Genomic DNA, 112,486 nt, shown 5'->3' with positions numbered 1-112,486 from the left:
CGCAGCTCGGCGTATTTCGGTAGCGGCACCTGCCAGCGGAGGATGTCGGCAGGGCGGAACTTCGGCGTGACGAAGTCGAAGCCCAGCATGCGGCCGTAGGTGCGCGAGAACTTCGGGTCGCCCAGCATGATCTGTGGGCTGACCGTCGCGTGGATCCAGGCACCGAGTCCCATGGCGTCCGCGACCAGCATCATGTTCTGGAGCAGCAGGTCGGCTTCGACCTGGGTACGCATCGGCCCCAGAGAACCGAGCGGCATCTTGATCGCGGGGTTGAGGAAGCCGCTGCGCACCCACTTGCGTACCCCGGCCGGGCGGTAGAAGTTGCGGTCGTCGACGGGCGTGGGCCGAGCTCCCTCGGGCTGGGTGAGCAGGTACATCAGCGCGTTGATGTACTGATGGGAGAGATCGACCACCGGCAGGAAGAGCGTGGTGCCCGGGCGATTGGACAGGAACCGGTTGGAGTCGAGGTACGCCGGGAAGTCGCGCATCCCCTCGGCGACGTCCAGGCGGCGGTCCAGTACCCGGACCTTCGACTGGCGTGCGCGTTCGATCAGCGTGTCGGGATCGAAGGCATGGTCCGGGGAGGGAGGCAGCTTCCTCAGGTAGTACGTGCCACTGTCGTTGATCATGAAGAAGTGGGTGGCCTGCGCGTTGTCGGGGCTGCCCGCGGTCCGCCCCGTCATGTTCAGGTTCGGCTTGGCCATGATGGGTTTGTGATCGCGCGGGTCCTCGAAGGGGCGGTCGGGCATGGTGAGTCCCGAGGAGCCGGTGAGGGCGATGAGCACCGCTTCCTCAAGCTCGCCCAGCGGCTCCGGCCGGTGCTCGGATCGATAGCTCATCGACCCGGCCGGCACGGACGCGCCCCTGCTGACGCGGTGGGTGCGCCGTTTGAAGACCGTCTCCCAGAGCGGACGGGAAAGAAGGTCTTCCAGGCCGGGGTGGCCTGCGTGGTGGCCTGCATGGTCGGGTGCGGACATGGCCATCTCCTGCTCAGCCGCGGCCGCGGCCGCTGTCGTTGCGTACGGGCTGGACCGGGCGCCAGGGCGCGAACGCGCTGGCCGCGCGCGGCAGGGTGCCCGCCAGCTCGGGGCAGTGCCGCAGGATGACGCTCGTCATGCCGTTGCGATCGATCCAGTCCATGCCGAGAGGCGTGTAGACCTCTGGCCGGAAGTCGACGGTGAGGAAACGGTCGCTCTGCAACCGTCTGCTGGCCATCAGGATGAAGACGCGGAAGGCGGTGTCGCTGAAGCCGAAGCCCGCGGGCGGATTCTCGGCGAAGAGCCCCACCATGGTGTCGATGTCGTCCACCGAGCGGTACACGTCCCGAAGCCGTGCGACCGTATCCGGATCGGCGGAGAGGTCCTCGAACCGCCGGATCCGCGGCTTGTGCAGGCCGGCGCGGAAGTCGTTGTAGCGCGCGACGCCGCGGCGCCGGGTGCGCACCAGGTCGACCACGGAGAGGTCGATCACCTCCCCGTCCCGCTTGAACGCCTGCAGGGCGCGCGGAAAGTTGTGCAAAGTGATCGCCCCCGGGTGGGCGATGCCCAGCGAGTACAGGGTGTTCACCAGACCGGTCTTGCGCATCAGCGGCTCCGCGGCGGCGCCCTGGACCTCGGTGAAGCCCAGGGTGTCGAGCCGATGGCCGAACCGGTGGTCGATGAGCTCGTAGTCGTCGGGGATCAGGGGGTGCATCCGGTAGACGGTGACGAACTCCTCCGTGAGGGAGTACGGGGCACCGTGGTGGTCGGGCAGGGTCTTGGGGATGCCCTTCTGCCCGTTCGCCTCCAGCAGCCAGACGCCCAGCTGGTCGAGCCAGTTCTTCGGGGGCCCCTGCCAGTTGGTCTTCATACCGATGTCGAGCGTCTTGGTGGCGAGGATCGCGGGAGTCCATTCGACCGTGTGGATCTTCGCGATCAGGGCGGAGACGATCAGCCGCGCCGTGTGGTACACCCGGTCTTCGCTCATGCGCGGATATTCGTGCCGCAGGGCTTCGCACACCGCGTTGTGCTCACGGGCGAACAGGGTGTGCATGGCGCTGAGGCCGAGCCACCAGTTGTCCGTGAATCCGGTGCGCGGGACGCCGTTCGAACCGCTGGGCAGGTGCCCCTCCTCCAGCCGGAGCCCGGCGCCGCCATCGGGCTCGCGAAGCGACTTCGCGACGGACAGGTCGCTGCCGTAGAGCTCCGAACCGTCCCACCAGTGCGAGACGTCGCCGGCGAACACGATCGGCGGCCGCCCGCTGCCGGGTGGATCCACCGCCTCGTCCGCGCCGAAGCGCATCACCTTCTCCCGCGGTCCGCCCGGGGTGTTCTGCCAGGTCTCGCCGGGCGGCAGCGGCACCTCGATGCTCTTGGCGGCGACGGGAAGCCTCTTGTGCTTGACCCAGTCGTGCACTTGGAACTGGATCCACGCGGCGGCGATGATGTTCAGCGACGTCGCGGGGATGAACACGTCACGCTGGAGCAGTTGCCTGCTGACGGCGACCGGATTGGGCGTGTCGAACTGGTCCGGGCGGTAGACGGGGGGCACGGTGCGGCCGAAGGTCGCGCCGACGGCGCCCATCCGCGGCGCCGACAGATCGTTGTAGGTGCCATCGTAACTGCGCCTGACCAGCAGCTCTTCGTCGAGCGGGGCCTCGACCGGCCCGGCCTGGGGCGGAGCCTCGTGGACTTCGGTGTCGATGAGGTTGTGCCGGCGCAATGTCTGCCGAAAGGCCATGAGGTTGAGCAGGCCGAGGGGGGTGGGCAGCCGGTGCCACGGGACGAAGCGGTCCACGGTACGGAAGGCGGCCCGGAGCGGCGCCCCGAGCAGGGCGTTGCGCCGTGGCTCGACGGTCAGGAAGCGGTGGCCCAGGCGGTGGGCGCTGCTCGCCTCGTACGCGAGCTTGCGGGCACGGTTGAGGTTGCCCAGGGGGCGGAAGTCCTCCGTGGTGTGCCAGGGGTTGAACGCCAGCAGGTCGACCTGCGACGCGGAGGTGCGCGCTTCGGCGGTGTGGATGTCCTGGAGCGGGATGGTCAGCGTGGCCACGGGCAGGACGGGCGCGTCCTCCTCCCTCCACTCGGCCGCGCCGTCCTCGACGGAGGTGCGCCGGGCGTCCACGTAGCGCTGCACGCAGAACTCGAAGACGACATCCGTCCGACTCAGCCGCTGTGAAAGCTCACGCCGCAGGTGATCGGGATCGGGATCGGGGCCGGGGTCGGGATCGGTGCGCGGCGTTGCCGGGGCGGCGGCCGGTGAGGCGTCGGCCGCAGGCCGCAGCTGATAGCGCACCGGTCCGCAGTCGCCCCACAGGATCGCCCCACGGCTCCAGTACGTCTCCAGCGCCAGGCTGGACACCGTGCGGCTGGTTCCCGCGACGACGTTGCGCCGCATGCGGGCGGCCGTGGACCAGCCGACCGCCAGGGGCAGCTTGACGAACAGGGCGTACCCTTTGCCGAGCCGCGAGTCGGCGCCCGCCATGGCCTTCGCGAAGGCGACGAACTCCATCGCGTCGCGGGCGTGGGAGACCGGGAAGCTCGTCATCAGCAGATCGTGGGTCTCGTCGGGGCCCACCTCGACCCGCAGCGCCGCCCCGCGCAGATCGGGCGCGAAGTCGGGCTGACGGACGCCGCTCGCGTTGGAAAGCCGGACCGTGACCCGGTACTCGGCTCCGGGCCTGGCGAAACCCGTGCGCAGGGCCCCGGGGAGGTCGTCGTGGAACCTCAGACGGGCGTTCTCCACGCCGAGGACCGCCTTGGCGTGGAAGGTCCGTTCGAGAGCGGGGGAGCGGCTGCGTTTCTTCGCCTTGAGCTGTACCCGAACGAGGTCACCCGCGAGTCGCTCGAAGACCAGCCGTTCGGCCTCAGGACTGCCGCCGACGTAGCGCTCGTACCGCTCGACCTCGTCCATGCGCGCCTCTTCGCGAAGGGGGTGTCTGTGCACTCCGCACGACGTTGCCCTACCGCTGGGACGGTGTCGTGTGGAGCGGGGCAGATGGGCGAAGGACCTCACCCAGCCTGCCTCCCCGGCACCGGAGGTTTCCAGGACTAGCCTCCACATCATGCTGCGTATCGCCGACACCCGCACCGGACGCTTCGTGGACGTTCCCTCAGCCCACCGCCACCTGCTGCGCATTTGCGTCCACCTGCCGGTCATCGGCACCGGAGACGGCGCGGTGCACCTGAGGGTGCCTCTGGTCGGTGACGTACTGGCCCGCACCGCGGAGCTGCACGGCCTGGAGGCCCTCACCGTCCTCATCACGCCGGACCTGCCTCCTGAGCAAGCCCGAGCGCTGGATCGCGCCATGTCCGCTCTCGGCATCCACCCGCCTGCCGGCGTCGGGGTTCACGGGCTGACCGAGACGCTCTGCTCCGCTGCCGATGTGCACCTCGCCGAGTACGGCACCCCCGGACACGACGCCGTCGGCGGGGTCTGGATCGACGTGGGCCAGGTCAGCCCGGCACTCCCCGACGAGGGCGCCCCCGACCGTGGTCATCTCCTCGCCCCGGAGGGGACCGATCCGCTGGCTGTGAGGATGTTGTTGGTCCGCCACGCCTACCGCACACCGGTCACCGTCACCGGCGCCGCGCTCGCCGAGGCCCGACGGACACTGGGGCAGTGGCGGCAGCAGGTGGCCGCATGGGCGCAGGAGCCGTCCAGGCCGATCCCCGCCGATGTGCTTCGGCAGGCTCATGCCGCGCTGGCCGATGATCTCGGAGTCCCCGCCGTCCTGGACATGCTGGCACAGGTGGCGATTCGCCCGGACGTTCCGGCCGGCGCCAAGTTCGAGACGTTCGCCTTTCTCGACCGAGTCCTCGGTCTCGACCTCGCGCGTGAGGTCGGCCACCGACACCCGGTGACGCCATGACGGCGCCCAACGCCCGGCGCCCGGCGCCTGGTCGTCCTGCGGCACGCCAAGTCCGCCTGGCCGCAGGTCCCCGTGCCGCAGCCCACCGACATCGCCGAGATGCTCGCCGAGCGGATGACGACGGCGGTGGAGCGCCGCATGGCCCTGTACGGCACGACGTCCACGGACATCGACCGCTTCCGGGACGGACGGCGGTCGCCAGCGGTTCGCCGTATCGGGGCGTTCGCCCGCGCACGGCACCGCTCCGTTCTCTCCGTCGTCGCGCAGGCAGCCCGTACGAAGCGCACGAACTGCCCGCAGGCCCTGACCCGGCCGGCCGAACAACTGGAGCGCCCCTCCGCTCTGGCGCAGGCCGGGCTGATCGACCCGCTCCGAGTCGTCGCCGCTCTGAAGGCGGCCGTGCGTGCGGAGCCCGCCCCGCCGGCCGGACTGCACAGCCTCATCACCGTCGAGCGGTGGCGGGCCTCCCTCCCCATCCGGCGCGAACTGTTCCGGGAGCAGGCCCCGGCCGCGAAGGAGGCAGCATGAAGCGCACCGGTGGCGTCTACGCCGCACGGACGAGCGCAGGACTGCCCTGATGGACACCCGCCGCGGTTGGCCGGAGCGGGCGCGGCCGGCAGCTTCTCGACCGTGCCCGTCTCCCGTAGGCCCTTGAGGAAGAGGTCGCTGGAGAGGTTCGTCGCGGCCGAGGAGAGCGAGAGGTCGGGTGCCGCGTCGGGGCCCAGCCGGCGAGAGCGCTCCGGCCTGCGGTATCGCGGCCGTAGCGGCGAGGAACGTGGCACCGGTGACGGCCAACCGGCGCAGGAGCGGTCCGGTGCGGCGGAGGGGACGCTCGGTCGAGCGCAACACGCCGCCCAAGTGGCCCGCGCACTGGGCGGGGTTGCCCGTGGGACGGGTGGTGTGTGCGTGCCCCCACGCTCATGCAGTCGGTCCGATGCCCCGTCAACATCCCGTTCGGCACGCCCGGTTGGCGCGCCGATCTTGACCCGGGCGTGCCGCGGGGCGAGGATCGCGCCATGACGGCAGTGCGGGACAACACGGTCGACGGACTCGTACGGGACAGCGCGCGGCGGGTCCCCGGCCGGGTGGCGGTCCGCTACCGCGACCGTGCCTGGACCTACCGGGAACTCGACGCGGCCGTCTCCACCGGCGCCGCCGTCCTGCGCGGGCGCTACGGGCTGGCCGCGGGCGACCGGGTCGCGACCTTCGCCCACAACAGCGACGCCTACCTCATCGCCTTCCTCGCCTGCGCCCGCGCCGGCCTCACCCACGTTCCGGTCAACCAGAACCTCACCGGCGAGGACCTCGCGCACATCCTCGGCGACTGCGGCAGCGCCCTGGTCCTGGCCGACCCGGACCTGGCGGAGCGGGTGCCCGCCGCACACGCCGTCCGCCCGCTGCGCGACGCCCCCGGCTCCTTCCTGGCCGAGCTCGCCGAACCGCTCCCGTACGACGGGGGGCCCGGGGATCCGTCGGCGGTGGTGCAGCTGCTCTACACCTCCGGGACCACCGCCCTGCCCAAGGGCGCGATGATGACCCACCGGGCCCTGGCGCACGAGTACGAGAGCGCGATCGACGCCCTGGACCTCCGGGAGGCGGACCGCCCCGTCCACGCCCTGCCGCTGTACCACTCGGCCCAGATGCACGTGTTCCTGCTGCCCTACCTGGCGGTCGGCGCGCGCAACACCGTCCTCGACGCACCGGCCCCCGACGCGCTCCTCGACCTGGTGGAGGCGGGCGGCGCCGACAGCCTGTTCGCACCGCCGACGGTGTGGATCGCCCTCGCCGGCCACCCGAGGTTCGCGGCCGCGGAGCTGGGCGCACTGCGCAAGGCCTACTACGGCGCCTCGGTCATGCCGGTGCCCGTCCTGGAACGGCTGCGGGGGCGGCTGCCCGGGCTCGGGTTCTACAACTGTTTCGGGCAGAGCGAGATCGGCCCGCTGGCCACCGTGCTGGGGCCGGACGAACACGAGGGCCGGATGGACTCCTGCGGCCGGCCGGTGCGCCACGTGGAGGCGAAGGTCGTCGACGAGGACGGCGCCCCGGTGCCGGACGGCACGGCGGGGGAGGTGGTGTACCGCTCGCCACAGCTGTGCCTGGGCTACTGGAACGACGCGCGGGCCACGGAGAAGGCCTTCCGGGACGGGTGGTTCCGCTCGGGTGACCTCGCGGTGCGCGACGCGGAGGGTTATTTCACCGTCGTCGACCGGGTGAAGGACGTCATCAACTCGGGCGGGGTGCTCGTCGCCTCCCGGCAGGTCGAGGACGTGCTGTACACCCACCCGGGGGTGGCGGAGGCGGCCGTGGTCGGACTGCCGGACCAGCGGTGGATCGAGGCGGTCACGGCGGTCGTGGTCCCGAGCGGGGAGGTCACGGAGGCGGAGCTGGTGGCGTACGCCCGTGAGCGGCTGGCGCACTTCAAGGCCCCGAAGCGGGTGGTCTTCGTGGACGCCCTGCCGCGCAACGCCAGCGGGAAGATCCTCAAGCGGGAACTCCGCGACCGCTTCGCTGAGCACTGAGCACTGAGCGCTCCGCGCTGACCCGTCTTCGTCTCCGGCGGACGACGGGCGGGCCGAGACCTGCCGGGCCGTGTGGGAGCCGCTGTCCGGGCTGTGGGTTCCGGCTCTCGTTCCCCCGACGCGGACGAGGTCGTGCCGCCGGTCCGCGGCGGCGTCCGCCCCTGGAAGGGGCCCCGGGACGTCGCCGCGACCGGGCCGGCACCACCCCGAGTCCCCGTATCCGCCAACTGGGGGCTGAAGATAGGCTCATGGTGCTCCGTCAGCCGACCGCGGCGCTCGACGGCGGCCCGGAATGGCCGGGATCCCGCTCATGACCCGAAATGAGGAGCCATAAGCTCGGCCGGGGGGCCGCGAGCGTACGGACAAGGGGCGCATGCATGGAGTTCCGCGTGCTCGGAACGGTGGCCGTGGTGACGGAAGGCGGCCTTCCGCTCCCGCTCGGCCCCGCCAAACGCCGGAGCCTGCTCGCCGCACTGCTCCTGCGCCCCAACGCCCCCGTCGGCGTGGAGCGGCTGACCGAGGCCCTGTGGGACGAGGACCCGCCCCGGCACGCCCGCACCGTGCTCCAGGGCCACGTGTCCCGGTTGCGCGCGCTGCTCGCCGCGTACGGAGCACCCGCGCACGGGGTGGAACTCCTCACGCAGGGGCAGGCGTACGCCCTCCGCCTTCCCGCGCCACTGCTGGACGCCCACCGCTTCGAGGAGCTGCTCGCCCGTGCCCGGACCCGCGCGGAGCGGGAACCGGCCGAGGCCGCCGCGCTGCTGCGGGAGGCACTCGCTCTCTGGCAGGGGCCCGCCCTCGGGGGGACCGTACGCGGACCCGTGCTGGAGACGGCCGCGCACGGGTTGGAGGAGCTGCGGCTGACCGCCGTCGAGGAACTGGCCGCCCTGCACGTGCGGCTGGGCGAACACGCCGCTTCGGCCGCCCTGCTGCACGCCGAGGCCGTCGGCCGGCCGCTGCGGGAACCGCTGGTGGCGGCGTTGATGCTGGCCCTGGCCGGAGCGGGCCGGCAGGCGGAGGCGCTGGACTGGTTCCACCGCACGCGCCGGCTCCTGGCCGATGAACTCGGCGTGGGCCCCGGGGCGGTGCTCGCCGACGCCTACGCGGCCCTGCTGGAGGCCGACACCCGCATGCCGTCAACGGCCCGGCGGCCTCAGGCGGTCACCCCGCGGGCCACCGACGCCGACGCCGCGGCCCCCGGGGCACACGGGACGCGGCCGCCCCAGGCGGGGGCAGCCGTCGCGCGGGCCGGCTCAGGAACCGGGTCGGGGCCAGACACCCGGGCAGGGGCAGGGGCAGGGCCGTCGGCCGGGCCAGGGTCAGGAGCCGGGTCAGGAGCCGAGCCGTCGGCCGACCCGTCGGCCGGGTCAGGGGTCGGGTCAGGGGCCGGGTCGGCCTCCGGGGGCACCGCGCTGCCCGTCGACGCGGCCGGGCCGCAGCTCCTGCCGCGCCGTCCCCGGGGCTTCACCGGCCGCGAGGGCGAACTCGCCGCGCTGGACCGGGCCGCCGCAGCGGCCCCCGACCCGATCGTCATGCTGACCGGCGGCGCCGGCGTCGGGAAGACCGCCCTGGCCGTGCACTGGGCCCACCGGAACGGCACCCGCTTCCCCGACGGCCGGCTCTTCGCCGACCTGCACGGCTACAGCCCCCTCCCGGCCCGCGACACCACCGCGGTCCTGCGGGAGTTCCTGCTCGCCCTCGGCGAACCGGCCGAGCGGATGCCCGGATCGCCCGAGGCCCTCGGAGCCCGCTACCGCGAGCTGACCTCCGGACGCCGGATGCTGGTCCTGCTGGACAACGCCCACGACGCCGAACAGGTGCGACCCCTCCTGCCCGGCGGCGCCGACTGCCTCACCGTCGTCACCAGCCGCAGCCGCCTCGCCGCACTCGTCGCCTCCGACGCCGCCCGTCCCGTACCGGTCGCCCCGCTGCCCACCGAGCAGTCCACCGCACTGCTGGCCGCCGTCCTCGGCGCCGACCTGGTCGCCGCCGAACCCGGTGCCGCCGCCCGGCTCGCAGGCCTGTGCGACGGCCTGCCCCTGGCCCTGAGGCTCGCCGCCGCCCGGCTCGCCACCCGCCCGCACCGGGGTCTCGCCGCGTTCGCCGGTGAACTGGCCGACGAACACACCCGGCTGGACCTGCTGGACGTCGGCGACACCGGTGTCGCCGCGGCCCTCGCCCTCACCGTCCAGCACCTGCCCGAACCGGCCCGGCGGATGTTCCACCGGCTCGGACCGCACACCGGCGCCACCCTCGACACCTGCACCGCGGCCGCCCTCGCCGGCTGCCCGCCCGGCCGGGCCGCCACGGCCCTGGACCAGCTGGCCGCCGCCCAGCTGATCGTGGAGGCCGGGCCCCGGTCGTACGTGCTCCACGACCTCGTACGCCTCTACGCCCGCAGCCTCTCGCCGGGCCACGACCCCGAGGGCCTGCTGCGGCTGCTGGACCACTGGCTGCACACGCTCCTGGCGGCCTGTGCCGCCGCCGAGCCCGGCAGCGAGCCCTGCTGCGCCCCGCCCCCGGAGGCCGGGCCGGCGGGCGAGATCAGGCGCTTCCCCGACCGCACGGGCGCACTGGCCTGGTTCTCCGCCGAACGGGACGCGCTGCGCGGTGCCGTGGAGGCGGCCGCCTCCGCGGGAGCGCACGACCGGGCCTGGCGGCTGGTCCTGCTGCAGTGGCCCCTGGTCCTGTGGCAGGTCCGCGACGGCTGGGTGCCGTTGCTCGAACAGGGGCTGGCCTCCGCCGAACTCGACGGGGACACCGGAGCCCAGTCCCGGGTCCGGGCCCTGCTGGGCTGGGTGCTGGCCGAGGAAGGCCGGTCCGAGGAGGCCCTCCGACAGCTGGAGCGGGCCCCCGCGCTCGCCGCCCTCGCCGGGGACGCCTCCGGGGAGGCGACCGCCCGGATCAACCTCGCCGTCGCCCTGATGCGCCGCGGCGAACGCAGCCGCCCCGGGGAGCTGCTGGTCCGCGCCCTCGACCTGGCCGAACGGGACGGGCTCACCGGCACCGTCACCCTCGCCCACCAGCACCTGGCGCACCACCTCCTGTCGGTCGGCGCCGCGGAGGAGGCCGTCGAGCACGCCGCCCGGGGCCTGGCCCTCGCCACCCCGCCGCTGGCCGCCCCGCGGCGCGTGGTGCTGCGCACCCTGTACGGCGAGGCCCTCGCCGCCACGGGCCGCACCGGTGAGGCCGTGCGCCAGCTCGACGCCGCCATCCGCGAGGCCCGCGCCCACACCTACGAGGAGGGCGAGGCCGCGGCCCGCGCCGCCCTGGCGGCCCTGGCCTAGGCGGTCGACTCCACCCTCGTCCGTGCCCACCGGCACGCTGCCGGGCCCCTCAAAGGAGCCCCGGCCGGCGGGCCGCACGAGCACGTCCTCGGACGGTTCCGCGGCATCCGTCCACGCGGCCGACCGCCACCGCCTCGATTCGCGCATGAAGCCGGCTCCCCTCCGCAGGCACCGTGGAATCGATTGCCTGGGCTGGCGCGGTGACTGATGAGCAGGAGCGGGTGCGGCCGTCGGGAGTGTGGGCCACTGCGTTGGGGGTGGCCAGGGTGCGGGCGCTGGAGACCGAGCGGGAGAACGCGCTGTTCCGCGACCCACTGGCACAGGCCTTCGCAGGTCGTGCTGCTCGGCGCCGGCATGGACAGCAGGGCCTTCCGGATGGACCGGCCCGAAGGCACCCGGCTGTTCGAGGTCGACACCGCAGCGCCACTGGACTTCAAGGCTTCGGTGCTGCGCCAGGAGAGGGCCGTCGCACGCTGCGAGCGGATCACCGTCGCGGTGGATCTGCGTGAGGACCGGCCACGCGCGCTGGCCGCCGCAGGGCACGACCCGGCCGTGCCGACCGCGTGGATCGCCGAGGGACTACTGATCTATCTGCCCGACGACCCGGTGGGCTGGCTGGCCGGGCACGGCTGGGCGGCCGACAGCCACACCCTGCGCGAGCGCGCCGCCGCCTACGGCCGCCCGATCAGTACCCCGCCGCAGCCCGAGGAGCGGCCCGGCGGACTGATCTCGGCGGTCCGCCGGTAGAGCGCCTCCCGGTTCCCTGGACGATCGATTCCAAGGGGGCCTGAAGAGTGGAGCCGGCTCGCGCGCGGCCGGCCGGTCATGCACGCACTGACTGCCCACGACCATCACCTCTTCGTCTGTGAGCGAGATCCTGCGCCAACGACTCCTGTTGGCGCAACCGAGAGTCACGCGACCGCACGAAGTGGACCCGAGCCCGAGAACGGGCTCCGGCCCACGTCGTGTGATCCATGACGGACCGTCACGGTGTTCGGCGGGCGCACGGCGTTGGGCGAACGAGGTCGTGACGGGGAAGGCGAACGGAGCCCGCCGGAGCGGGGCAGGTCTTCCAACGTGGCAACCTGCCGTGGGCAATGCGAAAATGGCGGTATCCCGTCGGCGCGGAAGCCCCGCCCACGGGGACGAAGACGGGTGGGCGCCGGCCGCCGGCAGGCGTCCCACCGGCGGATCACCAACGCGGAACCCTGGTCCCGCGAGCAGGTGAGGTGCCCCATGTTCCACTTGTGGGTGCGCGCCGGCAAGGCGCGGAAACGGATACGTGGGCGCGCCGCACGCCGCACCCCGGTCGAGGCGGGTGTGGTCGCGGCGGCCGTCCTGGCAGGTTCGGTGATCGCGGGCGGGACCGCCGCCGCCGCCGAGGTGCCGGCCAAGGTGCCGCAGGGCGCCAACCAATGCCGCGAGGGGTACGCGTGGCGCAAGACCACTTCCTGGGACCTCGTCTGTGTCCCACTCGCGGAGAGATATCTCGTCTACATCGACGCCATAAACGCTGGAGGACGCACGAATCACAACACGGGTGCGTGCCTGAGCGGATTCGTTCGCCGCGACGCCGTTCCCGGCGATGATGTATGCGTTGCGCCGGAGTCACGGCGCCGCGCGCGGGAGCAGAACAAGCTCGTGGCCTACGGGTGGGCGGGAACTGCCAGCCGGAACCCCGACAACCGCATCGTCCTCCACCCCTTCAACCTGAGCGGCGACGTGTACACGATCACCAGCGGATACACGGACCCCAGGCATCCGCTCGTGGTGGACGTGTATGCGGCGAGCACCGCCGACGAGATAAAGCTGGGCGTGTGGGGAAAACACCTCGGAAACAACCAGAAGTTCTGGTTCAGGGCGGCTCGCACCAGCGATGACAGCGTCTTTCAGAACAGCTTCGAGATAGTCGCGAAACACAGCGGGAAATGCCTGGACGTAACCTGGGCCAAGACGGAGAACGGCACGAGGGTCCAGCAATTCCGGTGCACCGGCAACATCAACCAGAAATGGTACCTCTGGCGCCGCGGCGACAACCAATGGGAGATCCGCTCCCTCCAGAGCAACAAGTGCCTCGACGTCCACAGCCCGTCCCTCGGCGCACCACAGCTGGGTGCTTGGCTGCAGGTGTGGTCCTGCCACGGCTTCGCCAACCAGGCCTGGATCCTGCGGTCCGCCGGATACTAGTGCCGCATCAGCCGACGTCTGCCCTGCCTCTGCGGTCGGGGCATGGACGCCGGCCGCCGGCCCGCTCTTCATGAGATCGAAGACCGCTTCGCCGCCATGGTCGAAGGTCGGTCGGCCGGGGACGAGGCCGACCGCTGGGCCGGCTCGCCCGGTCAGACGGCGTCGTCGTGGGCGAGCGCCAGGAGGCGGTCCAGGACGCGGGGACCGCCTGCCCGGACGCCGTCGTGTTCGAATTCGTCGGTGACCCACGTGCGCAGGCCGCGCACGGTCCGGGCGGTCTCCAACGAGTGGGCCGTGTCGACGTACATGTCGTCGTGGTAGACCGCGGCGGCGACCGGCACCTCGTTGGCGGCCAGCCGGGCCGGGTCGTAGAGCGGGGTCCAGCCGGTGCGCGCGGCGAGCAGTTCGGCGGTCTCGCGGAGCGGTTCGAGTGCCGGGTCGGTGGTGAAGTGCCAGGGGTGGATGCTCTCGCCGGTGAAGAACAGGGGCCCGTTCCCGGCGAGCGCCCCGGCGGCGTCGAAGCGGGGGTGTGCGGCGCGGACCCGTTCGGCGGCCCAGCCGGTGGGGGCGGCCGGGTCCTGGGCGTAGATGGCCTCGTGGAGCAGGGCGTAGAGCGGATGCCCGGCGAAGGAGAGCCGTTCGCGGACGGCCTCCAGGAAGGAGTCGGAGAGCTCGTGGCCGGCCGGGGTGCGGACGAACGCGTCCTCCAGCAGGTAGTGCAACTGGTGGCTGCCGTCCCCGGTGCCGAGGAGGATGCCGAGGGACTGGAACGCCTCGGGTGTCAGGCGGTGCCCGCCGGGCAGGGTGGTGCGGTGCTCGGCGAGGTGGGCGGCGACGCGGCGGGCGCGTTCCACGTCCATCGGGTAGCGGGCGTAGTGGGCGAGGTTCTTGCGTTCGACGCGGGGGAGGGCGGCGGCGTACACCTCGTCGGCGGTGGCGGTGAGGGACGGCAGGCCGCCGGTGATCAGGGCGGTCCGCAGACCCCCGGGCGCGGTGGTGAGGTAGTGGGTGGTGCAGAAACCGCCGAAGCTCTGACCGAGCACCGTCCAGGGGGCGCCGCCGGTGAGGGCCGGCCGGATGGCCTCGCAGTCGCGGACGATGGAGTCGGCGCGGAAGTGCGAGAGGTACTCGGCCTGCCGGCCGGGTGTACCGCGCAGCGGCAGGGTCTGCCGGTTCGCGGGGGTGGAACGGCCGGTGCCGCGCTGGTCCAGGAGGAGCACGCGGTGGTCGCGCAGGGCCCGCTCCAGCCATGCCTGACGGCCGGTGAACCGGCGGGCGCCGAAGCCGGGGCCGCCCTCCAGGTAGAGCAGCCAGGGCAGGCCCTCGGGGTCCTTCCCGGTGGCGACGGCCTCGCGGGCGTAGAGCCCGATCCGCTCGCCGCCGGGGTCGTCGTGGTCCAGGGGGACCGTGAAGTGGTGGTCGGTGAGGACGACGCCGGGCTGGCGGTAGCTGGTGGTCATACGGCTTCCCTGGGTCTGCGGCGGTGCGGCCGGCCGAGGGGTGCGCGGCGCCCTCGCGGCCGGGCCGAGTCTAGGCGGTCGCTCCGGGACCCGGCAGGGCTCACCCGTGGTGGGACACGCCCCTCCGTCGGCCTCGGCGCCGGGCCGGCCGGTCGGCCCCACGCTCCCCAGCGCCCCGTGGCGCGGGAGGTGCCGGGCGGGCGCCCGTCAGGCCGTCAGGCCGTGAGGCCCGTGAGGCCCGTGAGGCCCGTCAGGCCCGTGAGGCCCGTCAGGCCGGTCCCGGGCCGGCGGGCGGAGGCGGGGGCGGCTCGGTGGGGAGGGTGCCGTCCGCGCGGAGGCGGCGCAAGGTGAGGTGCTCGTGCACCAGACGGCCCACCAGGGCCCCGCCGTACACCACGAACCCCACACCGACCAGCCAGGACTGGACCACCAGCAGGGTGCCGAAGGGGCCGTAGGTGACGGCGTTCGAGGCGATCAGGGGGGAGAAGACCAGCTGGGAGAAGACCCTGAGGCCGAGCAGCCCGAGACTGGTGGCCACGGCCCCCGGGAGCAGCGCGCGCCAGCGGACCCGGCCGCCCAGCAGGAGCCGCCCCGAGGTCCAGAAGAACAGGCAGGTGCCGGTCATGTCGGCGACGGTGCCCAGGGCCGTGCCCAGCCAGTTGTGGGAGGGGGTCGGGATCCCGACGAGCAGCCCGAGGTAACAGACCAGCAGGGCGAGCCAGATCACGTGCCGCCACATGGTGTGCCAGCGGGCGGTCGGCAGGTCCCACACCTTCTCGTAACCGGTCTGCACGGCGGAGCCGAAGGTCAGGCCGAACACCGCGAGTGCCGCGAGGCCGAAGGCGGTGGTCCGTTCCAGCGCCAGGTCCGCCGCCCCGAACAGCAGCTCCACCCGGGCCCGCGAGGGCGCCGTCACCCCCAGGGCCTGGCCCAGCCAGCGGCCGAAGCCCGAGCCGCTGCCCGGCGCGGCCGCCGCGACGACGACCAGCAGCGGCACGAGCGTGAGGAACCCGAGGGCGGCGAACCCCATCGCCCGGTGCATCAGCTCGATCTCCCGGCCACGGCTCCAGGCCAGCCCCGCGGGCGAGCTCTGGAGACGGTCGTGGAGCTGCCGGAGGAACGAGGTCACGCCCCATCCCCTACCCGTACGGGCCCGCCGATTCCCGGAAGCGGCGCCGAAGTGGGCCCGAACGGGGTCGTTTCGGCCGCCCGGCGGCCGGACTCAGCCCGCCCGGCCGTCGCGGAGGTCCTTCACCCGCTTGATCTTGCCGACCGACCGCTCCAGACTCTCCGGCTCCACCACCTCGACGCCGACCGACACCCCGACGGACTCCTTGACGGCCCGCACCAGCTCCGCCGCCGCGTCCCGCCTGCGCCCGGCACCGGTTTCCCGCCGGGCCTCCACCCGCACGGTCAGGGTGTCCATCCGCCCCTCCCGGGTCAGCCTCAACTGGAAGTGCGGGGCGAGCCCGGGGATGCGCAGGAGTATCTCCTCGATCTGGGTGGGGTAGAGGTTCACCCCGCGCAGGATGATCATGTCGTCGCTGCGGCCCGTCACCTTCTCCATCCGGCGGAAGGCGGGCCGCGCCGTCCCCGGCAGCAGCCGGGTCAGATCCCGGGTGCGGTAGCGCACGACCGGCATGGCCTCCTTGGTGAGGGAGGTGAACACCAGCTCCCCGAGCTCCCCGTCCGGCAGCACCGCCCCGGTCAGCGGATCGACCACCTCCGGGTAGAAGTGGTCCTCCCAGATGTGCAGGCCGTCCTTGTGCGAGGCGAACTCCTGCGCCACCCCCGGCCCCATCACCTCGGACAGCCCGTATATGTCCACGGCGTCCATGCCGAGCCGCTCCTCGATCTCGCGGCGCATCTCCTCGGTCCACGGCTCCGCGCCGAACACCCCGGTGCGCAGGGAGGTCGAGCGGGGGTCCAGGCCCTGGCGTTCCATCTCGTCCAGCAGCGTGAGCATGTAGGACGGGGTCACCATGATCACCTCCGGCCGGAAGTCCTGGATCAGGCGGACCTGCCGGTCGGTCATGCCCCCGGAGGCGGGCACGACCGTACAGCCCAGCCGCTCCGCGCCGTAGTGGGCGCCCAGGCCCCCGGTGAACAGCCCGTACCCGTACGCCACGTGCACGATCTGGCCCGGCCGCGCGCCCGCCGCGCGCAGCGACCGGGCGACGACGTCGGCCCAGGTGGACAGGTCCCCCTCGGTGTACCCGACCACCGTGGGCCGGCCGGTGGTGCCGCTGGAGGCGTGGATGCGGCGCACCTCGGGGCGGGGCACGGCGAACATCCCGAAGGGGTACTGCTCGCGCAGGTCGCTCTTGGTGGTGAAGGGGAAGAGGGAGAGGTCGGCCAGCGAGCGGCAGTCGTCGGGATGCACCCCCGCCTTGTCGAAGGCCTGCCGGTGGAAGGGCACGCGGTCGTACACGCGGTGCAGGGTGGCCCGCAGCCGCTTGAGCTGGAGCGCCGACAGTTCGTCGGGGGTCAGCCGCTCGCCATCGTCGTGGAGATCCGCGTGCGCCGTCATCGTCGTCACCTCATCCAGGGCCAACCGAACGTTCATTCGGTAGACTGCCGGACGCCGTCCCGTAAATCAATGACTCGAACGAGTGATCGTCCGCCCGCCCCGACAGGCCGCGCCGGATCGTGCTGGTCACGCCCACGTCGTGGGCGGTGGACCTCCCCGTCACCGACGGGCAGCGGATGGCGGCGGCCCGCTCCGGGCGGCCGACGCCGCCCTGCGGCAGGTCGCGGGCGAGGTCCTCGTGCTCGCCGGCGGCCTGGACGGCGACCCGGCCCCGGCCCTGGCGGCCCGGCTCGCCGAGCTGTTCCCGCACGGTGCCGTCGACGTCCAGCCGGGCGCCGGCCGCTTCCCGTGGCTGGACGACCCGGCCCGGTTCACGGGGCGCGTCGAGCGCTTCCTCGCCACCGGCGGCTGAGCGGCGGCCGCCCCGCCGGAGGCGTACGGTCGAAGGAGGCGCCCCCGGCCGAGGAGCGCGAAGGGAGGCGGCGGCGATGTCCGTCATCGACCCGGCGGTATCGGTACGACTGAGCGCGTCGGACGCCCGACGCCTGTCAGCGCTGCTGGCCGAGGCGGCCCACCTGCTGGAGGACCCCGGCCCGCAGCGCATGACCGACGCGCAGGCCGACGCCCTCGGCGGGAGCGCGAGCCGCACCGAACTGGCCGGCTGGGCCCGCACCCTCGCGGCGGAACTGAGGGCCCAGCGCTGAGGCGTGCCCGGGAAGCCGCCGTCCGATCCGGCGCCCCCGCCGCCCGCGACGCGCCCCTTCGGCCGGTGTACCGCCACGCGCCGGAACCGCGGTGTCGGGTCCCCCGCCCGGGGTGCTCAGCGTGCCGAGTCCGCCTCCGTGGCCACCGTCTTCGCCCAGCGGTAGTCCGCCTTCCCGCTCGGGGAGCGCTGGATGGCGTCCGTGAGCACCAGCTGGCGGGGGATCTTGTACCCCGCCAGCCGGGTGCGGCAGTGCCGCTGGATCTCCTCCAGCGTCGGCTCCGGCGCACCCTCGCGCACCTGCACCACCGCCGCCACGTGGCTGCCCCACGTCGGGTCCGCGACGCCCGCCACCAGGGCGTCGTACACGTCCGGATGCGACTTCAGCGCCTGCTCGACCTCCTCCGGGTAGACCTTCTCGCCGCCCGTGTTGATGCACTGCGAACCGCGCCCCAGCACGGTGACGATGCCCTGCTCGTCCACGGTCGCCATGTCGCCGAGCAGTACCCAGCGCTCCGCGCCCTTCCGGAAGAAGGTCTCCGCGGTCTTCGCCGGGTCGTTGTAGTACCCGAGCGGTACGTGCCCGCGCTGGGCGAGCCGGCCGGGCACGCCGACCCCCACCGGCTCGTGCGTCACCGGGTCCACCACCTGGGTGCGGTCGTTGACCTGGAGGCGGAAGCCCTTCTCCGGACCGGAGTCGTCCGTGGCCCGGCCGTTGGAACCGGACTCGGAGGAACCGAAGTTGTTCAGGAGCACCACGTTCGGCACGAGCCGCCGGAACTCCGCGCTCACCGTCTCCGACATGATCGCCCCGGACGAGGAGACGCTGAACAGCGAGGACAGGTCGGTCCCCGCGAGCGGGCCGTTCAGGGCGTCGATCAGTGGCCGCAGCATCGCGTCGCCCACCAGCGAGACGCTCGACACCTTCTCCTTCTCGATCGTGCGCAACACCTCCTCCGGCACGTACTTGCGGTGGATGACCACCCGCTGGCCGTAGTTGAAGGCGATGAACGAGGTCAGGGTCGAGGTGCCGTGCATCAGCGGGGGAGCCGGGAAGAAGGTCAGGCCCGCCCCCCGCGCCGCGACCCGCTCGGCCAGTTCCTCGGGCCGCTTCACCGGCTCGCCCGAGGGCTCGCCGCCGAACAGGCCGGCGAAGAACAGGTCCTCGGCCCGCCACATGACGCCCTTGGGCATGCCGGTCGTGCCGCCCGTGTAGATGATGAACAGGTCGTCGGGGCTGCGCTCGGGGAAGCCGCGCTCCGCGGAGCCCGCGGCCTCGGCAGCCTCGTACGCCACCGGCGCGAGCGCCGGCTCCGGGGCGCCCTCGGGCGCCGGCCCGACCCGGATCAGGTGGCGCAGCCGCGGCGTCTGCGGCAGCGCGGCGGCCACCCGCTCCGTGAACTCGCCCTCGAAGACGAGGGCCGCGAGATCGGCGTCGTTGTAGAGGTAGACCAGCTCCTCCTCCACGTAGCGATAGTTGACGTTCACCGGAACGAGGCGGGCCTTCAGGCAGGCCAGGACGGTCTGGAGGTATTCGACGCCGTTGTAGAGGTGCAGTCCCAGGTGGTCGCCGGGCCCCAGTCCGCTGTCGAGCAGGTGGTGGGCGAGGCGGTTGGCCGCCGCGTCCAGTTCCGCGTACGTCAGGCGGCGTTCGGCGCCGGTTCCGGGGTGGTCCACGTACACCAGGGCCTCGCGGTCCGGGACCACGTCCACGACCGACTCGAACAGGTCGGCAAGGTTGTACTCCACCGTTCCTCCTGACCCGAAAGATCCCATGGCTGGGCTGCTCGGCGGTCATTAGAGCCGCGCCCGGCCCAACTGGGAAGGGTGCCGGCCAAAGAATCTGACTGAGTGTCAGAAAACTATTGAACTGCACCCTCCCCTCCTGCAACCTGTTCTAGGTCTTGAGACGGGAGGACGGCAATGGGTGGGACGGAACACCTGACCGTGGACCGCCACGGCGCCACGCTGGTGCTCACCATGAACAGGCCGGAGGCGAAGAACGCGCTCTCGCTTCCGCTGCTCGTGGGGCTCTACGACGGCTGGCTGGAGGCCGACGAGGACGACACGGTCCGGTCGGTGGTCCTGACGGGCGCGGGCGGGGACTTCTGCGCCGGGATGGACCTCAAGGCGCTGGCCGGGAAGGGCATGGAGGGCGAGCGGTACCGCGACCGGCTCAAGGCCGACCCCGACCTCCACTGGAAGGCGATGCTCCGTCACCACCGCCCGCGCAAACCGGTGATCGCGGCGGTGGAGGGGTACTGCGTGGCGGGCGGTACCGAGATCCTCCAGGGCACCGACATCCGGATCGCGGGGGAGGGGGCCACCTTCGGGCTGTTCGAGGTCAGGAGGGGGCTGTTCCCCATCGGGGGCTCCACGGTGCGGCTGCCGCGCCAGATCCCGCGCACGCACGCGCTGGAGATGCTGCTGACGGGACGGCCGTACGCGGCCGAGGAAGCGGCGCGGATCGGGCTGGTCGGCCGGGTCGTACCCGACGGTACGGCCCTCGACGCCGCGCTGGAGACCGCGGAGCGGATCAACGCGTGCGGACCGCTGGCCGTCGAGGCGGTGAAGGCGTCCGTCTACGAGACCGCCGGGCTGACGGAGACGGAGGGGCTCGCCGCGGAACTGGCGCGAGGATGGCCGGTCTTCGACACCGCCGACGCGAAGGAGGGGGCACGGGCGTTCGCGGAGAAGCGGACGCCGGTGTACCGGCGGGCCTGAGCGGGCCGCGCGCAGCCGGGGAGGCGGCCCCGCGGGGCGGTCCCCCGCCCGCCCTTCCCCCTTCCCCGGAACCGGAACCGGAACCGGAACCGGCCCCGGACCCCCGGACCCCGTTGCGCGACGCCCGCCCGTACTTCCCCCGGCCGGCCACCCGGTCGGCGGAGCCGTTCCTCGCGAGAATCGGAGATCCACCATGACCGCCGCGTCCCCACCACAGGTGCTCCGCGCGCCCCTCGTCGTCGAGTTCCCCTTCACCCGTTCCCTCGGCCCCGTGCAGAGCGCCTTCCTCACCGGCCTGCGCGAGCGCGTCGTGCTCGGTGTCCGGACCGGCGACGGGCGGGTGATGGTGCCGCCCGTCGAGTACGACCCCGTCACCGCCGAGGAGATCCGCGAGCTCGTCGAGGTCGCCCCCGCCGGCACCGTCACCACCTGGGCCTGGAACGGCGACCCCCGCCCCCAGCAGCCCCTCGCGACCCCCTTCGCCTGGGTGCTGGTCCGGCTCGACGGCGCCGACACCGCGATCCTGCACGCCCTCGACGCCCCCGGCCCCGACGCCGTCCGCACCGGCATGCGGGTACGGATCCGCTGGGCCGCCGACCGCACCGGCGCCATCACCGACATCGCCTGCTTCGAGCCGGAGGCACGGGGAGCGCGGGAGCCGGACGCCCGCCCGGCCGCCCCCCACGACGGGGCCTTCGCCGACCCGGTCACCGGCATCGTCGCCGAGGCCCGCCTGGACTACACCTACAGCCCCGGCCGCGCCCAGAGCGCCTACATCAACGCCCTCGCCGAGCGGCGGACCGTCGGCGAGCGCTGCCCGTCCTGCCACAAGGTGTACGTCCCCCCGCGCGGCGCCTGCCCCACCTGCGGGGTCGCCACCACGGACCGGGTCGAGGTCGGCCCCGCCGGCACCGTCACCACGTACTGCGTCGTCAACATCAAGGCCCGGAACGCCATGAGCGACGGCATCGAAGTCCCCTACGTCTACGCCCACATCGCCCTCGACGGCGCCGACCTCGCCCTGCACGGCCGGATCGGCGGCATCCCGTACGACCAGGTCCGCATGGGCCTGCGCGTCGAACCCGTGTGGACCGACGGCGGACGCTACCCCGACCACTACCGGCCCACCGGCGAGCCGGACGCGGACTACGACGCGTACAAGGAGCTCATCTGATGCCCAGGACGAGCAGGTACGCGCGCGACGTGGCCGTCGTCGCCTTCGCGCAGAGCGACCACCTGCGCCGCACCGACGAACTCAGCGAAGTCGAGATGGTCATGCCGGTCCTGCACGAGGTGCTGGCCGCCACCGGGCTGAAGGCCGGGGAGATCGGCTTCACCTGCTCCGGCTCCAGCGACTACCTCGCCGGCCGCGCCTTCTCCTTCACCATGACCCTCGACGGGGTCGGCGCCTGGCCGCCGATCTCCGAGTCGCACGTCGAGATGGACGGCGCCTGGGCGCTGTACGAGGCCTGGGTCAAGATCCAGACCGGCGAGGCCGACACCGCGCTCGTCTACTCCTACGGGAAGTCCTCCCCGGGATCGGTCCGCGACGTCCTCACCCGGCAGCTCGACCCGTACTACCTCGCTCCCCTCTGGCCCGACTCGGTGGCCCTCGCCGCCCTCCAGGCCCGGGCGCTGATCGACGCGGGCGAGACCGACGAGGCCGCGCTCGCCGGCGTGGCCGCCCGCAGCAGGGCCGCGGCCGAGGGCAACCCCCACGCCCAGCTGCGCGGGGCCGTCCCGCAGGGCGAGTACCAGGTGGCACCGCTGCGCACCGGGGACTGTCCGCCGATCGGTGACGGCGCGGCCGCGGTCGTCCTCGCGGCCGGGGACACGGCCCGCCGGCTGTGCGAACGGCCCGCCTGGATCACCGGCATCGACCACCGCATCGAAGCCCACGGCCTGGGGCTGCGGGACCTGACCGACTCCCCGTCCACCCGGCTCGCCGCCGAGCGCGCCGGGCTCTTCGAGGCGCCCGTGGACACGGCGGAACTGCACGCGCCGTTCTCCTCCCAGGAGGTCGTGCTCCGCAAGGCGCTCGGCCTCGGGCCCGGCGACGGCGACGGGGTGGCCGTCAACCCCTCCGGCGGGGCCCTCGCGGCCAATCCCGTCATGGCGGCGGGCCTGATCCGCATCGGCGAGGCCGCCGCCCGCATCCACCGCGGCGCGTCCGACCGGGCCGTCGCCCACGCCACCTCAGGCCCCTGCCTCCAGCAGAACCTGGTCGCCGTCCTGGAAGGGGATCGGGCATGAGCACGTCCGGCAAGGAGCCCGTGGCCGTCGTCGGGGTCGGCCAGACCAAGCACGTCGCCGCCCGGCACGACGTCTCCCTCGCCGGCCTCGTCCGCGAGGCCGCCGCCCGCGCCCTCGCCGACGCCGAGCTGACCTGGGCGGACGTCGACGCCGTCGTCATCGGCAAGGCCCCCGACTTCTTCGAGGGCGTGATGATGCCGGAGCTGTACCTGGCGGACGCCCTCGGCGCGGTCGGCAAGCCGATGCTCCGCGTCCACACGGCGGGATCCGTCGGCGGGTCCACCGCACTGGTCGCGGCCAACCTCGTCGCGGCCCGCGTCCACCGGACCGTACTGACCCTCGCCTTCGAGAAGCAGTCGGAGTCCAACGCCATGTGGGGGCTCTCCCTGCCCATCCCCTTCCAGCAGCCGCTGCTCGCCGGAGCGGGAGGCTTCTTCGCACCGCACGTGCGCGCGTACATGCGGCGCACCGGCGCCCCCGACGCGGTGGGCTCGATGGTGGCGTACAAGGACCGGCGCAACGCCCTGAAGAACCCGTACGCGCACCTGCACGAGCACGACATCACCCTGGAGAAGGTCCAGGCGTCCCCGATGCTGTGGGACCCGATCCGCTACTCCGAGACCTGCCCCTCCTCGGACGGGGCCTGCGCGATGGTCCTCACCGACCGGGCCGGAGCGGCCCGCTCGCCCAAGCCGCCCGCCTGGGTGCACGGCGGGGCGATGCGCAGCGAGCCGACCCTGTTCGCGGGCAAGGACTTCGTCTCCCCGCAGGCCGGCAAGGACTGCGCCGCCGACGTCTACCGGCAGGCCGGGATCACCGACCCGCGCCGGGAGATCGACGCGGTCGAGATGTACGTCCCCTTCTCCTGGTACGAGCCCATGTGGCTGGAGAACCTGGGCTTCGCGCAGGAGGGCGAGGGCTGGAAGATGACGGAGGCCGGCGTCACCGAACTCGACGGGGACCTCCCCGTGAACCCCTCCGGCGGAGTGCTGTCCACCAACCCGATCGGCGCCTCCGGCATGATCCGCTTCGCGGAGGCCGCCCTCCAGGTACGGGGGCTCGCCGGGGAGCACCAGGTCCCCGGAGCCCGCCGGGCCCTCGGGCACGCCTACGGCGGCGGCGCGCAGTTCTTCGCGATGTGGCTGGTCGGGGCCGAACTCCCGGCGTCCTGAGGGTTGCCGAGGGGAGGGCGGCCGCGCCGGGCCGGTCGCCATCGGGGCCCGGCGGGGCCTGTGCGGGGGCCGCCGCGATGGCTACCCTGGGCCCCCGGACGACGTACCGGGAGGAGCACGCGCGTGGCGAACGGCAACACGGTGTGGGGAAAGCCCGAGCTCGATCTCAGCGGGGCGGACTGGCGGTCGGGCAGCCGGGGGGTGGGCGACGTCCAGATCGCCTTCGTGGAGGGGTTCATCGCGATGCGCAGCGGCGAGCGCCCCGACGGCCCCTCCCTGGTCTTCGCGCCGGACGGATGGCGCAAGTTCGTCCTGGGCGCACGGGGCGGGAAGTTCGGCCTGACCTGACGGGACGCTCCGCCCGGCGCGCGGCCGGCGTACCGCGCGCCGGGCGGAGTCGTCGGACCGCTCCCGTCGCACCGGCCGGGCGCGGACTCAGCTGCGACGTGATCGCCGGACACCACCACGAGCACCTGTTCGTGGCCGCCGGCCGGGCCGCCGGAGCCGTCTCCGTACCGGAGGAACCGGCCGCACGTTCGACGGAATAGGCAAATCGGTAAAACAAATCGATCTTTCCCGGCCGTAGGACCTCCGCCGCGCGCGTGCGGGCGTACGCTGAGGCCCCGAACCGGCCAGGGGGGTTCCAGCCATGACGGACCGTCACGCCCGCACGCGGCACACGCTCTTCGAACGCGAAACGGAACTCGTCGCCCTCGACGCGGCCCTCGACCGGCTCACCGGATCGGGACCCGACGCAGGCGGCGGACTGCTCGCCCTCTCCGGCCCCGCCGGACTCGGCAAGACCACCCTCCTCGCCGAAGTGCGCCGCAGCGCACTCGCCCGCTCCTGCACCCTCCTCGCCGCCCGCGGCGGCGAACAGGAACAGAGCCAGCCCTTCCACGTCGCCCGCCAGCTCATCCAGCCCCGGCTGGCCGGCCGCTCCGAAGCCTCCCTGCGCGCCGCCCTCGGCGGCTGGTACCCGATCGTCGGCCCCGCCCTCGGCCTCTGTGCCCCCGGGCAGGGGGCCCCGCCCGACCCCCAGGGCCTGCGCGACGGGCTCGACTGGGTGCTCACCCAGCTCACCGTCCAGCGCGCCCCCGTCGTACTCGTCCTCGACGACGCCCACTGGGGCGACCCCGAGTCCCTCGGCTGGCTCGCCGCCTTCGCCCCGCGCGCCGAACACCTCGCGCTGCTCCTCGTCGTCGCCTACCGCCCCGACGAACTGCCCGCCCACGCCGAGGCCTTCCGCGGCCTGCCCGGCCGGGCGGGCCGCCGCCCGCTGAGCCTCGCCCCGCTCAGCGCGGCCGCCGTCTCCACGCTGGTCCGCGAAACGGTCGGGGAACACGCCGAGGAGGTTTTCTGCCGCGAGGCCTGGGCCGTCACCACCGGAAACCCCTTCGAGGCCGTGGAACTCACCGCCCGGGTCCGGGCCAAGGGCCTCGAACCCACCTCGGCCAGCGCCCCCCTGCTGCGCGACCTCGCCGCCGCCCAGCGCGGCAGCGGGCTCATCGCCCGCCTGCACGGCCTCGGGCCCTCCACCGTCCGCTTCGCCTGGGCCTGCGCCGTCCTCGGCACCGCCATCCCGCAGCGGATCGCCGCACGCGTCGCCGGCCTCGGAGCCGAGGAGGCCGCCGACGCCACCACCCGGCTGCGCGACGCCCGCATCCTGTCCGCGCCCGCCGAGGACGGCGACCCCGAGGGCTGCCCCCCGCTGGAGTTCGTCCACCCGCTGCTCGCCACCGGCATCTACCGGGGCATCCCCGACGCCCTGCGCGTCGCCCTCCACGGAAAGGCCGCGGCCGCCGTCGTCGACGCCGGACTCGGCCCCTCCGCCGCCGCCCGCCACCTCCTGGAGACCCAGCCCGAGAACGACCCCTGGGTCGTGCGCACCCTGCGCGAGGCCGCCGCCGAGAACCTGCGCGCCGGCGCCCCCGAAGCCGCCCGCCGCCAGCTCGACCGCGCCCTCCAGGAACCCCCGGACTTCGACGAACGCGCGGCCGTGCTCTACGAACTCGGCTGCGCCTCCCTCCTCACCGAACCCGCCAACACCGTCAACCACCTGCGGGCCGCCCTCGCCGAACCCTTCGACGACCCGGCCCTGCGCCAGGGCATCGTGATCCGGCTCGCCCAGGTCCTCGCCCACAGCGACCACCTCTCCGAGGCCTCCGACCTCCTCGCCCGCGAGATCCCCCACACCACGGACGCCCGCGCCCGGCTGCGCCTGCAGTCCGAGCAGTTCATGTGGGACGCCTTCGACGCCGCCGAAGCCGACTCCCCGGCCCGCTCGCGCCGGCTCGCCAAACTGGCCGACCGCCTCGGCGGCCGCGACCTCACCGAGCGGTACGTCATCGGACTGCGCGCCTGGGACGCCTGCCTGCGCGGCGAGAGCGTCGAGACGGTCCTGCACCACGCGCGCCGGGTCCTCGGGGAACCCTTCAGCTGGGCCTACGCCGACCGCGGCTTCGAGGTCCCGGTACTGACCGCGATGGTCCACATGTACGCCGACCGGCCGGGCCGCGCCGAGCAGCTCTTCGCCGCCGGCACCGCCGAGTTCGAACGGCAGGGCTGGCGCGGGGCCCACCTCTCCTTCGCCCACGGGCTGCGCGCCTACATCCGCTACCGGCGCGGACAGCTCGCCGCGGCCGAGGAACTGGCCCGCGCCGGCCTGCGCCTCGCCGAACGCGTGGGCCGCCGTACACCGGTGCACTGGTACGCCATCGCCATCCTCCTGACCACCCTGGTGGCACGGGGCCGGGTGGACGAGGCCTGGGAACTGGCGCGCGAGCACGGGTACGGCGAGCCCTTCCCCGCCGCCGTCGTCTTCCCCGACTCGCAGACCGTCCACGCCGAACTGCTGCTGGCCCGGGGCGAGACGAAGGCGGCGGTCGCCGCACTCGAAGAGGTCGGCCGCCGGCTGACCCCGCGCGGCATCCAGAACCCGGCCTGGTGCCCCTGGCAGCTCCACCTGGCCCGCGCGGTGGCCCCCGAGGACCCCGCCGCGGCCCGCGCCCTCGCCGCCGAGGCCCTCGGCCGTGCCCGTGCCTTCGGCGCCCCCTCCGCCATCGGCCAGGCCCTGCGCGTCCGCGCGGAGGTGGCGGACGCCCCGGGGGAGCGGGCGGCCCTCCTGGAGGAGGCGGTCGCCCTGCTGTCGCGCTCGCCCGCCGGATACGAACTCGCCCGCGCCCTGGCGGCCCTGGGCACCGAGCGCGGGGACCGGGAACTGCTCACCCGGGCGCTGATCACCAGTCGCGAGTGCGGCGCCGACGCCCTCGCGGCGAGCACCGCCGAACGGCTGGTCGCCCTCGGCGGCGCCCTGCCCTGCGGTTCCTCCTGGGAGGACGAGCCGACCCCGGAGGAACTGCGCGCAGCCGAGGACGCCGTCCGGGGCGCGCCGACGCCGGGCCCCGAACTGTCCGCCGTCTGCCGCAAGCTCGGCACCGACCTGAACGGCCTGCCCGACGCACTCGCGGCGTTCGCCCGCGGCGGACACTGAGCCCGTGGCGTTCACCCGTGGCGCAAGCCGGGGCCGCGGGACCCGCCGCCGGGCACAGTGGCCCGTATGGATCACTCCACCCGAATCGGGATCTTCCTGACCGAAGCGGCCGCCTTCGACCGGGCGTTGCGGCGCGCGGCCGGCCCGGGCGGCCGGCCGCCCCTGGTGCCCGCCTGCCCCGGCTGGTCGGTCGCCGACCTCGCCGGACACCTCGGCAGCGTCCAGCGGTTCCTCACCCACATCCTGCGCGAGCGGCTCACCACCGCGTCCGATCCCACCGACCCGTCCCTCTACGGGCTCCCCGCCGACCCGGCGGTCCGCGCCGCCTGGCCGCTGCCCGACCGGACCCCGACCCTGGGCCCGGTGCCCGGGGAACTGTTCGACTGGTCGGCGGAGGCCGCCCGCGGCCTGGCGGAGGTACTGGGCGGGCTCGGCCCCGACGTCCCGGTATGGAGCTGGTCGGCGGAGCGGACCAGCGGCTTCTGGCTGCGGATGCAGACCATCGAACAGGCCGTCCACCGCTGGGACGCCGAGGACGTCACCGGGGAACCCGCCCCCTTCGACCCCGACCTGGCGGCCGACGCCGTGAGCCAGACCTTCGAGGTGATGGCCCCCGCCCGGCGCGGCTGGAAGCCGGCCCCCGCCGGGGACGGGGAGCGCTACCGCTTCCGCCGCACCGACGGCCCCGAGACCTGGACGGTGGAGTTCCGGGGCGACGAGGTCCGCCTGGAGCCCGGCGACGACGGCCCCGCGCACGTCGAGCTCGCCGCCACCGCCTCCGACCTGCTGCTCCACCTCTGGCAGCGCAGGCCCGCCCGGGAACCGCGCGTCACCGGGGATCCCGCCCTGCTCCCGCACTGGTTCACGCTCGTCCCGCCGGTCTGACGCGAACGCGCCTCACCCGCGCGGACGCGGCCCACCCGCGCGAACGCGCCTCACCCGCGGGGGACGCGCCCCCGCGGCACCGTTCACCCGCGCAGTGCCGCGACCGCCGCAAGCTCGGCCTCCGCCAGCGGCGGCCCGGTCAGCTGCGCCCGGCGCGGGCCCAGCGCGGCGGCCAGCAGCACCGGCGGGGTGAACAGCCGGGCCGCGGGCCGCTCCAGGGTCATCACGTCGGTGACGGCGCGCGCCACCCGCCCGTTGCCGGTACTCGTGTGCAGCAGCCGCCGCACGTAGGCGGCGGCCACCTTCTCAGCCCGCGTCGGACCCCCCTCGATGGCACCCGGGTAGAAGACGTCGTTGCCGGTGGACAGCGCCCACGCGGCGCTCACCGGCCCGGCGACGGCCTTCTGCACGCGGGCGCCGAGCCCGTCGGCGGACCAGCCGTGCCGGGCGATCACGGCCCGCAGGGCGAGGGCGCTCTGCGCGGCCACCGACATGCCGTGCCCGTACACCGGGTTGTAGGCGGCGACGGCGTCCCCGATGACGGCGAACCCCTCCGGCAGCGCGGACTTCTCGTAGTGGTGCCTGCGGTTGACGGTCGTCCGCGTGACGACCACGTCGGTCAGCGGCTCCGTCCCGCCGATCAGCTCGCCGACGACCGGGTGGCGCAGCTCCCGCGCGAAGTCCTCGAACGCCTCCGGATCCGCGGTGGGTTCGCCGCCCCGCGTCCCCGACAGGGTGACGAGCCAGCGGTCCCCCTCGATCGGCACCAGGGTCGCCGAGCGGCCCGGACCGGGCTCGCGCGGATCGGCCTGCACGTTCACGATGACCGGGAAGGCGTTCGCGAGGTCCTCGGGGGCACGGAAGATCCGGCTGGCGTAGACGAGACCGGGGTCGACCGTCCGCACCGCGGGCTCCGCCATGCCGAACCCGGTCAGCCAGGCGGGGGCGCGCGAGGACCGGCCGGAGGCGTCGACCACCAGGTCCGCCGCGACGACCCGCTCCGCGCCGCTCCGTTCGCGCACCCGGACCCCCGTGACCCGGCGGGCGTCACCCTCCAGGCCCAGCACCTCCGTACGGTCGACGACCCTGACCCGTGCCAGGGCCCCCACGGCCCGGCGGACGTGCCAGTCCAGGAGGTCGCGGCTGGCCACGACCACGTAGTGGGAGGCCTCGGCCCAGCGGCGGAACCAGCCGGCCGGGGAGAGGCCCACCATGTTGGTCGGCAGCGCTATCCGGTGGGCGCCGTCGTCCATGAGCCGGCCGATGGTGCCCGGCAGCAGGCTGTCGATCGCCGCCGCCCCGCCGGACCACAGCAGGTGGGCGTGATGGGCCTGCGGCAGCGCCCGGCGCGGCAGGGGACCATCGGGCAGCGCGTCCCGTTCCACGACGACCACGTCGGCGGACTCCGCGAGCGCGGCGGCCGTCAGCATCCCGGCGAGGCTGCCGCCGATGACCACAGCGGTGCGCGGACCCGCTGACGACGGTGCGGTGCTGCTCATGAACCCACGCTCTCTGGATGGTCTGCCGGCCCGGACCGGGCGCGGAAGGAGGTGACGGCCGGGGACCGGCGCAGGGCCTTGGACACCGCGACCAGGTCCGGGGCCTGGGCCTGGCCCGCCGCGGCCGCCTCCTCGGCTTCGGCACCGCCGCTCATGCGGCGCAGCGCCGCGACCACGGCGACCGCGTCGGCGGTGGCCGCGGCCTGGGCCGGGGCCTCCCTGCGGGCCAGTGCCTCGGCGAGGGCCCGCTCCCGGACCTCGGGTTCCATGTACGGCTGGAGGCGCAGCAGTCCGTCGCTGATCTGGGTCCTGCGCTGGACGAGGCGCCGGCTGATGGGGGAGCGCCGGGGCAGCCTCAGCGAACCGGTGTCGAGCGGCTCCAGTTCCTTCACGAACGGCACCAGGCAGCGGAAGTGGTAGTAGTCGGTCCCTATCCGCTGCAGGGCCTCGCCCGCGTGGGGCAGGATGAAGCCCACCGCGATGAACAGCGCGCACACGGCGGCGATGGGCGGGGCGACGTAGGTGCTGAGCCAGTCCAGGTCGTTGCCGCTCCAGCGGGCGAACACCGCGATCAGCTTCACCGTGTCGTAGCAGAGGTTCAGGATGAAGCCGATGACGAGGAGCACCAGGCCCGCGCGCAGCCAGCCCGAGACCTGGCGCAGCCAGGACCAGGTGACCACCGAGGTGATCGCGCAGGCGATGGTGTGGGCGCCCAGGTAGAGCAGGATGTGCTCGCGCATCCAGGGGGTGTTGGCGTAGTACGTGTCCAGATCGCGCAGACGCTCCACCGGTACGTCGGCGAACGCGAAGGTGATCCACAGACCGGCGACGACGGCCGAGTAGACGATGCCGATCGTCCAGCTGGTGCGCCGCACGCGCCGCGGATCGCCGCCCCGCCAGTGGATGATCATCACCAGGCAGGAGGCGCAGAACAGCGTGAGCAGCGTGTACAGGATGGGCGCCGCGATGTTCGGGACGCCCGTCCCGCGGTTCATCGCCCCCAGCGTCTTGGGACGGCCGCAGTAGAAGACGGCGGAGGCCAGCAGCAGCAGGCCGCCCACGGAACGCACGTTGGGATCGATGCGCCAGAACCTCATCATCACGGGCAGCCGGATCGCGAACGCCAGGGTGAGGATCGCGGCCGGGATGAGGTAGGGGATGTAGTACTTGTCGGAGTTCACCGTCAACCGATCGGTCCGCGGTAGCCGAGCGCGTTGCCGATGCGCCCGGCGACGTCGTTCCTGCGCACCGCGCCGGGGGCGTCGCCGCCCACCAGCCAGGGCCGGCACCGGTCGCCGAGCATCAGGCCGAAGCTCTCCGCCTCGATCTCCTGGACGTCCTCGTAGTGGGAGCGCGCCGCGACGCTGGCGTACGTCAGGTCCGAGGCGTCCGGCAGGGAGCGGGCGGCGGCGGCCGCCCCGCGTCCGTGCTCGGTGCAGTGCCCGGCCTTCATGTGCCACAGCTCGTGTCCGAGGATGACCAGCTGGTGGTCGGGGGTCGTGTACTTCTCCACCACGACGATGTCGTACTCCTCCATGTTCAGCCACAGTCCCGAGGTGGTCAGTTCGGTGGGGAAGCGCTCGAAGCGCAGCACGATCGGGCGGCCGCCCCGGCTGCGGCTCATGGCGTCGCAGAGGGCGCGGAAGAGCGTCTGGGGCTCGACCGGCGCCTCCAGGTCGAGCGACGAGGTGAGCGCGGTGCAGAGCTTGCGCATGGAGCGAGAGACGTTCACCGGACCTCCTCGGCGGACAGCATCGAGGTGATCATGCCAAGGAGCAGTGTCTCCTGTGTACGGCTGAGTGTTCTGCCCCGGGTGGATATGGAGACCAGACCGTAGTGGTCCGTGAGTTCGGCCAGCAGATCGCCCGGTCCGTTGTCGAGGGACCGCACCGCGGGCTGGAGGGCCCTGTCCAGGGCCTGGGCCGGGGTGTCCGTCAGGAAGGCGGGTTCGTGGCCGAAGAAGGCCGCGAACTCCTCGCAGTGCCGCTGTTGCGGCAGGGGCCCGCCCGACACCAGGCGGTCGACCCGCTCCGGGGGCGCGCCGATGGCCGCCGCGATGTCCGCGACGGAGTAGGGGCGGCCGTTGGTGTCCCGGGAGGTGGCGTACAGGAAGGCCGCGCGCCGGTGGACCGTTTCCCCGGCCTCCTCGGGCGTGGGATCCGCGAATTCCTCGCCCCGCAGCAGCGCGGCCGTCACCTCGGCGGGTACGCCGGTGCGTGCCGCGAGGGCCTCCGCGTCCAGGATCTCGTCGAGGTCCAGTTGCCTCTCCTTGGCGAGCGCCCGTATGCGGGCGAGCGTCGTGGCGAGGGACAGGACAGACTCCGCCATCTGTCTGTGCTCCCATACGTCCGAAGGGCAGATCCGTCTGCACTCGTGGAGGGACGCCCCGTCCCCCCGGTCACAAGATCCTCAGCGCCGGACTGGTCGTCGTCGTGTCGTCGCACGGAGGACGGCCGGACCGGTGGTGGGGATGGACAGCAAGATACAGCCAGTGAGCGGGACTGTGGCGGGAAAGGGAGCGTGCTTCGCGGTCCGACGCGGCGACCCGCCTCCCGTCCGTCCGGACGGTAAGGAGTACAGCGGTCGGACGGTCCATACGCGCAGGTCCGGGATCTCCGGGCGGGCGGGGGCGGCGGCCGGGAGGCCCGTCGCGGAACCGCCGCAGGCCCGCCGTGTGCCCTTCGTGGGGCCTTCGCCCGGACGCGGGCCCCCGGGGCCGGAAAAGCGCCGCGGCCACGTACCATGGCGGCATGTCCTTCCTCCGCCGCCACCGTGCCGCCACTCCCGCCGGCCCGGACTTCGACGTCCTGGCCATGGACCCGGGGGACTGGCCGGGCAACCTCGGGGCCGGGCTGCTGCCCGCTCCCGACGGCAGCTGCCAGGGCGTCTTCCTGCGCTACGACCTGTTCGGCGGCCGCGGCCCCGCGATGATCATCGGCAACCTCCCCGAGGGATCCCCGGCCCGGGACCTCGCCGAGGGCCAGGTCCCCTTCGAGGTGGCCCAGCTCCTCGCCGCTCTGGAGAACGACGAGGAAGTCGAGGTCACCGGCTCCGAGGACTGCCCCGTCATGCAGGGTGACAACCTCCTCATCGTCCGGAAGGTCAAGCTCTCCGAGAGCCGGATCTCCTGCGTCCAGTTCGACCGCAGCGACAACGTCCTCGTGACCATCGCCAGCTGGGACCGCCCCATCACCGACGACCTCTACGCGCTGCTCAAGCCGCTGCCCGCGGAGCTCTTCCAGCAGGGCTGAACGGTCCCCTCCGTGACGGGGCGGGCCCTCCCGGGCCGGCCCCGCCGGTGCCTGCGGCTCCGCCGCTCCGGTCAGGCGTCCGCGATGTCGTTCGCCGCCACGTAGCCGAAGGTCATCGCCGGCCCGATCGTCGATCCGGCCCCCGCGTAGCTGTGGCCCATCACCGCCGCGCTCGCGTTGCCCGCCGCCCACAGGCCCCGGATCACGGAGCCGTCCGGCCGCAGGGCGCGGGCGCGGGCGTCCGTGACGATCCCGCCCTTCGTGCCCAGGTCCCCCGGCACGATCTTGAAGGCGTAGAACGGCGGTACCCAGACCGGGGCCAGACACGAGTTCGGCTGCACGGCCGGATCCGTGTAGTAGTGGTCGTACGCCGTGTCGCCCCGGTGCTGGTCGGGGTCGGTGCCGTTCCACGCCTGGGCGTTGAAGCGGTTCAGCGTCGCCCGCAGCGCGGCCGCCGGCACCCCGATCTGGCCCGCCAGGGCGTCCCAGGTCCAGGCCTTCTTCGCCGCGCCCGCCTCGTACCAGGAGTCGGGGAAGGGGAGCGTCGGCAGGATGTCCTTGAACAGGTACCGGTTGCGGTAGTTCTGGTCCACGATCAGCCACGCCGGTATGTGGGAACCCGCCCCCGCCCGGTCCTTCTCGTACATCACGTGCACCACGTCACTGTACGGAGCGGCCTCGTTCACGAAGCGCGCCCCCGCCCGGTTCACGATCAGACCGCCCGGCAGGGTCCGCTCCGCCAGGCAGAAGTAGGGCTCCCCGGGCAGCGGGATCGACGGCCCCCACCAGGCGTCCTCCATCAAGGCCAGCGCGGCGCCCGCCCGTTGCCCGGCCCGGATCCCGTCGCCCGTGTTCTCCTTCGCGCCCACCGACCACTCGGTGCCGATCGGCTGCTGCTGGTACTGCGCCCGCATCTGCGCGTTGTGCTCGAAGCCGCCGGAGCCGACGATCACCCCCTTGCGCGCCCGTACGACGCCCCGTACGCCCTCCTTCTCCACCACGACGCCGGTCACGGCACCGTCCGGCCCCTCCTGCACCAGGTCGACCAGCGGGCTGTTCAGCCACACCGGCACCCCCGCCCGCAGCAGTCCGGCCCGCAGCCCGGCCGCCAGGGCCTGCCCCATGGTCAGCGGCTTCTCCCCGAGCAGCGCGGCCTTGGTGCCGCGCGCCAGGCACTCCGTGGACACCGCGAGCCCCTTCGCGCTGACCGCGGCGAGGTTCAGCCACTTGTAGTCCTGGCTGAAGACCACCATCCCGGCGGGCACCGGCATGTACGCCGGGTTGAGGTGCGCCAGCTCCGCCCCCAGGACGTTCCCGTCGATCTGGTCCGGCTCGACGGACCGGCCGCCCGGCAGCCCGCCCGGCAGGTTCGGGTAGTAGTCGCTGTAGCCGTCCATGAAGCGGAACCTCAGCGGGCTGTTCGCCATCACGAAGTCCAGCATCCGGGGCCCGTTCGCCAGGAACGCCGCCTGGCGGTCGGCCGGTACGTCGGGGCCGACGACGGCCGAGAGGTACGTCGCCGCCTTCTGAGGGGTGTCCGGGACCCCGGCGCCCAGGATCACCGAGTTGTTGGGCAGCCAGATCCCGGCACCGGACCGGGCGGCCGACCCGCCGAAGGTGGGGGCCTTCTCCACCACCAGGACGCTCAGCCCGCGCCGGGCGGCGGTGAGCGCGGCGGTCATCCCGGAGGCCCCGGACCCGACCACGACGACGTCGTACTCGCCGAGCGGCGGCCCGTCGGCCGCCCGCGCGACGGCGGACGGGAGCACGGTGGCGGCGAGCACCCCGGCGCCGGTCCCGGCCAGGACGGTACGCCTGGAGGGGAGGGCGGCGGCGGGGGAGGTGCGTGAAGCGCTTGCGGACATGGGCGGGCTCCGGCGGGAGGGAGGGGAAGGGTGGCTCCAGCATGTCTGATGCTGAGTCAGAAACCTGTTCGGGGGATCATGGGATGTCAAGGCATCCGGCGCCGCCGCGTCCAGTACCCGACCGTGGCGACGCCGAGCAGCGGGCCCCACAGCACCAGCGGCGCGTAGCAGGCGTAGAACCACACGGCGGCGAAACCCCCCGCCCGGCCGGGGAAGTCGTCGGGCAGCGGCTCGCCCGTGACGGTGGTCCCGGCCACCTGGCTCCACGCGACGAAGCCCCACAGGACGGTCAGCGCGAGGGCGCCGAGGGCGGCGGGGATCCCGGCGGCCGCCACCGGTATCCGCCGCCCGCCCAGGACCGGCAGCCGGCGCGGGACCCGCTCGCCCCACGCGGCGACCAGCCCGACCGCGGTGAAGGCCAGCAGCTCGGTGAAGACCGTCAGGGCGACCAGGTACACCCGCATCGGGATCCACCCGGGCAGGTTGTCCCGGGCCCCCTCGGGATCGTCGGCGAAGAGCAGGCCGAGCCGCCAGATCCCGGACGGCAGCACGGTGAACGGGACCGCGTACGCGGCGGCCCGGGCCCACCGCGCGGCCCCGGGCACCGGGGAGTGTGCGGTCCTCCAGGCGGCGCGCAGGCGCCCGCCCGACGGCGGGGCGTCGATCATCTGTACGGGCACGGTGTCCTCCGGGGTGGCCGGCGTCCGGCGTCTTCAGGGGTGCCCTCCGAAGATCGCAGCCGCCCCCGGGCCCGTGGATCCCCCGCCGGAGCGATCCGCCTCGCCCGCGCGGGGGAAGGCGGATCCGCCGCGCGGCGTACGCACACGAGCGGAGCGTGGGCGTACGCACACGAGCGAAGTCCCGTGGCGGTGGGAGCCACGGGACTTCGCGTCATGGGGGCGGGATCAGCGCGTGCCGACCGCGGCCCTGACCGCTCTGCGCGCCATCCCGGCGTCGTCGTGCAGGCGGCGCAGCAGCAGGCGCTGCTCCTCCCCGGAGGACAGGGCCCCCGCGGGCAGCGGCTGCGTCGGTGCGGCGGCCGTCATCGACCGCTGCACCGCCGTCTCGGTCATCCGGATCTCCCGGGTCAGCACCAGCATCAGGTTGACCAGGAAGGCGTCCCGGAAGGCGGGACCGGCCGACTGGGCGAGCCGGCTGATCTGGCCGCGCGCCGCCGGGGCGTCGCCCAGCACCGCCCACAGCGTGGCCAGGTCGTAGCCGGGCAGGTACCAGCCCGCGTGCTCCCAGTCCAGGAGCACCGGACCCGCCGGGGAGAGCAGCAGGTTCGACAGCAGCGCGTCACCGTGGTTGAACTGCCAGGGGATCCCCGCCGGCCGCAGGCCGTGCAGCAGCTTCTGCAGGTCGCCGAAGTCCCGGTCGGGCAGCAGCCCGAGCTGGTGGTCCCGGCTGATCCGCCGCGCGTAGTCCACCGGGTGTCCGAACAGGTCGGTCGGCGGCCGCCACTGGTTCACCCGGCACACCGCTCCGAGGGCGGCCCGCAGGTCCGTCCGGGGCGGGGCCTCCACCGGGTGCCGCTGGAGCGCCGCGACCCGGCCCGCCATGCGCTCCACGATCAGTACGCAGTTCTCCGGATCGGCGGCGATCAGCCGGGGCACGCGTACCGGCGGACGGTGCCGGACGAAGGTCCGGTACGCAGCTATTTCGTGCCGGTACCGCTCGCGCCACTCGGGCGAATGGTCCAGTAAGACCTTCGCGACGGCGGTCATCCGCCCGGTCGTTCCCACCAGCAGGACCGACCGGCCGCTCCGCCGCAGGACCTGTACCGGAGCGAACTCCGGACAGATCCGCTGCACCGAGGCGAGCGCGGTGCGCAACTGTGCTCCCTGCGGCCCCGACAGGTCGATTCTTCCGCTGAGCGGCTGCGATCCGGTACCCGGCATCCGCCGCGCCCGTACGGCGCCGGCGCCCTGCGCCGGGGCCGGCGCGCGGCCGGGTTCGAGGTACGGGCCGCCCCCCGCCTGGAGGGTGCGGTGCGGACGGACCGGGGCGGACACGGAGGACGTTGCTGCGTACATGGCGTTTACGGTTCCCTTCGTGCGCCGACGAGTTGCGTACGCCGCCCCGCCGGATCCCGTACTTCACCCTGGGGAGTTCCGCCGGTGAACCGGGTCGGGGAGGCGCATTCCTACCTGACACCCGGCGGTCCCTGGCGAACCACTGGGCGTGCCCTGGCGAACCCTGGCGAATAGTCCACGGGGATCTGACAGGGGGTTACTGTCAACTCAGCCGAGAACCTGGGGGCTTGACGTGAGCAAGGGTCCAAACACCCGTCTGAACGACCTGTTCGGCCTGGCCGGCTGGTCCAAGGGCGAACTGGCGAGGATGGTCAACCGGCAGGCGGCGGCCATGGGTCACCACCAACTGGCCACCGACACCTCGCGGGTGCGGCGCTGGATCGACATGGGGGAGACCCCGCGCGAACCGGTGCCCACGGTACTGGCAGCACTGTTCACCGAGCGGCTCGGTCGTGTCGTGACCATCGAGGACCTCGGGTTCGTACGGCAGAGGCGCACCACCAAACGGCAGCCGGACGGGGCGAAGGACAACCCCGACGGAGTGCCCTGGGCGCCCGAACGCACAGCCGCGGTCCTCACCGAATTCACGGGAATGGACCTCATGCTCAACCGTCGCGGCCTGATGGGCGCGGGAGCCGCGCTCACCGCCGGCTCAGCCCTCAGCAACGCCATGTACGACTGGCTCCACTCCGACCCCGCCGCGGCCAAGAACGCGCAGCGCTTCGGCGACGCGCACCAGGCCGACCCGGCGGGCTACGACCGCTACGAGGCCGCCCCCATCGGCTCCCAGGAGATCGAGGCCCTGGAGCGCTCGGTGGAGGTCTTCCGCGCCTGGGACGCCTCCCGGGGCGGCGGCCTGCAGCGCAAGGCCGTCGTGGGCCAGCTGAACGAGGTGGGCGGCATGCTCGCCTACCACCACCCCGACCACCTCCAGCGCAGGCTGTGGGGGGTGGCGGCCAACCTCGCGGTGCTGGCGGGCTGGATGTCGCACGACGTCGGCCTCGAACCCACCGCGCAGAAGTACTTCGTCATCGCCGCGCACGCGGCCCGCGAGGGCGGCGACCGCCCGCGCGCCGGAGAGGCGCTCTCGCGGGCGGCCCGGCAGATGGTCCACCTCGGCAAGCCGAACGAGGCCCTGGACCTGATGAAGCTGGCCCAGTCGGGCTCCGGCGAGCAGACCCTCCCGCGCACCCGCGCCATGCTGCACACCATCGAGGCCTGGGCACAGGCCGCCATGGGCAAGGGCCAGGCCATGCGCCGCACCCTGGGCGAGGCCGAGGAACTCTTCGTGTCCGACAAGGGCGACGTACCGCCGCCCTCGTGGATGCAGCACTTCGACGAGGCGGACCTGCACGGGATGCAGGCCCTGGCGTACCGGACGCTCGCCGACCACGACGCCACGGCGGCGCCGGTGGCGGCGCGCCACGCGCGGGAGGCACTGCGGCTGCGCGGCGACGGCTACCAGCGCTCCCAGACCTTCGACTACATCTCCATGGCCTCGGCCTGCTTCATCGCCGACGAACCGGAACAGGCCGACCGCTACGCCCGGCTGGCCCTGGTCTCCATGAGCGAGACCAGCTCGCACCGCACCTGGGACCGGCTGCGCGAGATGTACCGGCTGACCGGCCAGTACGCCGGCTACGCCCGTATCGAGGACCTGCGCGAGGAGATCAAGCTGGCCCTGCCGGACGCACCCGCGCCGAGGGTCGCCCGTGGGACGGAGGCGTAGAGGGGGAAGGGTGCCACGGAACGCATGCGGAAGGGAACGGACGCGGAACCGGAGGGGAACGACGAAGGGCCGCGCCCCGGGCGCGGCCACCAACCTGCGGTCGTCGCCGGGCTGCGGTCCGCCGGCCGACGCCCGCAGACCGGTACGCGGTGCCCTAGCCGCCGATCCGGGCGACCAGTACGCAGGCGTCGTCCTCCCGCTCGCCCTCGCCGAACTCCTCCGTCACCAGCCGTACGCAGTCCCGCGCCGAACGCGCCGCCGGGATCCGCGGCGCGAGTGCCAGGAGGCGTTCCGCGCAGTCCGACCGGCCGAACTCGATGCCGCGCGGCGCCAGTCCGTCCGTGTGCAGGACGAGCACGTCGCCCGGTTCGAGCAGCTCCTCGGCCTGCCCGTACGCGGCCCCCGCGGTCGCGCCCAGCAGCACGCCCTCCGGCGGCCGCAGCGCCCGGCCCCGGCCGCACCGGAACAGCAGCGGCGCGGGGTGACCGGCCTGGGCCCAGGTGAGCAACCGGCGGGCGGGGTCGTAGCTGCAGCAGACGGCCGAGCCCAGGGCGGGCTGTACGGAGGCCTCCAGCAGTCGGTTGAGCCAGCCCATCAGCGGGCCGGGCTCGATCCCGGCGATGGCCATCCCGCGCAGGGCGCCGAGCATCATGGCCATGCCGGACGTGGCGCTCACCCCGTGCCCGGTCAGGTCGCCGACCGTCAGCAGGGAGCGGCCGTCCGGCAGTTCGAGGGCGTCGTACCAGTCGCCGCCGATCAGCGAGCCGGTCGTGGAGGGCAGGTACCGCGCGGCCACGTCCACGGCGGCGGCGCTGTCGTGCGGGAACCGCAGGGAGCCGCGCCACGGGGGGAGCACGGCTTCCTGCAGTTCGACCGCCAGCCGGTGCTCGGTCCGCGCGATCTCCTGCCGGCGCTGGAGCGAGTCCTGTGACTCGCGTACCGCGCGCTGGCTCCGGCGCAGTTCACTCACGTCGCGGAGCACGGCCCACATCGTGGCCGTGCAGCCGTCGGAGTCGAGTACCGGCTCGCCCCTCATGTGCAGCGTCCGGACGCGGCCGTCGGCCCGGACGATGCGGAACTCGCCGTCGATCGGCTTCCCGTCGACCAGGCAGTCCGTGACCATCGCGGTCAGCAGGGGCTGGTCCTCGGAGAAGAGGGTGGAGCCCAGCTCGTCGAGGGGCAGCGGACCGGCCTCGGGAGAGCGGCCGAAGATCTGGAAGAGCTCCTCGGACCAGGTGACCTCGTCCGTCAGCAGGTTCCACTCGGCGCTGCCGATGCGGGTGTGCCGGTCCTCGGTGGTGGTCCCGGGCGCCACCGGGGGGAGTCCGGAGGGCTCCGGGGCGGGCGGCAGCCCTTCCCTGAGCCGGCCGAGGTGCTCGCCGAGGTCGTCGAGCTGGTGCACGGCCAGGTCGCAGAGCGCGCGCTGCCAGCGGCCCTGCGGGTCGTCCTCGTCCACGACGGTGTCGCGGCGCACCGCGTCCACGTCGCCCCGCAGCCGCCGGGTCCGGGAGATCAGGGCGTCCACCGGTCCCGGCTCGGGCGGCTGCGCGGGGCGGTCCGCGTACAGATGGGACGGCATGGGCACTCCGATGCAGGCGCGGCGATGAGAACGCGGCACGGCCAGGTCCTGAAGCAGGACCGGCTACGACTGTGGCACAGCCCGCGACGGGCTGTAAGGCGTTTGGCAACATCCGTACAGGCCTTGCTCCCGGCATATGCCGCAGGCCTTCCGGTCTCCCGGCGCGCGTACGAACGAATCCGGTCACCCGCTGCGGGCCCGGCCGGCCGGGAGGAGCTGGTCCGTCCCTCCGCCCGCCCGGCGCGGGGCCGCGCCGGGACGGCCGGAAAAGGGCGCTCCGCGCGCCATTCATCGAGCGTACGGGCGAAGTGTTCGCACCAGCGGGGCCCCCCGGGCGAGCCCGTGATCACTCCCTCCGGGGGATCCCCCGGAAGGGGGATCCGAGTCCCGTGAGGGCCGAACCCGGCGGGCTCGGCGCGCGGTCCGTGGCCACTGGGGTCACTCCGTCCCCGCGCTTCCCACCCCGTCCGGTGATCGCTACTCTACGTGTCGGTAATCAGCCGGTGGCGGTCCGAGCGGCGGGCCGGGGGCAGGGCGGGGACACGACCAGATGACCGAACAGACCAGGGTGACCGGATCCGCGTCCGCGTCCGCCGCCGACGGACCGGCGGCCGGCTCCGGGAGCAGCCGGCGGTCCTTCCTGACCTACCTCGTCGGGGCGCCGACCCTGGCACTGGTCACCCGGGCCGGGGCCGACGTGCTCGCCCCGCAGCCCGCGCACGCCGTGGTCCCGACCCTGCCCGCCATCGCCGACCTGGTCGACCTCGGTGACCTGTTCATCCTGGCCGGTGCCCCGACCTCCGCCCTGCTGGCGCTCGCGGTGGAGGCGGACGGCACGATCCGCTTCCGGCTGCCGCGCGAGGAGGTCGGCCAGGGCCTGACCACCGCCGTGGCCATGCTGGTCGCCGAGGAACTCGACGCGCCCCTGGGCTCGGTCCGGGTGGAGCTCGACGACGCACGCCCCGAGCTGCTGTTCAACCAGCTCACCGGCTCCTCGAACTCGATCCGGTCCCTGTACGGCCCGGTCCGCCAGTGCGCCGCCACCGCCCGCGCCCGCCTCGTCGCGGCGGCGGCCGTCCGCTGGAACCTCCCCGCCTCCCGCCTGACCACCGCGAACGGCGTCGTCCGGGCCCCCGACGGCCGCGCCGCCGACTACGGCGGCCTCTCCGCGGAGGCGGCGGCGCCGGGCCTGATCGTCCTCGGCGCCACCCCGAAACCCGCCGCGCGGCACGCCCTCGTCGGCACCCCCACCCGCCGCATCGACGCCCGGGCCATGGTCACCGGTGCCCAGAAGTACACCCTCGACCTCGACGTGCCCGGTGCCAAGCCCTGCGTGGTGCGCCGTCCGCCCACCCTCGGCGGCGCCGTGCGGAGCGTGTCCAACCTCGACGCCGTCCGGGCCATGCCCGGGGTCCTGCACGTGGTCACCGTCCCGACCGGGGTCGCCGTCGTCGCCGAGACCTTCGGACAGGCGCTGGACGCGAAGGCCGCCCTCCAGGTGCTCTGGGGCCCCGGCCCCGCCGACCGGCTCTCGGACGCGCAGATCCGTGCCAAGCTCCGGGCCGCCGTTCCTCCGCTGCTGGTGCCGCCGCTGCTCACCCCGTACGTGGACGCCGAGTTCGACTTCGCCTTCGTCAGCCACGCCCCGATGGAGACCAACTCCGCCGTCGCCGACGTGCGGGACGACCGTGCCGAGATCTGGTCCGGGCTCAAGTCCCCGATCGTGGCGCGCGAGACCATCGCCGCCGACCTCGGGCTGCCGCTGGACAAGGTGAAGGTGCACGTGGTCCAGGCCGGCGGCTCCTTCGGGCGGCGGCTGTTCTTCGACGCGGCCCTGGAGGCCGCCCGGATCTCCAAGGCCTGCCGCCGCCCGGTGAAGCTGATGTGGACCCGCGTCGACGACACCCGGCACGGCCGGATGCGCCCCGCGACCCACCACCGGATCCGCGCCACCCACCTGCTGGGCGAGGTGCTCAGCTTCGAGCACCGGGTCGCCGCCGCGGAGACCGACTTCCGGCACGGGCTCGGCGAGATCATCACCGCCACCGCGGCGAGCCTGCCGTCGGGCATCGGCAACGCCACCCTGGCGCAGACCCTGTTCCTGACCACGGTGAAGTCCCCGTACCACTTCGGGCTCACCACCCAGGCGCTGAGCGAGGTGCCCACCGGCGTCCCCACCGGGTCCTGGCGCTCGGTCTACTCGGCCAACACCCGGGGCGCCGAGGAGATCGTGGTCGACGAGCTGGCCGCCGCCACGGGCAAGGACCCGTACCGCTTCCGCCGCACCTTCCTGAAGACCGACGCCCAGCGCGCGGTGCTGGACAAGGTGGCCACCGAGGGGGAGTGGGGGCGCGCGCTGCCCGCCGGCTGCGCTCAGGGCATCGCCTTCCACGAGGAGTACAAGTCCCGCACCGCCTGCCTGGTGGAGATCGACACCCGGGATCCGGAGCACCTGCGCGTCACCCGGGCGGTGATCGCGGTGGACGTGGGTCTGCCCGTCAACCCGAGCGGCCTGGAGGCACAGATGATCGGCGGCCTCACCGACGCGATCTCCACCACGCTGCGGGCCGGGCTGCACCTGGACAAGGGGCTGCCGCTGGAGGGAAGTTACAGCCAGTTCCACTGGGCGAAGCAGCGCGACACCCCGCTGGACGTACGGGTCTTCGTGCTCCCGGCGACCGGGACCGACCCGGGCGGTGCCGGTGAGCTCGGGGTGCCGGCCGCCGTCGGCGCCATCGCCAACGCCTGGGCCCGCGCCACCGGTTCCAAGCCGCGCAGCTTCCCCCTCGACTTCGACGTCGACTTCACCCCCTACCCGCGCTGACCGACTGGAGCACGCCGTGCCCTCGCACACCTTCACCGTCAACGGGCGGAGCGTCACCGTCGACGCACCCGACGACCTGCCCCTCCTGTGGGTGCTCCGCGACATGCTGGGCGTCACCGGCCCCAAGTACGGCTGCGGGGTGGACGTCTGCAAGGCCTGCACCAGCCACCTCGACGGCACGGACGTCCGCCCCTGCGTGGTGCCCGTCTCCGCCTGCGCGGGCAAGCGGGTCACCACCATCGAGGGCCTGGCGGACGGGGACGTGCTGCACCCCGTGCAGGAGGCCTGGCTGGAGCAGGACGTGGCCCAGTGCGGCTTCTGCCAGCCGGGCCAGATCATGGCCGCGGTGGCGCTGCTCCGGCGGACGAGCGAGCCGACGGACGAGGACATCGACGCCATCGCCAACATCTGCCGCTGCGGCACCTACTTCCGCATCCGCGAGGCCATCCGCAGCGCCGCCGCCCGGATGTGAGGCCGTGGGCGGGGGCCGGATCCCGACGGATCCGGCCCCCCCCGCGCCGCATGGGGGTCAGGCGAGCAGCTTCTGCTTGGCCTGCTGGAACTCGGCCTCGGTCAGATCGCCCTTGGTCCTCAGCTCGGAGAGCCTGGCCAGCTCGTCCGCCGTGCTCTTGCCGGAGCCGCCCGCGGTCTCGCGGATGTAGCTGTTGAACGCCTCCTGCTGTTCCTGCGCGTGCGAGATCTCGCGCTTGCCCATGTTCTTGCCGCGGGCGATCACGTAGACCAGGACGCCCAGGAACGGGATCAGGATCAGGAACAGCAGCCAGAGGGCCTTCAGCCAGCCGTTCATCTCGTGGTCGCGGAAGAGGTCCACGATGATGCGGAAGAGCAGGACCAGCCACAGGACCCAGAGGAAGATCCACATCACCGTCCAGAACGCGCCCAGCACGGGGTAGTCGTAGGCCAGATAGACGGATGCCTCCATGGCCGTCCTCCTTCGTTCGGGCGGCCGTCCGTTCGCGTGGCGCGCGGGCGGCCGACGTGATCACCATCGCAGCAGCCCCCCAAGATCGCCACTGGGCCGGACGGAGGCCCGACGCGGGCCCGGCGGGGGCCCGACGGCGGCCGGACGGACGGGTCGCTTCCCCGTAAACCGGGCACCGATGGACGATCATGCCGGAATGAGGCGTATCAATCTGAAACGCGTGCTGGTCGGTCAGCCCCTCGACACCGCGCGCCTGGGTGAGACCCTGCTGCCCAAGCGGCTCGCGCTGCCGATCTTCTGCAGCGACCCCCTCTCCTCCGTGGCCTACGCCACCGAGGAGATCCTGCTGATCCTCGCCCTCGGCGGGGTCGCGCTGCTCCACCTCACGTGGTACGCGGCCGCCGCCATCGTCTTCCTGCTGGTGGTCGTCATCGCCTCCTACCGGCAGACCTGCCACGCCTACCCCGGCGGCGGAGGCGCGTACATCGTCAGCTCCGAGAACCTCGGGCCGACCGCCGCCCTCACCGCCGCCAGCGCCCTGCTCGTCGACTACGTGATGACCGTCGCCGTGTCCGTGGTCTCCGGGGTCGACGCCATCACCTCCGCGATCCCCTCCCTCAGCGACCACGAAGTCGCCCTGTCCGTCGCCTTCGTGGTGCTGCTGACCCTGATGAACCTGCGCGGCGTGCGGGAGTCGGGCCGCGTCTTCGCCATCCCCACGTACGGTTTCGTGCTGGTCGTCTACGTGATGTTCGCCGTCGCCGCCGTCCGCTTCGCGACCGGGGACAGCGTCCGGGCCGAGTCGGCCGACCTGCCGATCCACGCCGTCGGCACCTACACCGGCTTCGCCGTGGTCCTCCTGGCCATGCGCGCCTTCGCCTCCGGCTGCACCGCCCTCACCGGCGTCGAGGCCATCAGCAACGGCGTCCCCGCCTTCGAGAAGCCCAAGGCCAGGAACGCTGCCACCACCCTCGCCGCCATGGGCGTGCTGTCCGTGACGATGTTCTCCGGCATCACCGTCCTCGCCATGGCCTACCAGGTGCACGTCGCGGCCGACCCCACCGAACTCGGACTGCCGCCCGGCACCCCGATGTCCACCGCGCTCGCCCAGATCGGCCGCGCCACCTTCGGCGACTGGCACTTCCTCTTCTACCTTCTCCAGGCCGTCACCGCCGGCGTCCTGATCCTCGCCGCGAACACCGCCTTCAACGGCTTCCCGATGCTCGCCTCGATCCTGGCCAAGGACCGTTACGCCCCGCGCCAGCTCTACAACCGCGGCGACCGGCTCGTCTACTCCAACGGCGTCGTGCTGCTCGCCCTCGCGGCCATCGCCCTGATCGTCGCCTTCGACGCCGAACTGACCCGTCTCATCCAGCTGTACATCATCGGCGTCTTCGTCTCCTTCACCCTCTCCCAGGCGGGCATGGTCCGGCACTGGCGGCGCGCACTCGCCTCGGCGGCCACGCCCCGCGCCGACCGGGTCCACATCCACCGCCGGCTCGCCATCAACGCGGTCGGCGCGTGCATGACCGCCGTCGTCCTGGTCATCGTCCTCATCACCAAGTTCACGCACGGCGCCTGGCTGGTCGTCATCGCCATGCCCGCGCTCTTCATCGGCATGAAGGGCGTCCGCCGCCACTACGACGTCGTCGCCCGCCAGGTCACCGTCGCCCCCGGGATCAAACCCCGCAGACCCGCCCGCCACCACGTCATCGTCCTCGTCGCCTCCGTCCACGCCCCCACGCTCAAGGCCCTCGGCTACGCTCAGGGGCTGCGGCCCGACACCCTCACCGCCCTGTCCGTCGCCGCCGACGAGGAGGACGCGCAGCGGCTGCGCGAGGCCTGGGCCGCGCACGACCCGGGGATCGCCCTGAAGGTCCTGCACTCGCCCTACCGCGAAGTGGTCGCACCGGTGATGGCGTACGTGGAGGAACGGGCGGCCGCCGAGGGCACCGACGTCCTGTCGGTGGTCATCCCCGAATACGTCGTCGGCCACTGGTGGGAGCAGCCCCTGCACAACCAGAACGCGCTGCGGCTCAAGGCGCGGCTGCTGTTCACCCCCGGGGTCGCGGTGATCGACGTGCCGTACCTGCTGGAGTCGGCGCGCCACCCCCGGCCCCGGGAGGAGCGGGAGGCGGGGGCTCCGCGCGGGTAGCGGGCCGCTGGGCCACCGCCGCGTGCGCCAGGGCCAGTTCGACCACGTGGGCCGGGTCGGAGAGGGCGCGGCCGGTGAGCTGCTCCAGGCGCCGCAGCCGGTTGGAGACGGTGTTGCGGTGGCAGTAGAGGCGCTGGGCGGCGTACGTCGTCGAGCCCCGGCAGGCCAGCCAGGTGCCCAGGGTGTCCAGCAGCACCCGCGCGTCCTCCGGGGGCAGCGCCAGCACCGGACCCAGCACCACCTCGCGCAGCCGGCCGGCGAGTTCCGGGTCGCCCGCCACCAGGGCCGCGGGGAGCCGCTCGTCCAGCAGGACGGCTCCGGCTCCGGTATCGGCCGCCTCCGGGGCGGTGCGCAGGGCGAGGACCGCGAGCCGGCGGGCCCCGGCCAGCGCCGCCGGCGCCGCCACCACGGGGCTGACCCCGACGGGCACCCCGAGCGGCGCGAGGACGTCGCGCAGCGAGTCCAGCGGATGGTGGCCCAGGTCGACGAGGCCGGTCTCCCCGTCGGTGCGCACCCGCCACAGCACCCGGGGCCCGCCCGCGTCCGCGCCCGGCCCGGAGCCGGCGCGGGCTCCCGGGGCGCCGGCGCCGAGGACGACCACGGCGTAGCGGCCCCGGTCCGCGAGCCCCAGCCGACCGGCCGCCGCGGCCACACCGCCGGCGGTGCCACCGCCGTCGAGCAGGGTGTCCAGCAGGGCCGCCCGCAGCTCCCGTTCGCGCTCGCCGCGGTCGGCCTCGGTCCGCAGGTACGCCTCCGACGCTGCGTCCGTCATCTGGTCCAGTACGTCCCACAGCGCCACCGCACCCGGGAGCAGCCCCGCAAGCTCCGCCCGGTCGTGCGCGGCCACCGCCTCGGTCAGGCTCTGCCACAGCAGGCGTCCGCCGCGCCGGTAGGTCCGCCGCAAGGAGGCGAGCGGCACCCCCTGTTCGGCGCGCAGGGCGCCGGTGGCGCGGGCGTCGGCCAGCTCGGCCGGCAGCCCCCGGGCGCCGCGGACCAGGCCGTCGACGGCCTGGGTCAGGGTGAGGTGGATCCGCTCGCGCAGCTCGGCCCGCCCGAGCCGGGCGGCGTAGGCGGGATCCTCGGTCAGGGTCCGGTCGGCGAGCCGCTCCGCGGCGATCCCGATCCGGCGCTCCAGGTCCTCGCGTATCTCCTCGATGATCCGCTCCATGACGGGCAGGGTTGCACGGGCGGGGCCGCGGTGGGGAGGGCCCGGAGCGCGAAGGTCCGCCGGCGTGTGCTGAGCACTGCGCGTGCAGTGCTCAGGAAAAGGCCCGTCCGCACCCCGTCCGCACCCCCTCCACACCCCAGGGATCCGCGCATGCGACAGAACCCGCAACGCCGAGCCGCCCTGCTCGACGCCGCCGAACTCGCGGGCCCGCCGGACACGGAGGTACTGCTGCGCCGGCTCCTGGAACGGATGCGCCGCGAGCGCAGCATCCACATCGCCGTGCTGGACTCCGGGCGCGGCCGAGTCCTTCCGGCCGTTTCCACCGCATCGCCGATCTCCATGTCCCCTCCCCGCCGGGCCCGTCCGGGTCCGCGGCCACGGAAGGACGGAAGGCGCCCCGGGCCCGGGGGCGGGCGGGGCGGCCGTGTACCACTGGCTGCGCACACCGAGCCGCCAGGGGTACGTTGAGAGGGGAGGAAGGGTCCTTCCGGCCGGCCGGTGATCTGCCGCCGATGTCGTGATCCGATCCCGGAAACGACCCCCTGATCACACTCTTGATCAGAAACGAACACGATCCGGCCAAGCTGCCACGCGCGACCGCGCATGTTCCAGCGGAAAATGCCAGAACGCCTTTTCGCAGAGTGGAAGTTGAGTAAGTTCCCTTCTTGTCGCGCCGTAGGACCGTGCATTCAGCACGTGCGGCCGGGAGGGGAGCCCGCGTGCCCGGGATCGACGAATGCCTGCTCGAAGCCATGGCCCTGCCGGGTGCGCGCGGGGCCGCGCTGGTCGACTGGAGCAGCGGACTGGCCCTCGGCACGGCAGGGGAGTCGCCCGTCGGTGACCACGAGACCACCGCCGCCGAGACTGCGGAGCTGGCCCGGGCGGCGGCCGAGTACGAGTCGTTCGCCCCCGCGCCGGGCGAGCCGGGCGCGGTCGGCGGTCCCGCCGCGGCGGGACCGCCCGTCGAGGACCTCATCGTCACCACGCGCACCGGCTACCACGTGCTCCGCTTCGTCGAGACGAGTTTCGACAGCAGCGTCTTCCTCCACCTCTGGCTCGACCGGACCGACGGCAACCTCGCCCTCGCCCGCCTCAGACTCCGTGCGCTGGCCGAAGGGCTGGTGCTCAGATGACCACCGCCGTCTCCCCGCTGCTCACCCGGCTCGCCGCCGAACGGGCCACCGGCGCCCTGCTCCGCGACCGCGGGACCCTCTTCCTGGAGGACGGCCGCGTCGTCCACGCCGAGAGTCCCTCCACCCCGGGCCTCGACGTCCTGCTCACCACCGGCGGAGGCCTCGCCCCCGAGCGCTGGAAGGAGGCGGTGGACGAGGCCGGAGGCCGCCGTCAGGTCGCCCGCTTCCTCGTGGACAGCGGAGGGCTCGCGGACGGCGAACTGGAGATCTGTCACCTCGCGGCGATCTTCGACGCAGCCTTCTTCGCGCTCTCGCCTGGCAGCGGCCCGTCCCGCTTCCGCCGCGGCGCCACCCACTGGATCGGCTCCGTCCGCTCGGTCCCCGCCGAGGCCGTCGAGCGCGAGACCCGCCGCCGCCGCGAGCTGCTGGACGCGGTGTGGCCCTACCCGCTGCTCGACATATCCCCGGTGGTGCCCCGGCAGGCCGCGCCCGGGCAGACGGTCACCGCGCGGCAGCGGATCCTCCTGGGGCAGGCCGACGGCGTGCGCACCCCCGCGGACCTGGCCTGGGTACTCGGCCGGCCCGCCTTCCACACCTTGCTCGACGTGCGAAGACTCGCGGCCGCCGGGCTCGTGGAGACTCCCCGTACCCGGCCGGTCCCGCTTCCGGCCGCCCCCCTGCCCGACTGGATCACCGAGTCCCAATCCCCGGACGTGGCTCTGCTCCGCCGGTTACGCGACGCACTGGAGGCAAGTCTGTGAGGCTCCCGCTGCGACCGGTTCTGCGAGCCGACCGTTCCGAGCGGAGGCCGCTCGAAGGGAGGAAGGCCGACATGAACACGGCGATGGTGCCCGCCGAGGCCGAAGCCGAGATACTCGCCGAGCTCCGGCGGCTGAGGGCCCGTGTCCCCCAGCTCACCGGAGCCCTGGCCGCGAGCGCCGACGGACTGGTGCTCGCCCAGGACAGCGCCGCCACCGAGGCCGAGTCCGTCGCCGCGCTGACCGCGGCCGCCCTCGGCGTCGCCCAGCGGCTCAGCGACTGCACCGGTCAGGGCGGTTTCCGCGAGCTCCTCGTGCGCGGGGAGAACGGATACGTCGCCACCTACGCCGCCGGCGAGACGGCCGTCCTCACCCTGATCGCGGAGCCGCGCGTCAACGTCGGACGGCTCCACCTGGAGGCGCGCCGCTCCAGCCTGCGGATCACCGAGCTGATCGACCGCAGCCTCGGCCGGCGGGGCCCCGCGACGCCGCCGGCCCTCGGCCCGGCGGGCCCGCCCTCCTGACCTTCTTCTCTCTTGGCAAACGACAGCACGTCAGACCCTCACGCACAACGGACAAGCGACAGCAGAAAGAGGAACCCCCATGGCCAACGTGGAAACCGCCCTCAAGGAAGCCACCACCACCATCGACGGGGCGCTCGGCGCGGCCCTCGTGGACTACGGCAGCGGCATGGCCCTCGGCACCATCGGAGGCAGCAAGGACCTGGACCTTTCGGTCGCCGCCGCCGGCAACACCGACGTGGTCCGCGCGAAGGTCCGCACGATGGAGATGCTGGGGCTGAACGACGAGATCGAGGACATCTTGATCACTCTCGGCAGTCAGTACCACCTGATCCGGCTGATGAAGGCGAGGGGCTCCAGCGGCTTCTTCCTTTACCTGGCCCTCGACCGGGGACGGGCGAATCTCGCGATGGCGCGGCACCAGCTGAGGAAGATCGAGGCCGAGCTGGAGATCTGAGGCACCCGAGGGGTCGTGACGGCGCGGTGGCGGGCGGTCGAATTCTTTGCCGTCCGCCCCGGCGGCCCCCACTGATATGTCCGGGATGGGCGGACTTTATCATCCTGTTACAGAGTAAGATGCTGTAATCAGCTGATCATTAACTCATCGACAAAGCAAAAAACGCTGGAGAACCTGCCACCCATGCCCCCGCGCCTGAGCATCGTCGTACCTGTCTACAACGTCGAGCTCTACCTCGACGAGTGCTTGGAGTCCATCGCAGCTCAGACGTTCGACGACTTCGAGGTCGTGATCGTCGACGACGGGTCCACGGACGCGAGCGCCGTCATCGCGAAGAACTTCGCGGAGCGTGACCAACGGTTCCGGGTGGTCCTCCAGAAGAACGCGGGTCTCGGTGCCGCCCGGAACGTGGGCTTCCGCCACCTCGCCGAGGGCACCGAGTACGTGGCCTTCGTGGACAGCGACGACACCATGCCGCCGTACGCCTACGAGAAGCTGATCGCGGCCCTCGACAAGACCGGCTCCGACTTCGCGGGCGGCAACGTCCGCCGCTTCCGATCCGTCGGCATGCAGCAGTCCTGGGGCCACCGGATCGCATTCGCGAACACCCGGCTGAAGACCCACATCTCCAAGTTCCCGGCGCTGGTCACCGACCGCACCGCGTGGAACAAGGTCTACCGGCGCAGCTTCTGGGAAGAGCACGGCTTCGCGTACCCGGAGGGCATCCTCTACGAGGACGCTCCCGTCAGCATCCCCGCCCACTACTTCGCCAAGAGCGTCGACGTGATCGGCGACGTCGTCTACCACTGGCGGGTCCGCGAGACCGGCGAGCGCTCCATCACCCAGCGCGCCACCGACCCGGTCTCCCTCACCGACCGCGTGACCTCCGTCCGCCTGGTCCGCGAGGCCCTCCTCGGCAAGCAGGGCGAGAAGTACGCCCGCTACCTGCGCGACTACGACCGCAACGTGCTGAGCGAGGAACTCCCCCTCATCTACAAGTACGTCGGCGAGGCCGGTCCCGAGTTCCGCGCCGCCTTCGTCAAGGAGGTCGGCGGCCTCATCCGGGAGATCGGCACCGAACCCTGGAGCGACCTCACCGTCGCCGACCGGCTCAAGGCCTACCTGGCCCGCGAAGGCCGTGTCGAGGAGTTCATCGCCCTCGTCCAGCACCAGAAGGACTTCACCTACAGCGTTCCGGTCAAGGGACTGGCCCGCCCGCAGGCCGACTACCCCTTCCTCAAGGCGCCCGTCCCGGCCAAGTTGCTCACCCTCGGCCCGCGCGAGCGCCGCGTCGTGAGCCGGGTGGAGCAGGTCGCCTGGAGCGACGGCAAGCTGCTGCTGCGCGGCTACGCCCTGCCCGGCCACATGGGCGCGGAGAGCCGCCTGGGCTCCCGCAAGATGCTGATCTTCCGTGAGAACGGCAAGCGCCGGCGCACCGTCGTCAACACCCGCACCGTCGCCTCCCCGATGGCCACCGTCAACAGCCCGCACCTCGCCCTGCGGCACGCGGACTGGGCCGGCTTCAGCGCCGTCGTCGACCCCACCGTCTTCCAGTCGGGCGGCAAGTGGCGCGAGGGCATATGGTCCACCTCCATCGCCGTCACCGGCGCCGGGGGCCTGCACCGCGCCCGTCTCAAGGGCGGCGAACACGACAGCGGACTCACCCCGCCGCCGTACTGGGCCACCCCCGACGTGCGCATCCTGCCGACCGTCTCCGGTGTCCTCACCGTCCAGGTCGAGATCGTCCGCGCCCGGGTCCTGGACGTCCGCGCCACCGGCGACGACGCCCTGGAGCTCACCGGCGAGCTCGCCGCCGAGGCCGGCACCGACGCCACCTTGCAGGCCACGCAGGCCGGCACCACCCTCACCTTCCCGCTCACCACCTCCGCGGCCCGCCCCGGCGGCCGGATCCCCTTCACCGTCACCGTGCCGCTCGCCGTCCTGGGCGAGGTACCCGACAGCGGGGGACAGGCCGGCGGATGGCGTCCCCGGCCGTGGAACCTCTCCGTGGTCCGCGCCGACGGAACCCGCCACCCCCTCGCCCACGACGAGCGCGGCGGCTTCACCAGCCTGGTCGCCCCGATCCCCGGCGATCCCGCCGAGCGCACCGTCTTCGCCAAGCGCGGAATGACCGGCCACCTGATCCTCTCCGTCCAGGCCTCCCCGCCGCTGGTCGACACGGTCACCGCCCAGGAGGGCGTCCTCACCCTCGGGGGCACCTTCCGCGCGCCCGCGAGCACCGCCGGCGAACCGTACGAGCTCGTCCTGCACAACCAGTACGGCATGGAGTTCAGCTACCCCGTCACCCGGGACGGCGACCGCTTCGAGGCCTCCTTCGAGCCCGTGCTCCCCGAGCCCTACGCCGGCCGCACCAGCCTCCCGCAGGGCCGCTGGTGGCCCACGCTGCGCCCGGCGGCCCAGGGCGGATCCACCGCCGGCCTGCTCGGCGTCGACCGCGGCGCGCCCGTCCAGCTCGTGGCGCCCGTCCTGACCTCCGGACCGCACGCCATCACCGTCCTCGGCCGCCGCATGCGCGTCGAAGCCCGCCTGCACGACCGGATGGCGCTGGTCTGCGACCCGGTCCTGAGCCCGCACGACCGCTCGCACTACGCCCAGCGCGTCGCCCGCGACGTGACCTACCCCGCGCAGCGCGCCCTGCCGGTCAAGGACATGGTCGTCTACGACACCTTCAAGGGGAACGGCGCGGGTGACTCGCCCCGCGCCGTCCACGAGGAGCTGCTGCGCCGCGGCGAGAAGCTGGAACACGTCTGGCTGGTGCGCGACGGCCGCGCCGAGGTGCCGCCGACCGCGCGCGCCGTCCAGTACGACAGCATGGAGGCCTGGGAGGTCCTGGCCCGCGCCCGCTACTACGTCGTCAACGACAGCGTTCCGCCGACCTTCTCCCGCCGCCCCGGCCAGACCGTCGTACAGACCTGGCACGGGACGCCGCTGAAGCAGATCGGCTACGACTTCACGCACGACTACTACACCAGCCCCGAGGTGCTGGAGGGGCTGCAGCACGACAGCGCCCAGTGGTCGCTGCTCGCCTCCCCCAGCTCGTACGCCACGCCCATCCTCCGGCGGGCCCTCGGCTACCAGGGCGAGGTCATCGAGGCCGGCAGCCCGCGCACCGACGCCCTGGTGCGCCCCGACGCGGCACGGATCGCCGAGGTCAGACGCCGGCTCGGCCTGCCGGACGGCAAGAAGGTCGTCCTCTACCTGCCCACCTGGCGCGAGAACCGCCTCGGCTGGACCGGCGGGTACAAGCTCGACCTGAGGATCGACCTGGACGCGGCCCGCCGCGAGCTCGGCGAGGACCACGTCCTGCTGGTGCGCGGCCACCACAAGGTGGGCGAACAGGTCCGCGAGGGCGTGCGCGACGGCTTCGTCGTCGACGTCTCCCGCTGGCCCGACACCACCGACCTGCTGCTCGTCGCCGACGTGCTGATCTCGGACTACTCCTCCGCGCTCTTCGACTTCGCGCTGACCGACCGGCCGATCCTGTTGTTCACGTACGACCTGGAGCACTACCGCGACACGCTGCGCGGCTTCACCTTCGACCTGGAGTCCAAGGCCCCCGGACCGCTCCTGGCGGACTCGCCGAGCCTGATCGCCGCCGTGCGCGACTCGGACGCGGTGGGCGCCGAGTACGCGGGGGCGCGGGCGGCGTTCCGCGCCGAGTTCTGCGACCTGGACGACGGCCACGCCGCCGCCCGCGTCGTGGACCGGATGCTCGCGATGTAGCCCGTACGGGTGGAAGTACGGACCGGTCCCGCGCCCACCGATGAGTTCGGGGCGCGGGACCTGTCTGTAGGTGGGGGACGGCAGCCGCCGCACCCCACCCCTCGCAGGGAGGCAGTCATGGCCAGTACCGGTTTCACCACGTGCCTGTGGTTCGACGGCGACGCGGAGGCCGCCGCCGACCACTACCTGTCGGTCTTCAAGGACGGCCGGCGCGGCAGGACCGCCCGCTACAACGAGGCCGGGCCCGGCCGGGCCGGTGACGTGATGGTCGTCGAGTTCGAGATCAACGGCCAGAAGTTCATCGGCCTCAACGGCGGCCCCCAGTTCCCCTTCACCGAGGCCATCTCCTTCCAGATCCACTGCCAGGACGAGGCGGAGGCCGACTACTACTGGGACGCCCTGACGAAGGGCGGCGGCGAGGAGGGCGCCTGCGGCTGGGTCAAGGACTGCTTCGGCGTGTCCTGGCAGGTCATCCCGCCCGGCGTCATCGACCTGGTGGCCGACCCGGACCCGGCCCGTGCGGCCCGCGCCACCGCCGTGATGATGAAGATGAAGAAACTCGACGCCACCGCCATGCGCCGGGCCGCCGACGGGGGCTGAACCTCCGGGCGGGCCGCGGGGGCGGTCGTCTCAGCCCGCCGCGATGCGGGCCAGCAGGGACGGGAGGGCGGTGCCGATCGGTTCGCGGACGATCTCGTCGGCCAGGGCGTCGTACGGGGTCTCCTCCGCGTTCACGATGATCAGACGGGCCCCCGCCTCCGCCGCCATCCCGGCCAGCGAGGCGGCGGGCTGGACCTGGAGGGTCGTACCGACGGCGATGAAGACCCGGCAGCCCTTGGCCACGGCCACGGCCTGCGCCAGGACCTCGGGATCGAGCCGTTCCCCGAACATCACGGTCGCCGTCTTCAGGATTCCGCCGCACGTCAGACAGGCCGGATCCGGCTCCCCGGCGGAGACCCGGGCCAGCGCCTCCTCCAGCCCGGTCCGGGCACCGCAGCCGGTGCAGACCACCGACCGGGCCGACCCGTGCAGCTCGAACACCTTGCGCGCCGGCATCCCGGCGAGCTGGTGCAGCCCGTCCACGTTCTGTGTGACCACGCGCACCGGGGTGCCCCCGCGTTCCAGCTCGGCGACGGCCAGGTGTGCCGCGTTGGGCCGGGGCGCGGAGGCCCAGACCTCGGCGCGCATCAGCCAGGAGCGCCGGCGGATCTCCGGATCGGCCATGTAGTACTCGTAGGTCACGAGCTTCTCGGCGTCCGGCTCACGCCTCCACAGACCCTGCGGCCCCCGGTAGTCCGGGATCCCGGAATCGGTGGACATCCCTGCCCCACTGAACACTGCGACGAGCGGCTTTCCCATGCGCCGACCCTACGCGGGCGCCGCTCCGGCCCGCGACCCCATTTGCCGCGTGCGGGCCGGGCTCCTGACGGCCGGTCAGGCCCTGCTGCGGCGCCCCCCGCGGTCTGGTACAACACCGGACATGACGGGATTCGAGATCGGCGGCGCGAGCGCCGCCGACATGGAACTGCTGCGCGGCTGGGCCGAGGCGGAAGGCTGGAACCCGGGCGACAGCGACCGTTTCGCCTTCGCGGTGGCCGATCCGGAGGGCTTCCTCGTCGGACGCCTCGACGGGGATCCGGTGGCCTGCGTCTCCGCCGTGCGCTACGGCACCTCGTACGGGTTCATCGGCTTCTACATCGTCCGCCCCGACCAGCGCGGCCGGGGGTACGGCCTGCGGCTGTGGAACGCGGCGACGGAGCGGCTGGCCGGCCGGCTCACCGGCCTCGACGGGGTGGTGGAGCAGCAGGCCAACTACCGCAAGTCCGGATTCCGTTCCGCCTGGACGAACATCCGCTTCGAGGGGGTCCCGGACGCCGGCGGGGAGGACGGCGCCGTGCGGACCGTCGACGCGGCCTCGCTGCCGTTCGACCGGCTCGCCGCCTACGACCGCCGGTTCTTCCCGGCGCCCCGCGACGCGTTCCTCTCCGCCTGGACCGCCCTGCCCGGCCGGACCGCCCTCGCGGCCGTCCGCGACGGGCGGATCGAGGGCCTCGGCGTGATCCGGCCGTGCGGGGCGGCCTCCCGGATCGGTCCGCTCTACGCGGCCACCCCGGAGGTGGCCGCCGCCCTGGTGCGGGGGCTCGCCGGGTACGCCCCCGGAGGGGAGGTCGCGGTGGACGCGCCCGACGTGAACCCCGCCGCGGCCACCCTGCTGGCCGGGCTCGGGCTGCTCCCGTCGTTCGAGACGGCCCGCATGTACACCGGCCCGGCGCCCGATGTGGATACGGCCGGACTGTACGGGGTCACCAGTCTCGAACTGGGCTGAGGGCCGGGCCGCCGCGGCGCGGGGCCGGACGGCGGTCGCACGGCGCCGCCCGGCGCACCGGGGGGAGGGGGCCCGGCCGGGACCCGGGGCTCAGACGCCGAACAGCACTCCGGTGCTGGCGTGCAGGCCGCACGGGTTGGCGAACGTGTAGGTGTAGCTCAGCCGGCGCCCCTGCCACACGCCGTCGGCGGTGACCGTCACCGGGTCCCACTCCCTGGTGCACCTGACGTTGGGCCGGGGCGCGGTGAGGGCGTCCAGGGCGGGGCCGTTCGCCTTCAACTCGGAGCAGGCGGCGGCGGGGTCGGGGTGGGTGCCGCCCGGCCGGGGCGCGCACACCAGCGTCACCGCCCGCAGCACCGTACCGTGGGCGGCGTCCGGTCCGGCCGTCACGCTGACCACGAGCGCGGACGGCGCGTACATGCTCTGCGCACCGGACGGAGCCGCGTCGGCGGCTCCGGTGCCGGCCAGCGCGGTGAGGGCGGTGAGCGCCATTGCTCCGGAAGCCAGTCCCAGGCTCCTGGTGATGGACCGCATTTCGAACACTCCTCGGCTCGGTGTTTCGGATAACGGACGGGAGTCTTGCCGATCCGGAGCGTGAACGCCCGTTCGTACCGCTGTTTCTCGTCACCGATCGTGAGCGCATGTGTGCAGTCCGCAGCGACGGCACCCGTCGTGACCTGTGGGGGAGCGGACCGCCGAATCGGCTGAACACACCCCCCGGAAAGGGGTTGGCACGGCGACCGCGGAGCTCGGGCCGGTCAGCGGGTGGCCCCCGTGCGGGGGGCGTAGAGGTCCAGCAGCCGGGTCCTGGTCTGGTGGAGCCGCACGGCGAGGACCCGTCCGACCCAGTGCCCCACGGCCGAGCCGAAGGCCGGGTCGGCGTCCATGAGCAGCCGTACCGTCTCGCCGTCGAACTCGTAGGCGCGTACCGGGGTCATCGCCTCGGCGCTCAGCTGCCACACGTACGGCGGGAACAGCCAGGACCAGCCCACGAGCTCCCCGGGTCCCAGGCTCTCGACGGGCGCCGGCCGGTTGCGGCCGGGCAGGGGGATCTCCAGGGTCACCGTGCCCGAGCGGACGATCCAGAAGGACCGCGCCGGGCCGCCCTCGTCGAAGAGCCTCGCGCCCTCGGGGAAATTGACCTCGCGCGCGTGGGACATCAGCCGCCCGCGGTGCTCGGCGGACAGGACGGCGGCGATGCGGATGGGGGAAGGTGTGCTCACGACAGCCTCCGATCACGACCCCCCGCAACCTGCTGGTCTCCCCAGTGTCGCCGACCCCGGCCCGGATCACGGCATGCCGCGGCCCGGTGCCGCGGCGGCCGGTACGGTCGGTCGCCCGCCACCGCCCGGGGTGGCGCACCCCTGTTCCGGAGCGTCGCCCGCGACCCGCCGGAGGAAACCCTTCCGGTGGAGTCCGGCGGCTACTCCTCGGCGTTGGCCTCCAGGCAGGCCAGCTCCATCGCGTCGAGCACCGCCTCGTGGCTGCGCCGGCTCAGCTCCGCGACGTTCTCGATCTGTGCGGTCGCCCAGGCGGCCAGCGTCATCACCAGCACGCGCAGCCCGTCGGTGCCGTGCTCGGCGAGGATCGCGTCCGCGACGACCATGGCCTCCTCCGGTACCTGCTCCGGGGGCTCCAGCCCGGCGAGCCCGCGCAGCATCGCGAGGGTCCGGCGGGAAATCTCCGGTGTCATCCTCGCCAGCCGCATGTCTTCTTCGTCGTCCATCAGCCCCACCCTCCGGTACGCGCGCCCGTCCCCTGGGTGCACCGTAGGGGGAGGCGGGCCCGCGCGGGGCGGTTTTGCCGGGCAGGGCCCGTGGGGAGGGGTGGCGCGGACCCGCCCGGGTTGACGGCTCCGGGGCTCCGGAGCGGGGCCGCCGAAGCCTTCCCTGTGACACGACCGACCGGTAACTTGTGCGCCGCAGCCGCCCGGACCGGGGCGGCCGGAGCCGGCGGGAGCCGACATGAAGAGCCTTCTACGGGTGGTGCTGAGCGTGCTGCTCCTGGCGGGCGGGGCCCTTCCCGCCGTCGCCGCGCCCGCACCCCCACCCGCGCCGGAGGCCGCGCCGCCCGCGGCCGCCGACGCCGCCTGGACGCCCCCGCTCTCCACCCGGGGCCGCTACATAGTGGACGCCCGGGGCGAGCGCTTCCGCCTGCGCTCCGGCAACTGGGACGGCGCCCAGGGCTCCTGGAGCGGCTCCGGAGACCGGAACGACCCGGCCACCCACCACGCGGGCCAGGACTCCCACGGCATACCGCTCGGCCTGGACCGGGTCGCGCTGCCCACCCTGCTCGCCGACTTCCGCGCGCTCGGGCTCAACAGCGTCCGGCTGCCCTTCTCCAACGAGATGCTGCACACGGCCGCTCCCGTCCCGGACTCCGCCGTCGCCGCCAACCCGGCCCTGCGCGGCCGCACCCCGCTCCAGGTCTACGACGCCGTCGTGAGCGCCCTCACCGACGCCGGGTTCGCCGTCATCCTGAACAACCACACCGGCACCACCCGCTGGTGCTGCGGCCTCGACGGCAACGAACGCTGGAACAGCGGCCGTTCCACCGCCCAATGGGCCGACGACTGGGTCTTCCTCGCCCGCCGCTACCGCGACAACCCGCGCGTGGTCGGCGCCGACCTCTACAACGAGGTCCGCCGCGACACCTGGGACGACCCCAACTGGGGCCTGGGCGACGCCCACGACTGGCAGGCCGCCTCCCAGGAGGCCGCCGACCGGATCCTCACCGAGGCCAACCCCAACCTGCTCATCGTCATCGAGGGCATCAACTGGACGGGCATCCCCCTGGACGGCCTCCCGCACGGCCGGCCCACCCTCACACCCGTCCGCACCCTGTCCCACACCCTCGTCGTCTCCGGCAAGCTGGTCTACTCGGCCCACTTCTACGGGTACACCGGCCCCCACCACAGCGGCGCGACGGGCCTCGGCGAGACCCACGACCTCCGCTACCAGGACATGACCCCCGCCCAACTCCGGCAGACCCTCTACGACCAGGCCTTCTTCGTCTCCGCCGAGACGGGCACCCACTTCACCGCCCCCGTCTGGATCAGCGAGTTCGGCATCGGCGCGGACGAGAGCGGAGCCGTCCCGCGCGCCTGGTTCCAGAACTTCACCGGCGAGCTCGCCGCCTCCGACGCAGACTTCGCCTACTGGCCCCTCGTCGGCTGGAGCACCACCGCACAGGGCGCCCCGGGCGGTGACAGCTGGGCGATGCTCCGCTACGACGCCACCGGCCGCCGCACCGGGGTCCTCGACGCCGCCGACTGGCGCACCACCCCGTGGACGGCCCTCGCGACCGCCCCCGGCCGCACCGGGCCGGTCCCCGCCGGCCCCGCCTGGTACCAGCTGGACACCTCCCACCGCGACCACGTCGCCTCGCTGCGCACCCGCGCGGCCGGGGACTGGGACGTCGGTGCCCGCAAGGCGGTCTGCCCCGACGGTGCCCGCCTGGCGGGCCTGAGCCACACGGGCGGGTACGGCCTGTGCTCCACCTCGGACCTGCGCGCCCCGGCCGGCGGCCAGACGGTGGTCCGTGACGAGGCGTACGTCCCCGCGGGCGGCGACTGGGCCGGCGGCTACACCAAGTTCCAGTGCCCGGCGGGGCAGTTCCTCATCGGGTACAGCGAGCGGGGCGAGCGGGTCTCGGCGGCCCTGTGCGCCCCGGCCCGCGGCGCACTGCCGACGGACGGCGGGCGCACGGTCTGGTTCGACCGCGGGGACAACCGGCCGGAGGGCGCCGCGGGCGGCGACTTCGCCTCCGGGCACTACAAGGGGCAGTGCCTGCCGACCGAGTACGCGGCGGGCATCGCCTTCACCACGCGCGTCGGCTCCCGCCCTTCCCCGGCGGCCCTCCTGTGCCGGACCCTGCCGGCCGCCTGAACGCGGTCCGTCCGGGGGCCTCAGCCCCCGGACGGACCCGCCGCGCGCAACAGCCGGGCCGTCTCCGCGTGCCCGCCGCGCAGCGCCCACTCCAGCGGGGTCGGGCCCTCGCCGTCGTCCTCCCGAAGCGCGGGGTCGGCGCCGCCCGCCAGCAGTGCCGCGACCGCGGCGGCGTGCCCCCAGGCGGCCGCCCCGCACAGCGGGGTGCCGTCGGTGGGCCCGCCGCTCTGGGCGTCCGGGTCGGCGCCGCCCGCGAGGAGGTCCCTGACCGCTCGCTCCGCACCGGCGACGGCGGCCGCGTACAGGGCGGTGGTGCCCTCGGAGTCGGCCGCGGCCGCCGGGGCGCCGGAGCGCAGCAGCGCCGCCACCCGGGGCGCGTCACCGCGCGCGGCCGCCCCGACGAGCAGACCGGACAGCCGCTTGCGCTCGCGCAGGTTCACACCTCCCCCAGCAGGGCGGGCAGTTCGCGCATGTCGGTGAAGACCGTCGTGCCCGCTCCGGCGAGGGCCGAGGCGGGGGTCAGGCCGCCCGCGTAGCCCAGGGAGCGCATGCCGGCCGCGCGGGCCGCCTCGACGCCCGGCCGGCTGTCCTCGACGACCACGCAGGCCGACGGGTCGACCCCCATGCGGGCGGCGGCGTACAGGAACAGGTCCGGGGCCGGCTTGCCGCGCGGCACCTCGGTGGCGCTGTGGATGCGGCCCGCGAAACGGTCGTAGAGGCCGGTGCGGCCCAGGGTGTGCCGCATCTTCTCGTGGGACCCGCTGGAGGCGACGCAGGTGGGCAGGGTGATCCGGTCGAGCGCCTCGGGCAGGCCGTCGACCGGGGCGAGGCCCGCGTCCACGGCCTCGGCGTGCATGCGGGCGAAGGATTCGTCCCACTCGTGGGCCGCCCGGTCCCCGAGCCGGGCGGCCACCTGTTCCCGTACGGAGGCGCTGGAGCGGCCTATGAAGCGGCTCACCACCTCGTCCTCGGTGAGCGGCCAGCCGAGCCGCTCACCGAGGGCCACCTGCACACGGGCGGCGATGCGCTCGCTGTCGACGAGAACCCCGTCGCAGTCGAAGATCACCAGCTGGACGGGTCCGTTCGCAACGATCATGCAGGAAGGTTAGGCGACGTGCCGCGCGCCGGGTTCAGGGGTTGCACTTGAGCGTGAACACGAAGAAGTCCTGCGCCTTGCCCGCGAGCAGGGTGGCCGACACGACGGGTGCGGGGTCCGCGGCCTTCGTGCGGGGGGTGGACCTGACGACGAACGAAGGCGCGGCCGTCTCCGGGCCGGTGAACTTCAGTGTCGGATTGCTGTTCTTGCCGCTGCTGCCGGTCCATTGCAGGTCTACGTCTCCGGTGCCGCTACCCGCGACCTTGCCCGTGAAGGTGACGTTCTGTGCCACCGTGCAGTCGACGGAAGCAGGGGTGGTCGACGCACCCGTGATGTCCACGTCGGAGACGCGGACGGCGGTCGTGGTCGTCCTGGCCGGCTTGCCGCAGGTGATCGTCCTCTTGCCCTGGTTGTTCCCCTGGACCGTCGCGTTGTAAGTGCCCTTCTTGACGTCCTCGTTCGTTGCGGCGCCCGCCCCGTCGGTGGTGAGGGTGAACTTCTCCGGGCCGGTGATCCGGACGCTCTGGTTGGACCTGAAGCCGGTCAGCGTGAGGTCGAACTCCTGGGGATTGGTATTGGGCGCCGCCACCAGCGCGCAGGCCGCCTGGGGAACCGCAGCGGGGGCCGACGACGCCACCGCCGCACGGGCCATCGTGGACGGCATGGCGACGGCGGACACCAGGAGTGGGGTGAGCAGTGCGTAGCGAGCGTGCCGATTCATGCGTTCCCTCCTCGGCTGGGGAAGCATCGGGTCGATGAGCGGACGCCCACCGGTGGCGCGCACCGTCGGCGCGGCCGTGTGCGGGGCCTCACGGGATCCGGTCCGCGTACGGCGGCCCCGGGGCCTGGGCGTCCTTTTTCAGCCTATCCCGGGGGCCGGGCCGCAGCACCCCGGGCGGCCCGGCCCGCCGGTCCGTTCGGCATCCGATGGGTCAAGTCGGATGACCGGCCCGCCGATTCGTCCTAGGGTGCGCCCGTACGCACGGCCGTGCGCCCGTCCGCCGGGCCCGGCCGTACGTCGGTGTGCCGCGCCTCCCGCGCGGCGCACGCGCAGCGCAGTACCCACGTACACCGAACTGGGGGGTCCATGCGTAGATCCAGAGGGCTGGCGGCCGCTCTCGCCCTGTCCCTGGCCGGCTCCGGCGCGGCCGTCGGCCTCGGCCTCGTCCCGCAGGCGGCGGCCATCACCCCGCCCGTAGCCTTCACCGCCGATCCACTGCCCACCTGGCAGCCCAACGGGGTCGTCTGGGCCCTCGCAGAGGCCGGCGGCACCGTCTTCGTCGGCGGCACCTTCTCCACCGTGCGCCCGCCCGCGGGCGGCGGGGGCACCGAAAGACCGGCGGTGAACTTCGCGGCCTTCGACGCCGCGACCGGCGCCCCCACCTCCTGCGACCTGTCGTTCACCATCGGCAGCGGCACCGCCACCGTCCGCGCGCTCACCCTCTCCCCGGACAAGAAGACGCTCTACGCGGGCGGCTACTTCGGCGCGGTCAACGGCACCCCGGTCTCCAGCATCGCCGCCATCGACGTGGCGACCTGCACCGTGAACCAGTCCTTCCGGCCCGCCTTCGCGGCCACCGTCCGCGCCATCGCCGTCACCGACGACACCGTGTACGCGGGCGGCGACTTCCTCACCGTCGCCGGCCAGCCCCGCCAGCGCTTCGCGGCGGTCGGCGCGACCGACGGCGCGCTGCGCCCCTTCAGGGCCGACGCCGACGACCCGGGCCGCGCCGTGGAGGTCACCCCGGACGGCGGAAACGTTCTGCTCGGCGGGGACTTCTTCACCGTCAACGGTACGAACACCCACGCCCTGGCCGTCGTCGACGCCGCCAGCGGGGCCCTCACCAAGACCTACCCGGGCTTCATCGAGACCAACTCCGTCGTCAAGGACATCGCCACCGACGCCACCGGCTTCTACACCGCCAACGAAGGCACCGGCGGCGGCGTCTTCGACGGCCGCATCGCCCTGAACCTGTCCGACTTCAACCAGCGCTGGCGCGACACCTGCCTGGGCGCCACCCAGGCCGTCCTGCCGTACCGGAGCGTGCTCTACAGCGCCTCGCACGCGCACGACTGCTCCAGCGTCGGCGAGTACCCCGACGGCCAGCGCCACCACCTCCTCGCCCAGCCGACCACCAGCGTCGGCAAGCTGGGCTGGGCCCCCGACACCAACGACGGCATCGGCGAGGGCATCGGCCCGCGCGTGATGACCGTCGGCTCCAAGGCGAGCACGCCCTACCTGTGGGTCGGCGGGGAGTTCACCACCGTCAACGGTGCGGCGCAGCAGAGCCTGACGCACTTCTCCTCCACCGACGACACGGGCGCGCCCACCACCCCCGTGGCGAGCGCGGCGGCCTTCCGGCCCGGCGAGGTCCAGGTGCGCTGGCGCACCAGCCTCGACCTGGACGACAGTGCCCTGACCTACCGGATCTACCGCAACGGCGCGGCCACCCCGATCGGCACGGTCACCGCGGACTCGCTGTTCTTCAAACGCCCGCAGGCCTCCTGGACCGACACCACCGCCCAGGCCGGCCAGTCCTACACCTACCGGGTCACGGCCACGGACGCCGCGGGGAACGTCAGCGCCCCCTCGGGCACCGTGAGCGTGACCGTCCCGACGTCGGCGGACGCGTACCCGAGCCAGGTCCGCGCGGACGGCGCCCAGCTCTACTGGCGCTACGACGAATCGTCCCTGCCGTACGTCGCGGACTCCTCCGACGGCAACCAGGCCGGCGTGCACCAGAACGCCCCGGCACTGCGCCAGTCCCCGGGGGCGGTCGGCGGCGCGAGCACGGCGATCGGCTTCAACGGCACGAACGCCCACGTCTACGGGGACCGTCGGCAGAACGTCGGCAGCACCTACAGCATCGAGACCTGGTTCAGGACGGGCACCACCCAGGGCGGGAAACTGGTCGGCTTCGGCAACCAGCAGATCAACGGCAGCAGTCAGTACGACAAGCACGTCTACATGACCAATGACGGGCGGCTGGTCTACGGCGTCTACACCGGCGCCACCCGCACCATCACCACCGCCGCCTCCTACAACGACGACAAGTGGCACCACGTCGTCGCCACCCAGGGTCCCGGCGGGATGACCCTGTACGTGGACGGCGCGCAGAAGGGCACGCTGAACGTCACCACGCACGAGAACTTCACCGGCTACTGGCGGGTCGGCTTCGACGGCCTCGGCGGCTGGCCGGACCGCCCCACGAGCGAGCACTTCGCGGGTCTGATCGACGAGACCGCCGTCTACCCGGGCGTCCTGAGCGCGGCGCAGGTGCAGAACCACTACACCCTCGCCTCCGCCCCGGCCGACACGGTCCTCCAGGTCACCGCGTCCGAGGACACGTACGCCAACGCGGGCGCCCCGGACGGCAATTACGGCACCTCCGGCTCCCTCGCGGTGCGCGGGACCTCCCTGTACACGAGCTACCTGCGCTTCGGCCTGCCCGCCGCGCCCGCCGGGACCGTGCTCAAGTCGGCCACGCTGAGCGTCAAGACCAGCACCATGGCGGGCGCCGGGACCACGGACACCGTCTCGGTGGTCCCGGTGACCGGAGCGTGGTCGGAGGCCGGGACCACGTACAACAACCGTCCGGGCCTGGGCGCCACGGCGCTCGGCACCTTCCCCGGCGTCCCCGACGGGTCCGCGGTCCACACCGCCGGTCTGGACACGGCGGCGCTCGCGGGCGCGCTCGGCGGCTCCTACGGCCTGGCGCTCACCAGCGCCGGGACGGACGCGCTGTGGCTGTGGTCCTCGGAAGCCGCCGCGAACGAGGGGACGCCTCGGCTGACCCTGACCTTCGGCGCGCCGTAGCACCGGGACGGCCGCAACGGCAGGGGGCGCGGACCCGTCGGGGTCCGCGCCCCTCCGCGCCCCTCCGCGCCCCTCCGCGCCCCTCCGCGCCCCTCCGCGCCCCTCCGCGCCCCTCCGCGCCCCTCCGCGCGGTGCCGCGGTCAGCCCGCGGGTCGGTCCGGCGGCCGGTGCGCGGGTTCCACCTCCAGGAAGCGCCGGCCCCGCGGGCCCCGGTACAGCAGGCATTCCCAGCCGTGCCGTTCCAGCTCCGCCGCGCAGGCCGTCAGCCGCTCCCGCTCCTCCTGTGCCGCCCCGCCCCCGGGCGGCCCCGGCCAGCTCACCTCGACCCGGCCCGTGCCGGTGCCGGACGGCGCCACCCGGTAGCCCGACCGGCAGCGCCGCCCCCGGGCGTCCACCGCCGACGGCGGGAACCCGGCCGCCTCCAGCACCAGGGCCACCGCGCGCGGCATCAGCCGCAGCTCCCACGGCGCGGGCACGTCCTCCCGGCCCCCGAGCAGGCGCCGGATCCGCAGCAGCCCCTCGTACGCGGTGCGCAGCTCCGCCGCCCGCGCCGGGCCGCCGTCGGCCTCCGGGCCGTCGCCCCCCGAGGGCTCGAAGCCCCGCTCCCGCTCCGCGTCCGGCACCCCGCACCACCCCTTCTGAGTACATCGTGCGCAACGGCCTGAGTATGCGCGCCGATTCCCCGCCGCGGCGCCGCTGCTGGAATGACGGCATGACATCGGCGACCGCCCCCGACCCCGCCCCCGCGACCCACCCCCGCCTGCGGCAGGTGGGCGCGGCGGGCTCCGCGCTGGCCGTGGCCCTGGTGCCGCTCGTCGTGGGCGTGCTCGTGGCCAAGGGGATGGCCGCCGACCCGCACGTCCCGGTCAACGCCCTGATCAGCGGCGGCGGGCAGCGCGCCGGGCTGCCGCGCGCCGAATGGCGCCGCCGCGGCCACGACACGGTGCGGCGGCTGCGGACCGTCCGCCGGGAAACGGTCCGCCGCTGCGCCGACGTCCGCGGCCGGCGCCGTCCCGCCGCCTGAGCGGGCGCGGACGCCGCCCGCGCCGGGGTCAGGCGACCGGGCGGATCCGCTCGCCGGTCGCCGCGCGGAGGACGTGCGCCAGCCGGTCGCGGGCCTCGGTCTGGGCCGCGATGCGCCGGTCGAGGACCGCGAGGCGGTCCAGCGCCACCCGCAGGCCCTTGTCCGAGGGCGGCGCGGCGGCCACGTCCCCGTCCAGGCAGGGCAGGAACACGCGTACGTCGTCCAGTGTGAGCCCCGCGGCCAGCAGGTGGCGGATGTTGCGGACCCGCACCACGGCCCGCTCGTCGTAGACGCGGTAGCCGTTGGGCGCCCGTTCGGAGCAGATCAGCCCGGCCTGCTCGTAGTGGCGCAGCGCGCGGGCGGTCGTACCCGTCGCCCCGGCCAGCTCGCCGATCCGCATGCCCCCGCCTCCCGCACCGTTTCCCGTACCGCTTCCCTCACGCCACCACCGCACCGCCGTCGACCGGGAGCACCACACCGGTGACGAACGACGCGTCCGGCGAGGCGAGTTGGGTGATGGCCCAGGCTACCTCCCCGGGACGGCCGATCCGGCCCAGCGGGGTGTGCGCCACCTGCCAGTCCCGCACCGAGGCCCTGCGCTCCGGTGTCAGCCCCTGGTGCTCGCCGATGGGGGTGTCGACCGCGCCCGGGGCCACCGCCACCACCCGGATCCCGCGCGGCGCCAGCTCCACCGCCCAACTGCGGGTGAGCAGTTCCAGGGCGGTCTTGGTCGCCGCGTAGACCGAGTTGCCGGGCCAGGCCCGCTGTCCCACCGACGTGCTGACGTTGACGATCACCCCGCCCGACGCCTCCAGCAACGGCAGTGCGGCCTGCGCCAGCAGGACGGGGGCCACGAGGTTGGTCGAGAGCTGCGCGCCGATCAGCTCCGGTGTCAGAGTGCCCAGGGCGCCGCCGCGCACGATGCCGGCGTTGTTGACCAGCACGTCCAGTCGGCCGTACCTCCCGGCCACGGCCGCTACGAGCCGCTCGGGCGCGTCCCCGTCGGTGATGTCGAGGGGCAGCGCGGTGATCCGGTCGTCCCCCGCCGCGGTCTCCCGGAGCGGATCGGCGCGCCGTCCGACGGCCACCACGTGGGCGCCCCCGGCGGCGAAGGCACGGGCCGTGGCCCGGCCTATGCCGCTGCCGGCGCCCGTGACGGCGACGACCTTCCCGGAGGGGGCCGCGGCACGCTGCGTGCCGCCCGCGCCGTCCGTGCCGTCCGTGCCGCCTGTACTCCGACTGCTGCTCGCGCTGTTCATGCCGGTCATCGTGCAACCCTGCCGCCGGCGGCAGGGTCAAACCCGGCCCGGCCCGCGGGGTCAGGGCAGCAGTGGCTCCTGGAGCTCGGTGACCCACAGGTCCCGGTCCTCGGGGCAGTCCAGGTTCAGCTCGCGCGCGTATCCGGACGAGCGGTGGCCGTTCGCGTCGATCCACCGGGCCAGGGCCTGCGCCGTCGGCAGCACCCCGTCCATCGAGCCGCGGTGCACCACGGTCGCCGCCCGCTCGATCCCGGGCAGTTCGACGATCCGCACCCCTGCGCCCAGGTCCTCGGCGCGGACGGCCGCGGCGACCGGGAGCCCGGCGTGCACCAGGACGGATCCCGGCTCGCCGCCGGGAGCGGGCTCGTAGTGGGCCAGGCCCGGACCCGTCGGGACCACCCCGGCGCGCTCGATCCGGGAGCACAGGTCCTCGTACAACGGGCCGATGACCGGCCCGATGTCCTGCGGGGCGTAGCTGGCGGCGACCCCGGTCAGTTCCGCCAGGCGGACCGGCGGCAGGCTCTTCACGACGATCTCTTCGGTGGGCATGGTTCCCTCGTTCTCGATGGACCGGAGCCTCGTCTCGACCTGCGTGAGCCGGGCGGCGGCCTCGGCCGCGGCGCTCTCCAGCTCCGCGCGGCGCAGCCGCAGCATCCCGCGCAGCTCCTCCGCGCTCACCTTCGCGTCGAGGATCGTCCCCACCTGTTCCAGGCTGAAGCCGAGCTCCTTGAGCGCGATGACGCGGTTGAGGCGGGCGAGCTGCCCGGCCTCGTAGGACCGGTAGCCGGTCACGGGGTCGACACGTGCGGGACGCAGCAGTCCGAGGGCGTCGTAGTGACGCAACATACGGACCGACACCCGGCCGTGCTTGGCGAAATCTCCGATGCTGAACATGACGTGCTCCAGTGGACGGCCTGACACGGTGTGAGGGTCAAGTCTCCCCGGGAGTGCCGGGCGAACCCCCTGGTGGGGGCCGTCCAAGGGAGGCGGGGCCGGGTCAGCGCCCGTACTGGCGCACGCACAGGTCGACGACCGCGGGCGGGAGCGCGCCCTCCGCCGCGGCGCACACCTCCTCCCCGCGCGGCGTACGCGGCGCCGCCGGCCGGGGCACGTGCGGCGCGGGCCCCGGCGGCCGTACCCGACGGGGCGCCGCCGGCTTCACGGGCCGTTCGGCGGGCCGGTGGACCGTGCGCGGGAGTGCGGGCTCCGGCCCGGCCGGGGAGGGCGTCGGGTCAGCCTCGGGGATCTCGCCCAGCGGCAGCGGCAGGGACCCGCCCGGCGGCACCGCGGCGGCCCGGTGGGCGGGGGAGCCGTCGGGTCCGTCGGCCGCGTCGGGGGCGTCGACGGGCGGGACGGAGCCGCGCGCCGGGCCGGGACCGCCGGACTCCGGGGTGACGCAGACGCACCCGGCGCTCGCGAGGAGCGCGAGGAGGGAGAGCGGCAGGGCGGCCCGGCGTAACTGCATCCGACCACCATGCCGTAGTCCGGGGCGGCCCGGTTCCACGGCTCACGCGTCCGGGTGAAGCGGTCCGGGGGGCGAGGGCGCCGCAACGGGCGGGCCACCCCGTTGCCGAATCGATTCGTCACGGGGAGGCCGCACCCGGCGCGGACGGTCGCAGAATGGGGCGCGAACGCGATCGGCACGGCACGGCAGTGCGGGCGGCGGGGGAGGCGCGACCCCCGGAGCCTGGTGCCGCCGTGCCCCGTTCACCCGTCCGCCCGCCTTCTGCCGTACGGAGTGCCGAGCATGACCGAACCCGCCGCGTCCAGTGTTCCCGAACCGGGCCCGGAACCCGGCCCCGGATCCGAGCCCCGCAGGGGATGGGCGGCCGTGTCGGCCGTCTCCCTCGGGATCTTCTGCCTGATCACCTCCGAGCTGCTGCCCATCGGACTCCTCACCCCGGTCGGCGCCGCCCTCGGCGTCTCCGAGGGAACGGCGGGCCTCATGGTCACCGTCCCCGGGGTCGTCGCGGGCTTCTGCGCGCCCCTGGTGGCCGTCGGCGCGGCCCGTCTCGACCGGCGCCACGTGCTGTGCGTCCTGGTCGCGCTGATGGCCGTCGCCAACCTCGTGGCCGCGCTCGCCCCGGACTTCGCGGTGGTGCTGGCCGCCCGCCTGCTCGTCGGCGTGGCCGTCGGCGGGTTCTGGGCCATCGCGGGCGGTCTCGCGGTCCGGCTGGTGCCCCCGCACCACGTCCCCCGGGCCACGGCCCTGATCTTCGGCGGCGTCCCCACCGCCTCGGTGCTCGGCGTTCCGGCCGGGACCCTGCTCGGCGAACTCGGGGGCTGGCGCACCGCCTTCGCGGCGGTCGGTGTCCTCGGAGCCGTCACCGCCACCGCCCTGCTCCTGCTGCTGCCGCCGCTGCCGACCGCCCGCCGCGTCACCGCGCGCGAACTCCCCGTCCTGCTGCGCCGCGACCGCGGGGTCCGGGCCGGGGTGACCGTCACCTTCCTGGTGGTGACCGGCCAGTTCGCCGCGTACACCTTCGTCCGCCCCGTCCTGCGGGAGGTCTCCGGCATCGACGCCTCCTACGTCAGCACCCTGCTGCTCGGCTACGGCCTCGCGGGGGTCGCGGGCAACTTCCTGGCCGGCCCGCGCGACGCCCGTCGTACGCTGCTGGCCGTCAGCGTCACCCTGGGGGCGGCGCTGACGCTGATCGCCCTGCTGCCGGGGGCCGTCGCCGGGACCGGCCTGCTGCTCGTGTGGGGGCTGGCGTACGGCGGGGTGTCGGTCAGCCTCCAGGGCTGGATGCTGAGGGCGGCGCCGCAGGCCGCCGAGGCCGCCTCCGCCCTGATGGTGGCCATGTTCAACTTCGCGATCGCGGCGGGCGCGCTCGTCGGCGGGCTCGCCGTGGACGGAATCGCGGTGCCGGCCGCCCCGTTGAGCGGGGCCGCCCTGATGGCGGCGGCCGCGGGGGCGGTGGCGTTCTCGCTCCTCCGGGGACGGGACGGCCGCCGGGGGCCCGGCCCCGACGGAGGCGTCCCCGAGCACGCGGACAACCGGTCGGCGGAGCCGGGGAGCCGGGTCCGTCCCGCGCAGAAGGGAAGGATGGGGCGGATCGGACACCCGGCTTGACCGGAGCGCCCCCGGACGTAAAGAGTCCGCTCAAGAGGCACCACATGAGCCGCACTTCGGAGAGACCTGGAATGTCGATGTCCGCCCGCTCCACGCTCCCCCCGGCCGCCCTCGGCGGTTCGCCCGTCCGGGGCGCGGTGGCCGACGGGCCCGGCACTCCGGACGCGGGTACCGCGCCGACCGGCGCGGACACGACGGTCCCGTTCCCGACCGGGGGCGCCACCGCGCCCGCCGCGGGGGCGGGAACGGCCCCGGCCGCCCGGCGGCGCGAGGCCTGACCGGCGGGACGGGGGCCGGTACCGCACCGCCGCACCGGCCCCCGACCGTGCCGGGAGACGATCGTGTTCCCACACCCCGATGAGAGGGCCCCCGAGTCCGCCGACCGCCGGCTCGTCCGCCCCTACGTGCCCCCCACGGGTCCCGCGACCCATCAGGCGGCCCCCACCCGTCCCATGCCCCGGGCGGTGGCGGCTCACGCCGCGTCGTCCGCCCCGGCACCGTCCGGTCCGCCGCTTTCCGCTGCCGTGACGTCCGGTCCGGCATCGTCCGGTCCGGCATCGTCCGGTCCGGTGGCATCCGGTCCGGTCGCGTCCGGTCCGGTGGTGTCGCCCTGGCCTTCGGAGCCGGCCGGTGCGTCGCCCTGGCCGCTGGATCCGCCCGAGGCCCCGGCGGCGGCTGCCGCGGCGCCGTCCGGGCCCCCTGCGCCGGGACCGGCAGGAGTGGACGCCGGCGAACGGAGCGGGCGGCGCCGGAGCCGGCTGCCGTTGGCCGCCCTCGCGCTGCTCGCGTCGGCCGCGGCGGGCGGGCTGCTGTTCCTGCTGCGCGGCCCCGCACCCGAGCCCGCCCCGGGCGCCGCACACCCCGGGCTCGCCCTGCCGGCGCTGCCCGTGGGCAGCCCCGGAGCCGGTGAGTCCGCCGAGCCCGGCGAGGACGCCACCGGTACGGAGTCGCCCGCACCGTCCGGCTCCGCCCGAGGGACCGCCTCCGCGGGGAGCCCTTCGGCCGCGGCCCGGCCGTCCGGGACGCCCACGACGGGACCGTCCGGCCGGGGGCCGAGCGCGCCCGGCGAGAAGCCCCCGGGTCAGCCGTCGGGGACGCTGCGCCCCGGGGACCGCGGCCCGGAGGTGAGCGACCTCCAGGAGCGGCTCTTCGGACAGGGGTTCACGTACGTCTCGCAGACCGGTGTCTACGACGAGGAGACCCGGCGCGGCGTGGCCCAGCTCCAGCGCGACCGCGACATCAAGGGCGATCCGCGCGGGATCTACGGCCCGGCGACCCGGGCGGCCTTCGGGCTGACGGCCCCGTGACGGCTCCCGCGGCGGCTCCGTACGGCGTCGGCGCCCCTCACCGGCCGCCGGAGACGCGCAGGACCGTGCCCGTCGTGTAGGAGGCGTCCGCCGACAGCAGCCAGGCGATGGCCCCGGCGACCTCCTCGGGCTGCCCCGCCCGGCCCAGCGGGATGCCCGCCGCCGCCCGTGCGGGCCGGTCGGGATCGCCCATCGCCGCGTGCATCCCGGTCTCGATGATGCCGGGCGCCACCGCGTTGACCCGGATGCCGTCCGGGCCGAGTTCCTTGGAAAGGCCCACCGTGAGGGCGTCGACGGCCGCCTTGGTGGCCGCGTAGTGCACGTACTCCCCGGGGCTGCCCAGCGTGGCCGCCGCGGAGGAGACGTTCACGATGGCCCCGCCGCCGCTCTCCGCCATGTCCCGGGCGGCCCGCCGGCAGCACAGCAGGTACCCCAGCAGGTTCACCTCCACCACCCGCCTCAGGTCCTCCGTGCGGGCGTCGGCGAGGCGGCTCGGCAGGCCCGTCACGCCGGCGTTGTTGACCAGCCCGGTGACCGCTCCGAGTTCGGCGCCGGCGATGTCGAAGAGCCGCTCCACCGCGCACTCCTCGGAGGTGTCGCCGCGTACGGTCACGCACCGGGCGCCGGTCGCCCGTACGCGCTCCGCGACGTCCTCGGCGGCGGCCCGGTCGTGCGCGTAGCCGAGCACCAGGTCGTGGCCGTCGGCGGCGAGCCGCAGGCAGGCGGCCGCGCCGATGCCCCGGCTGCCGCCCGTGACGACCGTGACGGGACGAGCTGACATCGGGGCCTCCTGGAACCGGTGACGACGGGTGCGCGGCGGGCCTGCGGGCCGGGCCCCCGCGCGGCGCAGGCTAGCACCGCGATATTCGCTGGACCAGCGTAAAAGGCCCACCCGAGAGTGGGCCGGACGTCCTGAACCTCCCGAGAGGAGCCGTACTTTGTCCACCTTGCGCGTCACCGTCGAGGAACTCGCCGTCCACGGACACCCGAACGCCGATGCCCTGGAACTGGCCCAGGTCGGCCTCTACCGGGCCGTCGTGGCGAAGGGCGCCTACCGCACCGGAGACTTCGCCCTCTACATACCCGAACAGGCCGTCCTGCCCGCCGCGTTGATCGAGGAGCTGGGCCTGACCGGACGGCTCGCGGGAAGCTCCCACGACCGGGTCCGGGCGGTCCGGCTGCGCGGCGAGCTCTCGCAGGGCCTGGTCTGCCGGCCCCGCGCGCTGGCCGGGGTGGACCTGGAGTCGGCTGCGAAGGAGGGCACGGACTTCGCCGAACTGCTCGGCATCGTCAAATGGTCGCCACCGGTACCCACGACGATGGACGGAGAGATCGAGTCGGCCCCCGACCTCCTGCCGTGGACGGACATCGAGAACCTCAGGCGCTACCCGGGGATCTTCGAGGAGGGCGAGCCGGTGGTCCTCACGGAGAAGCTCCACGGCACGGCCTGCCTGATGACGTACGTCGCCGACGGGGAGCGGGTCCTGGTCTCCTCGAAGGGGTTCGGCTCCCGCGGGTTCGCCCTCACGGAGGACGACCGCAACCTCTACTGGCGCGCGGTGCGCGGGCACGGCGTGGCCGGGGTCGCCGCCCGGCTGGCCGCGCGGCTGGGCGCCACCCGGGTCGGGGTCTTCGCCGAGGTGTACGGCTCGGGGGTGCAGGACCTGGCCTACGGGGCCCGCGGCGGCGCCTCCGACGAGCCGCCCGGCTACGCCGTCTTCGACGTCTGCGCCGAGATCGACGGCGAGGTGCGCTGGCTGGACCCGGAGCGGGTGCTCGGCGATGGCGAACTGCCGCTGGTGCCACGGCTGTTCGAGGGTCCGTACGTGCTGGAGGAGGTGCTGGAACTGGCGAACGGCCGCGAGACCGTCTCCGGCCGGGGCCTGCACCTGCGCGAGGGCGTCGTGATCCGCCCGGCGGCGGAGCGCTACAGCCCAGTGACCGGGGGGCGCGCCATCGCCAAGGCGGTCAGCCCGGCGTACCTGACGCGCAAGGGCGGCACGGAGTACGAGTGATCCCGTCCGGTGCCCCTGCCGGGGGTGCTCCCGCCGCGCCGCGCCGCGCCGCGCCGTGCCCGCCCCGCCTCCCGGGGCGGGCACGGCCTTTCGTGGTGGGATGGACAAGGGGGCGCTTCCACCAGATCACGGCACCGGATCACGGCACCGGATCACTGCACCGGATCACGGCTCACGGAGAGGGCACGCACATGCCGGAGGACACCCAGGCCACCATGCGGGCGATGACGTACGACACCTACGGCGGGACGGAGGTGCTCTCCGAGACCCGGCAGCCCGTCCCCAAGGTCGGCCCCGGCGAGGTCCTCGTCCGGGTCCGCTGCGCCTCCGTCAACCCCGTGGACTGGAAGATCATGGCGGGAGGCCTCGACGCCCTGATGGACGTCGTCCACCCCGTGGTCCCGGGCTGGGACGTGGCCGGCACGGTCGAACGCGTCGGCATCGACACCCCCGAGTTCGCCGTCGGGGACGAGGTCATCGCCTACGCCCGCAAGGACTACGTGCACGGTGGCACCTTCGCCGAGTACGTCACCGTCCCCGTACGGGCCCTCGCGCCCAAGCCCCTCTCCCTCAGCTGGGAGCAGGCGGCCGGCCTGCCCCTGGCCGGGCTCACCGCCTACCAGTTGCTGACCCGGCTCGGCACGGGCGAGGGCGACACCGTCCTCGTGCACGGTGCGGCCGGCGGCGTCGGATCCCTCGGCGTGCAGATCGCCCGCGCGCTCGGCGCCCGGGTCATCGGCACCGCCTCCCCGCGCAACCACGACCGGCTGCGCTCCCTGGGCTGCGAGCCCGTCGCCTACGGGGACGGCCTGACCGAGCGGGTCCGCGCCCTCGCGCCCGAGGGCGTCAGCGTCGTCGCGGACTTCGTCGGCGGTGTCCTCGACGTCACCCTGGCCGTCCTCGCCGAGGGCGGCCGGCACGCCTCGATCGCCGACCACACGGTCCTCGGCTCGGGCGGCCAGTGGATGTGGGTCCGCCCCGCGGGCGTCGACCTCATGGCCCTGGGGGCCCTGGCCGACGCGGGGCAGCTGACGGTCACGGTCGCCGAGACCTTTCCCCTCGCCGACCTCGCGGCGGCCTTCGCCCGCAGCCAGTCCGGCCACACCGCCGGCAAGATCGTCATCGAGGTCTGACCGCCCGCACGGGCGGGGACGGGCAGATCAGGGGAGGAGACGGCCCCGGACGGGGTGGTGGAGGTCGGGGACCTCGCCGTTCGCGGCCAGGGTGACCGCCACGCCGGGGAGGCCGGCCGACCAGGGGCCGGCGAGTGCCGCGAGGGCCTGGGAGTCCGGCGGCGTGGGGCCCAGGCCGATCGCGTACCGGGCCAGCGTGCCGGTCCGCTCGAACGGACGGGGCCAGGCGTGCGCGTCCGGGACCCCGGTGTCCGCGAGCGCGCCGAGCAGGGCGCGCACCCGCCCCCGGGTGCGGCCCATCCGCTCCTCGAACTCCCGCGGCACGTCGGCCCGTACGTCCACCACCGCCCACGCCGCGTGCCGGCGGTGCAGCGGCGGAGCCGACAGGAGCCGGTCCGGCCCGTCGGGATCCTCCTCCAGCAGCTCCCACGCCCGGTACAGCTCCCGTACGAGCAGGTCCCGCATCCCGGCACCCACCTGCCCCGTGCAGCTGCGGACCGGCGCGGAGGGGGTGAGGACGGTGACCGGGTCCGGCCCGGGGAGGGAAGGGGCGCCGGGGTCCAGGGCCACCGGCCGCGTCCAGTCCCAGGCCGCCCAGGCCCCGAAGAACTCCCGCCGCAGCGCCCCCGCGGGACGCTCCCCGCAGTCCCGTACGGTCCGCGCGGCCAGCACCGACCAGGCGAGCCCCGGCAGCCCCCCGAAGGGCGCCGAGTCCAGGCCGCGGGCCCGTGCCCAGGCCTTCACCTCCCGCGCCAGCCGGGCGAAGGCGGCGTGGTCGGCGCCCACCGACTCCCGTACGGCGTCCGCGTCGCCGAGCGCGCTCAGCGCCACCGCGGCCGCCTCGCCCAGCTCCGCCCCGCGCTCCACGGCCCGCGCCGGCTCCAGCGCGCCCGCGGCGACGACCACCAGGTCCACGTCCAGTCCGGACTCCCGCAGCCGCAGCCCCGGCACCCGGGCGCCGGTCACCTCCCGCAGCCGTTCCGCCTCCGGCAGGGCCGCCGCCACCCGCGCCCGTACCCCCGCGATGTCCGGCGCGCCCGGCAGCACCGCCACCAGGTCCAGGTCGGCACCGGGCAGGGCGCAGCCCATCCGGCGGGAGCCGGCCGTACGCACCAGCCCCTCGGGCAGGGCCGCCGCGATCCGCGCGCCGATCCGCCCGGCGGCTCCGGCCGCCGGATCGGCCCCCGCCGTCGCGGAGGCCCCCGCCGCCGGATCGGCCCCCGCCGTCGCGGAGGCCCCCGCCGTCGCCGAGGCCGCCGGCTCGCCCGCCTCGCCCCGCTCGGTCGTTCCCGCGGGGGAGGCCGGCGCCGCCTCCGGGACCCACCGGACCTCGCCCGTCCCGAGGGCCACCGTCGCCCGTACCCGCATGGGCCCGTCCCCGCGCCGCGACAGGACGGCCAGCGAGCCCACCCGCGCCGGGGCACCCCCGCCGAGCCGGGCCGCCCACTCCCGCTCGGCCCGCCGCGGATCCCCGCTCCGGCCCAGCGTCAGGTGCGGGGTCCAGCCGCCCGCGCGGCCCGCACAGTCCGGGAACCGGTCCACCAGGGTCCGGCGCAGCTCCTGCCAGGGGGCGTCACCGCCCGTGCCCGCCGCCGGGTCCAGCCACAGCGTGGCCTCCTCCCGGTGCCCGAAGGAGTGCACCCCCTCCAGCCGGGCCGTGAACGGCCGCCGGCCGGCCGCGACCCCGGCCAGCAGCGCCAGGGCCTCCTCGAAGGAGGACTCCGGCACGAAGCCGAACAGCAGGTTCACGTGCGCGGGCCAGCGCCCGGCCGCCGGGTCGTGGGCCCGGCGCAGCTCCTCGACCGCCGGGTCGTGCGGCGGCAGCCACGCCACCGCCGTCCGCGCCGTCACCGGTACGCCGCTCAGCGCGGCTCCCGCGTCCGCGGCTCCGTACTCCACCGTGGCCTCCACCCCGAAGTGGTCGGAGGTGAACAGCCCCTCCGGCCCCGGCGCATCGCCCCGCAGCGCGGCCGCCCGCACCCGGAGGCGGCCGGACGGCCGCAGCAGGATCCGGTCCAGCCGGCCCGCCCGGCCCGACAGCGATGCCAGGGCGGCCAGCGGGTTCACCCCCGGGTCGAAGGTCGGGGTGTCGTCCGCCGGGCCGTGCACCTCGGTCCAGGCGTCCCGCATCCCCAGCGCGGCGGCGGGCCCCTGGTCCCCCGTACGGCCGTCGTTGAAGTCGCCGAGCAGCGCGAAGCCCAAGCCGCCGTCGACGACGGCCAGCCCCTCGGCGAGCCGGGCCAGTTCGGCCTCCCGCCGGCCGGCCCCGTTCTCGGAGTGATCGCTGCTCAGGTGCGTCGCCGCGACGACCAGCGGGCCGCCCTCCGTGTCCACGGTGACGGCGGTGACCGCCTTGTGCCGGCCCAGTCGGTGCGCGCCCGCCTCCCGTACCGGCAGCCGGCTCAGCAGCAGCAGCCCGTTCTCGGCCACGTCCGTGCTGGCCGGATCGGTGCCCAGCCAGTACCCCTCACGCACCCACGGCTCGGCCAACAGCAGGGCGAGCAGCGCCGGTTCGACCTCCTGGAGCGCAATCACGTCGGCGTCGGCGGCCGCCAGAGCGGCCAGCAGCCGCGGCCTGCGCCGCGCGGTGGCGATGTGCGGGGCGTCGTACCGGTCCCACAGGACGTTCCAGGTCAGCAGCCGCACCCGCGCCGGGGGACCCACGGCGGGTCCGGAGGCCGCCGGCCGCCAGCCGCCGCCGTCCGCCGGATCCCACGCGTGCGGGGTCCGGGCGGCGAAGAACGGGGTCGTCAGCACGCGGACGTCGCCCACCCGCCCGGCCCGCGTCTCGTCGATCCGGTCCACCCCGGTGGCCCGGTCCCACACCAGTTCGTCGTCGGCCTCGACGAACAGCACCCGGTGCCAGGGGATGTCCCCGCCCGGCACGAAGGAGGGCAGCGGCACGCGCTTGGGGGCCGCGCCGCGCTGGAGGAGGCCGAGGGTGAACCGCGCCGGGTCGAAGCGGGGGTCCCAGCGGACCTGGTGGTACAGCTGCTCACTGGTGCGCATCAGACGCCCTCCCCTTCACCGCGCGCGGGTCCCGGCCCGCCCGCGGTGTCCTCGACCGTGCCGCCCGCGCCCACGTACCAGGTGCGGTGCGCCTCCCCGGGGTACGGAGGGGCGAACCGGCGCAGCTGCGCCGCCAGTACCGCTCCGGGCACGGGATGGGGGCGCACGGAGTTGCGCCTTACCAGCTCGGGCTCCCCGACCAGGACCACGACCTGGGTGACCAGCGCGTCGCGGCGCCGTGCGACCGCACCGGCGAGGCTTCGCTGCCGTTCCGTCAGGGAGGTGGCGTCCCACACCACGGTGCCGCCCGCGGCCAGCGCCCGGTCCAGCCGCTCCAGCCCCTCGCGCAGCACCTCCGGGTTGGCCCGCTGGTCGGCGCGCGCACCGCGGGCGGAGCGCAGGTCGTCCAGGCTCACGTACGCGTCGGCTCCCGGTAGGCTCCGGGCGAACGTGCTCTTCCCGCTGCCCGAGGGGCCGCACAGCTGCACGAGCCGGGGGAAGGACCCGGCGTCGCGCCAGCGCCAGGTCGCCGCCACCGCCTCCTCGGGGGTCGACAGCGCGCCCCGCCCGTAGGCCTCGCGGGCCTCGGCCCAGCAGCGGTCGGCGGCGTCCCCGTCCAGGCCGGCGAGAGCCCGCCGCAGTCCCGTCCGCAGGCCGCGCAGCGGGTCCGGGGCGAGCAGCCCCGCCTCCTCGGCACAGAGCGCGGACCACTCGACGCACTCCCGCGCTCCGGGGTCGTCCTCGCCGCCCGGCAGCGCCGCCGCCAGCGCGTGCAGCACCCCGAGGTCGGCCGCAGCCGCCAGCCGGACCAGCCCGGCCCGCCGTTCCTCGTCCGGGAACGGCCGCCGCAGGGCCGGGTACAGCCCGACCAGGTCCGCCACCCGCCGCGCGGCCGCCATCCCGAGCGGCCCGGCCGCGAGCCGCGCGCCGAGGGCGGCCCGTGGTTCGCGGTGCAGCGCGGCGGCCAGGACCCCGGCCAGCCGGGCGTCCCCGGTGCGGCCGGCGCCGTCGAGCCGGGCGGCGACCTCGGCGACGGCGCGTGTGGCATCCGCCTCGGCGACGGCGCGTCCGGGACCGGCCCCGGCGCCGTGGTTCTCCGCGGCCGGTGCCGGGCCGGGTCCGACCGCGGCCAGCAGCCCGGCCACGTCCGGCTCGGAGCCCGAACGGACCGCCCACAGCGGGGCGTTCGCGCCGAGCCCGTTCGGGACGACGGGTGCGTACATCCAGTGGGTGTCGGTCCGCACGTGGCCGCCGCGGACCCACTTGGCCACGCAGCGGCCGAAGTCCTCGTGCCGGAACCCCGCCGTGGTGCGGACGACGTAGCCCTCCTGGCGGGTGGTGTCGATCCGCAGCCGCCGCAGCGCGCGCTCGTCATAGACGCCCCGCCAGAGCACGCGCGGCGTGGGAACGCCGAGCCGCCGCAGGAAGCGCACGGTCCGGTCCCAGCCGAGGCAGTGGTCGCCGTCCCACACGGAGAACCCGTAGAACCAGCTGTCGAGTTCCTCGTAGGCGAGCGAATGGCGGGCGTAGAGGTTCTCCCCGCACACCCGCCGGCCCTCCGGTATGCCGGAGCCGATCCGGCCCTGGAGGCCCTTGACCCAGGCGCGGGACGGGTGGTGTCCCGAATCGAGGGAGCGGGCGTGCAGGCCGTCCCGGTAGAGGGTGGTGTTCTCCCCGTCGAGCTTCTCGGTGACGACCACCTCCCGCCCGGCCAGCGCCGACGGCCCGCTCACGCGCACGTCGTCCGGCGTGGCGCCCGGGGACCACGGCAGATGCGCCGTACGGGGGTAGTGCGTGCGCATGATCGGGCTCCTGGCGGGTGACGGGGCGTCCGGTCACTCTAGGTATCCGGAGCAGGAGCATCCACCCCATTTGCCGGCGCTACCGGGACCCGGCCCGGACGGCGGACCGGGCGGGGCCCGACGCACCGTCGGTGACGCCCCCGGCATCAGTGACACAGGGCGACGATGGACGGGTCGACCCTCCCGCGGGCCGCCGCGCACAGGGGTGCCATGTCGAACGTCCGCCCCGGCGCCGGCCGGGGCGCGGCCGGCGCGGGCCGTCGCGCGGCCGGCGCGGGCCGACGGGCGTGCGGCTCGGGGGCGGCGGGAGCGGCGGCGGGCCCGCGGTGCTTCGGGCGGGCGGGGGAGTCCCGGCGCGGACGGGCGGGCTCCGGAGCGGGCGCCGCTCCCGGCCCGTCGGCCCCGGGCCCGGCTTCCGCCCCCGCCGCCCCCGCCGCGCCCGCCGCCGGACCCGCCGCGCCCGCCGCCGGACCCGGCTCCGCGTCCGCTCCGGCCCCGCCCGGACCGGGATCCGCCGTGGTGGGCGGAGCCTCCGGGAGCGGACCCAGCGGCAGTTCCCGTACCGGGGCCCGGCGTGCCGGAGCCGGTGCGGTACGGGCGGCCTCGGCGATCCGGGCTGCCCCCGCGGGATCCGGGGGCCGTACGGTCACGCACCCGGCGGTCAGCGCCAGCACGGCGAGCAGCAGGGGTACGGCCAGGGGCGCGGACAGCGGAACGGCCCGCGGCGGGAACGGCGGGAACGGGGGGACGGGCGGGTCGGGGAGGCCCGGCAGGGCCCGGCGCGAACGCATCCGCCCACCCTGCCGCACCGCAGCCCCGCCGGGCGCGCTCCTTCACACGGACGGGTGAGCCCAGCCCCGGCCCCGCCCCGGAGAGCCGCGCGGCCGGCCACCGCGCTCCGGGGGCCGCCCGGCGCTCTCCGTACGCGGTGCGCGTCGTACGGCTGTCGTGCCTTCCCGGCCGGTTACGTGGTCGGGCCAGCGGGTTTCACCCCGACGGCCCGCACGGCGCACAGTAGCAAGATCGACATAACCCGGTAATAAAGAGGTATAGGGAGGGTAAAGCGGATCCGCCCGCTCCTGGGGTCGCCGCCGTAACCCGGGGGCCGCGCCCGCTGTTGCACACGCGGCGGGTCCACCCACGGTGAACGGAGTTCCCATGCCCCAGCTGACCGACGACCCCGAGCGCGCGGGCACCTGGATGACCCCGGAGGATTACGGGGCCTCGCGCGCCGCCCTCTGGACCGGAGCCGTCGTCCTCGTCACCGACCCCGACGGGCGGATCCTCGTCCAGAGCGTCGACTACCGCTCCGACCGGCTCCTGCCCGGCGGCGCGGTGGACGCCGGCGAGTCGCCCGCGGCGGCCGCCGCCCGCGAGGTGCGCGAGGAGCTCGGCGTCGACGGCCACTACCCGCGCGGGCTCGCCGTCGACTGGATCCCCGCCGACACCCCCGGCTTCCCGCCCGAGATGCGCTTCCCCGGCGAGATCCTGCACGTCTACGACGGCGGCACCTGGACCCCGGACCGGATCCGCTCCGTCCGGCTGCCCGACCGGGAGATCACCGGCATCGACTTCGCCGAGCCCGCCGACCTGCCCGCCCTGATGGACCCGGGCGACGCCCGCCGCGCCCTGTCCGCGCTGCGGGCCCGGATCAACGGCTCCGGGCCCGCCCTGCTGGAGGACGGCCGCCCCACCAACCCCACGGACCTCGACCGGCTCGGCGTCCTGCGCACCCGCCGCACCCCGCAGCACGGCACCTGGCACCCCGGCCCGCTCCCCGCGCACCTGCCCGTACGGGAACGCTCCGGCTGGCTGTTCGCCCCCGACGGACGGGTGCTCCTGCTCATCGCCCGCGCCACCGGCGCCGCGCACCTGCCGGGCCCGGCGGCGGAACCCACCGCCGGGGCGCTCGCGCTCGGCCACCGGTACGCCGACGGGGGTGCCTCGGCCCGGACGGCGGCCCGGCTCACGGCCCTCGCCCCGGCCGCGGACCCGGCGTACGCCCGGCTGCTGGCCACCCCGGAACAGGTCCGGGAGCTCAGCGACTGGGGCCCGGCCGGCCGGGAGGAGCTCGCGTCGGTGCACGCGGCCCGCGCCCGCCTCGCCCTCCCGGCCCCGCCCCGGACCCCGCCCGTGGAGCTGCCCGAACAGGGTCTGCGCTGGTGACGCCCCCTTCAAATCCCGCGCGGGCGGCGGCCGGTCCCGCAGCATGGGGCCATGGACGACAGCGTGATCGACTACACCCTCTACATCCAGGCCGATCCGGCCAGGGTCTGGCAGGCCCTGACCGACCCGGCCCTCACCCGCCGGTACTGGGGCCCGAGCTTCGAGACGGACTGGGCGGTGGGCTCGCCCATGGACTGGGTCGAGCGCGGCGCCCGCACCAGCGACCCGGCCCAGGTGGTCCTGGAGTGCGTCCCGGACCGCAGGCTCTCCTACACCTGGCACACCTTCAGCACCCAGTGGGCCGCCTCCGCCGGCATCGGCGAGGAGCTGCGCGCCGAGCTGGCGGCCGAGCCGCGCACGACGGTGACGTACGAGATCGAGCCGGTCGGTGACACCCTCGCCCGCCTGACGGTCCGCCACGAGGGGTTCACCCCGGGCGGCACCCTCATCGGCATGTGCGCGCGGGCCTGGCCGATGCTCGTCTCCAGCCTGAAGACGCTGCTGGAGACCGGTGCCCCGCTGCCCGAACCGGGGCACGCGGCGGGCCGGTACGAGTCGTACGGGCACTGACCCCCGGGACGCCGGGCCCCACCGCGGCGGCGCGCCGCGGTGGGAGAGGAGGATCCCGTCCACGCGCACGCGCTCGCGCTCGCGGGGGCCGGCCGCCCCCGATCCGGCTGTCCCCACCGGACCGCGACCGCCCCGGACGGGGACTGCGATCATGGAAATTCGACCCTTGATCGGAGTGCTGACCATGGCATTTGAACACCACCGTGTCGTCATCACCGCGGCAGGACGGGACTTCGGGCGGACCCTGGCCCTGCGCTTCGCCGCGCGGGGCGCCGAGGTCCACCTCTCCGCCCGTACCCCCGAAGCCGCGGCGCGGGTCCGCGAGGAGATCCTCGCCCAGGGCCACGACGCCGACCGCGTGCACGCGTACGCCTGCGACCTGACGGATCCGGCGTCCGTACGGGGCTTCGCGGCCGCGGTCGCCGCCCGCGCGGGCCACGTGGACGTCCTGGTCAACAACGGATCCCGCTACCAGCACGGCACGGACCTGCTGTCCGCCTCCGACGAGGACGTGGTGGAGACCCTCGCCTCCGGAGCCACCGGGACGGTCCTGGCGACGAAGGCCTTCCTCCCGCTGCTCCTGAAGTCGGACGTGCCGGACATCGTGACCATGGTCTCCGGCTGCGGGGAGCGGGGGAACCACCGCTCGGACGCCCACGACTCCTTCTACGCGGCCAAGAGCGCCCAGGCCGGGTTCACCGAGACCCTCTCCCGCCGGCTCCGTGACCAGGGCGTCCGGGTGATCTCCCTCTACCCGCCGGACTTCGACAACCACGATCCGCTGTCGGAGGCCTGGGAGGGCGCCCCGCGCACGGCGAAGGACCCGCTGACCGCCCAGTCGCTGGTGGACTGCGTCTTCTTCGCCGTCGGACAGCCCCGCGACTGCTTCATCAAGGCGTTCTACTTCGAGCAGGTCTGAGCCGGCCCGCCGCCCGCTCCGCGCCGGGGGCCCCGGAGCCAAGGGGTTCCGGGGCCCCCGGCGCGGAGGGTACCCCTGGGCGCCCCCCGTTCACGCCGGTCGTGTGGAATGGGAGGCATGGGGATACGCGATCACCAGACGAGCCGGCCGCCGGGAGGCGGTCCGGCGTACCCGGCCGCAGCGCCCGCGGGCACCGGGGCGGCCCTCGGTCGTCCCACGGCGGATCCGGGGGAGGCGCCGCACGAGGCGTCCCGGGACGCGGCCGTCCCCGGGCGGTGGCGCTACACCCGGCACCTCGACCGGCTGGCCGCCGTCGCCGCCGTGGCGGGAGGGCTCCGGGCGGGAGGACCGCGGGAGGCGGAGGCGGAGGCGGAGGCGGAGGCGGTCGCGGCCGTCCTGCGCGACCCCGACCCCGTGATGGCCGAGAGCGCGGTGGTCACCCACCTCGACCGCCGCGCGCCGAGGCTGCTGCCCGGCACGGAGTTCCCCGAGTGGGCCCGTGCCCTGTACCCCGTCCTCGACGGCCATGCCTTCCCGGCGCGCAGGCTGCGCGAGTGGACCCTGCTCAAGGCGATCGAGGCGGGCACCGGCTGGAACCCCGTCGAACTCGCCGCGGCATCCGACTGGTGCCAGCACACGGCTGCCCGCTCCCTCGCCTCCCGCGAGGCCCTGACCCTCCTCGCCGCTTCCGCACGCACCCGTCGCGTGCGCAACACGGCGGCCCAGCGCTTGCGCAGAAGCGCGGCATAGGGTCCGTACGGGGTGTTGCCGCACCCCGTACCCGGCCCCACACTCACCCTCAGGCAGCTGGCACCGGGGGGTACAGATGTGGTGGTTCGTCCTTTTCGTCCCATCTGTTCTGTTGCTGGGGGCGGCCTGCGCCCGGCGGATCCGGGCCTTCCGCCGGATGGCCTCCCCACCGGTCCGCGTACCCCGGAGTACCGGGGAACCCCTGACGCTCTACGAGGTGGCCCACCTGCGCGGCGGCCGGGGGGCCGTCGCCGAGACCGCGATGGCGGTGCTCCACGCCAACGGCCGGCTCCCGGTGGTCGGCACCTACGAGGTCTCCCTCACGGCCAGGAAGTCCCGCGAGGAGGTGGAGGCCGCGGTCCTCGCGGCGCGCGACGGCCGGACCGCGCGCGACGCCCGGGCGGTCCGCGCGTCGGTCACCGCCTCGCCCGCCGTCGGCCGCGTCGTGGCCCGGCTGGTCGCGCAGGGCCTGGCCGTGGACACCGCGTACGGCGAGCGGGTCCGGCGGGCCGAGGTCCTCGAAGCGGTCGCGGCCGTGGTGGCGGGCGGCGCGGCCGCCGGTGCCACCGTCTGGGCCGCCCTCGCCGGGGACGGTCCGCCGTGGCCGCTCGGCGCCTTCGCGGTGGCACTCGGAGTCTGGGCGGTGCTGCGCGTGCGGCGTCCCTCCCCGTCCGCCCTGGGCCACGGCACGCGGACGGGCCGCGCCCTGTACCGGGCGACCCTGGAGGACGACGCCTGGGAGCCGCGCCCGGCCCGGTCCGTCCAGCTGCCCTCCAGGATCCGGGGGACCGCCGGGGCCGTCGCCCGGCAGGGCCTGGCCGCCACCGGGCGCCTGCCCGAGCTGGCCGCGGCACTGGCGGGCCCGCCCCCGCCCCTGCCGCCGGTCCGGCTCCCCGGGCCGTCCGGGGAGGCCTCCGGCCGCACGGTCTCGGACCCGCCGGCCCTCGGGGGCGTGGGCTGCGGTGGCGGCTGCGCGGGGTGCGGAGGATGCGGGGGAGGTCTGTGAGGTCCGCCCGGATCCACGGCCGGGGAGAGCGGAAGGCGTAGTACCGAAAAGCTCGCCATCCGCCGTTCGGGGGTTTATCTTCGGCATACCTGGCCGGGTGTAACAGCGTTGAACCGATGCCATTCCGCTGGAGGATGACTCTCCGTGCAGCACGTTTCACAGGCTCCCGTCACCACCCCCGACGCCGAGCCCGCGCCGCCCGAGCCCCGCGCGTTCAGCCAGGTCAAAGGCTGGTTCTCGGCCTATGACCAGGTGCTCTTCGACTGGTTCCTGAAGCGCCAGAACGCCACCCCCGAAGCGTCGGGCGACATCCTCGAACTGGGGGCGTTCCTGGGCAAGAGCGCGATCTTCCTCGCCGGATACCTGCGGGAGGGCGAGGAGTTCACGGTCTGCGACCTCTTCGACTCGCCCGCGCCCGACGACTCCAACCTGGCGGAGATGCGGGACTCCTACCCCACCCTCACGCGCCGCGGGTTCGAGACGAACTACCTGGCCTTCCACCCGTCCCTGCCGACCGTCATCCAGGCCCCGACCTCGGTGGTCGCGGACCGGGTGCGCCCCGGCAGCTGCCGTTTCGTCCACGTCGACGCCTCCCACCTCCACGAACACGTGGTCCAGGACATCGCCTCCTCGCGCCTGGTCGCCACCCCCGACGCCGTCGTCGTCTTCGACGACTACCGCGCCGCCCACTGCCCCGGCGTCGCCGCCGCGGTCTGGGGGGCGGTGGCCGGCGAGGGACTGCGCGTGATCGCGGTCTCCGCCTCGAAGCTCTACGCGACCTGGGGCGACCCCGTGCCCCACCAGTCGGCGCTGCTGGCCTGGCTGGAGGGCCGCACGGACCTGTGGCACGGCGTGGACGTGGTGGCCGGGCACCCGCTGGTGCGCATAGGCGACGAGGGAGTGGCGGCGCCGCCCGCGCCGAAGCCGCTGCGCCCGCCGGCCGAGCCCGTCGCGGCCCCGGCCGCCGCCGTGAAGCCGGTCCGCTGGCGCCGGCTGGCCAAGGACCTGCTCCCGCCGCTGCTCACCCGCGCCATCGTGGCCCGGCGGCGGCGCCGGGGCTGACAGCCGGACGTACGGCGCCGTTCCCCGCTTCCAGCGGGTCAGGCGCCGTACTCGGGGCGCCGGGCCCGTGCCGGCCAGGGCCGCCGCGTCAGGGTGTCAGGCCCTTGCGGACCCGGGCCGCGCGGCGGGCCTCGGCCGCCTGGCGCGCCTCGATGGTCTTGCGGGACTCCTTGCCCTTGCCGGGCCGGCCCGGGCGGGTGCCGATCCCGCGGAACCCGAGGTCCGTGCCGCTCGGCCGGCCCTTGGCGTCGGTCGGCGCGGACCCGGCCAGCGGGACGCCGGAGGGAGCCTTCGCCCCGGTGATCCGGCTCAGCGCCGCCTCGCCGGACCGGACCTGGGTGATGGTGGGCCGGATCTTGGCGTCGGCCATCAGCCGCGTGATGTCACGCCGCTGGTTGGGCGTGATCAGGGTGACCACCTTGCCGGACTCGCCGGCCCGCGCGGTCCGGCCGCCGCGGTGCAGGTAGTCCTTGCTGTCGGCCGGGGGGTCCACGTTGACCACGAGGTCGAGGTCGTCGATGTGGATGCCGCGGGCGGCCACGTTGGTGGCGACCAGGACCGTGACCAGGCCGTCCTTGAACTGCCCCAGGGTCCGGGTGCGCTGGGGCTGGGACTTGCCGCTGTGCAGCCCCTCCGCCCGTACGCCCATGGCCCGCAGGTGCTTCACGAACTGGTCGACGCCGTGCTTGGTGTCCAGGAACATCAGCACCCGGCCCTCGCGCGCGGCGATCTCGGTCGCCGCCGAGACCTTGTCCGCCGCGTGGATGTGCAGCACGTGGTGGTCCATCGTGCCGACCGAGGCCGACTGCGGGTCCACCGAGTGCGAAACCGGATCCTTGAGGTAGCGGCGCACCAGCTGGTCGACGTTGCGGTCCAGGGTGGCGGAGAACAGCATCCGCTGCCCGGCGTGGTGGACCTGGTCCAGGATCTCGGTGACCTGGGGCATGAACCCCATGTCGCACATCTGGTCGGCCTCGTCCAGCACCGTGATCCGCACCCGCTCCAGGTGCACGTCACGCCGTCCGACCAGGTCGCTCAGCCGCCCGGGGGTCGCGACGACGACTTCCACGCCGGTGCGCAGCGCGCCCGACTGGCGGCCGATCGAGAGCCCGCCGACGACGGTGGCCATGCGCAGCTTCAGGGCCCGCGCGTACGGGTCCAGCGCCTCGGTGACCTGCTGCGCCAGCTCGCGCGTCGGTACGAGGACCAGGGCGAGCGGGCGCTTCGGGTCCGCCTGCTGTCCCGCCGTACGGGCCAGCAGGGCCAGGCCGAAGGCGAGGGTCTTGCCGGAGCCGGTACGGCCGCGGCCGAGGATGTCACGGCCCGTGAGGGAGTTGGGCAGGGTCGCCGCCTGGATCGGGAACGGCTCGCGCACCTCCTGCTCCACCAGGGTCGTCACCAGCTCAGGGGGGAGGCCCAGTTCGTCGAACGAGGCCACCGGGGGCAGTGCCGGGGTGCCCGTGCGGGGCATGGCGAACTCGCCCTGCGGACCGAGGGTCCGGGGCGTCTTGCCGCCGTGCTTGGCTCCCGGCTTGGAGCCTGCCTTCGCTCCGGCCTTGATGCCGAAACGCCCATGAGCTGACGGGTTCTTCATGCAGAACCTTCCGTGAAGAGAGCGGGAGGGGACGGGCGCGGAGGGCGGACGGGACCGTGAACGGCGACGAGCCGGGCCCGTACCCCTCGGTACGGCCCCGGCTCGTCGTACGTGTCCGCATCGGGCCAAAGCGCCCCGCGCCTGAAGTTTCCCGCCCATTTTACCAGTCGGGACCTACGGAGCCGCGGGGCCGGGTGCATCGCCGCAGACCTCGGCGTGATGGGCCCGCATCTGCTGCGCCGCCCGGTCGAACCAGTCGGCGATGACGGCGATCTCATCCGGGGTGTACTCGGCGAACACCGTGCCGAGCCGCGCGTAGAAGGGTTCGTACACGGCGACGACCCGCGCGGTCGCCGCCGGATCGGCCACCACCCGTACGCGGCGCCGGTCGGCCGGGTCCGGGCGGCGGTGCGCGTAGCCGGCGCGCTCCAGGCGGTTGAGCACCCCGGTGACGGCGCCGGTGGTCAGGTTGGTCAGTTCGGCCAGGTCGCCGGCGGAGAGCGGGGTGTCGGCGGCTCCCAGGATGTGGCCCAGGCAGGTCAGATCGGTGACGTTCAGGCCGAGCCGCTGCGCCATCTCCTGCTGCCCGATGAGCCCGAGGGCCACGAACCGGTCCATGCGTGCGAGGGCCTCCCCGGCCGTGACCGGGGGGCGGGTCTTGCCGTGCACCCACACACTCCTTAGTATCTAAGTTACTTAGCTCGTGAGATAAAAGATCCTGCTCCGAGCCTACTGCCGTCCGTCCCTCCGAGGAGAATCCATGAGCGCACACGGACACGTCGACCTGGGCCACACGGTGGCCGGCTGGACCGGCACCGCCCTGGCCCTGCTGGGCACCGCCGGGGCCGGAGCCGCGCTCTGCGCCGGCTGGGCTCCCGGCGTCTGGGCGGGTCTCGGTCTGGTCCTGGTGGCGGCGCTGGTCACCTGGCTCCTCCATCTGGCCGGCTGGGGCAAGCCCAGCGGGCCCCGCCCGGAGGCCGAGTGGGACTGGCGCGTCCGGGACACCGCCGCCCGTACGGGGCACGCGGACTGCCTGGGCTGCCGGGCCGGCGGGCCGCGACGGGCCGCCGCGACGGCCCTCGCCCCCCGGTCCGCGGCGTCGTCGCCCGCCGCGGACCGCAGCGCGTGAACATCCGGGTCCACCCCCCGGTCGGCCGCGCTCGGAGTGTGGCCGGCGTGACGGGTGGGCAGTATCGAGACGGCCGCACGTGCGGCCCGAGTGGAACGTTGAGAAGGATCAGCCAGATGGCAACAGGCATCGTGAAGTGGTTCAACTCGGAGAAGGGGTTCGGCTTCATCCAGCAGGACGACGGCGGCCCCGACGTGTTCGTGCACTTCTCCGCCATCCAGACGACCGGCTTCAAGGAGCTGGCCGAGGGCGCGAAGGTCGAGTACGACGTCACCCAGGGCCCCAAGGGCCCCCAGGCCGAACGGGTGGTCACGCTCTGACACCGCTTCGCGAGCCCAGCCCGTGAAGGGAGCCCCCGCCGGTCATCCGGCGGGGGCTCCCGCGCGGTGGAGGGCCAGCAGCAGGGCCCAGATCCGGTCCGCGAGGGCGCCGGGGGACGCGGGGCCGGCCGCCGTCCGCTCGGGGTCCGCCGGGATCAGGCCGTGCAGCCAGTCCGCGAGGACGCCGGTGAAGGCGGCCGCCACCGCCGAGGCCACCAGGTCCGGGTTGGGCGCGCCGACCGCGACCCGCTCGGCGCGGGCCCGGGCGCGCAGCTCCCGGTGCAGGCGCTCGCCGAGCGGGCCGCCGCCGCCCGGCAGGAGCAGCGTGCGGTACAGGGCCGCGTGGCCCTCGGCGGCGGACAGGAACCCGGCGAGGGCGGCCGGGGGCCGGGCCGGGGGCGGCGCCGCCCGATCGGTCTGCCAGGCGTGCAGGGCGTCCACCGCCGCGTGCACGACGTCGGCGCAGGCGTCGACGGCCAGCGCGGGGAGGTCCTCGTAGTGCAGGTAGAACGTCGCCCGGCCGACCCCCGCCCGGCGGACCACCGCCGAGACGCTGACCTCGGCGAGCTCCCGCCCGGCGCCGCACTCGGCGAGCAGGGCCTCGCGCAGCCGCGCCTTGGTCCGGGCGGTGCGCGGGTCCCCGGCGCGCGGGCCGCTCACGCGGCGAGCAGCGCGGCGCCCAGGGCGAGCGCGCCGGGCAGGGCCTGGGCCACGAGGATCCGGCGGTTGGCGGTGGCGGCCCCGTACACCCCCGCGACGATCACGCAGATCAGGAAGAAGACCTGCGTGTCGAGGGCGTCGGTGACCAGCCCCCACACCAGGCCGGCGGCCAGGAAGCCGTTGTAGAGGCCCTGGTTGGCGGCGAGCGTCGCGGTGAGCCGCGCCGTGTCCGCGTCGAAGCCGGACAGGGCGCGCCCCGGTGGCCGCTGCCACAGGAACATCTCCAGGACCAGGAAGTAGGCGTGGAGCGCGGCGACGACGCCGATGAGGACCTGAGCGACCGTGTGCACGGCCCCTCCCTCCGTCTCGGGAACCGATTTCCTGGACGACTGTACAGGAAATCGCCGCCGCGCCCGGCCGGTACCTCAGTCCTCTCCCACGGTGATCGCCGAGACGGGGCAGGCCCGCGCGGCCTCCCGCACGAGGGCGCTGCCGTGTCCGTCCTCCCGTCCCGGCAGCACCTCGCCGAGCCCGTCGTCGTCCTGGGTGAACACCTGGGGCGCGGTCAGCGCGCACTGGCCGGCGCCGATGCAGCGGTCCTGGTCGACGGAGATCCGCACGCCGCTCACCAGGCCACGGGGAGTTCGACCATGCCCTGGATGGTGTCCCCCGGCTTGAACGGGATCCGGTCCGGTTCGGCCGCCAGCCGCAGGCCCGGCAGGCGCCGGAACAGGGTTCCCAGCGCGATCTCCATCTCCGCGCGGGCCAGGTTCTGGCCGAGGCACTGGTGGATGCCGAAGCCGAAGGCCAGGTGGTGCCGGGCCGGCCGGTGCCAGTCGAGGGCGTCCGGTTCGGGGAACACCGCGTCGTCGCGGTTGATGACGGAGGTGGAGAAGACCACCCCGTCGTCCGGCCGGATGGTGACCCCGCCGATCCGGATCTCCTCGGTGGCGACCCGCAGCATGCCGTCGGCGATGGACAGGAAGCGCATCAGCTCCTCCACCGCCTCCGACATCAGCGAGGGGTCGGCCCGCAGCTCGGCCAGCTGCTCCGGGTGGCGCAGCAGGGTGAAGGTGCCCAGCGAGATCATGTTCGCGGTGGTCTCGTGGCCCGCGATCAGCAGGATCGTGGCCAGGGAGACCAGTTCCTCGATGTCGGTCTCGCCGGTCTCCAGGCGGTCGGTGACGAGTTCGTCCAGCAGTCCGTCGCCCGGATCGGTGCGCTTGCGCCGGATCAGGGCCTCCAGGTAGGTGTCGAGCTCGTGGCGGGCGTCCTCGACGTCGGCGGGCTCGGGGCCGCGCAGCAGCCTGCGCGACTGGGCCTCGAAGAACTCGTGGTCCTCGTAGGGGACGCCGAGGAGCGCGCAGATCACCATGGAGGGCACCGGCAGGGCGAAGGCGCCGACCAGCTCGGCGCGCGGCCCGGCCGCCACCATCGCGTCGATCAGCCGGTCCACGGTCTCCTGGATCCTGGGCCGCAGGGCCGCCGTGCGCTTGACCGAGAAGCTGGGGATCAGCATCCGTCGCTGCGTGTTGTGCTCCGGATCGTCCACCCCGAGCAGGGCGACGCGCCGGTTCTGCAGCCCCTTGAACCGCCGGGTGGGGGCTGGGAAGGACTCCTTGGTGCGGTCCGTGGACAGGCGCGGATCGGAGAGCAGGGCGCGCGCCTGCGCGTGGCCGGTGACCACCCATACGGAGCGGCCGTCGAAGAGGGTGACCCGGGAGAGGGGGCGCGCCTCCCGGAGGGGCTCGTAGGCGGCCGGCGGGTGGTAGGGACAGGTTCGGTCCTGGGGGAAGGCAACGGCATCGGACATGGAAAGCAACACCTCGCAAGCGATGGTTCCGTCTCGCCGGATTCCATTACATGCCTGAGGCACCTATCTCACCTATGCCACTTTCGGCCAGTCTGACCGGGTTCACCCGGGCGCGCGTCCCCGGCCCCACCGGGGCGGTCGGCTCAGAGGTGGGTGTCGAGGAACGTCCGGAACTCGTCCCCCGTCAGCGGGCCGGCGTGGGTCGCCACCGCTTCCCCGGACCGCAGCAGGACGACGGTGGGCGCCCCGGTCACCCCGTGGCGGAGCACCGCCCCCGGGCAGCGGGTGATGTCGGCGCGGACGGCGGTCAGGCGGCTCCCGTACTCCTGCGCCAGTTCCGCGAGGAGTCCGTCCATCACCCGGCAGGCCTCCACGGCCTTCGGCCAGGTGCCGGTGAAGCAGACGAGGACCGGGCCCCCGGTCATGCCGACGATGAAGTCGAACTCCTCGTCCTCCAGTGGCCGGTGTACCCGACGGGCCATGGGTGTGCTCCTTGGTCGCTTGTCTGCCGTGACCGTCAGCCTAGGTGGTCCCGACAAGGCGCGCGGACGCCGGAGCCCGGCCGGACGGGGCCGCTCCGGGCGGGATTGTCAGTGCCGCCTGTGAAGCTGGCCCCATGGACGACAGGATGCTGCGGCGCCGGGTCTACGGCGGCGACCACGACGACCCCGACCCGGGCCCGCGACCGGGCCACAGCTACGGCGAACTCGTCGGCGGCCCCCTCGACGGGCTGCTCCTCGACGTCACCGGCTGGAGCGTGCGCCGACTGGGCGAGGAGGCCCGGCTGCCCACCGAGATAGGGCGTTACGGGCCGGGCGGGCGGGCCCACTACCGCCGCCGGCCCGGCGACGCGGACCACTGGGACTGGTCCGGCGACAGCCGGTAGGGCGCGGGGGCGCGCGGACGGACCCCCGATCCGCCGACGTGTGACCGGGGGCCCTGCACGTCTCTTCCGCCACGGCCCACCGATCGGATGCGCCGGAAGCGGACGGATCGGAGACCACACCCGCGCGACCTCACCGCGGCGGCTCCGCGCACCGTCCGTACAGCAGCACCCGTTGCCCGCCGTCAAGCCCCGTGAGATCATCAAATTTCAACGGTCCGTCTCCTTTCGTCCGCGCATCGCAACGCGGGCGAAAGAGTGCGGGCCGTTGCCATGTCCACGGTTTCGGGCAATCCACCAGGATCTGTGGACGTCGTGGACGGGGAGGGTCCCAGTGCGAAGGGCAGGTCCGGTTTGAAGTACGCGACAGAGCCGACGGAAGCCCGCATCGAGGATGCGGGCAACATCCTGGTCGCGCCTTCGACGTTGCACGACCAGGACGTGATCAGGGAGTTCTTCGGGTCCACGACCACCCCGGAGGACCTTGCTTCCGGTTCGCCGGACCTCGCGCAGAAGACCGTCTACCTGTGTGGCGACGTATCCGGGGTCAGCCGCCGCCAACTGGATGCGGCGGAGCGGGTGTTCGTCATCCGGGAGCTGTCACACGGCTACCGGGAGGACGCCGGCGAGCCGTGGACGCCCGTCGGCCTCGGCCGGGTTCCCGTCCGTGTGCACGGTGCCGGCGTGTACTACCGCCGCTTCTTCGGCCCCGGTGCCGATCACTTCGGACGGATCCGTGCGGAGCACGCGTTCCAGTCCCTGACGGAGTCCACCAAGCCCGGAACCGCCCATCGCAGCGGCATCTATCTGACGCCCGTCACGCGAAACGGTGACGAACTGCATTTCCGCCTGCTCCGGTGCTCCACGAACCTCTCGGGGCCGACCGAGGGCTTTCGCCCGACCGACACGAGCATCGTCGAGGACCTGAACCGCGAGGCCGCCGCCGTCTTCCGGAACCACGCACCGCTGAATCACGTCCTCGCCCAGATCTACCACAACACCCTCGCGACGGCCGGGCGCAAGCAGTCCAAGGCCAAGATCTCGGCCCATGCCGACAAGACGAAGGACATGCCCGTCAACGGCATCATGGCCTTCTGCACCTTCTACGACGGGCTCGACAAGCTGCAGCCCCTGGCCGAAGACGCCTTCGACCACGGGGTCAAGGGTGTCAGCGGGCTGACCAGGCTCCGCTTCCGCCTCAAGGAGCCGAGCGGAGAACGCGACGGGGTCGCGCTCCCCGCGCAGTTCACCCTGACCCTCTATCCCGGCTCCGTGTTCTTCATGCCGCTGTCCGTCAACCGCCTGTACACGCACGAGATCCGGCCTTCGGGACTGGACGCGGAATCGCTCCCGACCCGCCTGGGATACGTGGTGCGCTGTTCGAGCGCCGAAGCCGTTCACAAGAACGGCCACACGTTCCTCAAAGCGGCCGGAGGCCTGGTGCGGCTCGGGCCACCCACGCCGGCGGGCATGGACGAGCTGCGCAGGCTGTACGCCGAGGAGAACAGGACCTCGTCCTTCATCGACTACGGCGACGAATTCCTCTTCAGCATGAACACGGGAGACTATGTTGCCCCCCGGGTCTAGGATCTCGGACGAGATCCTCTCGTGCGCTCTGCCGGCCGAGGAGAACCTCTTCGCGGAGCTGTCCGCATCGGTTCGTTGGGAAGACGTGGGGAAAGGCCGGCAAGGCGCCACGCTCACCAGGATCGACGAGTCGGACGGTGTGCCCCTCGTACGCACCACCACCCGGTACGGCAATCCGACGCAGCGTTTCCGGGCGGTGCACGAACGGCTGGCGCGACAGGTCCAGGAACGTGCGGCGCTTTCGGTCGGCTTCAACAACGCTCTCATCGAGAACTACACGAACGCCTACAGGACCATGGGCGCCCATTCCGACCAAGCCCTCGATCTTGCCGACGATTCGTTCATCGCCGTCTTCTCCTGCTACCGGAATCCCGAAGCGGGCCCGTCGAGGAAGCTGATCTTCGAATCAAAGGGGTCCGGTGGTGACGCGTTCGAGATCCCCCTCGCCCACAACGGCGTCGTCGCGTTCTCCGTCGACTCGAATCGGCGGCTCAGGCACAAGATCGTAGCCGCCACGCCCATCGGGGCGGCGGACAACCGATGGCTGGGCGTCACGTTTCGGACGTCGAAGACCCTCCTTCGATTTCACGGCGGACACGCCCACCTTCCGCAGGGTGCGCGCCTCCAGCGGGCCGACGACGAGCAGCGGAGCGAGTTCTACCGACTGCGGCGACGTGAGAACCACGAGACGGACTTCGTCTACCCCCCGCTGACGTACACCGTCAGCGAGAGCGATCTGGTGCCGCCCGTCCGGCCCTGAGGGCGTCAGGGCGGCTCACGCGGAACCGTCCTGGACCGCAACGGCATACGCGGCCCGGCGGGCGGTCGCCGAGCGGCCGCCACCGCCCGCTGGTCCGGCGAGCGGCGGGTGCGCGGATGGGCCGCCCCGGCCTCTCGGAGGGGCCTGGGGCCGCGATCCTACTCGGCAGTAGCCCCGGTGGGCACGGGTCCGGACCCACCCGCCGGCCTCTGTCGGGTGGCCGCCCTCCGGGATTCTCCGAAGAATTTCCCGGGAGCTGTCGATCCGGGCGCCTCCCGTTCGACGCAGGGGTGAGAGACGGGGAACGTCCCCGCCCTCCCGACCGAGGAGTCACCATGCCGCGTTTCCTGAGCCTGATCCGCATCGACGAGCAGAACCTTCCCACCGAGGGCTTCCCCGCGGACTTCGAGGAGCGGATGGGCGCCCTGATGGAGGAGATCACCAAGGCCGGGGTCATGCTCGACACCGCCGGGCTGCTCCCCACCTCCGAGGGCACCCGGGTCGACTGGTCCGGGGGGAAGCTCAGCTTCACCGACGGGCCCTTCACCGAGACCAAGGAGGTCGTCGGCGGCTACGCCCTCCTCCAGTGCAAGGACAAGGCCGAGGCACTGGAATGGACCAAGCGGTTCCTGTCGATCCACCCCACCAGCTGGCACGTCGGCGCCGAACTCCGCCAGATCCAGGAGATGTGACGCTCCGCGCCCGCCCCGCGTTTGCCCCGGTCCGTCACGGCTGCTCTGATGGGTGGCCGTGACGGCAGTGAGTACGGCCCAGGCGGTCGAAGCGGTGTTCAGGATCGAGTCCGCGCGGATCATCGCCGGCGTCACCCGCATCGTGCGGGACGTCGGCATCGCCGAGGAACTCGCCCAGGACGCCCTGGTCGCCGCCCTCGAACGGTGGCCCCTCTCCGGAGTCCCCGACCGGCCCGGTGCCTGGCTGATGGCCACCGCCAAGCACCGGGCGGTCGACCTCGTACGCCGCAGGGAGACCTACGCGCGCAAGCTCGCGGAGGTCGGCCGCACCCTGGAGGACGTACCCCCGCCCGCCGAGCCCGCGGCCCCGGACGACATCGACGACGACCTGCTGCGCCTCGTCTTCACCGCCTGCCACCCGGTACTGGCCACCGACGCCCGGATCGCGCTCACCCTGCGCCTGGTGGGCGGCCTCACCACCCAGGAGATCGCCCGCGCCTTCCTGGCCTCCGAGCCCACCGTCGCCCAGCGCATCGTCCGGGCCAAACGGGCCCTGGCCAAGGCCGGGGTGCCCTTCGAGGTCCCGTACGGCGCCGACCGCGAACAGCGGCTCGCCTCCGTCCTCGAAGTCATCTACCTGATCTTCAACGAGGGCTACTCGGCCACCGCCGGCGACGACCTCGTCCGGCCCGCCCTCTGCGAGGACGCCCTGCGCCTGGCACGGGTGCTGGCCGCCCTCATGCCGAAGGAGCCCGAGGTCCACGGACTCTGCGCGCTGCTGGAGTTCCAGGCCTCCAGGACCGCCACCCGCACCGGCCCCGACGGGGAGCCGGTGCTGCTCGCCGACCAGAACCGGGCCCGCTGGAACCGGCTCCTCATCCGGCGCGGCGTCGACGCCCTGCACCGCGCGGGCACCGGCCCCTACTCCCTCCAGGCCGCCATCGCCGGATGCCACGCGGCGGCCGTCCGCTACGAGGACACCGACTGGGCCACCATCGCCGCCCTCTACGGACGGCTCGTCCACCTGGTGCCCTCACCGGTCGTCGAACTGAACCGGGCCGTCGCCGTCTCCATGGCCGAGGGCCCCGGGGCGGCCCTGCCGCTGGTCGACGCCCTCGCCGACGAGCCCGCCCTGCGCTCCTACCACCTGCTGCCGAGCGTACGGGGGGACCTGCTGGAACGGCTCGGACGCGGGCCGGAGGCCCGCGCCGAGTTCGAGAGGGCGGCCGCCCTCACCCGCAACGTCCGCGAACGGGACCTGCTGCTCGCCCGCGCCGCCGCCCTCCCGCCGGTCAGGCCCTGAGCGGGGCCGCCTGCTCCGCGGACCGCCGCGGCCCGGCGAGCCGGCCCGGCCGGCGGAAACCGCCCGTACGGGCCACGCTCCGCACGGTCTCGCGCAGCGCGTCCTGGAAGTCGCCCATCGTGCGGCGGGCGGGCGCCGTGTCCACGTAGAGGGAGTTCATGTGCAGTCCGTCCGCGTCCCGCTGGAACCACGAGCAGGCCCCGTTGGCGCGCGCCGACCACACGTGCGTGGCGGGCCGCCACTCGTGGTGGCGCTCCGCGCCCCGGCACTTGCGCATGTCGATGTACGAGAAGAAGTTCACCGGGTACGGCCAGGAACGGGCGGCGAACTCCTCGGGTGCCAGCAGCTCCCAGGCCCGCACGAACGGCACGTCGATGTGGGAGATCATCTCGCCGAAGCCCGCCCGGACCGCCGCCATCACCTGCGCGAAGTCCCTGCCGGGAGAGGCGTCGAACTCGATGGGCATGGTGTTGACGAACCAGCCCACCGCGTCGTTCCAGGAACCGCGCCCGCGCTCGCTCACCGGCATGAACCCCCGGTAGACGCCCGGACCTCCGGCGTCCCGCAGACAGACGGCGACCGAACCGAGCAGCCCCATGAACGGCTTCGCGCCCACCTGCAGACAGGTCTTCTCGAACACCTCGGCCTCGGCCGGGTCCAGCAGCGACGAGGCCTCGTTGACGATCGGGTACATCCGGTCCGGCTCCACGCCCAGGTCCAGGGGGAAGCGGGGGAAGAACTCCCCGTTGCGGTCGATGAAGGACTTCCAGTAGCCCAGGCGTTCGTCGTCCGCCTCGATGGAGAGGTAGCGGCGGCGCTGCTCCTCGGCGAAGTCGAGGTAGCTGGGGACCGCCGGCAGGTCCCCTTCGTCGCCGCGCCGCAGGGCCTCGTACGCCGTCATCACCTCGCGGACCACGATCGGCATCGACATGCCGTCGCAGACGATGTGGTCGAAGGCGAGGTACACGGTGGCGGAGTCCGGACGCAGCACCGCGCCCATGGTGAACAGCGGCCACGACAGGGTGTCGATGCTGCGCTTGAAACGCTCCACCAGGAACGTCCGCAGCCGCTCCGCCGAGTCGAACGAGGCCACGTGCTCGGCCTCCAGGGCGAGTTCCCCGGGAGCCAGGGGCTCGCACGCCAGCTCACCGGCCAGCCGTCGGAACTCGCAGCGCAGCACCTCGTGCCGCCGGACGAAGCCCAGCAGCGCCTGGGCGAGGGCCGCTTCGTCGAGCGCGCCCTCGACCTCGAAGGTGATGGCCAGCCACGACGCGACGGGGTCGTCGGCGCCGCGGCTCTCCTCGGCGACGGTGAAGTGCTTGTCCTGGTTGAACGAGGCCCTTCTGCCCGCCGGGTCACCCCCGTCCGCGTCGGCCGGCACGGCCGTCGACCGCAACCGCCACTCGACCACCCGTCCCGGCGCCACGTGGCGCAACTCCAGAGGAAACTGCCGCATTCCGTCATCCCTTCGCCCCCGAGTCAACCCCGAGCGCCTAACGACACCCGGACCACGGAAGTGACGCCCGCACCCCGACGACCGGTCCGCGGGCGGGCGGGAAGGGCCGTCCTACGGCGCGGCGGGCCCCGCGCCGGCGTCCGGGACGTCTCCGTCGCGCGGGCCGTCAGGGGCGTCAGGGTCGTCCGCGTCGTCGCGGCGGACCTCGATGTGGTCGGACGCCCGGTCGACCGCGACCCGGTGCTCCATGCCCAGCGCCTCCAGGAACTTCTGCGGCAGCTGCACCCGGCCGGTGCGGTCCAGCATCACGTACTCGCGCTCGCTGACCGACTCCGTACCGTGCTCGTCGGTGACCGTCCGGCGCAACACCTCACTGCTGGTGCGCCCGTCGCGGATGGCCACCGTACGGCGGACCTCGCCCGCCACCATCGGGTCGTGGGTCACGATGACCACCGTCGCCCCCAACTCCCGGTTGACGGTGCGGAACGCCTCGAAGACGGCGGCGCCGGTCTCCGAGTCCAGTTCGCCCGTCGGTTCGTCCGCGAGCAGCACCGCCGGCTCGTTGGCCATGCCCACGGCGATGGCCACGCGCTGCTGCTGGCCGCCGGAGAGCTCGGCCGGTCGGCGGCCCGCGAGTTCGCCGATCTCCAGCGCCTCCAGCAGCCGGCCGACGCGCTCGGCCCGCCGGGCGGCCGCGCCGCCGCGACGGCCGCCGCCCTTCAACTGCATCGGCAGGGCGATGTTCTGGGCGACCGTCAGGAAGGGCATCAGGTTCTTCACCGTCTGCTGCCAGACGAAGCCCACCGTCTCGCGCCGGTAGCGCAGCCGCTCCCGCGCCGACATCTCCAGCAGGTCGTGGCCGCCCACCGAAGCCGTGCCGGCGGTGGGCACGTCCAGGCCCGCCAGGATGTTCAGCAGGGTCGACTTGCCGCTTCCGGAGGCGCCGACCAGAGCCACCAGATCGCCCCGGGCCACCGTCAGCTCCAGCCCCTGCAAGGCCTGCACCTCGACCCCGGCCGAGGTGAAGATCCGCACGAGGCGGTCGCAGGCGATGGCGGTGTCCTCGGAGCGGGTCCGCGGCGCGGCGGCGGCCAGCGCCGCGCTCCGCAGCTCCTCGTAGGTGGGCGCTTCGCTGGTCAACGTGGGTCTCCCGCTCTCAACTCGGTGGTGATCTGGCGTCGGCCCGATATCGCCGCCTCGGCGACCACGGCCAGCACCAGCAGGGCGGCCAGGCCCAGGGACTGCGCGAGCACGGGCCACGCGGTGAGCCGCACGCCCGTGGGCACGGCCGAGCCGACCAGCGTGGACAGGTCCACGGAGGGACCCAGCAGGGCGACGGCCGCCGCGGCGACCAGGCCGCCGCCCAGCGCGGCGGCGAGGGCCTGCGGCAGCGACTCGGTCAGGATCAGGGCCAGGCCCTCACGGGGCTGCAGCCCCATGGTCCGCAACCGGGCCAGCAGGGCCGCCCGTTCGGGCGCGGCCCGCACCAGGTTCAGGAGGACGGCCAGCAGCGCGAAGGCCGCCACCCCGGCGAGGGAACCCCAGAACACCCGGGCCGCCGAGGCCTGGAGGGGGTCGTGGGCGAGTGCGGCGGCCGCCGCCGAGCTGGTGTGCACGGTGTACGGATCCGCCGTGCCGTTCGGGGCGGTGGTGCGGAGCAGGTCGCGCAGCGGGCCCTCCTCGGCCCGGCCGAGGGCGAACCAGTGGGTGGCCTGCTCGACCCGGGGAAGCCGGGCCGCGGTCGGACCGGCCGGCAGCACCACCGTGTAGGCGGCGGGGCCGGGCGCCGGAGTGCCTTCGATCACGGCGACGGGCTTCACGGGCAGGGTCTTTCCGTCGCTGAAGCGCAGCTCCTGCACGCCGCCACCGGTGGTCTGCGCGGCCAGGCCCTTGCCGAACAGGGCGGGCAGCGGGGCGTCGGCCCCGGCCCCGGCCAGCAGTGCGGGGTCGAACTGCCCCCGGCCCACGGCCCGGGACAGCTCCGCGTACGTGACCGGGTCGGCGACGATCACCGTGACCTGGGTGGAGCCCTGCTGGGTGCCCATGACGAAGCCCCAGTCGTCGACCCACGCCGGGACGGAGGTCCGGATGCCGGGCAGCCCGGCGGCGGCCCGGGTGAACTCCTTGGGCACGGTGCCCAGCGGGGGCGCCGCCACCTGGGCGTCGCCGCCGACGGCGGCCCGCGCCACCTGCTGCCGGGAGGTGTCCACGGAGGCCAGGACGGTGGCGCCGAAGCCGCCCGCGGTCACGGCCAGCAGCAGCGCGATCAACGGCAGGACGGACGGCCGGGAGCCGCCGCCACCGCGGGCCGCGCGGGCCAGACCGAGGAAGGAGACCAGCCCGCGGCCGCGTCCCGCCGCACGGGTCAGGCCCCGTACGAGCATCGGCAGCAACCGGGCCAGCAGCAGGCCCCCGCACAGGGCCAGCAGCAGCGGGGCGGCGACCAGCAGCGGGTCGAGGCCGGTCCCGGCGGGGGCGATGCCGCGGCGGGAGACCTCGGCCACGGCGGCCACCGTGACGGCGAGCACGAGCAGTTCGGCCACCAGCCGCCTGCGCGGGGCCCGCCTGTTCGGCGCCGACAGCAGGACGAAGGCCCGTACGGGGAAGGCCAGCAGTGCCAGCAGGGTGACGGCCCCGGCCCCGAGGAGGGTGGGGGCCAGGCGGGGGACCGGCAGCAGCACCACGGCCAGGGCGGTGGCGAGCGCGGCGGCCGGCAGCACGGTGACCGCGTTCTCCGCGAGGAGCCGGCCGACGACGCCGCGGCGCGAGGCTCCCCGGGCGCGCAGCAGCAGCAGTTCGGCCGTACGGCGGTCCGCGCCGAGCCCGGCCGCCAGGCACAGCACCACCAGGGCCTCTCCGGCCAGTCCGGCGGGTCCGAGGGCGGCGAGCGGTGCGACCGCCTGCTGGCGGGCCTGCGCCTGGGTGAACAGCCGCGGCAGCCCGGAGGTGACCTGCAGTTGCTCGCGCCCGGTGGTCCGCCGCAGGTCGGAAGCGGTGGACCCGGCCACGTACGAGGCCACGGCGGCGGCCACGTCCGGCAGCCGGTCGGCGCGCAGCGTCCCGGTGTCCAGGGGGAGCCGCCAGAAGTCGTTGACGGTGCCGCCCCACGTGTCGAGCCGTCCGAGCCCCTCGGCTCCGACCAGCGCGGTCACCCGCCAGAAGGGCGTCAGACAGGCCGCCGTGGGACAGGGCAGGCCGTCCCAGTAGACCTCCGCGGGGTCCTCGGCGACGTAGAGCCCGACGATCTCCGCGAGGAAGGGGGTCCCGACGGCGGAAGCGGTCGTCAGGACCGTGCCGACCCGGGCGCCCAGGGTCTCGGCCGCGCTCTTGGCCAGGGCCACGGGCAGGGGGGCGCCCTCGGCCGCGCCGCCGGGCCAGCGCCCCTCGACGAGGCGGGCGTGGGAGGCGGCCTGCGGCAGGTGGAGGAGGGTCAGCAGGGTGTCCGGCGGGGGGTCGCCGGGCATCCTCTTGAGCTCAGGGTTGGACAAGGCCTGCGGGGTGACCGTGACCGTGCCGTGGACCGGGCCGGTCGCGGCCAGCTCGATGCCGGTACGGGGGCCGGTGTTCGCGCGCAGGGCCGCCAGGACGGAGTCCAGCGACTGCGGGGTCCTCTGGCCGGGGAGGGCGCGGGCGCTGGCGTACAGGCTGGTCGGGCCGGGGCCCTGCTCGTGGAGGTAGGAGCGCAGGGCGTCGTCGGCGCCGCGGTCCAGGGCCCGCGGCAGGGCGGCCGCCAGCAGGACGGCGACGAACGCCAGCGCCGCGGCGAGCCCCGCCGCCAGCGGCATCGCCCGGAGCCGGGTGCGCACCCACGGGACGCCGGAGCCGCCCCGCGGCACGGCGGCCGGGGAACGGCCGCCGCCGCCGTCGCCGGCGGTGCGGGTCGTACGGGTGGTCCGGTCCGTGGGGGCGCCGGCCGCGTCGGCGGAGGGGCCGGTGGCGCGGCCGGAGGTGGTGCGGGTCGTGGCTGGGGCGGCGCCGTCGCCGGTGCTCCCGCCGTCGTGCCGGGCGGGGCGCCCCGGCCAGGAAGAGGGGCCGGGGGCCGCCGGGTTGCCGGGCGGCACGCCGCCGGCGGCCGTGTGCGGGCCGGGCGGGGTGGCGCCGGGGGTGCTCCGGCCGGAGGGCGCGGTGCCCTCGGGACCGGCGGGCGGGGTGGTCACATCTCCTCCACGTACCGCAGCCGCGCGGCTGCACCTCGGTCGGTCCGTCGCCCGCGGCCGCCGAGCACCGCCGACAGCAGGGGCACCGCCGCGACCGCGGCGGCCAGCAACAGGGTCTGGAGACCCGGCAGGTCCACCACGACCCCGGGCACCGGGCGTTGCGCGGCCGGCGTCAGGATCATCAGCGGTACCACCAGATGGACGATCGCGGCGCCCAGGCCCAGCCCGACGGCCGTCCCGAGGCCGACCAGCAGACAGCCCTCGGCGGCGGCGGTCCCGGCGAGCCGGGCCCGCGGGGCGCCCAGGGCCGTCAGGATCGCGTGCTCGCGGGCCCGTTCCCGTCCGGACGCGGCCGCCGAGGCACCGAAGCCGATCGCGGCGAGGACCGCGCACGCCACCGCCAGGGCCGCCAGCGCGGCCTGCGGGCCCGCGCTCAGCGGATCTCGCAGCAGACCGGCGGCGACCTCCTCGCGCAGCAGCACCTTCTGCGAGCCGGCGCCCGCGCGGATCCGGGCGGCGGCCAGGGCCGGCTCCCGGTCGTCCGGCGAGGAGGCGGGCAGCCACCACTCGTCGGCGGGCGGCAGGTCCTTGGCGTCCTCGGCCGCGAGCTGCCGTGCGGCCGCGTCCAGGTCCACGGCCAGGGCGGTGTCACCGGCCACGGGCAGCGACCCGACGGCCGAGGCGATCCGCACCTGCACGGTGGTGACGCCCAGCCGGACGGGCACCTTGTCGCCCACGGAGGCCCCCACGGCGGCGAGGAACCCGCGGGTGGCGACCCCGCGGACCTCGGCGGGCGGGCCGCCGGGGCTCAGCGAGACCTCCACGGGCTTGCCGGGCGGGCCCTGGTAGTGCAGGCGCAGCAGGTCCGGTGCGGCGGGCCGCAGGGCGGCGGCCGGGACCCCCTTGGCCGCTTCGGGGGTACGCAGGTGCCAGTCGGGCGCGGTGGCCGTCACGGGTGCGGCGGCTCCGCCCGGGGTCTCGCTCACCGAGACGCGGTGCAGGGCCAGTTCCCCCTCGACCGGGACCACCGACTCGGCGTCGAACCACGCTGGCTGGAGCCCGTAGGACATCACGAGGCCCACGATGCGCAGGGGGCCGGCGGCGGACCCCAGCGGGGATCCGGTCAGCGGGTCGAGGGGGACCGAGACGGTGCCGGAGCCGCTCGTCGGGAGGGCGGCGACCGGGGTCCGGTACGTGAGCCCGAACCGGTCGCGCAGCAGCACCCCGAGCGTCGGGCGGCCGGCCGACGCGGGGTCGGCGGTCACGGACACGTCGAGGTCGATGCGCCGCGGGTCACCCGGCAGGGCGATCCCGTCGGCGCCCGGCCCGGCACCCGGGGCGGCCGGGGGCACGGCGAGCGGGGCGAACAACTCGGCCGTCGGCCGTCCGTCGCGCAGGTCGGCCCGCAGCGGCAGCCGGCCGGCTGCGCGCGAATCCAGGGCGAGCAGCCGTCCGGGCTTGTTCCCCGGCAGGGCCACCTCGGTGTGGATCACCGGGATGATGCGGTCGCCGCCGGGCAGGGCCGCGTACCGGCCGCCCCGGCCCATCGGGGCCAGGTCGCCGCCGGTGATCCGCAGGCCGCCGGCGGTGGCGAAGTCGGCCTGGTCGCGCTGGGAGGCGGACCAGGCGGAGTGCTGGCCGAGGGCGAGCACCCCGCTGGACACCGCGAGCACCAGCAGCAGCACCGGTCCGGTGGCCCGCTGCGGCCGGCGGGCCAACTGCCAGCCGACCAGGGCCGGACCCAGCCCGCGTCCCCGGGCGGCGATCCGCCCGCCCAGCCGGGCCGCGAAGGGCAGCAGCCGCAGCACGAGCAGGGTGCCCGCGCACAGGGCCAGCGTCGGGGCCGCCACCAGGACGGGGTCCACGCCGAGGACGTCGCCCCCGGCCGGAGCGGCGTCCCCCGCGCCGCCGCCGTACCGGGAGAGCTGCCGGTAGGCGAGGACCGCGAGGGCCACCAGTGCCAGGTCCGCGCCGGAGCGGGCGAAGCCCGACACCACAGCCCGACGGCGCCCGCCGCGCCGCAGGGCGGCGGCCGTGGCGCCGCGCAGGACGGCGGGCAGCGTGGTCAGCAGTACGCACAGCAGCGCGCAGACCGCCGCGGCCGGCCACAGCAGCCAGGAGCCGCCCGTGTCGAACGGCACGTGGGCCAGCGGCCCGTAGCGGACCGCCAGGCGCAGCAGGAGGGGGGTGAGCAGCGGGGCGAGCACGGCGGCCGGGACCGCGAGCAGCAGGGACTCGGCGGCGGAGAGGAGGCCGAGCCGGCGGCGGGAGGCGCCGCGCGCGGTCAGCAGGACCCGCTCCGGTTCCTGACGTTCCCTCAGGAAATGGGCCACCAGCAGCAGGGCGGCCGAGGCCAGGACGGCGAGCTGGAGGGCGCCGACGAGCAGGGTGGAGCGGGCGACCCGCTGACCGGACTGCAGGTCCGCTATGAAGGACGGCAGTTCGCCGCTCACCGTCAACCCCGAGGGGGGCGTGGTCTCGGCCGCGGCGGCCCGGCCGCGCACGGCCTCGACCGCGGAGCGGGGCGTGCCGGTGAAGTCGGGGGTCAGCAGGGTGGCGCGGCTGTTCTGCGGGAGGCCGCCCGCGGTGAAGGCCGAGTCGTCGACGAGGAGAGGGCCGTAGGTGGTGAAGCTGCCGACCTGCACCTCGCGTCCGCCGAGCGGGTCGAGCCGCCAGTACGGGGCGTCCGGTTCGGCGGCCCGGTAGACGCCCGTGACGAGCACGTCCAGCGGGGCGCCGCCGAGGCGGTCCTCCAGCCGGACCTCGGCGGGCAGCCGCTCGGGGGCCAGGCCGAGGCGGGTCAGGGCCGCCGTGGGCAGGGCAACCGGCAGCCTGCCCGGGTTCGGGCCGACCGCCTCGGGCCACCGGCCGGCGAGGAGCCGTACGCGGTTGCGGTCCAGCGCGGCGAGCAGGGTGAGGTCGGCGTCCTTGCCGGGGGCCCGTTCGCCGGGCAGCCCGTACGAGCGGCTGCGCGCCAGGCTCTCGGCGCCGGTCGGCACGGAGCCGAAGACCCGGTCCGTGAAGGCCCGTACGGCCGCGTCGTCGGCGGGGCGCTGTGGCAGGGCGTGTTCGCCGGTGAGCACGACGGCGGTGCGCGCCCGTTCCGGTCCGGTCAGGGCCCGGCGCATGCCCGCGTCGCCGACGCTCCGGGTGAACGCCAGCAGGGCGGTCAGCGCGGTCGTGGTGATGACCATGGTGAGCAGTACGGCGGTGGCGAGCGGCCAACGCCCGCGCAGCCGGCGCATGACGAAGCCGAGCATGTGCCTGTTCCTCCCCCATCCGGACTAAAGGCCCCGGATAGCGGACGATGCTGTCAGATGCGATCAAGTAGCGGAAGGGACTTGCGTGATGGATGTGACAGATGAGCAAATTCGGACGTGAGGGCGGGAGAGTGTCGGAAGCGCTCTCCGGGGCGGCGCCGCCGCCCGCCGATTCGAGGGGGAACCCACCATGACCCAGCAGCAGGTCAGCGCCGCCACCACCGCCGTCGCGCCCATGGTGGTGGTGCGCGACCTCCGGCGGAGCTTCGGGAGCGGGGCCCGGACCGTACACGCCCTGCGCGGCGTCTCGTTCGAGGTGCGGCGCGGTGAACTCACCGCTCTCAAGGGGCGGTCGGGGTCGGGCAAGACCACCCTCATGAACCTGGTCGGCGGACTCGACTCCCCGACGGGCGGCACCGTCGAGCTCGACGGCACCGATCTGACGGGCCTGGACGAGAGCGGCCGGCTCGCGCTGCGCAGGGACCGGATCGGTTTCGTGTTCCAGTCCTTCGGCCTGATCCCGGTGCTCACCGCCGCGGAGAACGTCGGCGTCCCCCTGCGGATGCGGGGGGTCCCCGCGAAACAGCGCGAGGAGCGCGTGCGCACCCTGCTGGCCCTGGTCGGTCTCGCCGACCACGCCGGACAGCGCCCCGGGGAGCTGTCCGGCGGTCAGCAGCAGCGCGTCGCGGTGGCCCGCGCGCTGGCCAATGAGCCCGCCCTGATCATCGCGGACGAGCCCACCGGCCAGCTGGACTCCGAGACGGGCCGCTCGATCATGCGGCTGCTGCGCGCGGTGGTGCGCAGCGAGGGGGTCACCGCCCTGGTCGCCACCCACGATCCGGAACTGATGGAACTCGCCGACCGGGTGGTGGAGTTGCGCGACGGCCGGATCGTCGAGGCGACCGGCTGAGGGGCTCCGGGCGGTACGGCCCGGGTGGCGGGGGGAGCCACCGGGCCAGGAGGGCGGCCGGCAGCAGCGGGGCCGGGGTGAGGAGCGTGAAGGTCACGGACCCACCACCCGCTCCCGGTCGGAGGGGCGAGGGCGCACACGGGCGTCGAGGTCCAGCAGGAGCCGCAGGGACCGCGAGGTCGCGGCGGTCTCCCAGGAGCGTCCGCTGCGGGTCCACCCGTCCAGTACGTCGAGCAGGGCCGAGTCGCAGAAGGTGACGAGGGCGGCGTCGAGGACGAGCCGTCGGGCGCCGCCGGCGGCGCCTTCGTCGAGGAGGCCGCGCAGGGGGGCGCAGGTGAAGAGGTCGAACTCCCCGGCGAGGCTGACGGCGAGGACGCCGTCGCGGAGCGTGGACCGTAAGCGGGGCACCGGGTCGGGCGGGTCGGGCGGCGCGGCGGAGGTGGCCGAGGCGGCCAGGTCGGCCGGGGTGGCCAGGTCAGCAGGGGTGGCCGAAGCGGCCGGGGCGGCTGGGGTGGCCGAGGCGGCCGGAGCAGCCGGGGTGGCCGGGGCAGGGATGCCGGGGGCGTCGGCGGAGCCGGCCGCGGCCAGTATCGGGGCGCTTATCGCCTTTATGGGACTGTTCATGCCCCTCCCAACGGTCTCCGCCCCGGCCGGGAAGCGGCGGCCGGGCGCACTTCACCCGCGTGGGGCGCCCGGGTGGCCCGTTCCGGCGATCTTCGTCACCCGGGCGGGTCCCCGCCGCGCGCGAACGCGTCCCGCGGACGGCGATACCGGACAGCGGGTGCGTGGACGCGGATGCGGCGCGGGCTCGGGGCGGCCGGTGACGCGGCGGGCGCGAAGCGCGTGGCGGCCCTGGGCCGACGCCGAAGTCACCCGGCGGGGAGCGGGCTGCCGAACGGGCCCGAGCCGAACGGGCCTGAGCCGAACGGGCCCGAGCCGAACGGGACCTCGCCCACGAGGCCCTCGCCGGGGCGGAAGCCCACCACCGGGAGGCCGACCGGGCCGCCCGCTCGGCCCGCCGCGCGGCCACGACCGCCGGACGCCGGCGGAAGCGGACGCAGGCCCCCGGGGCCGAAGTGGCGTCGTTCAGGAGCCACTTCGACGACGGGCCCGGCGGCCCCCGCCGGATCCGCGCACCCTCCCACGGGTCAGGGCGGGGGCGGGAGCCGGTGGGCGCGGCGTTCCTCCGGGGTCGGGGGATGGAGCACGCGGGCCGCCGACAGGCGCAGCAGGGGCGCGGGGTCCGGGTCCGCCGGGGTCCACAGCCGGACGGTCCGGTCGCGGGAGGCCGTCGCGATGCGGGTGCCGTCGGGGGACCAGCACAGGCCGTTGACCCAGTCGGCGTGCAGCCCCACCACGACGGCCGGGGCCGTCGCCGACGCGGGGTCCCACAGCCGGACCGTGCGGTCCCGGGAAACGGAGGCCAGCCGGGTCCCGTCCGGGGACCAGGCGATCTCCTGGACCCGGTCCTCGTGACCCGTCAGGACCACGTGCCCCGCGGAGGACCCCGCCGGGTCCCACAGCCGCAGCGTGCGGTCCCGGGAGCCGGTGGCCAGCCGCCGTCCGTCCGGGGACCAGGCGACCTTCCACACCTGGTCGGCGTGGCCCTCCAACGTCCCGACCCGCTCGCCGGTGTCCGGGTCCCAGAGGATCACCGTGCGGTCCGTCCCGCAGGTCGCCAGCCGCGTTCCGTCCGGCGACCAGTCGGCCCCGGTGACCCAGTCCCGGTGGCCGCGCAGCACCCGCAGCGGGGCTCCGCCCGCCGCGTCCCACACCCGTACGAGACCGTCGCGCGCGGCCGTCGCCAGCCGGGTCCCGTCGGGGGACCAGCAGACCGCCGACACCTCGTCGCCGTGCCCGTCCAGCTCCAGCGCCGCCGGGCCGCCGTCGCGCGGCCACAGTGCCGCCGTGCCGTCCCGGCGGCCCACCGCGAGCCGGGTGCCGTCGGGCGACCAGGCCAGGTCCCCGCACTGCCCGGGGAACAGCACCTCGGGCGGTCCGAACTCCGGGGCCCGCCAGACCCGTACGGTCCCGTCCTCGGAGGCGCTCGCCAGCCGGCTGCCGTCCGGCGACCAGGCCGTACGCCACACCGACTCGGTGTGCCCGCGCAGTACCGACGGCGGCGCGCCCGTGTCCCACACGGCGAGGGTCCGGTCCTGCGAGGCCGTGGCCAGGCGTCGGCCGTCCGGGGCCCAGGAGAGCGCGTACAGGGCGCCCCGGTGCCCGGTGAGCCAGAGCGCCGCGTCCTGCGGGTCCTCACCCGGGAGCAGGTCCCAGACGCGCACGTTGCGGTGCTGGTCACCGGCGGCGAGCCGGGTTCCGTCGGGGGAGAAGGCCAGGCAGTTGATCCCGTCCATGCTCTCGAACGTGCGGACCGCCGCCCCCGTCGCCGCGTCCCGGAGCACCACCGTCCGGTCCGTCGACCCGGAGGCCAGCAGGGCGCCGTCCGGGGACCAGCACAACGCCGTGACCCGGTTCCGGTGCGCGGGCCCGGCCGGGACCGGGCCGCCGGGGCCCGCCGACGGCCACACCCGTACGACCCCGTCCTCACCGGCCGCCGCGAGCCGGCTGCCGTCGGGGGACCAGGCCGCGCTCCACACCATGCCCGGCGGCGCCTCCAGGGTGCCGGCGGGGGACAGTGCGGCCGGGTCCCACAGCCGGAGCACCCCGTCGCCGGCCGCCGACACCAGCCGGCGGCCGTCCGGGGAGAAGGCGAGCGCCCCGTGCCCGCCGCCATCCCCGCCATCCCCGCCGTCCCCGCCGTCCCCGTGCCGTACGGTCGCCGACCGGCGCCAGGACGCCGTCTCCCACGAGGTCAGCCGCGCGTCGCGGGTGGCGCACACGAGCAGGGCCCCGTCGGGCGACCAGACCACCGCACGGGGCCACCGGCCCGGCACGTCGAGCACCGCCGAAGGCTCCTCGGCCAGGGCGCCCGTCGCGGCCTCCGCCCCGGTGCCCGCCCCGGTGCCCGCCCCGGTGCCCGCCCCGGTACCCGCCTCCCACACGCGCAGCCGTCCGTCACCCGAACAGGCCGCGAGCCGCGTCCCGTCGGGCGACCAGGCCGCGCCCGTCACCGCCGCCCCGAAATCCCCGTGCACCGCCCGCAGCAGCGAGCCGTCCAGCGCGGTCCGCAGCGCCTGGAGGGCGCCCGGGGTCGGCGCCCACTCGGTGACCGCCGCGCGGGCGATCCCGATCGCGGTCTCCGGCTCCCGGCTCTCCAGTACCCGGGCCGCCACCGCGTCCGCGGTGCCGGCCCGCGCCGCGCCGTCCGCACGGGCGCTGCGGTCGACGTACTCCACGACGAGCGCCGACACCTCCAGCCCGGACGGGGCGCCGGCCTGCCCGGCCAGCCAGGACCGCGCGTCCGCCAGCCGGTCCCCGGTCAGCAGGAACGCCCCGCCCCGCCCCGCGAACTCCCATTCCTGCGCCCAGCGTTCCCACGCGCCCCGCTGCCGCAGCCGCTCGACGTGGGCCTCGACGGCCGCGCGGAGCGGCGGCCACCGGCGCAGCAGTGCCTCGTGGGCCAGGTCGAGGATCCCCGCGTCGGAGGTCAGCAGCCGGCCCGCGACGAAGGCGTCGGCGATCTCCCCCTCGGCGGGCGTCAGTTCGGCGCGCGCGACCCGCCTGCGCACCGCCTCCCCGCCCCGTACGGTGACCAGCCGCAGCAGCGTCCCCACCACCGGGTCGTCGCCGTGCGGACCGCCGGGGCCCAGCAGTTCCGCTCGGATCCGGTCGGCCTGCCCGACGAGCGCGCCCGCGACCCCGCCGACCTCCCGGTACAGGGCGTGGCCGATCACGGACCCGGGCCCGCCCGCGCGCCGGTACAGCTCCTGGAGGGTGTAGGCGAGCAGCGGCAGCGCGTCGCCGCCCCCGCAGTCGTCGACGATCCGGGGGACCAGCCCCGCCTCGAACTCCACCCCGGCGGCGGCCCCCGGGCGGGCCACCACCTCGTGCAGCGCCTCCCGGGGCAGGGCGCCGATCACCATCGGATCCCGTACCAGGGGCGCCAGTGCGCCCTCCAGGAACCCGGTCAGGAAGTCCGAGCGCAACGTGCCCACCAGCCACAGCCGCGGATCCCGGTCCAGGACCTCCCGTACCGCCTCCGCGAAGGCCGTGCGCTCCCCGGCGCCCGACAGCGTCAGCAGCTCCTCCAACTGGTCCACCACCAGCACCCTCGGCCGGCCGTCCCGTGGCCCGCCGTCCACGGCCGCGTGCAGCGCGCCGACCGGATCGGTGCCGGGGGTGATGGCCGGGTACGCGGTCCAGCGCGCGCGGCGCCCCGTCAGCGCGGGCAGCAGCCCGGCCCGGACCAGCGAGGACTTGCCGGAGCCGGAGGGCCCGACCACCGTCACGCACCGGTGCGCCCGCGCCGGGACCGCCGGGTGCAGCCGGGCGACCAGCTCGGCGGTCTCCCGCTCCCGGCCGAAGAAGACGGCCGCGTCCTCTTCCCCGAAGGCCTCCAGCCCGGGGTACGGGGGCTGACCGGCCGTCCACCGGGCGGCCGGCGCGGCCGGCCGGCGTTCCAGCCAGCGCAGCCACAACTGCCCGCCGACCAGGGCCAGCAGGCCGATCCCGACGAGGGGTATCGACCACTGGCGGAGCAGCCGCAGCGGGAGCGGGACCTCGCCCTCCACGTTGGTCGCGTAGTTCGTCGCGATCCCCAACAGGGCGCCCACCAGCATCAGCAGCACGTCGAGCACCAGTGCGAGAGGTCGTCGTTGCATGGGTCGAAAACCTACTCGGTGTGCAGGACCGTCGCGATCGTCGCCCGTGCGGCCGAGCGTGCCGGAACCAGCGCGCCGAGCACGGCGATCACCACACCCGCCAGCAGCAGGAGGGCCAGTTGCGGCGCGTGCCAGACGTCCTTCATCGACTCCGGGAAGGACACCACCCCGACGTGGTCCACGACCAGCCGGTGCGCCACCACGCCCAGCGGGATCCCGAGCAGCCCGCCGGCCGCGCCCAGCCCGGCGACCGAGGCCACCGTCATCACCACCACCTGCCGGGGCGTCATCCCGATCGATTTGAGCATGCCGAGGTCCCGGCGGCGCTCACGGGTGTTCAGCAGCACGGTGTTGAACACCCCGAGGGCGGCGACGACGGTCAGCAGCACCGTGAACACCGTGGAGAAGGTCACCACGGTCGTCGTGCCCGCGTTGGAGGTGTCCGGAACGGAGGCGCGCAGGCCCGGGTCGATCGCCTCGACGTCCTTCGCACGGGCCCGTGCGTCGGTCCCCGGGGCCAGCCGCACCGTGTACTCGATGGCGCGGAGGTCCGGCGCGAGCTTCAGGAGGGTCGGCCAGGAGGCTTCCAGGGCCTGCGCGTTGCCCTCGATGAGCTCTCCCACGACGACCACCGGGGCCTGCCGGCCGTGCAGTTCCAGCGTGGTCCGGTCACCGATCGCCAGCCCGCGCTGCGTCAGGAACGCCGGACCGGCGACGACCTCGCCCTCCGCCTCCGGCGCCCGGCCCCGCACGATCCGGTACGGATCCCGGGACGCGTCCCCGCGGTAGAAGTCGGCGAAGACCGTCTGTGCCTGCCCCGCCAGGTGAGCCTGGGAGAGCGCGCGAGCCCGTACCCCGGCCGTGCCGGGCAGCGCCCGCAGCCGGTCCTCGATCTGCGGGTCGGTGAGCGCCGGCGGGGTACGGCCGTTGCCCGGACCGCCCGCCGACACCTGGATCCGGGTGCCCCCGCCCTGGCCCGCGTCCGCGTAGGCCAGCATCGTGCCGGTCAGTCCTGTCGCCAGGGTCACCGTGGTGACGCCGAGCACGATCGCGGAGAGGGTCAGCAGGGTACGCGCGGGCCGGGCGAACGACTGCCCCAGCCCTAGGCTGACGGACCGCGGCAGCCGGCTGCCGCCGAGCAGCCGCTGCACGCGCCGCCCACGGCCGGTACGCGCAGCGCCGGACGGGCTGATCGCCCGTGCGGCGGGCAGCCGGTGCGCCCGCAGGGCGGGGGCCAGAGCGGTCAGCAGGACGAGGGCGGGCATGCCCGCCAGGCAGACGACGGACACCCACGTG

Annotated in this window: 94 protein-coding genes and 1 pseudogene (2 of these 95 only partly in view); 49 read left to right on the top strand and 46 right to left on the bottom strand. The window is 74.6% G+C overall.

Going from position 1 to position 112,486, the window contains the following annotated elements:
- A protein-coding gene (locus tag ACZ5D2_RS07660; RefSeq protein ID WP_371680128.1) for a hypothetical protein crosses the window boundary here: on the bottom strand, nt 1-977 show its 5' portion. The gene continues 409 nt to the left of window position 1, outside the view; the window shows 977 of its 1,386 coding nt (coding positions 1-977); it begins with the start codon at nt 975-977; the stop codon falls past the left edge of the window.
- A gap of 13 nt (nt 978-990) precedes the next feature.
- Nucleotides 991-3,888, bottom strand: a complete 2,898-nt coding sequence (locus tag ACZ5D2_RS07655) for a peroxidase family protein (RefSeq protein WP_468927922.1) — start codon at nt 3,886-3,888, stop codon at nt 991-993.
- A 151-nt stretch (nt 3,889-4,039) separates the two neighbouring features.
- On the opposite strand from ACZ5D2_RS07655, the gene ACZ5D2_RS07650 reads away from it, so the two are divergent.
- The 6 genes and pseudogenes from ACZ5D2_RS07650 (at nt 4,040) to ACZ5D2_RS07625 (ending at nt 12,839) form a co-directional block, all read left to right on the top strand.
- Nucleotides 4,040-4,846: a hypothetical protein gene (locus tag ACZ5D2_RS07650; protein WP_468927919.1), complete on the top strand. Its 807-nt coding sequence runs from the start codon at nt 4,040-4,042 to the stop codon at nt 4,844-4,846.
- Between the two features lie 72 nt (nt 4,847-4,918).
- Nucleotides 4,919-5,374: a hypothetical protein gene (locus ACZ5D2_RS07645; RefSeq protein WP_468927916.1), complete on the top strand. Its 456-nt coding sequence runs from the start codon at nt 4,919-4,921 to the stop codon at nt 5,372-5,374.
- A gap of 488 nt (nt 5,375-5,862) precedes the next feature.
- Entirely contained in the window at nt 5,863-7,365 is a 1,503-nt protein-coding gene (locus ACZ5D2_RS07640; protein WP_371680131.1) for a fatty acyl-CoA synthetase, read from the top strand.
- 377 nt (nt 7,366-7,742) lie between these two features.
- Nucleotides 7,743-10,652, top strand: coding sequence for an AfsR/SARP family transcriptional regulator (locus ACZ5D2_RS07635; RefSeq protein ID WP_468927913.1), 2,910 nt, complete (start codon nt 7,743-7,745; stop codon nt 10,650-10,652).
- Nucleotides 10,653-10,888: 236 nt separating this feature from the next.
- Nucleotides 10,889-11,399 (top strand): annotated as a pseudogene (locus ACZ5D2_RS07630) (SAM-dependent methyltransferase).
- A gap of 489 nt (nt 11,400-11,888) precedes the next feature.
- Nucleotides 11,889-12,839 carry an RICIN domain-containing protein gene (locus ACZ5D2_RS07625; RefSeq protein ID WP_468927910.1) on the top strand — a complete coding sequence of 317 codons (951 nt, stop codon included), beginning with the start codon at nt 11,889-11,891 and terminating at the stop codon, nt 12,837-12,839.
- 152 nt (nt 12,840-12,991) lie between these two features.
- On the opposite strand, the gene ACZ5D2_RS07620 is transcribed toward ACZ5D2_RS07625, so the two are convergent.
- From ACZ5D2_RS07620 to paaK, 3 genes are all read right to left on the bottom strand, one after another.
- On the bottom strand, nt 12,992-14,299 hold the full coding sequence (locus ACZ5D2_RS07620; RefSeq protein WP_468927907.1) for an alpha/beta fold hydrolase: 1,308 nt from the start codon (nt 14,297-14,299) through the stop codon (nt 12,992-12,994).
- 268 nt (nt 14,300-14,567) lie between these two features.
- Nucleotides 14,568-15,428, bottom strand: a complete 861-nt coding sequence (locus tag ACZ5D2_RS07615; RefSeq protein ID WP_371680136.1) for a YhjD/YihY/BrkB family envelope integrity protein — start codon at nt 15,426-15,428, stop codon at nt 14,568-14,570.
- Between the two features lie 93 nt (nt 15,429-15,521).
- Nucleotides 15,522-16,829: a phenylacetate--CoA ligase PaaK gene (paaK, locus tag ACZ5D2_RS07610; RefSeq protein WP_371680137.1), complete on the bottom strand. Its 1,308-nt coding sequence runs from the start codon at nt 16,827-16,829 to the stop codon at nt 15,522-15,524.
- A gap of 139 nt (nt 16,830-16,968) precedes the next feature.
- On the opposite strand from paaK, the gene ACZ5D2_RS07605 reads away from it, so the two are divergent.
- Nucleotides 16,969-17,241, top strand: coding sequence for an alpha/beta fold hydrolase (locus ACZ5D2_RS07605; protein WP_468927903.1), 273 nt, complete (start codon nt 16,969-16,971; stop codon nt 17,239-17,241).
- Nucleotides 17,242-17,317: 76 nt separating this feature from the next.
- Nucleotides 17,318-17,533, top strand: coding sequence for a hypothetical protein (locus tag ACZ5D2_RS07600; RefSeq protein ID WP_371680139.1), 216 nt, complete (start codon nt 17,318-17,320; stop codon nt 17,531-17,533).
- A gap of 116 nt (nt 17,534-17,649) precedes the next feature.
- Here ACZ5D2_RS07600 and ACZ5D2_RS07595 read toward each other — a convergent pair whose 3' ends face one another.
- Complete coding sequence (locus ACZ5D2_RS07595; RefSeq protein WP_468927899.1) at nt 17,650-19,281, bottom strand: acyl-CoA synthetase; 1,632 nt, start codon at nt 19,279-19,281, stop codon at nt 17,650-17,652.
- 174 nt (nt 19,282-19,455) lie between these two features.
- Here ACZ5D2_RS07595 and ACZ5D2_RS07590 point away from each other — a divergent pair, with 174 nt between their 5' ends.
- From ACZ5D2_RS07590 to ACZ5D2_RS07560, 7 genes are all read left to right on the top strand, one after another.
- On the top strand, nt 19,456-20,256 hold the full coding sequence (locus ACZ5D2_RS07590; protein ID WP_371680141.1) for a crotonase/enoyl-CoA hydratase family protein: 801 nt from the start codon (nt 19,456-19,458) through the stop codon (nt 20,254-20,256).
- A gap of 193 nt (nt 20,257-20,449) precedes the next feature.
- A complete protein-coding gene (locus ACZ5D2_RS07585) occupies nt 20,450-21,430 on the top strand; it encodes a Zn-ribbon domain-containing OB-fold protein (protein WP_371680142.1) in 981 nt (326 codons plus the stop codon).
- On the top strand, nt 21,430-22,509 hold the full coding sequence (locus ACZ5D2_RS07580; RefSeq protein WP_371680143.1) for a thiolase domain-containing protein: 1,080 nt from the start codon (nt 21,430-21,432) through the stop codon (nt 22,507-22,509). Before ACZ5D2_RS07585 ends, ACZ5D2_RS07580 begins: the two co-directional genes overlap by 1 nt.
- The gene (locus ACZ5D2_RS07575) at nt 22,506-23,681 is read left to right on the top strand and encodes a thiolase domain-containing protein (protein ID WP_371680144.1); all 1,176 of its coding nucleotides are present in this window, start codon (nt 22,506-22,508) and stop codon (nt 23,679-23,681) included. The genes ACZ5D2_RS07580 and ACZ5D2_RS07575 overlap by 4 nt, the downstream gene beginning before the upstream one ends.
- A 123-nt stretch (nt 23,682-23,804) precedes the next feature.
- A complete protein-coding gene (locus tag ACZ5D2_RS07570; protein WP_468927894.1) occupies nt 23,805-24,029 on the top strand; it encodes a DUF397 domain-containing protein in 225 nt (74 codons plus the stop codon).
- Between the two features lie 301 nt (nt 24,030-24,330).
- Entirely contained in the window at nt 24,331-27,174 is a 2,844-nt protein-coding gene (locus tag ACZ5D2_RS07565) for an ATP-binding protein (RefSeq protein WP_468927891.1), read from the top strand.
- 66 nt (nt 27,175-27,240) lie between these two features.
- The gene (locus ACZ5D2_RS07560) at nt 27,241-28,059 is read left to right on the top strand and encodes a maleylpyruvate isomerase family mycothiol-dependent enzyme (RefSeq protein WP_468927889.1); all 819 of its coding nucleotides are present in this window, start codon (nt 27,241-27,243) and stop codon (nt 28,057-28,059) included.
- An 83-nt stretch (nt 28,060-28,142) separates the two neighbouring features.
- On the opposite strand, the gene ACZ5D2_RS07555 is transcribed toward ACZ5D2_RS07560, so the two are convergent.
- Genes ACZ5D2_RS07555 through ACZ5D2_RS07540 form a run of 4 tightly spaced genes read right to left on the bottom strand, consistent with a single transcriptional unit; the run spans nt 28,143 to nt 31,886 of the window.
- Nucleotides 28,143-29,558, bottom strand: coding sequence for an NAD(P)/FAD-dependent oxidoreductase (locus ACZ5D2_RS07555; RefSeq protein WP_371680148.1), 1,416 nt, complete (start codon nt 29,556-29,558; stop codon nt 28,143-28,145).
- Nucleotides 29,555-30,739: an MAB_1171c family putative transporter gene (locus ACZ5D2_RS07550; RefSeq protein ID WP_371680150.1), complete on the bottom strand. Its 1,185-nt coding sequence runs from the start codon at nt 30,737-30,739 to the stop codon at nt 29,555-29,557. The genes ACZ5D2_RS07555 and ACZ5D2_RS07550 overlap by 4 nt, the downstream gene beginning before the upstream one ends.
- A gap of 2 nt (nt 30,740-30,741) precedes the next feature.
- On the bottom strand, nt 30,742-31,272 hold the full coding sequence (locus ACZ5D2_RS07545) for a toxin-antitoxin system, toxin component (protein ID WP_371681372.1): 531 nt from the start codon (nt 31,270-31,272) through the stop codon (nt 30,742-30,744).
- Between the two features lie 14 nt (nt 31,273-31,286).
- Nucleotides 31,287-31,886, bottom strand: a complete 600-nt coding sequence (locus ACZ5D2_RS07540; RefSeq protein ID WP_371680151.1) for a hypothetical protein — start codon at nt 31,884-31,886, stop codon at nt 31,287-31,289.
- 422 nt (nt 31,887-32,308) lie between these two features.
- On the opposite strand from ACZ5D2_RS07540, the gene ACZ5D2_RS07535 reads away from it, so the two are divergent.
- Entirely contained in the window at nt 32,309-32,809 is a 501-nt protein-coding gene (locus ACZ5D2_RS07535) for a hypothetical protein (RefSeq protein WP_266836831.1), read from the top strand.
- A 71-nt stretch (nt 32,810-32,880) separates the two neighbouring features.
- Here ACZ5D2_RS07535 and kstD read toward each other — a convergent pair whose 3' ends face one another.
- The 3 genes from kstD to ACZ5D2_RS07520 all read right to left on the bottom strand — a co-directional run bounded on the left by kstD (nt 32,881) and on the right by ACZ5D2_RS07520 (nt 36,710).
- Complete coding sequence (kstD, locus tag ACZ5D2_RS07530; RefSeq protein WP_371680152.1) at nt 32,881-34,674, bottom strand: 3-oxosteroid 1-dehydrogenase; 1,794 nt, start codon at nt 34,672-34,674, stop codon at nt 32,881-32,883.
- Between the two features lie 86 nt (nt 34,675-34,760).
- The gene (locus ACZ5D2_RS07525) at nt 34,761-35,354 is read right to left on the bottom strand and encodes a hypothetical protein (RefSeq protein WP_468927882.1); all 594 of its coding nucleotides are present in this window, start codon (nt 35,352-35,354) and stop codon (nt 34,761-34,763) included.
- A 225-nt stretch (nt 35,355-35,579) separates the two neighbouring features.
- A complete protein-coding gene (locus ACZ5D2_RS07520) occupies nt 35,580-36,710 on the bottom strand; it encodes an aminoglycoside phosphotransferase family protein (RefSeq protein WP_371680154.1) in 1,131 nt (376 codons plus the stop codon).
- Between the two features lie 232 nt (nt 36,711-36,942).
- Here ACZ5D2_RS07520 and ACZ5D2_RS07515 point away from each other — a divergent pair, with 232 nt between their 5' ends.
- Complete coding sequence (locus tag ACZ5D2_RS07515) at nt 36,943-38,439, top strand: DNA-binding protein NsdB (protein ID WP_371680155.1); 1,497 nt, start codon at nt 36,943-36,945, stop codon at nt 38,437-38,439.
- Nucleotides 38,440-38,593: 154 nt separating this feature from the next.
- On the opposite strand, the gene ACZ5D2_RS07510 is transcribed toward ACZ5D2_RS07515, so the two are convergent.
- Nucleotides 38,594-40,018: a PP2C family protein-serine/threonine phosphatase gene (locus ACZ5D2_RS07510; protein WP_371680156.1), complete on the bottom strand. Its 1,425-nt coding sequence runs from the start codon at nt 40,016-40,018 to the stop codon at nt 38,594-38,596.
- Between the two features lie 550 nt (nt 40,019-40,568).
- On the opposite strand from ACZ5D2_RS07510, the gene ACZ5D2_RS07505 reads away from it, so the two are divergent.
- Together ACZ5D2_RS07505 and ACZ5D2_RS07500 are read left to right on the top strand one after the other, a co-directional pair.
- Nucleotides 40,569-42,842 (top strand): xanthine dehydrogenase family protein molybdopterin-binding subunit, encoded by a 2,274-nt coding sequence (locus ACZ5D2_RS07505; RefSeq protein WP_371680157.1) that lies wholly within the window; start codon nt 40,569-40,571, stop codon nt 42,840-42,842.
- A 16-nt stretch (nt 42,843-42,858) separates the two neighbouring features.
- Complete coding sequence (locus tag ACZ5D2_RS07500; RefSeq protein WP_030231481.1) at nt 42,859-43,314, top strand: (2Fe-2S)-binding protein; 456 nt, start codon at nt 42,859-42,861, stop codon at nt 43,312-43,314.
- A gap of 57 nt (nt 43,315-43,371) precedes the next feature.
- On the opposite strand, the gene ACZ5D2_RS07495 is transcribed toward ACZ5D2_RS07500, so the two are convergent.
- Nucleotides 43,372-43,785, bottom strand: coding sequence for an SHOCT domain-containing protein (locus tag ACZ5D2_RS07495; protein ID WP_371680158.1), 414 nt, complete (start codon nt 43,783-43,785; stop codon nt 43,372-43,374).
- A 196-nt stretch (nt 43,786-43,981) separates the two neighbouring features.
- On the opposite strand from ACZ5D2_RS07495, the gene ACZ5D2_RS07490 reads away from it, so the two are divergent.
- Nucleotides 43,982-45,940 (top strand): APC family permease, encoded by a 1,959-nt coding sequence (locus tag ACZ5D2_RS07490; RefSeq protein ID WP_371680159.1) that lies wholly within the window; start codon nt 43,982-43,984, stop codon nt 45,938-45,940.
- On the opposite strand, the gene ACZ5D2_RS07485 is transcribed toward ACZ5D2_RS07490, so the two are convergent.
- Nucleotides 45,840-47,108: a helix-turn-helix domain-containing protein gene (locus ACZ5D2_RS07485; RefSeq protein ID WP_371680160.1), complete on the bottom strand. Its 1,269-nt coding sequence runs from the start codon at nt 47,106-47,108 to the stop codon at nt 45,840-45,842. The two genes, ACZ5D2_RS07490 and ACZ5D2_RS07485, sit on opposite strands and share 101 nt — an antisense overlap.
- A 719-nt stretch (nt 47,109-47,827) precedes the next feature.
- Here ACZ5D2_RS07485 and ACZ5D2_RS07480 point away from each other — a divergent pair.
- From ACZ5D2_RS07480 to ACZ5D2_RS07455, 6 genes are all read left to right on the top strand, one after another.
- Complete coding sequence (locus ACZ5D2_RS07480) at nt 47,828-48,241, top strand: hypothetical protein (protein ID WP_266836806.1); 414 nt, start codon at nt 47,828-47,830, stop codon at nt 48,239-48,241.
- Nucleotides 48,238-49,002, top strand: a complete 765-nt coding sequence (locus tag ACZ5D2_RS07475) for a transcriptional regulator (RefSeq protein ID WP_371680162.1) — start codon at nt 48,238-48,240, stop codon at nt 49,000-49,002. The genes ACZ5D2_RS07480 and ACZ5D2_RS07475 overlap by 4 nt, the downstream gene beginning before the upstream one ends.
- A 71-nt stretch (nt 49,003-49,073) precedes the next feature.
- On the top strand, nt 49,074-49,523 hold the full coding sequence (locus tag ACZ5D2_RS07470; RefSeq protein ID WP_371680163.1) for a roadblock/LC7 domain-containing protein: 450 nt from the start codon (nt 49,074-49,076) through the stop codon (nt 49,521-49,523).
- Nucleotides 49,524-49,602: 79 nt separating this feature from the next.
- The gene (locus ACZ5D2_RS07465; RefSeq protein WP_266836800.1) at nt 49,603-49,977 is read left to right on the top strand and encodes a hypothetical protein; all 375 of its coding nucleotides are present in this window, start codon (nt 49,603-49,605) and stop codon (nt 49,975-49,977) included.
- A gap of 183 nt (nt 49,978-50,160) precedes the next feature.
- Nucleotides 50,161-53,721, top strand: coding sequence for a bifunctional glycosyltransferase/CDP-glycerol:glycerophosphate glycerophosphotransferase (locus tag ACZ5D2_RS07460; RefSeq protein WP_371680164.1), 3,561 nt, complete (start codon nt 50,161-50,163; stop codon nt 53,719-53,721).
- A gap of 117 nt (nt 53,722-53,838) precedes the next feature.
- Nucleotides 53,839-54,321, top strand: coding sequence for a VOC family protein (locus ACZ5D2_RS07455; RefSeq protein WP_371680165.1), 483 nt, complete (start codon nt 53,839-53,841; stop codon nt 54,319-54,321).
- Between the two features lie 30 nt (nt 54,322-54,351).
- Here the strand turns inward: ACZ5D2_RS07455 and ACZ5D2_RS07450 are convergent, their stop codons facing one another.
- The gene (locus ACZ5D2_RS07450; protein WP_371680166.1) at nt 54,352-55,080 is read right to left on the bottom strand and encodes an SIR2 family NAD-dependent protein deacylase; all 729 of its coding nucleotides are present in this window, start codon (nt 55,078-55,080) and stop codon (nt 54,352-54,354) included.
- 121 nt (nt 55,081-55,201) lie between these two features.
- Here ACZ5D2_RS07450 and ACZ5D2_RS07445 point away from each other — a divergent pair, with 121 nt between their 5' ends.
- Nucleotides 55,202-56,047 carry a GNAT family N-acetyltransferase gene (locus tag ACZ5D2_RS07445; RefSeq protein ID WP_371680167.1) on the top strand — a complete coding sequence of 282 codons (846 nt, stop codon included), beginning with the start codon at nt 55,202-55,204 and terminating at the stop codon, nt 56,045-56,047.
- 90 nt (nt 56,048-56,137) lie between these two features.
- Here the strand turns inward: ACZ5D2_RS07445 and ACZ5D2_RS07440 are convergent, their stop codons facing one another.
- The 3 genes from ACZ5D2_RS07440 to ACZ5D2_RS07430 form a co-directional block, all read right to left on the bottom strand.
- On the bottom strand, nt 56,138-56,581 hold the full coding sequence (locus ACZ5D2_RS07440; protein WP_371680168.1) for a subtilase-type protease inhibitor: 444 nt from the start codon (nt 56,579-56,581) through the stop codon (nt 56,138-56,140).
- 224 nt (nt 56,582-56,805) lie between these two features.
- Nucleotides 56,806-57,270 (bottom strand): Crp/Fnr family transcriptional regulator, encoded by a 465-nt coding sequence (locus tag ACZ5D2_RS07435; protein ID WP_371680170.1) that lies wholly within the window; start codon nt 57,268-57,270, stop codon nt 56,806-56,808.
- A 200-nt stretch (nt 57,271-57,470) separates the two neighbouring features.
- Nucleotides 57,471-57,773, bottom strand: a complete 303-nt coding sequence (locus ACZ5D2_RS07430) for a hypothetical protein (protein WP_030231436.1) — start codon at nt 57,771-57,773, stop codon at nt 57,471-57,473.
- A 238-nt stretch (nt 57,774-58,011) separates the two neighbouring features.
- Here ACZ5D2_RS07430 and ACZ5D2_RS07425 point away from each other — a divergent pair, with 238 nt between their 5' ends.
- Complete coding sequence (locus ACZ5D2_RS07425) at nt 58,012-59,934, top strand: glycoside hydrolase family 5 protein (RefSeq protein ID WP_371680171.1); 1,923 nt, start codon at nt 58,012-58,014, stop codon at nt 59,932-59,934.
- Between the two features lie 20 nt (nt 59,935-59,954).
- On the opposite strand, the gene ACZ5D2_RS07420 is transcribed toward ACZ5D2_RS07425, so the two are convergent.
- The 3 genes from ACZ5D2_RS07420 to ACZ5D2_RS07410 are packed head-to-tail and all read right to left on the bottom strand — an operon-like array spanning nt 59,955 to nt 61,751.
- Nucleotides 59,955-60,374 (bottom strand): ankyrin repeat domain-containing protein, encoded by a 420-nt coding sequence (locus tag ACZ5D2_RS07420; protein ID WP_371680172.1) that lies wholly within the window; start codon nt 60,372-60,374, stop codon nt 59,955-59,957.
- Nucleotides 60,371-61,030: an HAD family hydrolase gene (locus tag ACZ5D2_RS07415; protein WP_371680173.1), complete on the bottom strand. Its 660-nt coding sequence runs from the start codon at nt 61,028-61,030 to the stop codon at nt 60,371-60,373. The genes ACZ5D2_RS07420 and ACZ5D2_RS07415 overlap by 4 nt, the downstream gene beginning before the upstream one ends.
- Nucleotides 61,031-61,064: 34 nt before the next feature.
- The gene (locus tag ACZ5D2_RS07410; RefSeq protein WP_371680174.1) at nt 61,065-61,751 is read right to left on the bottom strand and encodes a hypothetical protein; all 687 of its coding nucleotides are present in this window, start codon (nt 61,749-61,751) and stop codon (nt 61,065-61,067) included.
- Nucleotides 61,752-62,117: 366 nt separating this feature from the next.
- On the opposite strand from ACZ5D2_RS07410, the gene ACZ5D2_RS07405 reads away from it, so the two are divergent.
- Complete coding sequence (locus ACZ5D2_RS07405; protein WP_371680175.1) at nt 62,118-64,847, top strand: DNRLRE domain-containing protein; 2,730 nt, start codon at nt 62,118-62,120, stop codon at nt 64,845-64,847.
- 140 nt (nt 64,848-64,987) lie between these two features.
- Here the strand turns inward: ACZ5D2_RS07405 and ACZ5D2_RS07400 are convergent, their stop codons facing one another.
- Nucleotides 64,988-65,470, bottom strand: a complete 483-nt coding sequence (locus tag ACZ5D2_RS07400) for a hypothetical protein (protein WP_371680176.1) — start codon at nt 65,468-65,470, stop codon at nt 64,988-64,990.
- 89 nt (nt 65,471-65,559) lie between these two features.
- On the opposite strand from ACZ5D2_RS07400, the gene ACZ5D2_RS07395 reads away from it, so the two are divergent.
- A complete protein-coding gene (locus ACZ5D2_RS07395; protein ID WP_371680177.1) occupies nt 65,560-65,871 on the top strand; it encodes a hypothetical protein in 312 nt (103 codons plus the stop codon).
- A 28-nt stretch (nt 65,872-65,899) separates the two neighbouring features.
- Here ACZ5D2_RS07395 and ACZ5D2_RS07390 read toward each other — a convergent pair whose 3' ends face one another.
- From ACZ5D2_RS07390 to ACZ5D2_RS07375, 4 genes are all read right to left on the bottom strand, one after another.
- Nucleotides 65,900-66,271 carry a MerR family transcriptional regulator gene (locus ACZ5D2_RS07390; protein WP_371680178.1) on the bottom strand — a complete coding sequence of 124 codons (372 nt, stop codon included), beginning with the start codon at nt 66,269-66,271 and terminating at the stop codon, nt 65,900-65,902.
- 37 nt (nt 66,272-66,308) lie between these two features.
- On the bottom strand, nt 66,309-67,130 hold the full coding sequence (locus ACZ5D2_RS07385; RefSeq protein ID WP_468927858.1) for an SDR family NAD(P)-dependent oxidoreductase: 822 nt from the start codon (nt 67,128-67,130) through the stop codon (nt 66,309-66,311).
- A 60-nt stretch (nt 67,131-67,190) separates the two neighbouring features.
- A complete protein-coding gene (locus tag ACZ5D2_RS07380; protein WP_371680180.1) occupies nt 67,191-68,024 on the bottom strand; it encodes a MerR family transcriptional regulator in 834 nt (277 codons plus the stop codon).
- Nucleotides 68,025-68,127: 103 nt separating this feature from the next.
- A complete protein-coding gene (locus ACZ5D2_RS07375) occupies nt 68,128-68,595 on the bottom strand; it encodes a hypothetical protein (RefSeq protein ID WP_468927854.1) in 468 nt (155 codons plus the stop codon).
- Nucleotides 68,596-68,877: 282 nt separating this feature from the next.
- On the opposite strand from ACZ5D2_RS07375, the gene ACZ5D2_RS07370 reads away from it, so the two are divergent.
- The 3 genes from ACZ5D2_RS07370 to ACZ5D2_RS07360 all read left to right on the top strand — a co-directional run bounded on the left by ACZ5D2_RS07370 (nt 68,878) and on the right by ACZ5D2_RS07360 (nt 71,510).
- Nucleotides 68,878-70,203 (top strand): MFS transporter, encoded by a 1,326-nt coding sequence (locus ACZ5D2_RS07370; RefSeq protein ID WP_468927851.1) that lies wholly within the window; start codon nt 68,878-68,880, stop codon nt 70,201-70,203.
- Nucleotides 70,204-70,247: 44 nt separating this feature from the next.
- On the top strand, nt 70,248-70,481 hold the full coding sequence (locus tag ACZ5D2_RS07365; protein WP_371680183.1) for a hypothetical protein: 234 nt from the start codon (nt 70,248-70,250) through the stop codon (nt 70,479-70,481).
- Between the two features lie 441 nt (nt 70,482-70,922).
- Entirely contained in the window at nt 70,923-71,510 is a 588-nt protein-coding gene (locus ACZ5D2_RS07360; protein WP_371680184.1) for a peptidoglycan-binding domain-containing protein, read from the top strand.
- Between the two features lie 37 nt (nt 71,511-71,547).
- On the opposite strand, the gene ACZ5D2_RS07355 is transcribed toward ACZ5D2_RS07360, so the two are convergent.
- Nucleotides 71,548-72,291 carry an SDR family NAD(P)-dependent oxidoreductase gene (locus ACZ5D2_RS07355; protein ID WP_371680186.1) on the bottom strand — a complete coding sequence of 248 codons (744 nt, stop codon included), beginning with the start codon at nt 72,289-72,291 and terminating at the stop codon, nt 71,548-71,550.
- Nucleotides 72,292-72,448: 157 nt separating this feature from the next.
- Between ACZ5D2_RS07355 and ACZ5D2_RS07350 the strand changes: the two genes are divergently transcribed.
- Both ACZ5D2_RS07350 and ACZ5D2_RS07345 read left to right on the top strand, forming a co-directional pair.
- Nucleotides 72,449-73,525 (top strand): RNA ligase (ATP), encoded by a 1,077-nt coding sequence (locus ACZ5D2_RS07350; RefSeq protein ID WP_371680187.1) that lies wholly within the window; start codon nt 72,449-72,451, stop codon nt 73,523-73,525.
- A gap of 215 nt (nt 73,526-73,740) precedes the next feature.
- Nucleotides 73,741-74,658 (top strand): NADP-dependent oxidoreductase, encoded by a 918-nt coding sequence (locus ACZ5D2_RS07345; protein WP_468927970.1) that lies wholly within the window; start codon nt 73,741-73,743, stop codon nt 74,656-74,658.
- 27 nt (nt 74,659-74,685) lie between these two features.
- Here the strand turns inward: ACZ5D2_RS07345 and ACZ5D2_RS07340 are convergent, their stop codons facing one another.
- The 3 genes from ACZ5D2_RS07340 to ACZ5D2_RS07330 all read right to left on the bottom strand — a co-directional run bounded on the left by ACZ5D2_RS07340 (nt 74,686) and on the right by ACZ5D2_RS07330 (nt 80,260).
- Nucleotides 74,686-77,667, bottom strand: a complete 2,982-nt coding sequence (locus tag ACZ5D2_RS07340) for a poly(A) polymerase (RefSeq protein ID WP_468927844.1) — start codon at nt 77,665-77,667, stop codon at nt 74,686-74,688.
- Nucleotides 77,667-79,469, bottom strand: a complete 1,803-nt coding sequence (locus tag ACZ5D2_RS07335) for an RNA ligase family protein (RefSeq protein WP_468927841.1) — start codon at nt 79,467-79,469, stop codon at nt 77,667-77,669. The genes ACZ5D2_RS07340 and ACZ5D2_RS07335 overlap by 1 nt, the downstream gene beginning before the upstream one ends.
- 146 nt (nt 79,470-79,615) lie before the next feature.
- The gene (locus ACZ5D2_RS07330; protein ID WP_371680190.1) at nt 79,616-80,260 is read right to left on the bottom strand and encodes a hypothetical protein; all 645 of its coding nucleotides are present in this window, start codon (nt 80,258-80,260) and stop codon (nt 79,616-79,618) included.
- Nucleotides 80,261-80,627: 367 nt separating this feature from the next.
- Between ACZ5D2_RS07330 and ACZ5D2_RS07325 the strand changes: the two genes are divergently transcribed.
- The 6 genes from ACZ5D2_RS07325 to ACZ5D2_RS07300 all read left to right on the top strand — a co-directional run bounded on the left by ACZ5D2_RS07325 (nt 80,628) and on the right by ACZ5D2_RS07300 (nt 85,942).
- Nucleotides 80,628-81,635, top strand: coding sequence for an NUDIX domain-containing protein (locus tag ACZ5D2_RS07325; RefSeq protein ID WP_371680191.1), 1,008 nt, complete (start codon nt 80,628-80,630; stop codon nt 81,633-81,635).
- 51 nt (nt 81,636-81,686) lie between these two features.
- Entirely contained in the window at nt 81,687-82,205 is a 519-nt protein-coding gene (locus ACZ5D2_RS07320) for an SRPBCC family protein (protein WP_371680192.1), read from the top strand.
- Nucleotides 82,206-82,389: 184 nt separating this feature from the next.
- Nucleotides 82,390-83,124, top strand: a complete 735-nt coding sequence (locus ACZ5D2_RS07315) for an SDR family oxidoreductase (RefSeq protein WP_266836741.1) — start codon at nt 82,390-82,392, stop codon at nt 83,122-83,124.
- A 117-nt stretch (nt 83,125-83,241) separates the two neighbouring features.
- Nucleotides 83,242-83,874: a hypothetical protein gene (locus ACZ5D2_RS07310; RefSeq protein WP_468927835.1), complete on the top strand. Its 633-nt coding sequence runs from the start codon at nt 83,242-83,244 to the stop codon at nt 83,872-83,874.
- 76 nt (nt 83,875-83,950) lie between these two features.
- Nucleotides 83,951-84,880, top strand: a complete 930-nt coding sequence (locus ACZ5D2_RS07305; RefSeq protein WP_468927833.1) for a TIGR04222 domain-containing membrane protein — start codon at nt 83,951-83,953, stop codon at nt 84,878-84,880.
- Nucleotides 84,881-85,024: 144 nt separating this feature from the next.
- Complete coding sequence (locus tag ACZ5D2_RS07300; protein ID WP_371680195.1) at nt 85,025-85,942, top strand: class I SAM-dependent methyltransferase; 918 nt, start codon at nt 85,025-85,027, stop codon at nt 85,940-85,942.
- A gap of 88 nt (nt 85,943-86,030) precedes the next feature.
- On the opposite strand, the gene ACZ5D2_RS07295 is transcribed toward ACZ5D2_RS07300, so the two are convergent.
- A complete protein-coding gene (locus ACZ5D2_RS07295) occupies nt 86,031-87,536 on the bottom strand; it encodes a DEAD/DEAH box helicase (RefSeq protein ID WP_371680196.1) in 1,506 nt (501 codons plus the stop codon).
- A gap of 174 nt (nt 87,537-87,710) precedes the next feature.
- A complete protein-coding gene (locus tag ACZ5D2_RS07290; protein ID WP_371680197.1) occupies nt 87,711-88,205 on the bottom strand; it encodes a MarR family winged helix-turn-helix transcriptional regulator in 495 nt (164 codons plus the stop codon).
- 91 nt (nt 88,206-88,296) lie between these two features.
- Here ACZ5D2_RS07290 and ACZ5D2_RS07285 point away from each other — a divergent pair, with 91 nt between their 5' ends.
- Both ACZ5D2_RS07285 and ACZ5D2_RS07280 read left to right on the top strand, forming a co-directional pair.
- Entirely contained in the window at nt 88,297-88,665 is a 369-nt protein-coding gene (locus ACZ5D2_RS07285) for an HGxxPAAW family protein (protein WP_371680198.1), read from the top strand.
- Nucleotides 88,666-88,781: 116 nt separating this feature from the next.
- Nucleotides 88,782-88,985, top strand: a complete 204-nt coding sequence (locus ACZ5D2_RS07280) for a cold-shock protein (protein WP_266836731.1) — start codon at nt 88,782-88,784, stop codon at nt 88,983-88,985.
- Nucleotides 88,986-89,027: 42 nt separating this feature from the next.
- Here ACZ5D2_RS07280 and ACZ5D2_RS07275 read toward each other — a convergent pair whose 3' ends face one another.
- The 5 genes from ACZ5D2_RS07275 to ACZ5D2_RS07255 all read right to left on the bottom strand — a co-directional run bounded on the left by ACZ5D2_RS07275 (nt 89,028) and on the right by ACZ5D2_RS07255 (nt 91,940).
- Nucleotides 89,028-89,645 carry a TetR/AcrR family transcriptional regulator gene (locus ACZ5D2_RS07275; protein ID WP_371680200.1) on the bottom strand — a complete coding sequence of 206 codons (618 nt, stop codon included), beginning with the start codon at nt 89,643-89,645 and terminating at the stop codon, nt 89,028-89,030.
- Nucleotides 89,642-89,995 carry a DUF1304 domain-containing protein gene (locus ACZ5D2_RS07270; RefSeq protein WP_371680201.1) on the bottom strand — a complete coding sequence of 118 codons (354 nt, stop codon included), beginning with the start codon at nt 89,993-89,995 and terminating at the stop codon, nt 89,642-89,644. The genes ACZ5D2_RS07275 and ACZ5D2_RS07270 overlap by 4 nt, the downstream gene beginning before the upstream one ends.
- 75 nt (nt 89,996-90,070) lie before the next feature.
- Nucleotides 90,071-90,265: a ferredoxin gene (locus ACZ5D2_RS07265; RefSeq protein ID WP_371680202.1), complete on the bottom strand. Its 195-nt coding sequence runs from the start codon at nt 90,263-90,265 to the stop codon at nt 90,071-90,073.
- A gap of 5 nt (nt 90,266-90,270) precedes the next feature.
- Nucleotides 90,271-91,458, bottom strand: coding sequence for a cytochrome P450 (locus ACZ5D2_RS07260; protein ID WP_371680203.1), 1,188 nt, complete (start codon nt 91,456-91,458; stop codon nt 90,271-90,273).
- 143 nt (nt 91,459-91,601) lie between these two features.
- Complete coding sequence (locus tag ACZ5D2_RS07255; RefSeq protein WP_371680204.1) at nt 91,602-91,940, bottom strand: thioredoxin family protein; 339 nt, start codon at nt 91,938-91,940, stop codon at nt 91,602-91,604.
- Nucleotides 91,941-92,074: 134 nt separating this feature from the next.
- On the opposite strand from ACZ5D2_RS07255, the gene ACZ5D2_RS07250 reads away from it, so the two are divergent.
- From ACZ5D2_RS07250 to ACZ5D2_RS07230, 5 genes are all read left to right on the top strand, one after another.
- The gene (locus ACZ5D2_RS07250) at nt 92,075-92,344 is read left to right on the top strand and encodes a hypothetical protein (RefSeq protein WP_371680205.1); all 270 of its coding nucleotides are present in this window, start codon (nt 92,075-92,077) and stop codon (nt 92,342-92,344) included.
- Nucleotides 92,345-92,695: 351 nt separating this feature from the next.
- On the top strand, nt 92,696-93,928 hold the full coding sequence (locus ACZ5D2_RS07245; protein WP_468927822.1) for a hypothetical protein: 1,233 nt from the start codon (nt 92,696-92,698) through the stop codon (nt 93,926-93,928).
- Nucleotides 93,912-94,688 carry a hypothetical protein gene (locus ACZ5D2_RS07240; RefSeq protein WP_468927965.1) on the top strand — a complete coding sequence of 259 codons (777 nt, stop codon included), beginning with the start codon at nt 93,912-93,914 and terminating at the stop codon, nt 94,686-94,688. The genes ACZ5D2_RS07245 and ACZ5D2_RS07240 overlap by 17 nt, the downstream gene beginning before the upstream one ends.
- A 335-nt stretch (nt 94,689-95,023) precedes the next feature.
- Entirely contained in the window at nt 95,024-95,380 is a 357-nt protein-coding gene (locus tag ACZ5D2_RS07235; protein WP_371680207.1) for a YciI family protein, read from the top strand.
- Between the two features lie 67 nt (nt 95,381-95,447).
- The gene (locus ACZ5D2_RS07230; RefSeq protein ID WP_468927962.1) at nt 95,448-96,683 is read left to right on the top strand and encodes an RNA polymerase sigma factor; all 1,236 of its coding nucleotides are present in this window, start codon (nt 95,448-95,450) and stop codon (nt 96,681-96,683) included.
- On the opposite strand, the gene ACZ5D2_RS07225 is transcribed toward ACZ5D2_RS07230, so the two are convergent.
- The 4 genes from ACZ5D2_RS07225 to ACZ5D2_RS07210 all read right to left on the bottom strand — a co-directional run bounded on the left by ACZ5D2_RS07225 (nt 96,673) and on the right by ACZ5D2_RS07210 (nt 105,556).
- Entirely contained in the window at nt 96,673-98,139 is a 1,467-nt protein-coding gene (locus ACZ5D2_RS07225; protein ID WP_468927818.1) for a condensation domain-containing protein, read from the bottom strand. The genes ACZ5D2_RS07230 and ACZ5D2_RS07225 overlap by 11 nt on opposite strands.
- Before the next feature lie 111 nt (nt 98,140-98,250).
- Nucleotides 98,251-99,279, bottom strand: coding sequence for an ABC transporter ATP-binding protein (locus ACZ5D2_RS07220; RefSeq protein WP_468927815.1), 1,029 nt, complete (start codon nt 99,277-99,279; stop codon nt 98,251-98,253).
- On the bottom strand, nt 99,276-102,296 hold the full coding sequence (locus ACZ5D2_RS07215) for a hypothetical protein (protein WP_468927813.1): 3,021 nt from the start codon (nt 102,294-102,296) through the stop codon (nt 99,276-99,278). The genes ACZ5D2_RS07220 and ACZ5D2_RS07215 overlap by 4 nt, the downstream gene beginning before the upstream one ends.
- The gene (locus ACZ5D2_RS07210; protein WP_468927810.1) at nt 102,293-105,556 is read right to left on the bottom strand and encodes an FtsX-like permease family protein; all 3,264 of its coding nucleotides are present in this window, start codon (nt 105,554-105,556) and stop codon (nt 102,293-102,295) included. Before ACZ5D2_RS07210 ends, ACZ5D2_RS07215 begins: the two co-directional genes overlap by 4 nt.
- A 190-nt stretch (nt 105,557-105,746) precedes the next feature.
- Here ACZ5D2_RS07210 and ACZ5D2_RS07205 point away from each other — a divergent pair, with 190 nt between their 5' ends.
- Nucleotides 105,747-106,466: an ABC transporter ATP-binding protein gene (locus tag ACZ5D2_RS07205; RefSeq protein ID WP_468927807.1), complete on the top strand. Its 720-nt coding sequence runs from the start codon at nt 105,747-105,749 to the stop codon at nt 106,464-106,466.
- Between the two features lie 93 nt (nt 106,467-106,559).
- Here the strand turns inward: ACZ5D2_RS07205 and ACZ5D2_RS07200 are convergent, their stop codons facing one another.
- The 3 genes from ACZ5D2_RS07200 to ACZ5D2_RS07190 form a co-directional block, all read right to left on the bottom strand.
- The gene (locus tag ACZ5D2_RS07200; RefSeq protein ID WP_468927804.1) at nt 106,560-107,090 is read right to left on the bottom strand and encodes an STAS domain-containing protein; all 531 of its coding nucleotides are present in this window, start codon (nt 107,088-107,090) and stop codon (nt 106,560-106,562) included.
- Between the two features lie 524 nt (nt 107,091-107,614).
- Nucleotides 107,615-111,190: an nSTAND1 domain-containing NTPase gene (locus ACZ5D2_RS07195; protein WP_468927801.1), complete on the bottom strand. Its 3,576-nt coding sequence runs from the start codon at nt 111,188-111,190 to the stop codon at nt 107,615-107,617.
- A gap of 11 nt (nt 111,191-111,201) precedes the next feature.
- A protein-coding gene (locus ACZ5D2_RS07190) for an ABC transporter permease (protein WP_371680215.1) crosses the window boundary here: on the bottom strand, nt 111,202-112,486 show its 3' portion. Its footprint extends 1,022 nt past the window's final position; 1,285 of the gene's 2,307 nt are visible here — the last part of the coding sequence; its start codon lies beyond the right edge, outside the window; the stop codon is at nt 111,202-111,204.

Source organism: Streptomyces sp. NPDC031479 (assembly GCF_055581065.1).
This window is presented reverse-complemented; position numbering and strand designations above follow the sequence as displayed.

What these genes read in the sequence shown, in the direction of transcription:
- ACZ5D2_RS07395 (WP_371680177.1), top strand. Translation starts at nt 65,560, where the DNA reads ATGACATCGGCGACCGCCCCCGACCCCGCCCCCGCGACCCACCCCCGC.
- ACZ5D2_RS07440 (WP_371680168.1), bottom strand. Translation starts at nt 56,581, where the DNA reads ATGCGGTCCATCACCAGGAGCCTGGGACTGGCTTCCGGAGCAATGGCG.
- ACZ5D2_RS07405 (WP_371680175.1), top strand. Translation starts at nt 62,118, where the DNA reads ATGCGTAGATCCAGAGGGCTGGCGGCCGCTCTCGCCCTGTCCCTGGCC.
- ACZ5D2_RS07640 (WP_371680131.1), top strand. Translation starts at nt 5,863, where the DNA reads ATGACGGCAGTGCGGGACAACACGGTCGACGGACTCGTACGGGACAGC.
- ACZ5D2_RS07475 (WP_371680162.1), top strand. Translation starts at nt 48,238, where the DNA reads ATGACCACCGCCGTCTCCCCGCTGCTCACCCGGCTCGCCGCCGAACGG.
- ACZ5D2_RS07200 (WP_468927804.1), bottom strand. Translation starts at nt 107,090, where the DNA reads ATGAACAGTCCCATAAAGGCGATAAGCGCCCCGATACTGGCCGCGGCC.
- ACZ5D2_RS07495 (WP_371680158.1), bottom strand. Translation starts at nt 43,785, where the DNA reads ATGGAGGCATCCGTCTATCTGGCCTACGACTACCCCGTGCTGGGCGCG.
- ACZ5D2_RS07325 (WP_371680191.1), top strand. Translation starts at nt 80,628, where the DNA reads ATGCCCCAGCTGACCGACGACCCCGAGCGCGCGGGCACCTGGATGACC.
- ACZ5D2_RS07585 (WP_371680142.1), top strand. Translation starts at nt 20,450, where the DNA reads ATGACCGCCGCGTCCCCACCACAGGTGCTCCGCGCGCCCCTCGTCGTC.
- kstD (WP_371680152.1), bottom strand. Translation starts at nt 34,674, where the DNA reads ATGTCCGCAAGCGCTTCACGCACCTCCCCCGCCGCCGCCCTCCCCTCC.
- ACZ5D2_RS07320 (WP_371680192.1), top strand. Translation starts at nt 81,687, where the DNA reads ATGGACGACAGCGTGATCGACTACACCCTCTACATCCAGGCCGATCCG.
- ACZ5D2_RS07430 (WP_030231436.1), bottom strand. Translation starts at nt 57,773, where the DNA reads ATGGACGACGAAGAAGACATGCGGCTGGCGAGGATGACACCGGAGATT.
- ACZ5D2_RS07250 (WP_371680205.1), top strand. Translation starts at nt 92,075, where the DNA reads ATGGACGACAGGATGCTGCGGCGCCGGGTCTACGGCGGCGACCACGAC.
- ACZ5D2_RS07285 (WP_371680198.1), top strand. Translation starts at nt 88,297, where the DNA reads ATGAGCGCACACGGACACGTCGACCTGGGCCACACGGTGGCCGGCTGG.
- ACZ5D2_RS07390 (WP_371680178.1), bottom strand. Translation starts at nt 66,271, where the DNA reads ATGCGGATCGGCGAGCTGGCCGGGGCGACGGGTACGACCGCCCGCGCG.
- ACZ5D2_RS07580 (WP_371680143.1), top strand. Translation starts at nt 21,430, where the DNA reads ATGCCCAGGACGAGCAGGTACGCGCGCGACGTGGCCGTCGTCGCCTTC.
- ACZ5D2_RS07450 (WP_371680166.1), bottom strand. Translation starts at nt 55,080, where the DNA reads ATGGGAAAGCCGCTCGTCGCAGTGTTCAGTGGGGCAGGGATGTCCACC.
- ACZ5D2_RS07540 (WP_371680151.1), bottom strand. Translation starts at nt 31,886, where the DNA reads ATGGCGGAGTCTGTCCTGTCCCTCGCCACGACGCTCGCCCGCATACGG.
- ACZ5D2_RS07520 (WP_371680154.1), bottom strand. Translation starts at nt 36,710, where the DNA reads ATGTACGCAGCAACGTCCTCCGTGTCCGCCCCGGTCCGTCCGCACCGC.
- ACZ5D2_RS07235 (WP_371680207.1), top strand. Translation starts at nt 95,024, where the DNA reads ATGCCGCGTTTCCTGAGCCTGATCCGCATCGACGAGCAGAACCTTCCC.
- ACZ5D2_RS07465 (WP_266836800.1), top strand. Translation starts at nt 49,603, where the DNA reads ATGGCCAACGTGGAAACCGCCCTCAAGGAAGCCACCACCACCATCGAC.
- ACZ5D2_RS07545 (WP_371681372.1), bottom strand. Translation starts at nt 31,272, where the DNA reads ATGCGCAAGCTCTGCACCGCGCTCACCTCGTCGCTCGACCTGGAGGCG.
- ACZ5D2_RS07535 (WP_266836831.1), top strand. Translation starts at nt 32,309, where the DNA reads ATGTCCTTCCTCCGCCGCCACCGTGCCGCCACTCCCGCCGGCCCGGAC.
- ACZ5D2_RS07455 (WP_371680165.1), top strand. Translation starts at nt 53,839, where the DNA reads ATGGCCAGTACCGGTTTCACCACGTGCCTGTGGTTCGACGGCGACGCG.
- ACZ5D2_RS07425 (WP_371680171.1), top strand. Translation starts at nt 58,012, where the DNA reads ATGAAGAGCCTTCTACGGGTGGTGCTGAGCGTGCTGCTCCTGGCGGGC.
- ACZ5D2_RS07490 (WP_371680159.1), top strand. Translation starts at nt 43,982, where the DNA reads ATGAGGCGTATCAATCTGAAACGCGTGCTGGTCGGTCAGCCCCTCGAC.
- ACZ5D2_RS07375 (WP_468927854.1), bottom strand. Translation starts at nt 68,595, where the DNA reads ATGCAGTTACGCCGGGCCGCCCTGCCGCTCTCCCTCCTCGCGCTCCTC.
- ACZ5D2_RS07295 (WP_371680196.1), bottom strand. Translation starts at nt 87,536, where the DNA reads ATGAAGAACCCGTCAGCTCATGGGCGTTTCGGCATCAAGGCCGGAGCG.
- ACZ5D2_RS07255 (WP_371680204.1), bottom strand. Translation starts at nt 91,940, where the DNA reads ATGGCCCGTCGGGTACACCGGCCACTGGAGGACGAGGAGTTCGACTTC.
- ACZ5D2_RS07355 (WP_371680186.1), bottom strand. Translation starts at nt 72,291, where the DNA reads ATGTCAGCTCGTCCCGTCACGGTCGTCACGGGCGGCAGCCGGGGCATC.
- ACZ5D2_RS07560 (WP_468927889.1), top strand. Translation starts at nt 27,241, where the DNA reads ATGGATCACTCCACCCGAATCGGGATCTTCCTGACCGAAGCGGCCGCC.
- ACZ5D2_RS07330 (WP_371680190.1), bottom strand. Translation starts at nt 80,260, where the DNA reads ATGCGTTCGCGCCGGGCCCTGCCGGGCCTCCCCGACCCGCCCGTCCCC.
- ACZ5D2_RS07555 (WP_371680148.1), bottom strand. Translation starts at nt 29,558, where the DNA reads ATGAGCAGCACCGCACCGTCGTCAGCGGGTCCGCGCACCGCTGTGGTC.
- ACZ5D2_RS07620 (WP_468927907.1), bottom strand. Translation starts at nt 14,299, where the DNA reads ATGACCACCAGCTACCGCCAGCCCGGCGTCGTCCTCACCGACCACCAC.
- ACZ5D2_RS07260 (WP_371680203.1), bottom strand. Translation starts at nt 91,458, where the DNA reads ATGTCCGATGCCGTTGCCTTCCCCCAGGACCGAACCTGTCCCTACCAC.
- ACZ5D2_RS07370 (WP_468927851.1), top strand. Translation starts at nt 68,878, where the DNA reads ATGACCGAACCCGCCGCGTCCAGTGTTCCCGAACCGGGCCCGGAACCC.
- ACZ5D2_RS07280 (WP_266836731.1), top strand. Translation starts at nt 88,782, where the DNA reads ATGGCAACAGGCATCGTGAAGTGGTTCAACTCGGAGAAGGGGTTCGGC.
- ACZ5D2_RS07460 (WP_371680164.1), top strand. Translation starts at nt 50,161, where the DNA reads ATGCCCCCGCGCCTGAGCATCGTCGTACCTGTCTACAACGTCGAGCTC.
- ACZ5D2_RS07335 (WP_468927841.1), bottom strand. Translation starts at nt 79,469, where the DNA reads ATGCGCACGCACTACCCCCGTACGGCGCATCTGCCGTGGTCCCCGGGC.
- ACZ5D2_RS07410 (WP_371680174.1), bottom strand. Translation starts at nt 61,751, where the DNA reads ATGAATCGGCACGCTCGCTACGCACTGCTCACCCCACTCCTGGTGTCC.
- ACZ5D2_RS07445 (WP_371680167.1), top strand. Translation starts at nt 55,202, where the DNA reads ATGACGGGATTCGAGATCGGCGGCGCGAGCGCCGCCGACATGGAACTG.
- ACZ5D2_RS07315 (WP_266836741.1), top strand. Translation starts at nt 82,390, where the DNA reads ATGGCATTTGAACACCACCGTGTCGTCATCACCGCGGCAGGACGGGAC.
- ACZ5D2_RS07655 (WP_468927922.1), bottom strand. Translation starts at nt 3,888, where the DNA reads ATGGACGAGGTCGAGCGGTACGAGCGCTACGTCGGCGGCAGTCCTGAG.
- ACZ5D2_RS07345 (WP_468927970.1), top strand. Translation starts at nt 73,741, where the DNA reads ATGCGGGCGATGACGTACGACACCTACGGCGGGACGGAGGTGCTCTCC.
- ACZ5D2_RS07635 (WP_468927913.1), top strand. Translation starts at nt 7,743, where the DNA reads ATGGAGTTCCGCGTGCTCGGAACGGTGGCCGTGGTGACGGAAGGCGGC.
- ACZ5D2_RS07510 (WP_371680156.1), bottom strand. Translation starts at nt 40,018, where the DNA reads ATGCCGTCCCATCTGTACGCGGACCGCCCCGCGCAGCCGCCCGAGCCG.
- paaK (WP_371680137.1), bottom strand. Translation starts at nt 16,829, where the DNA reads ATGACGGCGCACGCGGATCTCCACGACGATGGCGAGCGGCTGACCCCC.
- ACZ5D2_RS07305 (WP_468927833.1), top strand. Translation starts at nt 83,951, where the DNA reads ATGTGGTGGTTCGTCCTTTTCGTCCCATCTGTTCTGTTGCTGGGGGCG.
- ACZ5D2_RS07225 (WP_468927818.1), bottom strand. Translation starts at nt 98,139, where the DNA reads ATGCGGCAGTTTCCTCTGGAGTTGCGCCACGTGGCGCCGGGACGGGTG.
- ACZ5D2_RS07470 (WP_371680163.1), top strand. Translation starts at nt 49,074, where the DNA reads ATGAACACGGCGATGGTGCCCGCCGAGGCCGAAGCCGAGATACTCGCC.
- ACZ5D2_RS07415 (WP_371680173.1), bottom strand. Translation starts at nt 61,030, where the DNA reads ATGATCGTTGCGAACGGACCCGTCCAGCTGGTGATCTTCGACTGCGAC.
- ACZ5D2_RS07565 (WP_468927891.1), top strand. Translation starts at nt 24,331, where the DNA reads ATGACGGACCGTCACGCCCGCACGCGGCACACGCTCTTCGAACGCGAA.
- ACZ5D2_RS07380 (WP_371680180.1), bottom strand. Translation starts at nt 68,024, where the DNA reads ATGTTCAGCATCGGAGATTTCGCCAAGCACGGCCGGGTGTCGGTCCGT.
- ACZ5D2_RS07650 (WP_468927919.1), top strand. Translation starts at nt 4,040, where the DNA reads ATGCTGCGTATCGCCGACACCCGCACCGGACGCTTCGTGGACGTTCCC.
- ACZ5D2_RS07310 (WP_468927835.1), top strand. Translation starts at nt 83,242, where the DNA reads ATGGGGATACGCGATCACCAGACGAGCCGGCCGCCGGGAGGCGGTCCG.
- ACZ5D2_RS07340 (WP_468927844.1), bottom strand. Translation starts at nt 77,667, where the DNA reads ATGCGCACCAGTGAGCAGCTGTACCACCAGGTCCGCTGGGACCCCCGC.
- ACZ5D2_RS07600 (WP_371680139.1), top strand. Translation starts at nt 17,318, where the DNA reads ATGTCCGTCATCGACCCGGCGGTATCGGTACGACTGAGCGCGTCGGAC.
- ACZ5D2_RS07365 (WP_371680183.1), top strand. Translation starts at nt 70,248, where the DNA reads ATGAGCCGCACTTCGGAGAGACCTGGAATGTCGATGTCCGCCCGCTCC.
- ACZ5D2_RS07485 (WP_371680160.1), bottom strand. Translation starts at nt 47,108, where the DNA reads ATGGAGCGGATCATCGAGGAGATACGCGAGGACCTGGAGCGCCGGATC.
- ACZ5D2_RS07575 (WP_371680144.1), top strand. Translation starts at nt 22,506, where the DNA reads ATGAGCACGTCCGGCAAGGAGCCCGTGGCCGTCGTCGGGGTCGGCCAG.
- ACZ5D2_RS07205 (WP_468927807.1), top strand. Translation starts at nt 105,747, where the DNA reads ATGACCCAGCAGCAGGTCAGCGCCGCCACCACCGCCGTCGCGCCCATG.
- ACZ5D2_RS07505 (WP_371680157.1), top strand. Translation starts at nt 40,569, where the DNA reads ATGACCGAACAGACCAGGGTGACCGGATCCGCGTCCGCGTCCGCCGCC.
- ACZ5D2_RS07195 (WP_468927801.1), bottom strand. Translation starts at nt 111,190, where the DNA reads ATGCAACGACGACCTCTCGCACTGGTGCTCGACGTGCTGCTGATGCTG.
- ACZ5D2_RS07210 (WP_468927810.1), bottom strand. Translation starts at nt 105,556, where the DNA reads ATGCTCGGCTTCGTCATGCGCCGGCTGCGCGGGCGTTGGCCGCTCGCC.
- ACZ5D2_RS07385 (WP_468927858.1), bottom strand. Translation starts at nt 67,130, where the DNA reads ATGAACAGCGCGAGCAGCAGTCGGAGTACAGGCGGCACGGACGGCACG.
- ACZ5D2_RS07625 (WP_468927910.1), top strand. Translation starts at nt 11,889, where the DNA reads ATGTTCCACTTGTGGGTGCGCGCCGGCAAGGCGCGGAAACGGATACGT.
- ACZ5D2_RS07590 (WP_371680141.1), top strand. Translation starts at nt 19,456, where the DNA reads ATGGGTGGGACGGAACACCTGACCGTGGACCGCCACGGCGCCACGCTG.